The 106,493-nt window shown below is 72.3% G+C and carries 97 protein-coding genes, 7 tRNA genes and 2 pseudogenes (1 of these 106 only partly in view); 75 read left to right on the top strand and 31 right to left on the bottom strand.

Translation table 11 applies throughout. The features are described from left to right. The first annotated feature begins 439 nt into the window (after positions 1-439). Positions 440-1,780, top strand: coding sequence for a transcriptional regulator (locus VKA29_RS27655; RefSeq protein WP_324788707.1), 1,341 nt, complete (start codon positions 440-442; stop codon positions 1,778-1,780). 92 nt (positions 1,781-1,872) lie between these two features. Continuing rightward, on the top strand, positions 1,873-2,418 hold the full coding sequence (locus VKA29_RS27650) for an NUDIX hydrolase (RefSeq protein ID WP_324788706.1): 546 nt from the start codon (positions 1,873-1,875) through the stop codon (positions 2,416-2,418). Positions 2,419-2,441: 23 nt separating this feature from the next. On the opposite strand, the gene VKA29_RS27645 is transcribed toward VKA29_RS27650, so the two are convergent. Both VKA29_RS27645 and VKA29_RS27640 read right to left on the bottom strand, forming a co-directional pair. Then, on the bottom strand, positions 2,442-2,699 hold the full coding sequence (locus tag VKA29_RS27645) for a hypothetical protein (protein ID WP_324788705.1): 258 nt from the start codon (positions 2,697-2,699) through the stop codon (positions 2,442-2,444). Between the two features lie 255 nt (positions 2,700-2,954). Next, a complete protein-coding gene (locus tag VKA29_RS27640) occupies positions 2,955-3,830 on the bottom strand; it encodes a 3-hydroxybutyryl-CoA dehydrogenase (RefSeq protein ID WP_324788704.1) in 876 nt (291 codons plus the stop codon). 214 nt (positions 3,831-4,044) lie between these two features. Here VKA29_RS27640 and VKA29_RS27635 point away from each other — a divergent pair, with 214 nt between their 5' ends. After that, positions 4,045-5,265, top strand: coding sequence for a glycoside hydrolase family 10 protein (locus tag VKA29_RS27635; RefSeq protein ID WP_324788826.1), 1,221 nt, complete (start codon positions 4,045-4,047; stop codon positions 5,263-5,265). A gap of 25 nt (positions 5,266-5,290) precedes the next feature. Here VKA29_RS27635 and VKA29_RS27630 read toward each other — a convergent pair whose 3' ends face one another. Together VKA29_RS27630 and VKA29_RS27625 are read right to left on the bottom strand one after the other, a co-directional pair. Continuing rightward, a complete protein-coding gene (locus VKA29_RS27630; RefSeq protein ID WP_324788703.1) occupies positions 5,291-5,482 on the bottom strand; it encodes a DUF1918 domain-containing protein in 192 nt (63 codons plus the stop codon). Between the two features lie 89 nt (positions 5,483-5,571). Continuing rightward, on the bottom strand, positions 5,572-6,573 hold the full coding sequence (locus VKA29_RS27625) for a DMT family transporter (RefSeq protein WP_324788702.1): 1,002 nt from the start codon (positions 6,571-6,573) through the stop codon (positions 5,572-5,574). Between VKA29_RS27625 and VKA29_RS27620 the strand changes: the two genes are divergently transcribed. From VKA29_RS27620 to VKA29_RS27610, 3 genes are all read left to right on the top strand, one after another. Continuing rightward, entirely contained in the window at positions 6,572-8,047 is a 1,476-nt protein-coding gene (locus VKA29_RS27620) for a PLP-dependent aminotransferase family protein (RefSeq protein ID WP_324788701.1), read from the top strand. The two genes, VKA29_RS27625 and VKA29_RS27620, sit on opposite strands and share 2 nt — an antisense overlap. 70 nt (positions 8,048-8,117) lie before the next feature. Further along, the gene (locus tag VKA29_RS27615; RefSeq protein ID WP_324788700.1) at positions 8,118-8,555 is read left to right on the top strand and encodes a GNAT family N-acetyltransferase; all 438 of its coding nucleotides are present in this window, start codon (positions 8,118-8,120) and stop codon (positions 8,553-8,555) included. Between the two features lie 140 nt (positions 8,556-8,695). Beyond that, positions 8,696-9,274 carry a histidine phosphatase family protein gene (locus tag VKA29_RS27610; protein ID WP_324788699.1) on the top strand — a complete coding sequence of 193 codons (579 nt, stop codon included), beginning with the start codon at positions 8,696-8,698 and terminating at the stop codon, positions 9,272-9,274. A 461-nt stretch (positions 9,275-9,735) separates the two neighbouring features. Here VKA29_RS27610 and VKA29_RS27605 read toward each other — a convergent pair whose 3' ends face one another. After that, a complete protein-coding gene (locus VKA29_RS27605) occupies positions 9,736-10,173 on the bottom strand; it encodes a helix-turn-helix domain-containing protein (protein ID WP_324788698.1) in 438 nt (145 codons plus the stop codon). Positions 10,174-10,355: 182 nt separating this feature from the next. Here VKA29_RS27605 and VKA29_RS27600 point away from each other — a divergent pair, with 182 nt between their 5' ends. The 6 genes from VKA29_RS27600 (at position 10,356) to VKA29_RS27575 (ending at position 17,161) form a co-directional block, all read left to right on the top strand. Further along, positions 10,356-11,780: an MFS transporter gene (locus VKA29_RS27600; protein WP_324788825.1), complete on the top strand. Its 1,425-nt coding sequence runs from the start codon at positions 10,356-10,358 to the stop codon at positions 11,778-11,780. Positions 11,781-12,333: 553 nt separating this feature from the next. Beyond that, positions 12,334-13,362 (top strand): N-acetyl-gamma-glutamyl-phosphate reductase, encoded by a 1,029-nt coding sequence (gene argC, locus VKA29_RS27595; protein ID WP_324788697.1) that lies wholly within the window; start codon positions 12,334-12,336, stop codon positions 13,360-13,362. Then, positions 13,359-14,510 carry a bifunctional glutamate N-acetyltransferase/amino-acid acetyltransferase ArgJ gene (argJ, locus tag VKA29_RS27590; protein WP_324788696.1) on the top strand — a complete coding sequence of 384 codons (1,152 nt, stop codon included), beginning with the start codon at positions 13,359-13,361 and terminating at the stop codon, positions 14,508-14,510. The genes argC and argJ overlap by 4 nt, the downstream gene beginning before the upstream one ends. Next, entirely contained in the window at positions 14,507-15,418 is a 912-nt protein-coding gene (argB, locus tag VKA29_RS27585; RefSeq protein WP_324788695.1) for an acetylglutamate kinase, read from the top strand. The genes argJ and argB overlap by 4 nt, the downstream gene beginning before the upstream one ends. After that, positions 15,415-16,602 carry an acetylornithine transaminase gene (locus VKA29_RS27580; RefSeq protein ID WP_324788694.1) on the top strand — a complete coding sequence of 396 codons (1,188 nt, stop codon included), beginning with the start codon at positions 15,415-15,417 and terminating at the stop codon, positions 16,600-16,602. Before argB ends, VKA29_RS27580 begins: the two co-directional genes overlap by 4 nt. A 19-nt stretch (positions 16,603-16,621) precedes the next feature. Further along, the gene (locus tag VKA29_RS27575) at positions 16,622-17,161 is read left to right on the top strand and encodes an arginine repressor (RefSeq protein ID WP_324788693.1); all 540 of its coding nucleotides are present in this window, start codon (positions 16,622-16,624) and stop codon (positions 17,159-17,161) included. A 106-nt stretch (positions 17,162-17,267) separates the two neighbouring features. Here the strand turns inward: VKA29_RS27575 and VKA29_RS27570 are convergent, their stop codons facing one another. From VKA29_RS27570 to VKA29_RS27550, 5 genes are all read right to left on the bottom strand, one after another. Then, entirely contained in the window at positions 17,268-18,008 is a 741-nt protein-coding gene (locus tag VKA29_RS27570) for an FAD:protein FMN transferase (RefSeq protein WP_324788824.1), read from the bottom strand. 55 nt (positions 18,009-18,063) lie between these two features. Beyond that, positions 18,064-18,933 carry an FMN-binding protein gene (locus tag VKA29_RS27565; protein WP_324788692.1) on the bottom strand — a complete coding sequence of 290 codons (870 nt, stop codon included), beginning with the start codon at positions 18,931-18,933 and terminating at the stop codon, positions 18,064-18,066. 29 nt (positions 18,934-18,962) lie between these two features. Further along, positions 18,963-20,345 carry a ferredoxin reductase family protein gene (locus VKA29_RS27560; protein WP_324788691.1) on the bottom strand — a complete coding sequence of 461 codons (1,383 nt, stop codon included), beginning with the start codon at positions 20,343-20,345 and terminating at the stop codon, positions 18,963-18,965. A gap of 77 nt (positions 20,346-20,422) precedes the next feature. Next, positions 20,423-20,929: an FMN-binding protein gene (locus VKA29_RS27555; protein ID WP_324788690.1), complete on the bottom strand. Its 507-nt coding sequence runs from the start codon at positions 20,927-20,929 to the stop codon at positions 20,423-20,425. 19 nt (positions 20,930-20,948) lie between these two features. Then, complete coding sequence (locus VKA29_RS27550) at positions 20,949-22,301, bottom strand: ferric reductase-like transmembrane domain-containing protein (RefSeq protein WP_324788689.1); 1,353 nt, start codon at positions 22,299-22,301, stop codon at positions 20,949-20,951. A 149-nt stretch (positions 22,302-22,450) separates the two neighbouring features. On the opposite strand from VKA29_RS27550, the gene VKA29_RS27545 reads away from it, so the two are divergent. Together VKA29_RS27545 and VKA29_RS27540 are read left to right on the top strand one after the other, a co-directional pair. Next, positions 22,451-23,191 (top strand): response regulator transcription factor, encoded by a 741-nt coding sequence (locus VKA29_RS27545; protein WP_324788688.1) that lies wholly within the window; start codon positions 22,451-22,453, stop codon positions 23,189-23,191. Beyond that, entirely contained in the window at positions 23,188-24,663 is a 1,476-nt protein-coding gene (locus VKA29_RS27540) for a HAMP domain-containing sensor histidine kinase (RefSeq protein ID WP_324788687.1), read from the top strand. The genes VKA29_RS27545 and VKA29_RS27540 overlap by 4 nt, the downstream gene beginning before the upstream one ends. Here VKA29_RS27540 and VKA29_RS27535 read toward each other — a convergent pair whose 3' ends face one another. Beyond that, a complete protein-coding gene (locus VKA29_RS27535) occupies positions 24,664-25,257 on the bottom strand; it encodes a pyridoxamine 5'-phosphate oxidase family protein (RefSeq protein ID WP_324788686.1) in 594 nt (197 codons plus the stop codon). It lies immediately after the preceding gene. 147 nt (positions 25,258-25,404) lie between these two features. Then, positions 25,405-25,851, bottom strand: a complete 447-nt coding sequence (locus VKA29_RS27530; protein ID WP_420718576.1) for a hypothetical protein — start codon at positions 25,849-25,851, stop codon at positions 25,405-25,407. A gap of 248 nt (positions 25,852-26,099) precedes the next feature. Between VKA29_RS27530 and argH the strand changes: the two genes are divergently transcribed. From argH to VKA29_RS27510, 4 genes are all read left to right on the top strand, one after another. Continuing rightward, complete coding sequence (argH, locus tag VKA29_RS27525; RefSeq protein WP_324788685.1) at positions 26,100-27,533, top strand: argininosuccinate lyase; 1,434 nt, start codon at positions 26,100-26,102, stop codon at positions 27,531-27,533. 258 nt (positions 27,534-27,791) lie between these two features. Beyond that, the gene (locus tag VKA29_RS27520; RefSeq protein WP_324788684.1) at positions 27,792-28,763 is read left to right on the top strand and encodes an aldo/keto reductase; all 972 of its coding nucleotides are present in this window, start codon (positions 27,792-27,794) and stop codon (positions 28,761-28,763) included. Positions 28,764-28,861: 98 nt separating this feature from the next. Then, complete coding sequence (locus tag VKA29_RS27515; protein WP_324788683.1) at positions 28,862-29,425, top strand: helix-turn-helix domain-containing protein; 564 nt, start codon at positions 28,862-28,864, stop codon at positions 29,423-29,425. Further along, a complete protein-coding gene (locus VKA29_RS27510) occupies positions 29,422-30,984 on the top strand; it encodes an MFS transporter (RefSeq protein WP_324788682.1) in 1,563 nt (520 codons plus the stop codon). The genes VKA29_RS27515 and VKA29_RS27510 overlap by 4 nt, the downstream gene beginning before the upstream one ends. Before the next feature lie 216 nt (positions 30,985-31,200). On the opposite strand, the gene VKA29_RS27505 is transcribed toward VKA29_RS27510, so the two are convergent. Then, a complete protein-coding gene (locus VKA29_RS27505; RefSeq protein WP_324788681.1) occupies positions 31,201-31,872 on the bottom strand; it encodes a lysophospholipid acyltransferase family protein in 672 nt (223 codons plus the stop codon). Between the two features lie 407 nt (positions 31,873-32,279). Between VKA29_RS27505 and VKA29_RS27500 the strand changes: the two genes are divergently transcribed. The 3 genes from VKA29_RS27500 to VKA29_RS27490 all read left to right on the top strand — a co-directional run bounded on the left by VKA29_RS27500 (position 32,280) and on the right by VKA29_RS27490 (position 34,633). Continuing rightward, positions 32,280-33,449, top strand: a complete 1,170-nt coding sequence (locus tag VKA29_RS27500; protein WP_324788680.1) for a glycerophosphodiester phosphodiesterase — start codon at positions 32,280-32,282, stop codon at positions 33,447-33,449. 73 nt (positions 33,450-33,522) lie between these two features. Next, positions 33,523-34,089, top strand: coding sequence for a sigma-70 family RNA polymerase sigma factor (locus VKA29_RS27495; protein ID WP_420718575.1), 567 nt, complete (start codon positions 33,523-33,525; stop codon positions 34,087-34,089). Between the two features lie 46 nt (positions 34,090-34,135). After that, entirely contained in the window at positions 34,136-34,633 is a 498-nt protein-coding gene (locus VKA29_RS27490; RefSeq protein WP_324788678.1) for a GNAT family N-acetyltransferase, read from the top strand. Here the strand turns inward: VKA29_RS27490 and VKA29_RS27485 are convergent. Continuing rightward, positions 34,623-35,039 carry a hypothetical protein gene (locus tag VKA29_RS27485; RefSeq protein ID WP_324788677.1) on the bottom strand — a complete coding sequence of 139 codons (417 nt, stop codon included), beginning with the start codon at positions 35,037-35,039 and terminating at the stop codon, positions 34,623-34,625. The genes VKA29_RS27490 and VKA29_RS27485 overlap by 11 nt on opposite strands. A 1-nt stretch (position 35,040) precedes the next feature. Continuing rightward, on the bottom strand, positions 35,041-35,400 hold the full coding sequence (locus VKA29_RS27480; RefSeq protein ID WP_324788676.1) for a hypothetical protein: 360 nt from the start codon (positions 35,398-35,400) through the stop codon (positions 35,041-35,043). A 559-nt stretch (positions 35,401-35,959) separates the two neighbouring features. Between VKA29_RS27480 and VKA29_RS27475 the strand changes: the two genes are divergently transcribed. The 8 genes from VKA29_RS27475 to VKA29_RS27440 all read left to right on the top strand — a co-directional run bounded on the left by VKA29_RS27475 (position 35,960) and on the right by VKA29_RS27440 (position 47,175). Next, positions 35,960-37,003 (top strand): methionine ABC transporter ATP-binding protein, encoded by a 1,044-nt coding sequence (locus VKA29_RS27475; RefSeq protein WP_324788675.1) that lies wholly within the window; start codon positions 35,960-35,962, stop codon positions 37,001-37,003. Further along, positions 37,000-37,725, top strand: coding sequence for a methionine ABC transporter permease (locus VKA29_RS27470; RefSeq protein ID WP_324788674.1), 726 nt, complete (start codon positions 37,000-37,002; stop codon positions 37,723-37,725). The genes VKA29_RS27475 and VKA29_RS27470 overlap by 4 nt, the downstream gene beginning before the upstream one ends. 151 nt (positions 37,726-37,876) lie before the next feature. Further along, positions 37,877-38,707: a MetQ/NlpA family ABC transporter substrate-binding protein gene (locus tag VKA29_RS27465; RefSeq protein ID WP_324788673.1), complete on the top strand. Its 831-nt coding sequence runs from the start codon at positions 37,877-37,879 to the stop codon at positions 38,705-38,707. Between the two features lie 154 nt (positions 38,708-38,861). After that, positions 38,862-39,500, top strand: coding sequence for a GNAT family N-acetyltransferase (locus VKA29_RS27460; RefSeq protein ID WP_324788672.1), 639 nt, complete (start codon positions 38,862-38,864; stop codon positions 39,498-39,500). Positions 39,501-39,606: 106 nt separating this feature from the next. After that, entirely contained in the window at positions 39,607-40,821 is a 1,215-nt protein-coding gene (cbiE, locus tag VKA29_RS27455; RefSeq protein WP_324788671.1) for a precorrin-6y C5,15-methyltransferase (decarboxylating) subunit CbiE, read from the top strand. 389 nt (positions 40,822-41,210) lie between these two features. Beyond that, complete coding sequence (gene cobT, locus VKA29_RS27450; RefSeq protein WP_324788670.1) at positions 41,211-44,888, top strand: nicotinate-nucleotide--dimethylbenzimidazole phosphoribosyltransferase; 3,678 nt, start codon at positions 41,211-41,213, stop codon at positions 44,886-44,888. Between the two features lie 166 nt (positions 44,889-45,054). Continuing rightward, a complete protein-coding gene (cobA, locus tag VKA29_RS27445; protein WP_324788669.1) occupies positions 45,055-46,281 on the top strand; it encodes a uroporphyrinogen-III C-methyltransferase in 1,227 nt (408 codons plus the stop codon). 75 nt (positions 46,282-46,356) lie between these two features. Further along, positions 46,357-47,175 (top strand): RNA methyltransferase, encoded by an 819-nt coding sequence (locus VKA29_RS27440; protein WP_324788668.1) that lies wholly within the window; start codon positions 46,357-46,359, stop codon positions 47,173-47,175. Between the two features lie 30 nt (positions 47,176-47,205). Here VKA29_RS27440 and VKA29_RS27435 read toward each other — a convergent pair whose 3' ends face one another. Then, a complete protein-coding gene (locus tag VKA29_RS27435; protein WP_324788823.1) occupies positions 47,206-48,570 on the bottom strand; it encodes a serine/threonine-protein kinase in 1,365 nt (454 codons plus the stop codon). Between the two features lie 196 nt (positions 48,571-48,766). Here VKA29_RS27435 and VKA29_RS27430 point away from each other — a divergent pair, with 196 nt between their 5' ends. The 4 genes from VKA29_RS27430 (at position 48,767) to VKA29_RS27415 (ending at position 50,973) form a co-directional block, all read left to right on the top strand. Beyond that, positions 48,767-48,997 carry a hypothetical protein gene (locus VKA29_RS27430; RefSeq protein WP_324788667.1) on the top strand — a complete coding sequence of 77 codons (231 nt, stop codon included), beginning with the start codon at positions 48,767-48,769 and terminating at the stop codon, positions 48,995-48,997. A gap of 243 nt (positions 48,998-49,240) precedes the next feature. Beyond that, a complete protein-coding gene (locus tag VKA29_RS27425; protein ID WP_324788666.1) occupies positions 49,241-49,435 on the top strand; it encodes a hypothetical protein in 195 nt (64 codons plus the stop codon). Positions 49,436-49,706: 271 nt separating this feature from the next. Next, complete coding sequence (locus VKA29_RS27420) at positions 49,707-50,618, top strand: aminoglycoside phosphotransferase family protein (protein WP_324788665.1); 912 nt, start codon at positions 49,707-49,709, stop codon at positions 50,616-50,618. A 73-nt stretch (positions 50,619-50,691) separates the two neighbouring features. Continuing rightward, positions 50,692-50,973: a zf-TFIIB domain-containing protein gene (locus VKA29_RS27415; RefSeq protein ID WP_324788664.1), complete on the top strand. Its 282-nt coding sequence runs from the start codon at positions 50,692-50,694 to the stop codon at positions 50,971-50,973. A gap of 67 nt (positions 50,974-51,040) precedes the next feature. On the opposite strand, the gene VKA29_RS27410 is transcribed toward VKA29_RS27415, so the two are convergent. From VKA29_RS27410 to VKA29_RS27390, 5 genes are all read right to left on the bottom strand, one after another. Further along, a tRNA-Val gene (locus VKA29_RS27410) sits at positions 51,041-51,112 on the bottom strand. Between the two features lie 23 nt (positions 51,113-51,135). After that, positions 51,136-51,207, bottom strand: a tRNA-Val gene (locus VKA29_RS27405). Between the two features lie 19 nt (positions 51,208-51,226). Further along, positions 51,227-51,298, bottom strand: a tRNA-Val gene (locus VKA29_RS27400). 1 nt (position 51,299) lies between these two features. Next, a tRNA-Cys gene (locus VKA29_RS27395) sits at positions 51,300-51,373 on the bottom strand. A gap of 38 nt (positions 51,374-51,411) precedes the next feature. Further along, a tRNA-Gly gene (locus VKA29_RS27390) sits at positions 51,412-51,484 on the bottom strand. 143 nt (positions 51,485-51,627) lie between these two features. On the opposite strand from VKA29_RS27390, the gene VKA29_RS27385 reads away from it, so the two are divergent. Genes VKA29_RS27385 through VKA29_RS27375 form a run of 3 tightly spaced genes read left to right on the top strand, consistent with a single transcriptional unit; the run spans position 51,628 to position 54,369 of the window. Next, positions 51,628-52,671, top strand: coding sequence for a chorismate-binding protein (locus tag VKA29_RS27385; protein WP_324788663.1), 1,044 nt, complete (start codon positions 51,628-51,630; stop codon positions 52,669-52,671). Next, positions 52,668-53,489: an aminotransferase class IV gene (locus tag VKA29_RS27380; protein ID WP_324788662.1), complete on the top strand. Its 822-nt coding sequence runs from the start codon at positions 52,668-52,670 to the stop codon at positions 53,487-53,489. The genes VKA29_RS27385 and VKA29_RS27380 overlap by 4 nt, the downstream gene beginning before the upstream one ends. A gap of 55 nt (positions 53,490-53,544) precedes the next feature. Further along, a complete protein-coding gene (locus VKA29_RS27375) occupies positions 53,545-54,369 on the top strand; it encodes a GNAT family N-acetyltransferase (RefSeq protein ID WP_324788661.1) in 825 nt (274 codons plus the stop codon). 22 nt (positions 54,370-54,391) lie between these two features. On the opposite strand, the gene VKA29_RS27370 is transcribed toward VKA29_RS27375, so the two are convergent. Next, the gene (locus VKA29_RS27370) at positions 54,392-54,916 is read right to left on the bottom strand and encodes a DsbA family protein (RefSeq protein WP_324788660.1); all 525 of its coding nucleotides are present in this window, start codon (positions 54,914-54,916) and stop codon (positions 54,392-54,394) included. 209 nt (positions 54,917-55,125) lie between these two features. On the opposite strand from VKA29_RS27370, the gene VKA29_RS27365 reads away from it, so the two are divergent. Both VKA29_RS27365 and VKA29_RS27360 read left to right on the top strand, forming a co-directional pair. Beyond that, positions 55,126-55,569, top strand: a complete 444-nt coding sequence (locus tag VKA29_RS27365; protein WP_324788659.1) for a hypothetical protein — start codon at positions 55,126-55,128, stop codon at positions 55,567-55,569. Between the two features lie 118 nt (positions 55,570-55,687). After that, on the top strand, positions 55,688-55,879 hold the full coding sequence (locus VKA29_RS27360; RefSeq protein ID WP_324788831.1) for a hypothetical protein: 192 nt from the start codon (positions 55,688-55,690) through the stop codon (positions 55,877-55,879). A 66-nt stretch (positions 55,880-55,945) separates the two neighbouring features. On the opposite strand, the gene VKA29_RS27355 is transcribed toward VKA29_RS27360, so the two are convergent. Both VKA29_RS27355 and VKA29_RS27350 read right to left on the bottom strand, forming a co-directional pair. Beyond that, positions 55,946-56,506, bottom strand: a complete 561-nt coding sequence (locus VKA29_RS27355) for a CGNR zinc finger domain-containing protein (protein ID WP_324788658.1) — start codon at positions 56,504-56,506, stop codon at positions 55,946-55,948. 227 nt (positions 56,507-56,733) lie between these two features. Further along, entirely contained in the window at positions 56,734-57,147 is a 414-nt protein-coding gene (locus VKA29_RS27350; RefSeq protein ID WP_004002642.1) for an SsgA family sporulation/cell division regulator, read from the bottom strand. A gap of 191 nt (positions 57,148-57,338) precedes the next feature. On the opposite strand from VKA29_RS27350, the gene VKA29_RS27345 reads away from it, so the two are divergent. The 4 genes and pseudogenes from VKA29_RS27345 to VKA29_RS27330 all read left to right on the top strand — a co-directional run. Then, on the top strand, positions 57,339-57,791 hold the full coding sequence (locus VKA29_RS27345; RefSeq protein ID WP_324788657.1) for a TIGR02611 family protein: 453 nt from the start codon (positions 57,339-57,341) through the stop codon (positions 57,789-57,791). Between the two features lie 142 nt (positions 57,792-57,933). Then, positions 57,934-58,005: transfer RNA gene (locus tag VKA29_RS27340), tRNA-Val, on the top strand. A 1,244-nt stretch (positions 58,006-59,249) separates the two neighbouring features. Further along, positions 59,250-59,988, top strand: a pseudogene (locus VKA29_RS27335) (ABC transporter substrate-binding protein); the annotation flags it as partial. Continuing rightward, a pseudogene (locus VKA29_RS27330) lies at positions 59,988-61,179 on the top strand (Tat pathway signal sequence domain protein); the annotation flags it as partial. The pseudogenes VKA29_RS27335 and VKA29_RS27330, both read left to right, overlap by 1 nt. Before the next feature lie 64 nt (positions 61,180-61,243). On the opposite strand, the gene VKA29_RS27325 reads toward VKA29_RS27330, so the two are convergent. Further along, positions 61,244-63,598, bottom strand: coding sequence for an SCO7613 C-terminal domain-containing membrane protein (locus VKA29_RS27325; RefSeq protein WP_324788656.1), 2,355 nt, complete (start codon positions 63,596-63,598; stop codon positions 61,244-61,246). Between the two features lie 103 nt (positions 63,599-63,701). Between VKA29_RS27325 and VKA29_RS27320 the strand changes: the two genes are divergently transcribed. Next, complete coding sequence (locus tag VKA29_RS27320) at positions 63,702-64,148, top strand: SRPBCC family protein (RefSeq protein ID WP_324788655.1); 447 nt, start codon at positions 63,702-63,704, stop codon at positions 64,146-64,148. A gap of 39 nt (positions 64,149-64,187) precedes the next feature. After that, positions 64,188-64,259 (top strand) — tRNA-Val (locus tag VKA29_RS27315). A 66-nt stretch (positions 64,260-64,325) separates the two neighbouring features. On the opposite strand, the gene VKA29_RS27310 is transcribed toward VKA29_RS27315, so the two are convergent. Beyond that, positions 64,326-65,051 (bottom strand): 3'-5' exonuclease, encoded by a 726-nt coding sequence (locus VKA29_RS27310; RefSeq protein ID WP_324788654.1) that lies wholly within the window; start codon positions 65,049-65,051, stop codon positions 64,326-64,328. Between the two features lie 168 nt (positions 65,052-65,219). On the opposite strand from VKA29_RS27310, the gene VKA29_RS27305 reads away from it, so the two are divergent. From VKA29_RS27305 to thrS, 3 genes are all read left to right on the top strand, one after another. Further along, positions 65,220-65,786, top strand: a complete 567-nt coding sequence (locus VKA29_RS27305) for a DUF4365 domain-containing protein (RefSeq protein WP_324788653.1) — start codon at positions 65,220-65,222, stop codon at positions 65,784-65,786. Then, the gene (locus tag VKA29_RS27300; protein WP_324788652.1) at positions 65,783-67,006 is read left to right on the top strand and encodes a hypothetical protein; all 1,224 of its coding nucleotides are present in this window, start codon (positions 65,783-65,785) and stop codon (positions 67,004-67,006) included. The genes VKA29_RS27305 and VKA29_RS27300 overlap by 4 nt, the downstream gene beginning before the upstream one ends. Positions 67,007-67,087: 81 nt before the next feature. Further along, positions 67,088-69,064: a threonine--tRNA ligase gene (gene thrS / locus VKA29_RS27295; RefSeq protein ID WP_324788651.1), complete on the top strand. Its 1,977-nt coding sequence runs from the start codon at positions 67,088-67,090 to the stop codon at positions 69,062-69,064. A 49-nt stretch (positions 69,065-69,113) separates the two neighbouring features. Here the strand turns inward: thrS and VKA29_RS27290 are convergent, their stop codons facing one another. After that, a complete protein-coding gene (locus VKA29_RS27290) occupies positions 69,114-69,770 on the bottom strand; it encodes a potassium channel family protein (RefSeq protein WP_324788650.1) in 657 nt (218 codons plus the stop codon). Positions 69,771-69,837: 67 nt separating this feature from the next. Between VKA29_RS27290 and VKA29_RS27285 the strand changes: the two genes are divergently transcribed. Continuing rightward, entirely contained in the window at positions 69,838-70,404 is a 567-nt protein-coding gene (locus VKA29_RS27285; RefSeq protein ID WP_324788649.1) for an HIT family protein, read from the top strand. Between the two features lie 30 nt (positions 70,405-70,434). On the opposite strand, the gene VKA29_RS27280 is transcribed toward VKA29_RS27285, so the two are convergent. Next, a complete protein-coding gene (locus VKA29_RS27280; RefSeq protein ID WP_324788648.1) occupies positions 70,435-72,093 on the bottom strand; it encodes a hypothetical protein in 1,659 nt (552 codons plus the stop codon). A gap of 232 nt (positions 72,094-72,325) precedes the next feature. Then, complete coding sequence (locus VKA29_RS27275; RefSeq protein WP_324788647.1) at positions 72,326-74,524, bottom strand: elongation factor G-like protein EF-G2; 2,199 nt, start codon at positions 74,522-74,524, stop codon at positions 72,326-72,328. Positions 74,525-74,765: 241 nt separating this feature from the next. Between VKA29_RS27275 and pgsA the strand changes: the two genes are divergently transcribed. The 15 genes from pgsA to VKA29_RS27200 all read left to right on the top strand — a co-directional run bounded on the left by pgsA (position 74,766) and on the right by VKA29_RS27200 (position 90,383). Continuing rightward, positions 74,766-75,503, top strand: coding sequence for a phosphatidylinositol phosphate synthase (gene pgsA, locus VKA29_RS27270; protein WP_324788822.1), 738 nt, complete (start codon positions 74,766-74,768; stop codon positions 75,501-75,503). After that, complete coding sequence (locus VKA29_RS27265; RefSeq protein ID WP_324788646.1) at positions 75,500-76,417, top strand: phosphatidylinositol mannoside acyltransferase; 918 nt, start codon at positions 75,500-75,502, stop codon at positions 76,415-76,417. The genes pgsA and VKA29_RS27265 overlap by 4 nt, the downstream gene beginning before the upstream one ends. Further along, positions 76,414-77,631 carry a glycosyltransferase family 4 protein gene (locus VKA29_RS27260; protein ID WP_324788645.1) on the top strand — a complete coding sequence of 406 codons (1,218 nt, stop codon included), beginning with the start codon at positions 76,414-76,416 and terminating at the stop codon, positions 77,629-77,631. Before VKA29_RS27265 ends, VKA29_RS27260 begins: the two co-directional genes overlap by 4 nt. Before the next feature lie 443 nt (positions 77,632-78,074). Beyond that, on the top strand, positions 78,075-78,623 hold the full coding sequence (locus tag VKA29_RS27255) for a hypothetical protein (RefSeq protein WP_324788644.1): 549 nt from the start codon (positions 78,075-78,077) through the stop codon (positions 78,621-78,623). Positions 78,624-78,757: 134 nt separating this feature from the next. Continuing rightward, positions 78,758-79,669, top strand: coding sequence for a pyridoxal 5'-phosphate synthase lyase subunit PdxS (gene pdxS, locus VKA29_RS27250; RefSeq protein ID WP_324788643.1), 912 nt, complete (start codon positions 78,758-78,760; stop codon positions 79,667-79,669). Between the two features lie 3 nt (positions 79,670-79,672). Continuing rightward, positions 79,673-80,278 (top strand): pyridoxal 5'-phosphate synthase glutaminase subunit PdxT, encoded by a 606-nt coding sequence (pdxT, locus tag VKA29_RS27245; RefSeq protein ID WP_324788642.1) that lies wholly within the window; start codon positions 79,673-79,675, stop codon positions 80,276-80,278. A gap of 78 nt (positions 80,279-80,356) precedes the next feature. Next, on the top strand, positions 80,357-81,109 hold the full coding sequence (locus tag VKA29_RS27240) for a YebC/PmpR family DNA-binding transcriptional regulator (protein ID WP_324788641.1): 753 nt from the start codon (positions 80,357-80,359) through the stop codon (positions 81,107-81,109). A gap of 119 nt (positions 81,110-81,228) precedes the next feature. After that, positions 81,229-81,768, top strand: a complete 540-nt coding sequence (gene ruvC, locus VKA29_RS27235) for a crossover junction endodeoxyribonuclease RuvC (protein WP_324788640.1) — start codon at positions 81,229-81,231, stop codon at positions 81,766-81,768. Further along, on the top strand, positions 81,765-82,370 hold the full coding sequence (gene ruvA, locus VKA29_RS27230; protein ID WP_324788639.1) for a Holliday junction branch migration protein RuvA: 606 nt from the start codon (positions 81,765-81,767) through the stop codon (positions 82,368-82,370). The genes ruvC and ruvA overlap by 4 nt, the downstream gene beginning before the upstream one ends. 25 nt (positions 82,371-82,395) lie before the next feature. Further along, positions 82,396-83,466 (top strand): Holliday junction branch migration DNA helicase RuvB, encoded by a 1,071-nt coding sequence (gene ruvB / locus VKA29_RS27225; protein ID WP_324788638.1) that lies wholly within the window; start codon positions 82,396-82,398, stop codon positions 83,464-83,466. Between the two features lie 190 nt (positions 83,467-83,656). Beyond that, positions 83,657-84,148, top strand: a complete 492-nt coding sequence (yajC, locus tag VKA29_RS27220) for a preprotein translocase subunit YajC (protein ID WP_324788821.1) — start codon at positions 83,657-83,659, stop codon at positions 84,146-84,148. A gap of 132 nt (positions 84,149-84,280) precedes the next feature. After that, positions 84,281-86,044: a protein translocase subunit SecD gene (gene secD, locus VKA29_RS27215; RefSeq protein WP_324788637.1), complete on the top strand. Its 1,764-nt coding sequence runs from the start codon at positions 84,281-84,283 to the stop codon at positions 86,042-86,044. Position 86,045: 1 nt separating this feature from the next. Then, complete coding sequence (gene secF, locus VKA29_RS27210; RefSeq protein ID WP_324788636.1) at positions 86,046-87,164, top strand: protein translocase subunit SecF; 1,119 nt, start codon at positions 86,046-86,048, stop codon at positions 87,162-87,164. Continuing rightward, complete coding sequence (locus VKA29_RS27205) at positions 87,161-87,700, top strand: adenine phosphoribosyltransferase (RefSeq protein ID WP_324788635.1); 540 nt, start codon at positions 87,161-87,163, stop codon at positions 87,698-87,700. The genes secF and VKA29_RS27205 overlap by 4 nt, the downstream gene beginning before the upstream one ends. A 172-nt stretch (positions 87,701-87,872) precedes the next feature. Continuing rightward, a complete protein-coding gene (locus VKA29_RS27200) occupies positions 87,873-90,383 on the top strand; it encodes a RelA/SpoT family protein (protein WP_324788634.1) in 2,511 nt (836 codons plus the stop codon). Between the two features lie 105 nt (positions 90,384-90,488). Here the strand turns inward: VKA29_RS27200 and VKA29_RS27195 are convergent, their stop codons facing one another. Both VKA29_RS27195 and VKA29_RS27190 read right to left on the bottom strand, forming a co-directional pair. Beyond that, positions 90,489-91,718 carry a DUF349 domain-containing protein gene (locus VKA29_RS27195; protein WP_324788633.1) on the bottom strand — a complete coding sequence of 410 codons (1,230 nt, stop codon included), beginning with the start codon at positions 91,716-91,718 and terminating at the stop codon, positions 90,489-90,491. A 145-nt stretch (positions 91,719-91,863) separates the two neighbouring features. Beyond that, entirely contained in the window at positions 91,864-92,682 is an 819-nt protein-coding gene (locus VKA29_RS27190) for a peptidylprolyl isomerase (protein WP_324788632.1), read from the bottom strand. A 180-nt stretch (positions 92,683-92,862) separates the two neighbouring features. Here VKA29_RS27190 and VKA29_RS27185 point away from each other — a divergent pair, with 180 nt between their 5' ends. The 12 genes from VKA29_RS27185 to aroC all read left to right on the top strand — a co-directional run. Next, positions 92,863-93,579 (top strand): MBL fold metallo-hydrolase, encoded by a 717-nt coding sequence (locus VKA29_RS27185; protein ID WP_324788631.1) that lies wholly within the window; start codon positions 92,863-92,865, stop codon positions 93,577-93,579. Positions 93,580-93,590: 11 nt separating this feature from the next. After that, positions 93,591-94,853, top strand: coding sequence for a histidine--tRNA ligase (hisS, locus tag VKA29_RS27180; protein ID WP_324788630.1), 1,263 nt, complete (start codon positions 93,591-93,593; stop codon positions 94,851-94,853). Positions 94,854-95,098: 245 nt separating this feature from the next. Further along, positions 95,099-95,767, top strand: a complete 669-nt coding sequence (locus VKA29_RS27175) for a vitamin K epoxide reductase family protein (protein ID WP_324788629.1) — start codon at positions 95,099-95,101, stop codon at positions 95,765-95,767. Positions 95,768-95,811: 44 nt separating this feature from the next. Next, on the top strand, positions 95,812-97,179 hold the full coding sequence (locus tag VKA29_RS27170) for a replication-associated recombination protein A (protein ID WP_324788628.1): 1,368 nt from the start codon (positions 95,812-95,814) through the stop codon (positions 97,177-97,179). 299 nt (positions 97,180-97,478) lie between these two features. Then, positions 97,479-98,093, top strand: coding sequence for a 30S ribosomal protein S4 (gene rpsD / locus VKA29_RS27165; protein ID WP_324788627.1), 615 nt, complete (start codon positions 97,479-97,481; stop codon positions 98,091-98,093). A 219-nt stretch (positions 98,094-98,312) separates the two neighbouring features. Then, positions 98,313-98,780 carry a DUF948 domain-containing protein gene (locus tag VKA29_RS27160; protein ID WP_324788820.1) on the top strand — a complete coding sequence of 156 codons (468 nt, stop codon included), beginning with the start codon at positions 98,313-98,315 and terminating at the stop codon, positions 98,778-98,780. 7 nt (positions 98,781-98,787) lie between these two features. After that, the gene (locus VKA29_RS27155; RefSeq protein ID WP_324788626.1) at positions 98,788-99,141 is read left to right on the top strand and encodes a hypothetical protein; all 354 of its coding nucleotides are present in this window, start codon (positions 98,788-98,790) and stop codon (positions 99,139-99,141) included. Next, positions 99,141-101,813: an alanine--tRNA ligase gene (gene alaS / locus VKA29_RS27150; protein ID WP_324788625.1), complete on the top strand. Its 2,673-nt coding sequence runs from the start codon at positions 99,141-99,143 to the stop codon at positions 101,811-101,813. The genes VKA29_RS27155 and alaS overlap by 1 nt, the downstream gene beginning before the upstream one ends. A gap of 8 nt (positions 101,814-101,821) precedes the next feature. After that, positions 101,822-102,286, top strand: coding sequence for a Holliday junction resolvase RuvX (gene ruvX / locus VKA29_RS27145; protein WP_324788624.1), 465 nt, complete (start codon positions 101,822-101,824; stop codon positions 102,284-102,286). Positions 102,287-102,411: 125 nt separating this feature from the next. Next, positions 102,412-104,265 (top strand): endolytic transglycosylase MltG, encoded by a 1,854-nt coding sequence (mltG, locus tag VKA29_RS27140; RefSeq protein WP_324788623.1) that lies wholly within the window; start codon positions 102,412-102,414, stop codon positions 104,263-104,265. Continuing rightward, positions 104,246-105,085: a shikimate dehydrogenase gene (locus VKA29_RS27135; RefSeq protein WP_324788622.1), complete on the top strand. Its 840-nt coding sequence runs from the start codon at positions 104,246-104,248 to the stop codon at positions 105,083-105,085. The genes mltG and VKA29_RS27135 overlap by 20 nt, the downstream gene beginning before the upstream one ends. Positions 105,086-105,375: 290 nt before the next feature. Beyond that, positions 105,376-106,493: the 5' portion of a chorismate synthase gene (gene aroC / locus VKA29_RS27130; protein WP_324788621.1), read on the top strand. Its footprint extends 67 nt past the window's final position; 1,118 of the gene's 1,185 nt are visible here — the first part of the coding sequence; it begins with the start codon at positions 105,376-105,378; its stop codon lies beyond the right edge, outside the window.

Genomic DNA, 106,493 nt, shown 5'->3' with positions numbered 1-106,493 from the left:
AGCTCAGCCGCCGACGGAAGCGGCCGGCCTTTCGCGGCCGGTCCGTCCGCGTTCGGCGGGGCCGCCCGGGAGTGGCCCTTCATTCAGCGGCGCGGGGGACCGCGCGACCGGCCACGACGAGCCCGCGGCCGACAGCGCACCTGTGGGACCACACGGTGGAGAAGCGGGCGCCGATCGCGCCGCTCGGCCGCCGCCGGCGTGCCGTCCGCCCCGCCACGGAGTGTCGGGCAGGCAGCTGGGCGGACGGCGTGGAGACGGGCCGCCGTACTGGTACGAGGGGGAGCCGGCGGCCCGGCCGGCCTCTTGCGAGGCAGTTCAGTCAACCGGCCGGAAACTCTCCGCGACAGCGCGCACACACTGCGGATCCGGGCACTCCGTTCACACCCCGTGTGAAGGGGTTGGCACTACTCTGACGGCACCGAGGCACCGGGGGGCATCCATGCAGCCCAACACTCTGCTCGACGCGATCCTGGACGAGGCCGGGATCTCGCACGCGGGGCTGGCCGCACACGTCAATCAGGCGGGCCTGGCGCGCGGACTCGCGCTCCGCTACGAGCACACCGCGGTGGCGCGCTGGCTCAAGGGACAGCGGCCCCGCGGCCAGGTGCCCGACCTGATCTGCGAGGTGCTGGCCGCCCGGCTGCACCGGCCCGTCACCCTCGACGACATCGGCCTCGGCGTCCCCGGCGAGCCGTCCGCACCGCACGGCACCTCCCTGTCCGGCTTCGTCGAGCGCGCCACCGCCCTGTGGCGCTCCGACGAACAGCAGCGCCCGCACGTCCTGGGCGCACCCGCGGTCACCGGCACGCCCGCCGTCATGCCGGTGTGGGAGTGGGAGAACCCGCCCGAGGACGTCGACGTCTCGCGCGGCGGCCGGCACCGCGTCACCTCCTCCGACATCGAGATGCTGCGGGCCGCCCGCACCCACTACGAGCAGATGTACCGCAAGGCCGGCGGCATGGCGACCCGGACCCGCATCGTCGGTTTCCTCAACGCCGAGGCCGCGCCGCTGCTGCGCGGCAGCTACACCGACGCCACCGGCCGCCAGCTGCACCGTGCCACCGGCGGCCTGGTGGCGATCGCCGGCATCTGCGCCTACGACTCCGACGCCCACGGCCTGGCCCAGCGCTACTTCCACCAGGCGCTCCGGCTCGCCAAGGCCAGCGGCGACCGCGGCCTGGGCGCCTATGTGATCGCGCTGCTGGTCAACCAGTCGCTGTTCATGCGGGAGTACCGCCAGGCCGTCGCCTTCGCGGAGGCCGCGCTGCGCGCCGCCGGCAAGCACATCACCCCGGCGCTCGCCTCCGACCTCTACGCGATGCAGGCCAAGGCGTACGCGCACCTCGGCGACGGCACGAGCGCGCTGTCCCGCATCCGGCGTGCCGAGCAGGCCGCCGAACGGATCCGGCGCGGCCACGAACCCGACGAGACCGGCTACGTCCAGCCGGGCCTGGTCAACGTGCAGGTGGCGGAGGCGCTGCTCAGCCTCGGGGAACTCACGGCCGCGGGGGAGCACGCCGCGGCGGCCGTGGACAACCCCGCGCACGACCGGGGGCGGGTGCACCGGCTCGCCATGCTCAGCACGATCGAACTGCGGCGGGGGAACGCCGACAAAGCGGTGGCCACCGCGGTGCAGATGGCCGAGCAGGCCCGGGGAATGGAGTCCCAGCGGCTGCGCGACAGACTCCGCGCGGTGCGCGACCACCTGGTGCGCAACGGCTGCACGGGTACTTCCGAGGCCGCCGAGCTGATCGACGGTGCGTTGCGGGTGCCGCTGTAGGCCGGTCCGCGGACGGGCTCGGGCTCCGGACCACCGACAGTCCTCGCCCCTGCTGCGATATTGCCCCTTACCCAAAGGAAGGTGGCAGAACCGTGCAGTGGACGAAACAGAACGAACAGACTGTGTACTCAAACCGCTGGTTCAGCGTCAATCTCGCGGATGTCGAGTTGCCGGACGGCCGGCATCTCGATCACTTCCTGATCCGGCTGCGGCCGGTCGCCGTCGCCACGGTGGTCAACGAGGCCAACGAGGTCCTGCTGCTGTGGCGTCACCGCTTCATCACCGACAGCTGGGGGTGGGAACTGGCCGCGGGCGTCGTCGAGGACGGCGAGGACGTCTCCCGCGCGGCCGCCAGGGAACTCGAGGAGGAGACCGGCTGGCGACCGGGGCCCCTGTACCACCTGATGAGCGTGGAACCGTCCAACGGCCTCACCGACGCCCGGCACCACATCTACTGGGCCGACGAGGGAGAGTACATCGGGCACCCCGTGGACGACTTCGAGTCGGACCGCCGGGAATGGGTTCCCCTCAAGCTCGTCCCGGACATGGTCGCCCGCGGTGAGGTCCCGGCCGCCAACATGGCAGCCGCGTTACTGCTCCTGCACCATCTCAGGCTCGGGCAGGACGCCCAGCCCTGATCCCCCGACCGGGTCCTGGTCCCTCAGCGGCCCAGGGCCTGCCAGACCGTCACCACCAGCGCGCCCACCGCGGTCAGCGCCGCGACCGCGGGCAACGGCCAGCGGCCGTGCTCCAGGGCGACGATGCGGGCGCTCAGCTCGTCGATCTCCTTGTCCGTCTCCTCCGTTCGGTGACTGAGCAGAGCCAGCCCACCCTCGACGCGGGCGTACGCCACGTCGAGGCGCCGGCGTAACTCTGCGAGTTCTCCATGGACCACGGGATGCTCCGGGTCGGCGGTCACGAGTCCGCTCCTTTCCGTTAGTCGGCACATCCCTTGCATGCGCATGATGAGTGAACTCGCCTGGTGGGTGCGTGGGGAGAGTGTGCGTAAGGCATATGCGTGCCCGGTGCGCACACGGTGTGTGAAACGCGTGGGCCCGGCACTCGGAAGAGTGCCGGGCCCATGGTCGTCGCACTGTGTGACTATCACCCTGCAACGGGCACTGTGCGACCGCCGTACGCGGTGTCGGCCGTAGACGTGACAGCCGTAGACATGTCAGCCGTAGACGTAGAAGCCCGATCCGGACTTCCGGCCCAGCCGACCCGCGTCGACCATGCGCTGCAGCAGCGGGGGAGCGGCGTACAGCGGCTCCTTGTACTCCTCGTACATGCTCTGCGCCACCGAGGCCACCGTGTCCAGGCCGATCAGGTCGGACAGCTTCAGCGGGCCCATCGGGTGGGCGCAGCCGAGCTCCATGCCGTTGTCGATGTCCTCGCGGCTGGCGATGCCCGACTCGAACATGCGGATCGCCGAGAGCAGGTAGGGGATCAGCAGCGCGTTCACCACGAACCCCGAGCGGTCCTGGGCGCGGATGGCGTGCTTGCCCAGCAGCTTCTCCGCGAAGCGCTGCGCCCGGCCGAGCGTGTCCTCGGAGGTGGTCAGCGCCGGGATCAGCTCGACGAGCTTCTGCACCGGGGCCGGGTTGAAGAAGTGGATGCCGATGACGTGGTCGGGGCGCGAGGTGGCCACCGCCAGCTTCACCAGCGGGATCGAGGAGGTGTTGGAGGCCAGGATGGCGTCGGGCCGGGTCACGACCTGATCGAGGACCTGGAAGATCTCCGTCTTGACCTGCTCGTTCTCCACGACGGCCTCGATCACCAGGTCGCGGTCGGCGAACTCGCCCAGGTCGGTGGTGAAGCTCAGCCGGGCCTGCGTCGCCGCCAGCTCCGCTTCGGTGATCTTGCCCCGCTCGGCGGCCTTGGCCAGGGAGCCGAACAGCCGGGTGCGGCCGATCTCCAGAGCCTCGCCGGTGGTCTCGGCGACCTTCACGTCCAGTCCGGCGCGGGCGCACACCTCGGCGATGCCCGCTCCCATCTGGCCACAGCCCACCACACCGACGCGCGCGATGTCTCCAGCCGGGATGTCCGTCACATCGTCCCCTTCACTGATCCATCCGTGGCAGGTCTGCCGTGTTTCGGTCCCTGCTCCGACCCTGCACGTTACCTTCGGCGATCGTTGATCGATCACCGGGGTGCCGTGCCGACGGCCCGGCGCCGGAGACAGACCCACGGAGGCAGCGGTGAGGACACGGAGGACAGCACCCTGGTCGCGCCGGGCGTTCGCGGTGACCGCCCTGTCGGCGCTCATGGCGGGCGGCGCGGCGGCGGCCGACGCGCTCACCGGCGGTGCGGGGGCCGGTACGGCGGCGGGCGGCCCGGGCGGCGGCCGGCGGCGCGCGGCCGGGGAGATGCGGGGGGTGTGGGTGGCCACCGTGGCCAACCGTGACTGGCCCTCGCGGCCGGGGCTGACCGCCGCGCGGCAGCGCGCCGAGCTCGTCGCCCACCTCGACCGTGCGGTCGCCGACCGGCTCAACACCGTGATCCTCCAGGTGCGCCCGACCGCCGACGCGCTGTGGCCGTCGCCGTACGAACCCTGGTCGCAGTACCTCACCGGCACCCAGGGCAGGAACCCCGGCTGGGATCCGCTGGGCACGGCGGTCGAGGAGGCCCACGCCCGCGGTCTCGCCCTGCACGCCTGGTTCAATCCCTACCGCGTCGCCAACCACACCGACCCGGCGCGGCTGGCCGCCTCGCACCCCGCGCGCCGGCACCCGGACTGGGTGGTGCCGTACGGCGGGAAGCTGTACTACAACCCGGGACTGCCGGAGGTCCGCGCCTTCGTCCAGCAGGCCATGCTGGACGCGGTGCGCAGGTACCCCGTCGACGCGGTGCACTTCGACGACTACTTCTACCCCTACCCGGTGGCCGGCCGGACCTTCGACGACACCGCCGCCTACGACCGCCACGGCGCCGGATACCCGAACCGGGCCGCCTGGCGGCGCGCCAACATCGACAAACTGGTCGGGGAGACCGCGGCCGGCATCAAGCTGATCCGGCCCGCCACGCAGTTCGGGATCAGCCCCTTCGGAGTGTGGCGCAACGCGGCGACCGACTCCCGCGGTTCCGACACGCGCGCGGGCGTGGAGACGTACGACGACCTGTACGCGGACACGCGGAAGTGGGTGCGGGAGAACTGGATCGACTACATCTGCCCGCAGCTGTACTGGAACATCGGGTTCGGCGCCGCCGACTACGCCACTCTCGTGTCCTGGTGGGCCGACGTGGCGCGGGACACCGCGACGAGGCTGTACCTGGGCGAGGCGCTGTACAAGGCGGGCGACCCCGCGCAGCCCGCGGCCTGGCAGGACCCGGCCGAACTGTCCCGGCACCTGGCGCTCGCCGAGGAGCGTCCGCAGGTGCGCGGGCACGTCTTCTTCGCCGCCAAGGACGTGGCGGCCGATCCGATCGGGGCGATGGCACGGGTCGTCGCCGACCACTACAAGCAGCCGGCGATGCCCCCGCGCTGATCCGCCGGGCGATGTGCCGGGCGGTCTACCGGTTCTCGCGGTGGCGGATCTCGGTGTCGGGGCCGGGCGAGCACACGCCCTCGTGCCCGTCCTCGAAGCGGACGCGGTAGGGAGGGTTGCCCTCCTGGCCCATCACTTCGACGATCTCGCCGACCTTGTCCTGCTGGCCGACCACCCTGCCGTGCTGCACAAGCTGGTCGCCCTTGGTTGCGCGCATCTATGCGGCCTCCTCACATGGTGCGGAGCAGCGTTCCGTGGCCTTGGGTCCAGGGCGACGGGAACCTGGGAGGAGCGGGCCGAACGGTCCTAGCCGCGGGCCCGCTGGGTCACGGCGATGCACACGAGCACCGCCGCGGCGGTCAACGGCGCGGCCACCGGCAGGTGCTCCCCCAGCAGCAGCACCGACCACACCAGTGTGAGCAGGGGCTGGGCCAACTGCAACTGACTGGCCTTGGGGATCCCGACCACGGCCATGCCCCGGTACCACACCACCAGCCCCAGGAACTGCGAGCCCGCCGCGACCCACAGCAGTCCGGCCACGCTGTGCGCGGTCAGGTGCGCGGGCTCAAGGGCCAGCGCGGCCACCGCGGCGGGCACGCTCAGCGGCAGGCACAGCACCAGGGCCCAGCCGATGACCTGCCAGCCCGGCATGACCCGGGCCAGCCGGCCGCCCTCGGTGTACCCCGCGGCGCACACCAGCAGCGCCGCGAACAGGTACAGGTCGGCGGCGGTCAGCGCGCCGCCGCTCTGCTGGGCGGTGAACACGGCCACCGCGGCCGCCCCCGCGACCGCCGCCGCCCAGAACGTCCGGGAGGGGCGGACGCCGACGCGCAGCGCGGACAGCAGGGCGGTGGTGAGCGGGAGCAGGCCGACCACGACGGCCGCGTGCGCGGTGCTGGACGTCCGCAGGGCGAGCGTCGTCAGCAGCGGGAAGCCGACGACGACGCCTGCGGCGACGACCGCGAGGCCCGCCCAGTGCGCCCGGCCGGGCACGGGCACGCGCAGCGCCAGCAGGCAGCCGCCCGCGATCACCGCGGCGAGGACGCTGCGGACGGCGACCAGCGCCCAGGGTCCGAAGCCCTCCAGGCCCCAGGCGGTCGCGGGGAAGGTGAGGGAGAAGGCGACGACGCCCAGGGCGGCCTGCAGGGTGCCGACGCGGCGGTCCGCCGCGGCCGCTGCCGCCGCCGACGCCCGCGGACGCGTCCCGGCCGTCGTCCCCGGCGCTGCCCCGGCCGCTGCCTCCGCCGCTGTCCCGGAGGTGTCGACCGCTATCGATGCTGCCGTAGTAGCGCTACTCTCTGCTCTCATGCATGAGCGTAGCAGTGTGGGTGAACTGGCGGAACGGCTGCGACAGGAGCTGCACCGCTACTCTCCCGGAGGGAAGCTCCCCTCCAGCCGGGCGCTCGTCGAGCGCTTCCGGGTCAGCCCGGTGACCGTCTCGCGGGCGCTCGCCCAGCTCGCCGCCGAGGGGCTGGTGGTCACCCGGCCCGGTGCCGGAGCCTTCCGGGCGCAGCCACGCGTCAGCGCCGACGCCGCGGGGGACACCTCGTGGCAGGAGGTGGCGCTGAGCGCGGACGGCGCCACCGAACTCGTGCCGCGCACGGTGGACGCCTCGGGCGTGCTCGTCTCGCTGGCCGGCCCGCCGCCCGGCGTCGTCGAGTTCAACGGCGGTTACCTGCATCCCTCGCTGCAGCCGGAACGGGCCATGGCGGCGGCCCTGTCCCGCGCCGGACGCCGGCCCGGTGCCTGGGGGCGGCCGCCGGTGGAGGGGCTGCCGGAGCTGCGCGAGTGGTTCGCGCGGGGCATCGGCGCGGCGGTCACCGCCGCGGACGTGCTGGTCACCGCGGGCGGCCAGTCGGCGCTCACCACCGCCCTGCGCGCGCTCGCCCCGCCCGGGGCGCCGGTGCTGGTCGAATCGCCCACCTATCCCGGCATGCTGGCGATCGCCCGCGCGGCGGGGCTGCGGCCCGTCCCCGTCCCCGTGGACCCGGACGGGGTGAGGCCGGCCCTGCTCGCCGACGCCTTCCGGGCGACCGGAGCCCGCGTCTTCGTCTGCCAGCCGCTGTTCCAGAACCCGACGGGCGCCGTCCTCGCGCCCGGGCGCCGCGCCGACGTGCTGCGGACCGCCCGGGAGGCCGGCGCGTTCGTCGTCGAGGACGACTTCGTGCGGCGGCTCGCGCACGAGGACGCGGGCGAGCTGCCGCGGCCGCTCGCCGCCGACGACCCCGACGGCGTCGTCGTCCACGTCTGTTCGCTGACCAAGGCCACCTCGCCCAGCTTCCGGGTCGGCGCCCTGGCCGCCCGCGGCCCGGTCCTGGAACGCCTGCGCGCCATCCAGATCGTCGACACCTTCTTCGTGCCGCGGCCGCTGCAGGAGGCCGCGCTCGAACTCGTCGGCTCGCCCGCCTGGCCGCGTCATCTCCGGTCGCTGTCGGCACAGCTGAAGGCCCGCCGCGACGTCATGACGGCGGCTCTGCGCCGGGAGCTGCCCCGGCTCGCCCTGCCGCACATCCCGTCGGGCGGCTACCACCTGTGGCTGCGGCTTCCGCACGGTACGGACGAGGCGGCCCTGACGGCCGCGGCCCTGCGCGCCGGCGTCGCCGTCACGCCCGGCCGCCCGTACTTCGGCGCCGAGCCCCCGGCCGGCCACCTGCGCCTGAGCTTCGCGGCGGTGGCGGGAGCCGGCGAGATCACGGAAGGGGTGCGACGGCTGCGGACCGCCGTGGACGAGGTGCTGCAGCGCACCGGGTCGATGCGGTGGGGGCGCGGGGAAAACAGGTAACCGGGAACCGGGAACCGGGAACCGGGAAAACGGTTCGACAAACCGGGGTGCGGCCTGTGAATCTCCCGCCATGAACGACCTCCCGAGCATTCCTGACGATCACGAGTTCTCCGCCGATCCCGGACGTGTCGACGTCGATCGCGTGCACCGCTGGCTGTCCACCGACGCGTACTGGGCGCTCGGGCGGCCACGGGAGAAGCTGGAGCGGGCGATCGAGGGCTCGCTGAACTTCGGTGTCTACGACAGGGCGTCGGGGGAGCAGGTCGCGTACGCGCGGGTGGTCACCGACCGGGCGACCTTCGCCTGGCTGTGCGACGTCTACGTCGACCCGTCCGTGCGGGGCAAGGGGATCGGCACCGCCATGGTCGCGGCCGTGCGCGAGCACCTGCTCCCGTACGGGCTGCGGCGCCTGCTGCTCGCCACGCACGACGCCCACGGCGTGTACGAGAAGGTCGGCTTCACCGCCCTGGAACGGCCCGAGCAGTGGATGGTGCTCGCCTCCGAGTGAGCCGCCGGCCGGTGGGCAGCCGCGCGCCGGAGGGCGACTTGTCCGGCAGATCCCGATCCGGGCGTGAAGGTTCACGCACCCTGGGTGACTCGTAGGTAACGTCTCTTGACCTGCCCACTCCCGCGGCTCACCATCGCCGCATGCAACTGAGGGTCACGTTCGTCGCGGCCGCGCGCAGTTCCCCGCCGCTCGCCGAGCGCTTCGAGGACGACCGTCCGCTGGACCAGGCCGGCTGGGACGAGGTGCAGCGCGCCGCCCCCGCCCTGGTCCCGCTGGTGGCGTCCGAACTGCGCTACTGCTCGCCCACGCCCCGCAGCCGCGCCACCGGCGACGCCCTCGGCTACGCGCCGCTCGTCCAACTCGCCCTGCGGGACTGCGACATGGGGCGCTGGCGGGGGCTGACGCTGGGCGAGGCGATGGCCCGCGAGCCGGAACTGGTGGACGCTTGGCTGGCCGACCCGCACGCCACCCCGCACGGCGGCGAGTCGCTGTCGGCCTTCGTCTCCCGGGTCGGCGGCTGGCTCGACACCCGGCCCTACGAGGACGGCTGCCGCATCGTCGCCGTTGCCGAACCGTCCGTGATCCGCGCGGCCCTGCTGTACGCCCTGAAGGCGCCGCCGTCGGCCTACTGGCACATCGACGTGCGCCCCCTGTCGGCCGTCACCGTCACCGGCCACGCCCGCCGCTGGAACCTCCGCCTCGACGGGGCGACCGCCTAGCGGCGGCGCGCGTCGGCCCCGGACGTCCGGAGCGCGACCTGCGTGACGGGTCCGCGCCGCCTCGGCTGCCGGCTCACGGAGACGGACCGGACAACGCGCTGCTCCCCCTCCGGCACGCGCCGCGCTCGCCGGCACAGGAATCGGCTGCTCCCCGCTGACCGAGGAACTCCTGGGCAGGTGCTCCGGGTCCTTCGCCGACGAGGACCACTTCCCGCCCGCAGGGCGAGCCCGGCCGGCACGGTCGCCGCCGGGTACGGGCTGACGGCGACCGCGCCGTCCGGGCCGGCCGGCGCCGCCTCGTACGGACCGGCCCGGAATCGCGCGGTGATTGCGCAATCCTTCCACGATCGGCCGGTGCCCGTCGGCCGGTGATTCACACAGAACCGGTGGCCGGTGGCCGGCTCCGCGGAATCACCGGGGAATTGCCGGGAAATAACCGGCGCTCGTCCGCCGGGTCCCGCTCAGGACGCAGCGGCGTTCGCAGCCGTGCGCCGGTCGTACTCCGCGCGGGCCGAGGCGATCTCGGCCTGATGCTCCTCCGTCCAGACCACCAGGCTGCGGATCGTGTCGTGCAGCGTCGCCCCGAGCGGTGTCAGCTCGTACTCCACCCGTGGTGGCACCACCGGGTGCACCGTGCGTTCGACCAGGCCGTCCCGCTCCAACTGGCGCAGCGTGACGGTGAGCATGCGCTGGCTGACGCCCTCGATCAGCCGGCGCAGCTCGCTGAAGCGCAGCTTGCGGCGGTCCAGCAGCGCTATCACCAGCAGCGACCACTTGTCCGCCACCCGGTCCAGGATCTGGCGTACCTCACAGCCCTGCCGGGTGTCCCACTGCAACACCTCGTAATCGGCTTCGGTATCCGTGCAGTGCGTCGGTGACTTCGAAGTGCCTTCTTCCATAGTCATTGAGCCTGCCTGATGATGCCTGTGGTCACAAGAGGGAACCGCCACCAACTGCCTTTGCGCATAGTCGAGTTGGTGACCCGAGCGGTCGCCCCGATTTCGGCCTTTCCTTTTTCTCTACCGAGGAGTCAATTTCCGTGTCCGCACTGCAATCCTCTCCGGACAGCGGCAACGACCGCATGAGTGGGCGCGCTTGGGGCGTGCTGTTCGTACTGTGTGGTGCGATCTTCCTCGAGGGCGTCGACGTGGCCATGCTCAACGTGGCCCTGCCGTCGATCCGGGCCGACCTGGGGCTGTCCACCGGCACGCTCCAGTGGGTGATGAGCGCCTACGTCCTGGGCTACGGCGGCTTCATGCTGCTCGGCGGTCGTGCGGCCGATCTGTTCGGCCGCCGCCGGATGTTCCTGTTCTGGCTGACGGTCTTCCTGCTCTTCTCCGGGCTCGGCGGCCTGGCCACCGAGGGCTGGACGCTGATCCTCGCCCGGTTCGTCACCGGTGTCGCGGCGGCGTTCATGACCCCGGCCGGCCTGTCGATCATCACCACCGGCTTCGAGGAGGGCCCGCAGCGCAACAAGGCGCTGCTCGTCTACTCCGGCACCGCGGCCGGCGGCTTCTCCACCGGCCTCGTCGTCGGCGGCCTGCTCGCCTCGGCGGACTGGCGCTGGGTGTTCTTCGCGCCCGTCGTCCTCTCGTTCGTCATCCTGCTCACCGGCGCGGCCCTCATCCCCAGGCCGCCGCGGCCCGACCGGGGCGGTCAGAGCCTGGACGTGGCCGGCGCGGTCAGTGTGACGGCGGCGATCCTGCTGCTGGTCCTCTCGGTCGAGCGGGCCACGCACGCACCGGCCGCGCAGACCGCGCTGACCGCCGCCGCGAGCCTGCTGCTGTTCCTCGCCTTCGTCCTGATCGAGCGCAAGGCGTCCGCGCCGCTGGTCCGGCTCGGCATCCTCCGCAACGGCAGCCTGGTCCGCGCCAACTCGACGGGCCTGCTGTTCGCCGCCGGGTTCTTCGGCTACCAGTTCATCGTCGTGCTCCACCTTCAGGAGCTGCGCGGCTGGTCGGCCGTCCAGACCAGCTTCGCGATGATCGTCATCGGTATCGACGCGATCCTGTCGCCGACTCTCACCCCGAAGCTGGTGAACAGGTTCGGCAACGCCCGCGTCATCTCCGGCGGCCTGCTGCTGGCCGTGCTGAGCTACGCGCTGATGTTGCCGCTGGGGCTCGACTGGACCTACCTGATGATGTTCCCGAGCCTGATCGTCCTCGGCCTGTCCTTCTCGCTGGCCTACGGTCCGCTGACGATCGTCGCCACCGAGGGCGTCGACGAGGAGGAGCAGGGCGTCGCCGGCGGACTGCTGTACACCTCCTTCCAGTTCGGCGCGGGCCTCGGCCTGTCCTCGGCCACCGCGGCCATCGACGCCGCGACGGACGGGACCGGCCCGCAGGCCGTGCTCGACGGCCACCGGGCGGCTCTGGTCGTCCCCCTGGTGGCCGCCGCGATCGCCGTCCTCGTCAGCGTGTCCGGGCTGCGCGGCCGGTCCGGTGCGGCCGCCGCGGAGCCGGCCGCCACGGATCCTGTCCTGGAGTCCGCCGAGACCTCGCGCTGATCCGGGCCCGGCCCGGTGCGGCGGGCCGAGCCCTGCTCGCCGCCCCGCTGCCCGCCCCCGACGGGAGCCCGCGCCGCACGCCGCACTCGTGCCCGTCACGCAGTTCGGCATCGCCGACCACCGGCACGCCTCCGCGGCGGCCGGCACCGGCAGCTCCACGGTCACCGCGGCGAACGTCAAGATCCCGGCACACCGGGCGGTCAGCCCGCCCGAGGCGCTCACCGGCACACCGGAGGCCGGTCCGGCACGGGTGCCACCGGAAGTCGGTCCGGCGCGGGTGTCACCGGAAGTCGGTCCGGCGCGGGTGCCACCGGAAGTCGGTCCGGCGCGGGTGCCACCGGCCGCGAGCACGCCTTCGTCCCGTTCTTCACGGCACGGGGCGCCGGCGCCCGCCCCGGCATCGCCCGGGGCAGTCGCCGGCGCCCTCGGCCTGTTCCTGCAGCGGCTCCCCGGCGCGGGCCGCGGTCCGGGGCGTGGGCAGGCCGGGGCCCATCGGCAGATTGCATAAACGTGCAGCGCTACGTATAGTCATGCCATCCAAGAGGAGGATTCCATGGCGGTACGTGCGGCGGTGGCCGGAGCGAGTGGATACGCGGGCGGTGAGGTCCTGCGTCTGCTCCTGGCGCACCCCGAGGTCGAGATCGGAGCCCTGACCGGCAACTCGAACGCGGGCCGGCAACTCGGCGCGCTCCAGCCGCACCTGCTGCCGCTGGCCGGCCGGGCGCTGGAGGAGACCACGGCCGAGGCGCTCGCCGGACACGACGTCGTCTTCCTCGCCCTGCCCCACGGTCAGTCCGCCGCCGTCGCCGAGCAGCTCGGCCCGGACGTCCTCGTCGTCGACATGGGCGCCGACTTCAGGCTGAAGGACGCCGCCGACTGGGAGCGCTTCTACGGTTCCGCACACGCCGGGACCTGGCCCTACGGCCTTCCCGAACTGCCGGGCGCCCGCGCCGCGCTGGAGGGGTCCAGGCGCATCGCGGTGCCCGGTTGCTACCCCACCGCCGTCTCGCTCGCGCTCTTCCCGGCGTACGCCGCCGGGCTCGCCGAGAACGAGGCGGTGATCGTCGCCGCGTCCGGCACCTCCGGCGCGGGCAAGGCGCCCAAGCCGAACCTGCTGGGCTCGGAGGTGATGGGCTCCATGTCGCCGTACGGCGTCGGCGGCGGCCACCGGCACACCCCCGAGATGATCCAGAACCTCAGCGCCGTGGCGGGGGAGCGGGTCGCGGTCTCCTTCACCCCCACCCTCGCGCCGATGCCCCGCGGCATCCTCGCCACCTGCAGCGCCAAGGCCAGGGACGGCGTCACCGCCGAGTCGGTCCGCGCCGCCTACGAGAAGGCCTTCGCCGACGAACCCTTCGTCCACCTCCTCCCCGAGGGACAGTGGCCCGCCACGGCCTCCGTCCAGGGGTCCAACGCCGTTCAGGTGCAGGTCGCGTACGACGAGGCCGTGGGCCGCGTCATCGCGATCAGCGCCATCGACAACCTGACCAAGGGCACCGCGGGCGGTGCCGTCCAGAGCATGAACCTCGCCCTGGGGCTCGACGAGACCACCGGGCTGACCACGATCGGAGTGGCGCCGTGAGCGTGACGGCAGCAAAGGGATTCACGGCGGCGGGCATCGCCGCCGGGATCAAGCAGAACGGCAACCCGGACCTGGCCCTCGTGGTCAACGAAGGACCCCGCCGCGCCGCCGCCGGTGTCTTCACCTCCAACCGCGTGAAGGCCGCGCCCGTCCTGTGGTCCGAGCAGGTGCTGAAGAGCGGTCAGGTCTCCGCCGTCGTCCTCAACTCCGGCGGCGCGAACGCCTGCACGGGGCACAAGGGCTTCCAGGACACCCACGCCACCGCGGAGAAGGCGGCCGAGGTCCTCGGGCGCGCTCCCATCGAGGTCGCCGTCTGCTCGACCGGCCTGATCGGTGCGCTGCTCCCGATGGACAAGCTGCTGCCGGGCATCGAGACCGCGGCCGCCCAGCTCTCCGAGCACGGCGGCGAGAAGGCCGCCATCGCCATCAAGACCACCGACACCGTCCACAAGACCTCCGTCGTCACCAAGGACGGCTGGACGGTCGGCGGCATGGCAAAGGGCGCCGGCATGCTCGCCCCGGGCCTGGCCACCATGCTCGTCGTCCTCACCACCGACGCCGAACTCGACGGCGACACCCTGGACCGGGCGCTGCGCGCGGCGACCCGGGTCACCTTCGACCGCATCGACTCCGACGGCTGCATGTCCACCAACGACACCGTGCTGCTGCTCGCCTCCGGCGCCTCCGGAATCACCCCGGCCTACGAGGAGTTCGCCGACGCCGTGCGGCAGGTCTGCGACGACCTCGGCCGGCAGCTGATCCGGGACGCCGAGGGCGCCGGCAAGGACATCAGGATCGAGGTGATCAACGCGGCGACCGAGGACGACGCCGTCGAGGTGGGCCGCACCATCGCCCGCAACAACCTCCTCAAGTGCGCCGTGCACGGCGAGGACCCCAACTGGGGCCGCGTACTGTCCGCGATCGGCACCACGAAGGCCGCGTTCGAGCCGGACCGGCTCAACGTCGCCATCAACGGCGTCTGGGTGTGCAAGAACGGCGGCGTCGGCGAGGACCGCGACAAGGTCGACATGCGCTACCGCGAGGTGCACATCGTCGCCGACCTGGCCGCGGGCGCCGAGACCGCCACCGTCTGGACCAACGACCTCACCGCCGAGTACGTCCACGAGAACAGCGCCTACAGCTCATGAGCGGCCCGACGCGGAAGCACACCGCCCTGCCCAAGGCCCAGATCCTCATCGAGGCGCTGCCGTGGCTGGTGCGGCACAACGGCAAGACCGTCGTCATCAAGTTCGGCGGCAACGCCATGATCGACGAGGACCTGAAGGCCGCGTTCGCCCAGGACGTGGTCTTCCTCCACCACGCCGGCCTCAGACCCGTCGTCGTGCACGGCGGCGGCCCGCAGATCAGCGCCGCCCTCGACAGGCACGGCATCGTCAGCGAGTTCAAGGCCGGCCTGCGGGTCACCACCGAGGACGCCATGGACGTCGTCCGCATGGTGCTGGCCGGACAGGTGCAGCGCGAGCTGGTCAACCTGCTCAACCAGCACGGTCCGCTGGCCGTCGGACTGACCGGCGAGGACGCGCACACCATCACCGCCACCAAGCACCGGCCCGAGATCGACGGCGAGTTGGTCGACATCGGGCGGGTGGGCGAGATCACCGCCATCGACACCGGCGCGATCGAGGCGCTGCTCGCCGACGGCCGCATCCCGGTGGTGTCGTCGATCGCCCGCAGCCAGGACGACGGACACGTCTACAACGTCAACGCCGACACGGCGGCCGCGGCGCTCGCCGCCGCGCTGGGCGCCGAGACCCTCATGGTCCTCACGGACGTCGAGGGACTGTACGAGGACTGGCCGAACTCCGACGAGGTGATCAGCCGCCTCACCGCCTCCCAGCTGGAGAGGCTGCTGCCGGAGCTGTCGGCCGGCATGGTGCCGAAGATGGAGGGCTGTCTGCACGCCGTGCGGGGCGGCGTGCACACCGCCCGCGTCATCGACGGCCGGGTCCAGCACTCGATCCTGCTGGAGATCTTCACCGACGAGGGCATCGGCACGATGGTCGTGCCGGACGGGACCGAGGGGGGCGCGGCATGACCGGCAATCAGGAACTGACGGCGCGGTGGCAGGGCGCGCTCATGCACAACTACGGCACCCCGCTGCTGCCCCTGGTACGCGGCGAGGGCAGCCGGGTGTGGGACGCCGACGGCAAGGAGTACCTCGACTTCGTCGGCGGTATCGCGGTCAACGCGCTCGGTCACGCCCATCCGGCCGTCGTCGAGGCGGTGACCCGGCAGATCGGATCCCTCGGCCACATCTCCAACTTCTTCATGGCCGACCCCACCGTCACGCTCGCCGAACGGCTCCTGCGGCTCTTCGGCCGGGACGGCAGGGTCTTCTTCTGCAACTCCGGCGCCGAGGCCAACGAGGCCGCCTTCAAGATCGGCCGGCTGACCGGGCGCAAGCACGTGGTGGCCACCTATGACGCCTTCCACGGGCGCACCATGGGCGCCCTCGCGATGACCGGCCAGCAGGGCAAGCGGGAGCCCTTCCTGCCGCTGCCCGGCGACGTCACGCATGTCCCCTTCGGCGACGCGCAGGCGCTGGCCGCCGCGGTCACCGAGGAGACCGCGCTGGTCATCCTGGAGCCGGTGCAGGGCGAGATCGGCGTCGTCGTGCCGCCGGCCGGCTACCTCAAGGCGGCCCGCGCGATCACCGCCGCCACCGGGGCGCTGCTCGTCCTCGACGAGGTGCAGACCGGGATCGGCCGCAGCGGGCACTGGTTCGAGTACCAGGCCCACGACGGCGTCCTGCCGGACGTCGTCACCCTGGCCAAGGGCCTCGGCGGCGGGCTGCCGCTGGGCGCCACCGTCGCCTTCGGCCGCGCGGCCGAACTGCTGCAACCGGGCCAGCACGGCACGACCTTCGGCGGCAACCCGGTCGCCTGCGCCGCCGGACTCGCCGTCCTCGACACCATCGAGAACGAGGGCCTGCTGGAGAACGTCAAGCGGCAGAGCGAGAAACTGCGGGACGGAATCGAGTCGTTGGGCCTGCCGTCGGTCGACCACGTCCGGGGCACCGGACTCCTGCTGGGTATCGTGCTCACCGAGCCGCTCGCACCACAGGTGCGGCAGGCGGCTCAGGAGGCCGGAATCCTGGTGAACGCGCCCGCCCCCGACGTCGTACGGTTGATGCCCGCGCTGAATCTCGGCGACGACGAGGTGGACGCCTTCCTGCGGGTACTGCCCGGCATCCTCGACGTGGCCAAGGGGGACGGATGATCCGGGGAATGGGACGACGATGAGCCAGCCGCAGGACGACGCACACAACGCCGGGCCTGCCGTGCCGCAGACCCGCACCGCACGCCACCGGCGGATCGTGGACATCCTCAATCGGCAACCGGTGCGATCGCAGAGCCAGTTGGCGAAACTCCTCGCCGACGACGGCCTCAGCGTCACCCAGGCCACGCTGTCGCGGGACCTGGACGAGCTGAACGCGGTCAAGATCCGCAACACCGACGGCGACCTGATCTACGCGGTGCCGAGCGAGGGGGGCTTCCGCACCCCGCGCGCGCCGCTGGGGGAGTCGGCGAAGGAGGAGCGGATGCGGCGGCTGTCCCAGGAACTGCTGATCTCCGCCGAGGCGTCCGCGAACCTCGTCGTCCTGCGGACCCCGCCGGGCGCCGCGCAGTTCCTCGCGTCCGCCATCGACCAGGCCGAACTGCAGGACATCCTCGGCACCATCGCCGGTGACGACACGCTGCTGCTGATCAGCCGGAACCCGACGGGCGGCCAGGCGCTGGCCGAACACCTGCTGAGGCTGGCCCAGAACGGCCACTGAACCGAGTACGGGCCCCGCCGCGGGCAGGCCGCCGGGGCCCGTCCGCGGCGGGGGCGGCGCGGAGGCGGCGGGGACGCGGCACGCGAATCACCCGCCACCGCGCCGCTCAGCCCAGGTGGGAGGCCAGGCCGCCGGTGCAGCGGACCTCGTCGCCGGCCGTGATCAGCAGCCCCTCCACGTCCGGCAGGGACTCCAGCCAGCGCAGGCCCTCCCGGGAGCCCATCGCGAAGGCGGCCGTGGCCCAGCAGTCCGCCCAGGTCAGGCGGGGAGCCACCACCGTCACGGCCACCAGGTCGGTCACCGCCGAGCGGCCGGTGCGCGGGTCGACGATGTGGGCGCCCCGCTCCGCCGTCCCGGACGTGGCCACCGCCAGTTCCTCCGCGCCCGCCGCCGAGATCACCGCCGCCAGCCCGCCCGGACGCAACGGGTCCGACACCCCGACCCGCCACGGCCGCTGAGCGTCCGGCGTCCCGAGCAGCTGGACGTCGCCGCCGCCGTTCATGCTGACCCCGCTCACCCCGGGGACGGCCGCCAGCCGACGGGCCGCACGCTCGGCGGCCCAGCCCTTGACGATCCCGGTGGGATCGAGACGGCCCTCGTAGCGCATGCTGAACCAGCCGTCGCTCACCCGTTCCGCCTCGCCGCCCAGGCCGAGCACCTCGGCGACCTCCGGATCGCAGTCCTCGACGGTCAGCTCGCCGCGCGCCAGCCGGGAGAGCTGGCTGTCGTCCCGGTAGGCGCTGAACACCTCGTCGACCCGGTGCAGCCCGGCGACCGCCTCCCGGAGCGCCGCGCGCACGGCATCGGGTTCCCCGCCGCGGACGTCGAAGGAGAAGACGGTCCCCATCACCTCCTCCGCGTGGCGCATCGCGGCGGGAGTCCCGTCGGGCTCGGGCCCCTGCTCAGCCACCGGCCTGGTCCAGTGCCGACTGCAGCGACTGCTTGTACCCGGTGCTGGTGTAGGTGGCGCCGGACACCGAGTCGATGGCCGCGCTGCCCGCCGCCACCGTCTCCTGGTTGAGCCTGGGCACGGCCAGGGCAGTCTTCCGGCCGCTCTCGCCGCCCTGCGGTGCCTGCACGGCCTCGGCCCTGACGATCTTGCCGTCGCTGACGGTGATGCGGACCTGCACGGGACCGTACTGCGTCCGCGCGACACCGCCGGTCACGGTCCTGACCCGGGCGGCACCGGAGGACGACTGCCCGCCGCCGCCCTGCGACGAACCGGTCCCGGACGAGGAACCGGTCCCGGCCGAGGAACCGCTGCCCTGCGAGGAACCGGTCCCCTGCGAGGAACCGGTGCCCTGCGCCGAGCCGGCGGTCGCCTTCATCTTGTCCAGCGCCGACTGCAGTGACTGCTTGTACCCGCTGCTGGTGTACGTCGCCCCGGACACCGAGTCGATGGCCGCGCTGCCCGCCGCCACCGTCGCCTGGTTGAGCCTGGGCACGGCCAGGGCTGTCTTCCGGCCGCTCTCGCCGCCCTGCGGTGCCTGCACCGCCTCGGCCTTGACGATCTTGCCGTTGCGCACGGTCAGGCGCACCTGGACCGCGCCGTACTGCGTCTGGGCCGCGTCGCCGGTGACCGTGCCGCTGCCCGCGGCGGTCGCCGCCCCGCCCCGCGGCGACTCCTGCGCCCCCGCCGTCCGCTGGGGCACCACGCCCGCCGCGGTGGCGCCCGGGTCGGTCGCCGGCTTCAGCGACAGCAGCAGCACGACTCCCGACACGGTGGCGGCGGTGGTCAGCACGACACGCCGGATGGGATGACTCTTCCTCATCGCTCCTACAGCTCCTGAAGTCCCGTCGCTCACATCTCGAACGACTCGTGATGGATGCGGCGGGCGGGCACTCCCGCGCCGCGCAGTGCTTCGTACACGGTCCGCGCGAACCCGGCCGGCCCGCACATGAAGACGTCGTGCCTGTCGATGTCCGGCAGCTTCTGGCGCAGCCGCTCGGCCGAGATGTCGGGGCGTTCCCCGTCCGGGCTGTTGACCGCGTACATCAGCCGGGCGCCGCGCTCCTCGGCGATCGAGGCAAGCTCGTCCCACAGTGCCAGGTCCCGCGTGCTGTTGGCGCGGTACAGCAGGGTGATGTCGCCCGCCGCTCCCGGCAGCGTCTCGAACAGCGCCCGCATCGGGGTGATGCCGACCCCGCCCGCCACCAGCAGCACCTTGCCGCGGCTGCGCCGCTGCGCGGTCAGGGCGCCGTACGGGCCCTCGGCCCACACCCTGGTGCCGGGCGTCAGCTCGCGCAGGCGGGCGCTGTGGTCGCCGATCGCCTTCACCGTGATCCGCAGCATGTCCGGGCGAGGCGCCGCCGACAGGGAGTACGGGTGGGAGCTGAACCGCATCCCCGGCGCCAGGAACCGCCAGCGGAAGAACTGGCCGGCCTCCGCGCCCATCCGGTGCAGCTTCCGCCCGCCGATCAGCACCGACACGATGCCCGGCGTCTCCTCGATCACGGCCTCGACGCGCATGCGGTGCCGCAGGTTGAGCCGGATCGGGGTGAGGACGCGGTACCACAGCACCAGCGCGGTCACGCCGCCGTACAGGCCGTACCAGAAGGTCTTCGCGGTCGGCTCGACGGCGAAGTCGTTCCCGGTGGTGATCTGGTGCCAGAACGTCAGGAACACCGCCGCGTACGTGAGCAGGTGCACGTGGTACCAGGCGTCGTAGGGCAGGCGGCGGCGGATCCCGCCGACCGAGACGAACCCGACGAGGAACAGCAGGCCGGTGCCGACGGCGGCCTTGCCCATGTCCGGCAGCTGCTCGACGGAGTCGATCGTCTGTTGGACGATCCCGCCGAGCGGCCTGCCCGCCCGCAGGGCGTAGCCCCACATGGTGAGGAAGACGTGGGCGAGGACCAGGCAGATCGTGTAGCGGCCGGTCATCGCGTGCCAGCGGGCCACTCGGTCGGAGCCCACCCGGCGCTCCAGCGCGGGCACCCGGGCCGTCTGCAGCACCACCAGCGCCATCAGGTACCCGGCGAGCAGGCCGGTGATCCGGCCCGCGTTGAGGACCTTGCCGTTGTCGTCGGCGATGGACGGGGTGTCGTGCCACCAGAGCCACAGGACACCGGCCGCACCGGCCCATACGGCCAGCAGCAGGGCGGTCGCCGGGGAGCGGCGCGGGCGGATGCGGCGCATCGTCTGGCGGCGGGCGGCGCGGCCGCCTGCGAGCGTGGTGGTCACGGTTCCTCCGGGAGCGGGGGCAAGGGGGGATGGCGTGGTCCCTTGGCCCTGAGATACGTGTCCGGTCACCGGTGCGTTCAGCTGCTCGCGGAGTCCAGCGCGGACTGCAGCGACTGGCGGTAACCGTCACTGGTGTAGGTGGCGCCGGAGACGGTGTCGATGTTCGCGCTCTGCGCGGCGAGGGCCTCCCTGCGCAGCTGCGGGACGGCGTAGCTGTTGATCTCCTGGTCCCGCGGGTTGTCCGAGGGGTAGGAGATCGCCTCCACCTCGGTGAGCTTGCCGTTCTTGAGCGTGATCCGCACCTGGACGGGACCCCAGCGGGTCTGCACCGTGTCGCCCGTGACGGTCTTCGTGCCGCTGGTGGCCGACCCGCCGGAGCTGCTCGACCCGCCGGAACTGCTCGATCCACCGGAGCTGCTCGATCCACCGGAGACGCCGGAACTGCTGGAGGGGGCCGGCACCGCGACGGCGGTCTCCGCCGACGTGTGCGGCTTCATCGACAGCAGCAGCACCATTCCGGAGACGGTGGCGGCACCGGCCAGCACGATGCGGCGCAGCGGACGGTTCTTCTTCAGGGCGTGCACGTGGCTGCCTCGCAGACTCTCAGAATTCGAACGACTCGTGGTGGATGCGGCTGTCCCGGACGCCGGCGTCCTTCAGCGCCTCGTACACGTCCAGCGCGAAGCCGTGCGGACCGCAGATGTAGACGTCGTGCTCGGCGAGGTCGGGGAAGGCCGACCGCAGCGACCGCGCCGACAGGTCCGGGCGCCGTCCGTCCGCCCCGTTGAGCGCGTACAGCACCTTCGCGCCGCGCCACCGCGCGATCGCCTCCAGCTCGCCGCCCAGCGCCAGGTCCTCGGCGCCGCGCGCCCGGTACAGCAGGGTGACCTGGCCCGGCAGGGTCTCGAACAGGGCCCGCAGCGGGGTGATGCCCACGCCGGCGCCGATCAGCAGGGACTTGTGGGAGGTCTGCCGGTCCTGGGTCATCGCGCCGTACGGCCCCTCCGCCCACACCCGGGTGCCGGGGCGCAGCAGGGCGATGGCCGCGCTGTGGTCACCGAGCGCCTTGACCGTGACCCGCAGCACGTCCCGGCGCGGCGGGGCCGACAGCGAGTACGGCGTCGACGTCCAGCCCAGGCCCTCGCCGAGGAACCGCCAGCGGAAGAACTGGCCCGCCTCCGCGCCCATCTCGTCCAGCCGCCGTCCGTGCATGACGACCGAGTACACGCCCGGCGCCTCCCGGTGCACCGACTGCACCCGCAGCTGGTGGCGCAGGTTCAGCCGCACCGGACCGAGGACGCGGTACCACAGCACCAGGGCAGCGACGCCCAGGTAGAGCGCGTACCAGGCGGCCGTGGCCACCGGGTGGCCGTTGAAGTCGTTGCCCAGCACCAGCTGGTGGCTGAAGGCCAGGAACACGGCGGCGTAGGTGAGCAGGTGGACGTAGTACCAGAACTCGTAGCTGGTCCGGCGGCGCAGCGCCCGCACCGAGGTGATGCCGACCGCGAACAGGATCACGGTGCCGGCGGTGGTCTTGAGCATCTCCGGATAGTCGAGGACCACCGTGAGCGCCTCGTGCCAGAGCGTGGCGTGGTCCTGGGCGGCGTAGCCGGCGAGGATCAGCACCACGTGCGCGACCAGCAGGGAGATGGTGTAGCGGCCGGCCATCGCGTGCCATCGGGCCACCCGGTCGGAGCCGATCCGCCGCTCCAGCAGCGGCACCCGGGCCATCAGCCCGACCAGCACCGCGCAGGCGTACCCGCTCAGCAGCCCGGCGATCCGCCCGGCCCCGGTCAGCCAGCCCGCCGCGCCGACCACGGAGCCGGTGTCCATCCACCACAGCGCTGTCACGGCCGCCGCGCCCGCCCACAACAGGGTGAGCACGACGCCCGCCGGGGAGCGTCGCGTGGTCAGCGGCACCGCCGGTGCCGTGCGCCGCTCGTACACGGTCGTCATGGATTGCGTCCTTTCGCTGTCCGGGCCACCACAGTGCAGCGGCAACCTCTGAGCGCCCTCTGAAACGGGGCTCCACCGGCTCACTCAGAGCAAACTCAGAGCCTCGCCCGTCGACCGCCGGCCGGGGGAGGGTGGATCCTGGTAGGGCCATGAACACCACCCGCTCGGGCCGTCCGGCCCTCACCCGTCCCGACGGCACGCCGCTGCGCGTCCTCGTCGTCGACGACGACCCCGACCTCGCCGAGGTGCTGTCCGGCGCCCTGCGCTACGAGGGCTGGGAGGTCCGGTCCGCGGGCGACGGGTCCTCGGCCGCCGCCGCGGCGCGGGAGCTGATGCCGGACGCCGTCGTGCTGGACGTGATGCTCCCCGACACCGACGGGTTCGCCGTCCTGCGCTCCCTGCGCGGCGTGAAGCCGGACGTCTGCGTGCTCTTCCTGACGGCCCGGGACGCGGTGGAGGACCGCATCGCCGGGATCACCGCGGGCGGCGACGACTACGTGACGAAGCCCTTCAGCCTGGAGGAGGTCGTCGCCCGGGTCCGCGGACTGCTGCGCCGCGCCGGCATGGCCCGGCAGCAGGAGGACGGCCCCCGGCTGATCGTCGGCGACCTGGTCATGGACGAGGAGGCCCGCGAGGTGACCCGTGGCGGGGAGCTGATCGAGCTGTCCCCGACCGAGTTCGAGCTGCTGCGCTTCCTGATGCGCAATCCGCGCCGCGTGCTCAGCAAGGCCCAGATCCTCGACCGGGTCTGGTCCTACGACTTCGGCGGCCGCGCCCACGTCGTCGAGCTGTACATCTCCTACCTGCGCAAGAAGGTGGACGCCGGCCGGGAACCGATGATCCACACCGTGCGCGGCGCCGGATACGTGCTGAAGCCGGTGACGCGGTGAGGCCGCTCGGGCGGAGGCTGTCCCGCCTGTTCCGGCTCCCCGGCCTCCACACGCTCCGGGCCCGTCTCACGTTCGGCCTGGTGGTGCTGCTGGCGGTCAGCTGCGCCGCGGTGGGCGTGGCCGCGGTGATCGGGGTGGGCCGCTTCCTCACCAGCCGGCTCGACGAGCAGCTGTCCGAGGTCGGCGTCCGCTTCCCGGAGAGCCTGGAGCACAAGACGCGGCTGCCCGACGACCGAGACGGGGACGAGCACGGCGACACCCGCCGACAGGCCATGGGCACCTTCGGCGCCCGGCTGATCGACGGCGTCCCCACCCACGCGGCCGTCGTGCGGTCCACCGGCATCAAGGCCGTTCCGATGACCTCCCGCGACAAGCGGCAGCTCGTCGCGGTCCCGGCCGACGGCAGGGGCCACACCGTCGAGCTGTCCGCGCTGGACGACTACCGGGTCAGGGCGTGGCGGGGCGCCGACGACGACGTGCTGATCACCGGCCTGCCGCTGGAGCCCGTGCAGGCCACGGTCCACCGCCTGGTGGTGGTCGGCGGGATCGTCTTCGGGCTGGCCCTCACCGTCACCGGCGTCGCGGGCGCGTTGTGGGTGCGCTGGTCCCTGCGTCCACTGAGCCGGGTCGCGGCGACCGCCACCCGGGTCAGCGAACTCCCGCTCGCCAGTGGGGAGGTGGCGTTGCCGTCGCGCGCCCCCGAGACGGATCCGCGCAGCGAGGTGGGCCAGGTCGCGGGCGCCTTCAACCGCATGCTCGGCCACGTCGAGGACGCGCTCACCAAACGGCACGCCAGCGAGGAACGGCTGCGCAGCTTCGCCGCCGACGCCAGCCACGAGCTGCGCACACCGGTGGCCTCGGTCCGCGGCCACGCCGAACTCGCCCTGCTGCATCCCGGGCCGGTGCCGCCGGAGGTGAAGCGCGCCCTGGAGCGCATCGCCGCGGAGTCGGGGCGCATGGGCGAGATGGTCGACGAGATGCTGCTGCTGGCCCGTCTGGACGCCGGCCGCCCCCTGGAACGCCTCCCGGTCGACCTGACCATGCTGGTCCTGGACGCGGTCACGGACGCCCGGGCGGCCGGCCCCGGCCACCGCTGGGCCCTGGAACTGGCGGAGGAGCCGGTCACGGTCACCGGCGACGCCCACCGGCTGCAACAGGTGTTGGCCAACCTGTTGACCAACGCGCGTGTGCACACACCCGTGGGCACGAAGGTCACGGTGTCCCTGGAGACCGACGGCCCCTGGGCCGTGCTGAAGGTCCACGACGACGGGCCCGGCGTTCCCGAGGACGTCCAGCCCGGCGTCTTCGAACGCTTCACCCGCGCCGACCGCCGCCGCACGGACGCCCCCGGCGGCGGCGCGGGCCTGGGGCTGTCCATCGTGGCCGCGGTGGCGGAGGCGCACGGCGGCAGCGTGGCCCTGGAGAGCCGCCCGGGATCGACCACGTTCACCGTGCGGCTCAGGGCCGCCTGATCATCGCGGGTCCGCGGCGGGCGGCAGCGGCAGCGGCAGGCCGGGCAGGCCGTCCATGCTCGTCGCCACGTGTTCCTTCTTGGCGAAGTACTCGCTCAGCGAGGCGTCGTCCTCGCGCGCGAACCGCTTGCCGTGCAGGTCGCGGTCCTCCTCGTACGCCATGAAGGGGACCGCGTAGCCGCAGGTGTCACGGACCAGGTCGGCCCGTACGACGATGATCGCGCGCAGGCCGTGCGGGGCGGGATCGATGTCGGGGAAGCGGGCGAGCAGGTCCGCGAAGCGCGGGTCGTCACGGAAGACCGGCTCCCCGCGGCCGTGCACCCGCACGATGTTCGGCGGTCCCTGGAAGGCGCACCACATCAGGGTGATCCGGCCGTTCTCCCGGAGGTGCGCGATCGTCTCGGCGTTGGACCCGGCGAAGTCCAGGTAGGCCACGGTGTGTTCGTCCAGCACCGCGAAGGAGCCCTTCAGGCCCTTGGGGGAGAGGTTGACCGTGCCGTCGCCGGACAGCGGGGCGGTCGCCGTGAAGAAGAGGGGCTGGGCCTCGATGAACGTGCGGAGTCTGCCGTCTATGCGCTCATAAGTCTTTCCCACGGATCACGATTATGGCCGTATTTCTTTCGACTGTCTAAGGAATTCCGTGGTCCGGTTCCGACCGCGGTCCGACCGCGGTTCGATCGCCGTCCGATCGCGGCCGCCCCGGCCGGCGCATGACTCGGGGCGGCCGCGGCGCCTGTCGCCTCATTTGGTGAGTGTGCAGGCGGCCAGGGAGTCCAGGCCGGTCGGCCTGGCCGCCGTCCGGCCGATGGAGATCGCGATGCGGTCGATGGTCGACCTCCGCTTGTCCGCCAGCGGGCCGAGGATGGCGTTGTTCACGAAGTTGGGTCCGCCCTGGCCCACGGTGTCGGCCAGGCGCTTGTTCGCCTCCTGGATCTGGGTGTCGAGCAGGGTGAGGTTGCGGTCGACCTCGGCCTTGGCGGAGGCGGGGACCGCGGGCAGCCGTGAGGCGACGTCGGGGCAGGTGATGGTGCCCGGGCTCGCGAGGGTGCGGGCGTTGCCGGAGCTGCTCTTGGACGTCTCCCCGGCGAGAGCGGAACCGGCGATCACGGCCCCGGACAGCACCACGGCGGCAGCACCGCCGATGACCGCCACGCGACGCTTGTTGTACTCCGGAAGAGCCCTGGACATGCGGATGCCTCACTAGGGTCAGGAGCGATTGACAAACGCGGGCGCCGGCGTGCGTTCGGTGGGGAGTACGCGAAAGCGGTTGCGTGCGTTCAACGGCATCCTGGAAATCTCCGTGCGGCCGCCTTAAATTGACGAATCATGCAGAGGTCTGCATACTCATGCACACACTGCTCCTGCACCCCGCAGAAGGTGCTGTGGGAAGCAGCGGCAGGCGGCGGCACATCCGTATCTCTCTAGGAGCGACCCACGTGAGCAGCAACAGCGGTGACGTACGGCTCTGGGGCGGCCGTTTCGCCGACGGTCCCGCCGAGGCCCTGGCGAAGCTGTCCGCGTCCGTCCACTTCGACTGGCGGCTCGCCCCGTACGACATCGCCGGCTCGCGTGCGCACGCGCGCGTGCTGCACAAGGCGGGCCTGCTCACGGACGACGAGCTGACGCGGATGATCGCCGGGCTCGACCGGCTGGAGGCGGACGTGGCCTCCGGCGACTTCGTGGGCACGGTCGCCGACGAGGACGTGCACACCGCCCTGGAGCGCGGACTGCTCGAGCGCCTCGGCCCCGACCTCGGTGGCAAGCTGCGCGCGGGCCGCTCCCGCAACGACCAGGTCGCCACGCTCTTCCGGATGTACCTGCGCGACCACGCCCGCGTCATCGGCGGCCTGATCGCCGACCTCCAGGATGCGCTGATCGGCCTGGCGGAGGCCCACCCGGACGTGGCGATGCCCGGCCGCACCCACCTCCAGCACGCCCAGCCGGTGCTGTTCGCCCACCACGTCCTCGCCCATGCGCAGGCCCTGTCCCGGGACGCCGAGCGGCTGCGCCAGTGGGACGAGCGGACGGCCGTGTCGCCGTACGGCTCGGGCGCGCTGGCCGGCAGCAGCCTCGGTCTGGACCCGGAGGCGGTCGCGAAGGACCTCGGCTTCGAGCACGGCAGCGTCGGCAACTCCATCGACGGCACCGCGTCCCGCGACTTCGTCGCCGAGTTCGCCTTCATCACGGCGATGATCGGCGTGAACCTCTCCCGGATCGCGGAGGAGGTCATCATCTGGAACACGAAGGAGTTCTCCTTCGTCACCCTGCACGACGCTTTCTCCACCGGCTCCTCGATCATGCCGCAGAAGAAGAACCCGGACATCGCCGAGCTGGCGCGCGGCAAGAGCGGCCGCCTGATCGGCAACCTGACCGGTCTGCTCGCCACCCTCAAGGCGCTGCCGCTCGCCTACAACCGCGACCTTCAGGAGGACAAGGAGCCGGTCTTCGACTCCTGCGACCAACTCGAGGTCCTGCTCCCCGCCTTCACCGGCATGATGGCGACCCTCACCGTCAACCGCGAACGGATGGAGGAACTGGCCCCGGCCGGTTTCTCGCTCGCCACCGACATCGCCGAGTGGCTGGTCAAGCAGGGCGTGCCGTTCCGGGTGGCGCACGAGGTCGCGGGCGAGTGCGTGAAGGCCGCCGAGGCCGAGGGCAAGGAGCTCGACGGGCTGACGGACGAGCAGTTCGCGAAGATCAGCGCGCATCTGACCCCCGAGGTCCGCTCCGTCCTCAGCGTGCCGGGCGCCCTGGCCTCCCGCGACGGCCGGGGAGGCACCGCGCCGAGCGCGGTCGCCGTCCAGCTGGCCGAGGTGAAGGCGGACGTGGCGGCGCAGCACGCCTGGGCCACCGCCAAGAACGCGAAGTGACCGCCACGCGCGCGGGGAGCGGCTACTCCCACGCGCGCGTGAAGGGCGTGCGGGGGAGCCGGCCGCTCCCGCGCGCGTGAAGGGCGTGCGGGGCCGCGGTCCGTGCCGCTGAGATGACCGCTCCCATGCCCGCGTGAAGGGCCTTTCCACGCGGACACACGCCGCCCTGCCCGCGCCGCCGCCCACGCCCGAGTGCCGGGCGGGCGGCGCGGTTACGTTGGTTCCCTGCCGCAAGGAGCCGACCGAACGGAGCCCGCGATGCCCTTCGCCCGACTGGCCTCAGCAACCACCCCGACCTGCCACCTCGGACTCGGTCTCGCCGCCGTCGGCCGCCCCGGCTACATCAACCTGGGCCGGGACGAGGACCTCCCGGCCGCCCGAGACGTCGACGCGATGCGCCGCCGCACCCACGAACTCCTGGACGCCGCCTACGCGCAGGGCGTGCGCTACGTCGACGCGGCCCGCTCCTACGGACGCTCCGAGGAGTTCCTCGCCGACTGGCTCGCCGCCCGCCCCGACGCCGGCGACATGGTGGTCGGCAGCAAGTGGGGTTACACGTACACCGCGGACTGGACCACCGACGCCGAGGTCCACGAGGTCAAGGACCACAGCCTCGCCGCTTACGAGCGCCAGCGTGCCGAGACCGACGGAGTGCTCGGCGACCGGCTCGACCTCTACCAGATCCACTCGGTCACCCCGGACAGCCCGGCCCTGACCGACAAGGACCTGCACGCCAGGCTCGCCGAGGCGGCCGACCGGGGCGTCACCGTCGGCTTCTCCGCCAGCGGCCCGGCCCAGGCCGACACGATCCGCGCCGCGCTCGCCGTGACCGTCGGCGGCGAGCCCCTCTTCCGTACCGTCCAGGCCACCTGCAACGTGCTGGAGATGTCCGCCGCCCCCGCCCTCGCCGAGGCGCACGACGCGGGGCTGACGGTGATCGTCAAGGAGGGCATGGCCAACGGGCGGCTCACGGCTCCCCACGCCCCGGACGCGCTGAAGGCCGTGGCCGCAGAGACCGGGCTCGGCTGCGACGCGGTGGCCCTCGCCTTCGTCCTGCGCCGGCCCTGGGCCGGCGTCGTCCTCTCCGGTGCCGCGACGCTCGACCAGCTCGCGTCCAACCTGCACGCGGCCGTCGTGGACCTCGACGACGACCAGCTCACCCGGCTGGCGGCGCAGGCCGAGGACCCGCGGGCGTACTGGCGGCGGCGCGCCGGACTCACCTGGCACTGAGCGTCCCGGCCGTCCCCGTCCTCCCCGTCGACCGGTGGTCGTGAGTCACGCACCTCCAGCATGAGACATTCATGTCTCACATGGTCTATGCTCGTCTCATGGCTGTCGATCGTGACCACGTGCTGCGCACCGCCGCCGCGCTGCTGACCCGCAAGTCCACCGCCACCATGGACGAGGTGGCCAAGGCCGCCGGGATCAGCCGGGCCACCCTGCACCGGCACTTCGCCGGGCGCGAGGCGCTCGTCCGGGCGCTGGAATCCCTCGGCATCGCCGAGTGCGACGCCGTACTGGACGCGGCCCGCCTGGACGAGGGGACCGCGGCCGAGGCGGTGCGCAGGCTCGTGCGCGAGATCCAGCCCGCCGCCGGACTGCTCGCCTTCCTCTACGGAGAGAACCAGCTCTGGGAAGCCGGCCCGAACGACGGCTGGCTGCGGCTCGACGCCCGCATCGGCGCCCTGTTCGTACGGGGCCAGCAGGCCGGCGAGTTCCGCATCGACCTCAGCCCGGCCTGGCTGACCGAGGCGCTCTACGGGCTCATCGCCTCCTGCGCCTGGGCCGTCCAGGACGGCCGCGTGGCCCGCAACGACTTCACCCGCATGATCGCCGAGCTGCTGCTCGGCGGCGCACTACGACAAGACGCATCACGGAGAGAGGAATCATGACCAGCACCCTGCAGCGCGGGGGCGCCCCCTGCTCGGCCGAAGGCGAGAGCACCGGGGAGAACACGACCGAGGCGGTGAAGCGCCCGGGCCGCTGGCTCGCGCTGTCCGTCCTCGTGCTCGCCGTGCTGCTGGTGGCCGTCGACGCGACCGTCCTCGGTCTCGCGACCCCCTACATCAGTGAGGACCTGAAGCCCTCCGGCACCCAGTTGCTGTGGATCGGCGACGTCTACTCCTTCGTCATCGCGGGTCTGCTGGTGACGATGGGCAGTCTGGGTGACCGCGTCGGCCGCAAGCGCGTCCTGCTCGGCGGCGCGGCGGCGTTCGGCGCGGTGTCGGCGCTGAACGCCTTCGCGACCGGGCCCGGTACGATGATCGCGGCCCGCGCCCTGCTCGGCGTCGCGGGCGCGACCCTCATGCCCGCCACCCTGGCGCTGATCCGCAACATCTTCCACGATCCGCGCGAACGCAGCCTCGCCGTCGGCATCTGGGGCGCCACGGCCTCGGCCGGCACGGCCGTCGGTCCGATCGCCGGTGGCTTCCTGCTCCAGCACTTCTGGTGGGGCTCGGTCTTCCTGATCAACCTGCCGGTGATGGCGGTCCTGGTGGTCGTCGGCATCCGCACGCTGCCGGAGTCGCGCAACCCGGACCCCGGCCCGTGGGACCTGCCCGGCGTCGTGCTGTCGCTGGTCGGCGTCATCGGCGTGGTCTACGCCGTGAAGGAGACCGCGGCGCACGGCATCGCCTGGGCGCCGCTCATCCCCGGCGCGCTGGGCGCGGCGGCCCTGTACGCCTTCGTACGGCGCCAGCTCACCTCCCCGGCCCCGCTGCTGGACGTGCGTCTGTTCCGCGACCGCGGCTTCAGCGCCGCGGTGCTGGCCGACCTGCTGACCGTCCTCGGCCTGTCCGGCCTGGTGTTCTTCCTCTCCCAGTACCTGCAACTCGTCCAGGGGCGGCCCCCGTTCGAGGCGGGCCTGGCCGAACTGCCCGCCGCGGTGGGCGCGGTGGCGGCAGGGCTGGTCGCCGGGCGGGCGGCCCGCCGCTTCTCGGTACGCGCGGTGGTCTCCGGCGGCCTCGCGGCGGTCGGCCTGGCGCTGGCCGTGCTGACCACGCTGGACCGCTCGACCGGCTACCCGCTGCTCGGCGCGGCCCTGTTGGTGGTCGGTGTGGGCGCCGGCTTCTCCTTCACCGTCACGGCCGACGTGATCCTCTCCAGCGTCCCCAAGGAAGAGGCGGGCGCGGCGTCCGCCGTTTCCGAGACGGCGTACGAACTGGGCGCCGCCCTGGGCATCGCCCTGCTCGGCTCCATCGTGACGGGCGTCTACCGCGGCTTCCCGGCCCCGGCGGGCACCCCCGCGGCGGCGCGCGAGTCGCTGGGCGGAGCGCTGGAGGCCACGGCACGCATGCCCGCGGCGGCGGCGGAGCAGACCCTGTCGGCAGCCCGCGACGCCTTCGTCGACGGCCTCACCCTGGCCGCCGGCACCGGCGCCGCCGTACTCCTGGCGACAGCGGTGGCTTCCTGGTTCCTCCTAAGCGGCCAACACCTGGAAACCCGAAACTGACCCCCAAGGCCGCAAGGAACCGCGCACAGTACCGAACCCGACCCGCACGGGTAATCCCGCCCCCTGGCGTCCCCCAGGGGCGCGAGGAACCGCGCACAGTACCGAACCCGACCCGCACGGGTAATCCCGCCCCCTGGCGTCCGCCCCCAGGGGCGCGAGGAACCGCGCACAGAACCCCACCCACCCGCACGGGTAATCCCGCCAACCGTCGGAGACCTACGCCGCCTTGGCCTTGGTCGCGTACATGTCCACGTACTCCTGCCCCGACAGCCGCATGACCTCCGCCATCACGGAGTCGGTCACCGCCCGCAGCACGTACCGGTCCCGGTCCATCCCCTCGTACCGGGAGAACTCCATGGGCTCGCCGAAGCGGACGGTCACCCGCGCGGGCCGCGGCATCCCCGCACCGCCCGGCTGGATCTTGTCCGTGCCGATCATGGCGAACGGCACCACCGGCGCGCCCGTCATCAGGGTGAGCCGGGCGATGCCGGTACGGCCCCGGTACAGCCGCCCGTCAGGGGACCGCGTGCCCTCGGGGTAGATGCCGAAGACCTTGCCCTCCTCCAGGATCCGGCGCCCGGTCATCAGCGCGGCGACACCGCCCTTGCCGCCGTCGCGGTCCACCGGGATCATGCCGACGCCGGTGAAGAACCAGGCCATCAGCCGGCCCTTGAGCCCCTTGCCGGTGACGTACTCGTCCTTGCCGATGAAGAAGACCTGCCGGTCGCAGACCAGCGGCAGGATCATCGAGTCGATGAACGTGAGGTGGTTGCCGGCCAGGATGACCGGACCGTCGCCGGGGATGCGCTCCGCGCCCTCCACCCGTGGGCGGAACATCAGGCGCATGATCGGTCCGAGCACTGCCTTGATGAGCACGAAGCGGGACAACGGGCCCTCCGGTGTCAAGGGATGCGGTACGAGTCTGTGCAGGTGAGGACGATACTCGCGGTCACGGCCGTCGCGCACATCGGGCACGGCCGGTTCACCCAGGTCTTACGCAGTGTTGACCCGTCTTCACCTGCGGTCGGGCCGCGCCGCGCCGCCGTAATCCCGCCGGAACGGTGTGACGGAGGTCGCGCGTCCGGCGGAGCGCGGCCCGCGCCCACGCCGGCCGTCACCCCCGGCCGGCCACCCGCTCGCGCGCCGAGGTGAGGCCGACGGACCGTCAGACAGGTGTTCCCGTACGACCATCCCCTGTCACCCGCGTGTTCCGCCCGGGGTCTCCCCCCGGTCACCGACGCACACCTACGATCGGCCGGCATCAACGGCGAGGGGCCCGAAAACAGGAGGCGCTCATGACAACGCAGGGGTCGGACAAGCAGACGGGCGGGACCGGGCGGAGGGCACTGCTCGGCGCGGCGGTGCTCGGCGCGGGCGGGGCGGTCCTGTCCCTGTCCGGCACGGCGAAGGCCGCCGAGCCGGCCGGACGCGGCGCCGCAGGCCTCCGCGGCCTGCCCGTGCCGACGATCATCGGCCACCGCGGCGCCAGCGGTTACCGCCCGGAGCACACCTTCGGCTCCTACCAGCTCGCCCTCGACCTCGGCGCCGACATCGTCGAGGCCGGCGACCTGGTGCCCACCAAGGACGGCCACCTGGTCTGCCGTCACGAGCCGGAGATCGGCGGCACGACCGACGTCGCGGACCACCCCGAGTTCGCCGGCCGCAGGACCACCAAGGTCATCGACGGCGTCTCCACCACCGGCTGGTTCACCGAGGACTTCACGCTCGCCGAGCTGAAGACCCTCCGCGCGGTCGAGCGCATCCCCGCCAACCGCCCGCACAACACCCTCTACAACGGCCGCTGGGAGATCCCCACCTTCGAAGAGGTCCTGAAGTGGCAGGACGAGCAGACCCGCAAGCGCGGCAAGCAGGTCTGGATCTACCCGGAGACCAAGCACCCCAGCTACTTCCGCAAGCTGGGCCTCGGCCTGGAGGAGCGGGTCGCCAAGCTGCTGCACAAGTACGGCAAGGACAAGCGGAACTCGCCGGTCATCCTGCAGTCCTTCGAGCCGACCAGCATCCAACGCCTGAACACCCTGGTCGACAACCCCCTGGTCGTCCTGCTCTCCTCGGCGGGCAGCCGCCCCTGGGACTTCGTCGAGGCGGGCGACCCGCGCACCGTCGCCGACCTGGTCAAGCCGAAGGGCCTGCGCGAGATCGCCGGTTACGCACAGGGCATCGGCCCCACCCTCGACCTGGTGATCCCGAAGGACGCGAGCGGCAACCTCACCACGCCCACCACCCTGGTCGAGGACGCCCACGCGGTCGGCCTGATCCTGCACCCCTACACCATGCGCAACGAGAACCCCTTCCTGCCCGCGGGCTTCCGCAAGGGCACCGACCCCGACGGCTACGGAGACGTCTTCGGCGCTTTCCAGAGGTACTTCGCGACCGGTATCGACGGCGTCTTCACCGACAACGCCGACACCGGCCTGCTGGCCCGCCGGCACTTTGTCAACGGCTGACGCCCCGACCCCGGATGGGGTGAGGAAACGGCCGCCCGGCAACCCGACGCCGGGCGGCCGCGTTCTGTGCCGTATGACGCCGGACTGCAGTAGGACGCCGGACCCGACCGCCGGGACACCCGAACCAGTGGCCGCGGCCCCCGACCTGGTCGCCGCCCTGCGCCCGCTGCTCGCCGCCGAGGCGTCGGCGGAGGCCCACGCCTGCGGCGCCGAGCCGGGCGACCTGGAACAGACGGTCTGGTTGCGCCTCCTCGAACGCCTCCACGCCGAAGGGCCACCGGAGGACCCGCCCGGCTGGCTGCGCGCGGCCGTCCGCCGCGAGGCCCGCCGCACCCTCCGTACGGCCCGCAGCGAGCGGCCGTACGCCGAGGAGCCGGTGGACGACCCCGGCCGGGACCCCGCGCAGGCCGCCCTCGCGGCCGCCCGCGGCCGGGCCCTGCGCGAAGCCGTCCGCCGTCTGCCGGGCCGCTGCCCCCGGCTGCTGGCCGCGCTGCTGTCCCCGACGGACCCGACCTACCGGGAGATCGCGGGGGAGTTGGGTATCTCACAGGGCACCATCGGACCGGAACGTTCCAGATGTCTCGGATGTCTGCGACGTTTGCTCGCGACCGAGGTTGCGGCCCGTGAAGTGCGGGGATAGGAGTGAGGGACGACCGGCGGATCAGGTGAGCGGGAGGCATGCGCACATGGGCATGAGCGTGACCATCTCGGTGGCGACCGAGCAGGACGCGGAGCAGATCTTCAAGCTCCAGTACCTGTGCTTCCAGGGCGAGGCCGCCCTGTACGGCAACTACCGCATCGACCCGCTCGTCCAGAGCCTCGACTCGGTCCGCCAGGAGGTGGCCGCGGACTGCGTGTACGTGGCCCGGCTCGGCGACGAGGTGGTCGGTTCGGTGCGCGGACGCGTCCTGGAGGACGGCTCCGCCTCCATAGGCCGGCTCTGCGTGCACCCCCGCCTCCAGGGTCACGGCATCGGCGCGCGCCTGCTGCGGGCCGCGGAGGCGGCGCTCGCCGAGGAGCGCGGCGCGACGAGGTTCCGCCTTTTCACCGGCCACCGCAGCGAGGGCAACCTGCGCCTGTACCGCCGGGTGGGCTACGAGACCGTGGGCACCTCCCAGGGCGCGGACGGCGTCCCGATGATCGTCCTGGAGAAGCCGGCCGGGACGTACGCCGCTACGGCGTGACGGTGCGGCCGCGGCGCAGCCAGTACAGCGCGGACAGCGGCAGCAGGACCGGGATGAACACGTACCCCATGCCGTAGTCCGACCAGACCGTCGCGTCCGGGAACGCCGACGGCTCGACCAGGGTCCAGGTGCCCACGATCAGCACACCCGCGAGTTCGGCGGCACAGCACACCTGCGCCGCCCGGCGGGCCCGCTCGCCGCCGCGCACCAGGGAGTACGTGATGAACCCGTACACCACGCCGGCCACCGCCGACAGGGAGTAGGCGAGCGGCGCCCGGTCGAACTCGGTGGCGATCTGGTACGCCGAGCGCGACACCGCGCCGACCACCATCACGCCGTAGAACCAGACCAGCAGCATGCCGGGGCCGCTGATGAGCCGCTTCGGCTTCGGGTCCACGGTGGTCATCTCAGCCTCCCCAGATGTCGTACAGCCGCACCTCGAGAACGGCGAGGACGACGGCGCCCGCGGCCACCGTCACCGACCCCCACCGGGTGCGCTCCGCCAGCGACATGAAGCCCGCCGCCGGAACGCAGGCGAAGGCGCCGATCAGATACGCCACGAAGATCGTCGTGCCCTGCTCCGGCTTCTCGCCCCGCGCCAGCTGCACGACCCCGATCACCAGTTGCGCCACGGCCAGCAGCGACACCACGGCCATACCGATGAAGTGCCAGTCCTTCGTCGGCTGGTCACGGTACGCGGCCCAGCCGCACCAGGCGGCGAGCAGCAGCGCGGCGACGCCGGTCACGAGCGTCAGGGCATCAAGCATGCAGTGACCTTATTACGGCCGATAACCCCTGGTGCGGCCACCCCCGCCGGGCTCCGGCCGGGCCCCCGCGCCGGCCCGGCCGCCGTGGCGTCGACCACAACCCGGCAGGCGCGCGGACTCGGCGCCGACCCGGCGGCGCGGCATCTTCGGGCCCCGTTTTCGCAGGTCACCGGCGGGGGAGTGGGGATCGCCGACCGTGGCCGACGAGTGTCCACCGGCGTCCACCATGCGGACATCGGTGCCGTGTCAGGACCGTACGCATGTTTAACTGATCGCATGACCACGACGAGCTGCCGCATTCCTGCGACCGAGGCGACCATGACGCCCGGTGCTCGTTGTATGTGTCGAATGTGCGCCTGCTAGAAGGCCCCCGCAGCGCCCCGGCCGCGTCGCACGACCGACGCGGGACCGAGCCTCGACGCGCACATGCCGTTCTCCCCGGTTCTCTCGCCACCGCGCGAACCGTGCCGCGTCCCTGAACGAACGCAACGAACGCAACGAACGCACCCGTGCCCGGGCACACCCACGCCCGCGTACTCGACAGTGACGGAAAACCCCAGTGATCACCACATCGGGCCTGACCAAGGTCTACCGGTCCCACGGCTCACGCGGCCGTGAGGTCACCGCCCTCGACGGCGTCGACCTGCATGTGCGCGAGGGCGAGGTGTACGGCGTCATCGGCCAGTCCGGCGCCGGCAAGTCCTCGCTCATCCGCTGCGTCAACCTGCTGGAGCGGCCCACCGCCGGCACGGTGACCGTCGACGGGCAGGACCTCACCGCCCTCGCCGGCCGCGGCCCGCGCGCCGGCCGGGAGCTGCGGCGGGCGCGCAGCCGGATCGGCATGGTCTTCCAGCACTTCAACCTGCTGTCCTCGCGGACCGTCCAGGACAACGTCGAGCTGCCCCTGGAGATCCTCGGCCGGCCGGCCCGGGAACGCTCCCGCAAGGCGCTGGAACTGCTGGACCTGGTGGGCCTCGCCGACAAGGCGAAGTCCTACCCCGCCCAGCTCTCCGGCGGCCAGAAGCAGCGCGTCGGCATCGCCCGCGCCCTGGCCGGCGACCCCAAGGTGCTGCTCTCCGACGAGGCCACCAGCGCCCTCGACCCGGAGACCACCCGCTCGATCCTCCGGCTGCTGCGCGACCTCAACCGGCAGCTGGGCCTGACCGTCCTGCTCATCACGCACGAGATGGACGTGGTCAAGAGCGTCTGCGACTCGGCCGCGCTGATGGAGCGGGGACGCGTCGTCGAGTCCGGGACGGTGAGCGAACTGCTCGCGACGCCCGGCTCCCAACTGGCCGCCGCGCTCTTCCCGGTGGGCGGCGAGGCGTCCGGGACGGACCGCACGGTCATCGACGTCACCTTCCCGGGCGAGGCCGCGACCCAGCCGGTCGTCTCCCGGCTCGCGCGCACCTACGACATCGACATATCGATCCTCGGCGCCGCCATCGACACCGTCGGCGGGCTCCAGGTCGGCCGCATGCGCATCGAACTGCCCGGCCGCTACGAGGACAACGTCGTGCCGATCGGCTTCCTGCGCGAACAGGGCCTGCACATCGACGTGCCGGCCGAACAGACCACACCGGTGAAGGAAGGTGCCTGGTGACCTGGGCCGAGATGCAGCCGCTGCTGTCGCAGGCGTGCTGGGACACCCTCTACATGGTGGGCTGGTCCACGATCGTCGCCGTCGTCGGCGGACTCCCGCTCGGCGTCCTGCTCGTCCTCACGGACAAGGGCGGACTGCTGCAGAACGTCGTCGCCAACAAGGTCGTCGGTCAGGTCGTCAACGTCGCCCGCTCGATGCCGTTCATCATCCTGATGGTCGCGCTGATGGGCTTCACCCGGACCGTCACCGGCACCACCATCGGCCGCGAGGCCGCCATCGTGCCGCTGGCCGTCGGCGCCATCCCCTTCTTCGCCCGCCTCGTCGAGACGGCCGTCCGCGAAGTGGACGGCGGGCTCGTGGAGGCCGTGCAGGCGATGGGCGGCAACACCTGGACCGTCGTGCGCAAGGTGCTCGTACCGGAGTCCCTGCCGTCCCTGATCTCCTCCACCACCACCACGGTCGTCGCCCTCATCGGATACTCCGCCATGGCCGGCACGGTCGGCGCCGGCGGTCTCGGCGACATCGCCATCCGCTACGGCTACCAGCGCTTCGAGACCGGGCTCATGTGGATCACCGTCGCGATCCTCGCCGTCGTCATCTCGCTCATCCAGTTCGCCGGCGACTACGCGGCCCGTTCCCTGCACCGCCGGGGCGGCCGGTCGGGCCCCGCGCCGAAGCTCCGGCTGCTGAAGTCCCGGACCGCGGCGGGCGAGACCGCCTGAGAACCCCGGGGCACCCCGACCACCCCTGAGAAACCCCGGGCACCCCGACCAGCCCTGAGAACCCCGGGCACCCCGACCACTCCCCGAGAGCCACCGAGAACCCCTGTCCACCCCGGCGGGGCAGCTCCACCCAAAAGGAAAGGCACTTTTCGTGCGCAACACCACCAAGATCACCACCGCCGTCCTCGCCGCCGGAGCCCTCACCTTCGGGATCACCGCCTGCGGCTCGGACAAGGGCTCGGCCTCCTCCGACGGCAGCGGACCGCTGGTCGTCGCCGCGAGCCCCACCCCGCACGCCGAGATCCTCACCTACGTCAGGGACCACCTGGCCAAGAAGGCGGGCCTCGACCTGGAGGTCAAGGAGTTCACCGACTACGTCACGCCGAACACGGCGACCGAGGACGGCGACGTGGACGCCAACTACTTCCAGAACCAGCCCTACCTCGACGACTTCAACAAGAAGAACGGCACCCACATCGTGCCCGTCGTCACCGTGCACCTGGAGCCGCTCGGCCTGTACTCCCACAAGGTCAAGAGCGCCGACGCCCTCAAGAGCGGCGCGACCGTCGCCGTCCCCAACGACACGGTCAACGAGGCGCGGGCCCTGAAGCTGCTCGCCGCGGGCGGGCTCATCACCCTCAAGGACGGCGTGGGCAACGAGGCGACCCCCTCCGACATCACCGGGAACCCGAAGAACCTCAAGTTCAAGGAGCTGGAGGCGGCCCAGACCCCGCGCTCCCTGGACGACGTCGACACGGCGGTCGTCAACGGCAACTACGCCATCGAGGCAGGCCTCAAGCCGTCCGACGACGCCCTGGTGCTGGAGTCCGCCAAGGACAACCCCTACGGCAACTTCCTCGCCGTCAAGAAGGGCAACGAGAACGACCCGCGCGTGCCTACGCTCGCCAAGCTCCTCACCTCCGCCGAGGTCAAGAAGTTCATCGAGGACAAGTACGACGGCTCGGTCATCGCGTCCTTCTGAGACGGCACGCGGTCAACTCGCCCGCACCGACGGGGTTCACTCCATCGCCCGGAGTGAACCCCGCGGTGCGGTTCAGTGCTTTCATGCTGCATGCTGGGCAGTTCCACAGACCCTGACGGATCTCGAAGACATTCCGACGTCAACGGAGCGGCGCATGACTAGCACCTTCCCCAACATCTCCATCAGCACGGAGCGGTTGGTGCTGCGTCCCCTCGACGAGGACGACGTGCCCGCCCTGACCGAGATGATGAACGACGAGCAGGTCGCGGCCTGGACCGACGTCCCGCGGCCCTTCACCGAGGAGGGCGCCCGCCACTGGATCACCGAGTGGGCGCCCGCCGAGCGCGCCGGGGGACGCGGTCTGGACCTCGCCGTCACCGAGTTCCTCACCCAACGCCTCGTCGGCATCGTCCAGCTGACGAAGACCGACTGGCACATCCGGTCCACCGAACTGTCGTACATCATCGCCCCCTGGGCGCGCGGCGAGGGCTACGCCTCCGAGGCCGCGCTCGCCACCGCCCGATGGCTCTTCGGCGACCGGAAGTTCGAGCGCATCGAACTGCGCACCGCCGCCGACAACACCGCCTCCCAGCAGGTCGCCCAGAAGATCGGCTGCATCAGCGAGGGTGTCCTGCGCAACGCCTGCATAGTCCACGTCCGCACCGAGGACGGCACCTGGACCGACGTGCGCAGCGACTTCATCGTGTGGAGCCTGTTGCCCGAGGACCTCGACGGCGTCGGCGAACAACTGGCCGACAGCGGCGGTTTCACCGCGTACCCCGACTGGAACTGAACCCAGGGGGCGGCCATGCCGCCGTCGCCCCGCCCGATCCACCGGATACCCTCACGGAGCCCGTCCGGGCTGCCCGATCCCGAGAAACCCCTGGAGACTGACGACGATGGCCGACCGCGTCACGGTGATCGGCTGGGACGGCTCGCCGCCGACCGCGGCGGCGCGCGCGGCCCTGGGCGCCGCCACCCTGGTGGCCGGTGCCGCACACCACCTGGCGCTCCCCGAGGTGCCGCCCGCCGCCGAGCGCATCCGCCTCGGCAGCCTCGCCCTCGCCGCCCGCCGCATCGCCGCCCACCGCGGCACGGCGGTCGTGTTCGCCGACGGCGACCCCGGCTTCTTCGGCGTCGTACGCACCCTGCGCGCACCCGAGTTCGGGCTGGAGGTCGAAGTCGTCCCCGCCGTCTCCTCGGTGGCCGCCGCCTTCGCCCGGGCCGGAATGCCCTGGGACGACGCACAGGTTGTCGTCGCACACCGCCGCACCCTGCGACGCGCGGTGAACGTGTGCCGAGCTCACACCAAGGTCGCCGTCCTCACCTCGCCGGGCGCAGGCCCCGCCGAACTCGGACTCCTCCTCGACGGCGTCCACCGCACCTTCGTCATCTGCGAGGAACTCGGCACCGAACGCGAGCAGGTCACCGTCGTCACCTCCGACAAGGCGGCCGACCACACCTGGCGCGACCCGAACGTCGTCATCGTCATCGGCGGCCCCGTCCAGCCCGGCGCCCCCGCGGAGGGCGGCTGGATCGCCGGACGCGACCCCGGCGCCGGCCCGCGCGGCTGGACGCAGCCCGGCGAGATCTACGGCCCGCTCGGCGAAGGCGAGACGGACCTGCTGCGCGCGGCCCAACTCGCCCGCCTCGGCCCGCGCGTCGGCGACCTGGTGTGGGACATCGGCTGCGGCAGCGGCGCCTTCGCCGCCGAGGCCGCGCGGGCCGGCGCCGCCGTCATCGCCGTCGACCGGGACGTGGAGGCGTGCGGCCGCACCGAGATCGCCGCCCGCCGCTTCGGCGTCCAGCCGCAGATCGTGCACGGCACCGCCCCGCACGTCCTGGAGAGGCTTCCCGAGCCGGACGTCGTGCGTGTCGGCGGCGGGGGAGCGGCCGTGGTCTCCGCGGTCGCCGACCGCCGTCCGCAGCGCATCGTCACGCACGCGGCGACCCGCGACGCCGCCGAACTCGTCGGCCGCGACCTGACCGAGCACGGATACCGGGTCGAGTGCGCCCTCCTGCAGTCCGTGGAACTCGACACCCGGGCCTGGACGGAGACGGAGCGCAGCGTGGCGTTCCTGCTCAGCGGCGTGCTCCGGGATCGCGCCCCGTGACTCCGCTCTCGTCCCAGTGATCCTGTTTTCCGCCCTCCCGGTGATCCGGTAGTCGCACCATGCGCGGTAGGCTGGCCGACCGTCGCACCGCACCGTGTCGCCCGGCGTTTCGTTCGTCAATGTCCGGAAAACACGCCCCGTTTGGGGCGGGTGTGGTACGGCAGAACCGGAGGACGCGCAACGTGGCGCAGTCCACAGCGGGCTGTCGCGGAACACGCTGTCGCGACGGGGGAACGGCCGCGACAATGCCAATCAATGGCTTTGTCGTCTTTGTGGACAGGCTGTTCGTGCCGCTGGGCACGCACGCTCGTTCTTCACTGCGGGACGGTCGGTGCGCCGTCCCCGGTGAGCTGGTCGTAGAAGCACTAACCGATGGGCGAGGGGTACGCATGACCGACACCGGCCAGGTCCCGGGCGAGGGACTGCCGGAGAACGCAGGCATGGTGGAGCAGCCGGGCGTACCCGCGCACGGCTCGTACACCTACCTCTCCGAGACCACCGCCCAGGACGAAGACCTGTTGCTGCTGCCGGGCGCCCAGGGCGCGTGGGGCAACGAGGTCGCCCCGCCCGCGCCGGAACCGGTCGTCGAGGCCGTGCACGAGCCCGGCCCGCACGAGACGGACGGCCGGGACACCGGCTCGGTCGACCTCGGCGGAGTCCGCCTGCCCGACCCGGCGCCGTCGGCGCCCGTCGCGCCGCGCCGCCCGCTGCACCTCGGCCCGCCCATCCCCGACGCCTCCACCAGTCCGGTCCGCTCCCTGGCCGACCGCGGCCCGGCCGGCGCGCCGGTGCGGCAGCCCGCCCCGTCCGTGCCGGCCGCTCCCGAGTACCTCGACGCCCACCAGTCGGCCCCGCAGGGTGCGACGCCCTGGGGGGCTCCGCCGCAGACCGCGGCGCAGGTTCCGGTGGCCGTGGGAGCGGTGACCGCCGAAACGGCCGGCCCGGCGAGCGGGCACTTCCCCGTGCCGACCTCGGTACCCGAGGCCCAGACCCAGGCCCAGACCCAGGCGCAGGACGGTACGTACGGCGTACCGGCACCGGTGAGCGTGCCCCCCGTCGTCGCGGAGGGCGGCCTCCCGGCCGGGGCTCCCGACGCGGGCGTCCCGGACGCCGCCGCCCCCGCCCCCGCCCCCGCGCCTGTCACGGACGGCGCCGTGCCCGCCGAGGGCGGGGCCGCCGCCGAGGGCGCCGCTCCGGCGGTCGAGGGCACGCCCGTCGCCGAACCGGCCGACCCCGGGACCGCGCCCGTCGCCGATGCCGCCCCCGAGGCGGCGCCCACGCCCGAGGCGGCGCCCACGCCCGAGGCGGCGCCCACGCCCGAGGCGGCGCCCACGCCCGAGGCGGAACCGACGCCTGAAACGGTGGCCGCGGAGACGGTCGTTCAGGAGGCGGTCGCTGCCGAGGCGATCGCTCCCGAGGAGACCGCTCCGGAGGCGGGTGCTCCGGAGGCGGTCGCCGCCGAGGTCGTTCAGGCCGCCGAGCCCGTGGCTCCCGCGGCCGGGGGCGCCCCCGCCGCCCACCCCGACCCGGTGCAGCCCGCGACCGCCGTACCCGGACCCGCCGTGGACGCCCCCGTCGCCGAGCAAGCCGTCCAGGAACCGGCGACCCAGGAGCAGCCAGTCCAGGACCAGGCCGTCCAGGAACCGGCGATCCAGGAGCAGGCCGAGCAGATGATCCCCGGTGCCCAGCCGGTCGTCGCGGCCGCCGTGGCGCAGCCCGCCGCCGAACCGCCCGTCGCGGAGCCGACCCGGGCCGTCCCGGGCGCGGACCCGGCCGCCGCCGCGGCCCCCTCGCCGGAGGTACCGCAGCCCTCGCACGCGGCTCCGGCCGCCGACGCCGTGGCCTCCGCGTCTCCGGCGGACCCGGCCGGGCCGCAGCCCGTGCCGCCCGTCGGCATCCCGGCCGCCCCGGCGCCGCAGCCGACCGCCGTCGCACCGGCCGGCCCGCAGACCCAGTCCGTCGACGTGCCCGCCGACGTGCCCGCCGTCGCCGTTCCCGTCGCCGAGCCCGCCGTCGCCGAGCCCGGTCAGGGCGAGGCCGCCGTCCTCCCGTCGGCGCTCCCGGACCAACCCCTCCCGGACCAGCCCCTCGGACAGTTCGTGCCCGTCGAGGGCTCGGTGCCCACCGCCCCGAACCTCGCGCCGGCCCCGCCGCAGGCCGTCACCCTCCCCACGGAGGAAGGACTTGCCGTGGAGCCCGTCGCGCCCGTCGCGCCCGCCGCCGCCCCGCCGGCGTCCGGTCCCGAACCCGTGCCGAACGGGGAGGCCCCGGAGGTCCGGGCCGCCGGCCAGGAAGAGGACGGCACCGCCGAGACGCCCGCCCGCCGGTCCACCGGCCCGGCCGCGCCCCCCTACGACGACGCCGAGCGCGAGGCCGTGCTGAAGGTCATGCGCGAGCGCCGCGACATCCGCAACGGCTTCCGCAGCGACCCGATCCCGCACGAGGTGCTGCTGCGCGTCCTGGAGGCCGCGCACACGGCCCCGTCCGTCGGGCACTCCCAGCCGTGGGACTTCGTCGTCATCCGCTCGTCGGAGACCCGCCGCAGCATGCACGAACTGGCCATGCGCCAGCGGGAGGCGTACGCCAAGTCGCTGCCGAAGGGCCGGGCGAAGCAGTTCAAGGAACTGAAGATCGAGGCCATCCTCGACACCCCGGTCAACATCGTCGTCACCGCCGACCCCACCCGCGGCGGCCGCCACACCCTCGGCCGGCACACCCAGCCGCAGATGGCGCCGTACTCCGCCGCGCTCGCCGTCGAGAACCTCTGGCTCGCCGCCCGCGCCGAGGGCCTCGGCGTCGGCTGGGTCAGCTTCTTCGACGAGCGCGAGATGGTCCGCGCCCTCGGCCTGCCCGAGCACCTGGAGGTCATCGCCTACCTGTGCGTCGGGTACGTCGACGAGTTCCCGGACGAGCCCGAGCTGATGCAGGCGGGCTGGTCCAAGCGCCGTCCGCTGTCCTGGGTGGTGCACGAGGAGACGTACGGCCGCCGCGCCCTGCCCGGCGAGGAGCCGCACGACCTGCTCGCCGAGACCGTCGCCCAGATCCGCCCGCTGGACGCCAAGGCGCTCGGCGAGGCGTGGGAGCGGCAGAAGCGCATGACCAAGCCGGCCGGCGCGCTCGGCATGCTGGAGATCATCTCCGCGCAGCTGTCCGGTCTGTCCCGCCAGTGCCCGCCGCCGATCCCGGAGCCCGCGGCCGTCGCGATCTTCGCCGGCGACCACGGCGTGCACGCCCAGGGCGTCACCCCTTGGCCCCAGGAGGTCACCGCCCAGATGGTGGCCAACTTCCTCGGCGGCGGCGCGGTCTGCAACGCCTTCGCCGGCCAGGTGGGCGCCGAGGTCTGCGTCGTCGACGTGGGCGTCGCCGCCGACCTGCCCGCCGCGCCGGGCCTGCTGCCGCGCAAGGTCCGCGCCGGCACCTCCGACATGACCACCGGCCCGGCGATGACCCGCGAGGAGGCCAAGCGGGCCATCGAGGTCGGTATCGAGACGGCCCGCGACCTGGTGGCGGCCGGCAACAAGGCGCTGCTGACCGGCGAGATGGGCATCGCGAACACCACCGCGTCGGCGGCCCTGATCTCGGTGTACACCGGCGCCGACCCGGCCGAGGTGACGGGCCGCGGCACCGGCATCAACGACGAGACGCTGGCCCGCAAGACCGAGGTCGTCCGACGCGCCCTCGAACTGCACCAGCCGGACCCGGCCGACCCCATCGGCGTCCTCGCCGCGATCGGCGGGTTGGAGCACGCCGCCATGGTCGGCCTGCTCCTGGGCGGCGCCTCCCTGCGTACGCCGGTGATCCTGGACGGCGTCAGCGCCGGTGCCGCCGCGCTGGTGGCCCGCGCGATCGCCCCCGAGGTCCTCGCGGCCTGCATCGCGGGCCACCGCAGCGCCGAACCGGGCCACGTCGCGGCGCTCAACAAGCTGGGCCTGCGCCCCCTGGTCGACCTCGACCTCCGCCTCGGCGAGGGCACCGGCGCCCTGCTGGCCCTGCCGCTGGTGCAGAGCACGGCCCGGGCGATGCACGAGGTGGCCACGTTCGACTCGGCGGGCGTCACCGAGAAGTAGACCGCGGCGGATCCGGGGACCGGGGCGGGGTGAGCAAGCACACCGTCGCCCCACCCCGCCCCGGCCGTACGCTGAGACCCACCCAGTGCCCACTAGAATCCGCACCTCAGGGCAGCTCCAGAGCAGTAGCGCCCACCGCCCCGCCTGGACGAGGAGCCGCACCTCCATGGCCGAACATCCCGCCTACCCCGTAGGCCTCCGCCTCACCGGCCGCAAAGTGGTCGTGCTCGGCGGCGGCCAGGTCGCCCAGCGACGCCTGCCGGCCCTCGTCGCGGCGGGCGCGGACGTCCTCCTGGTGTCGCCCGAGGCGACCCCCTCCGTCGAGGCGATGGCGGACGCCGGCGAGATCACCTGGGAGCGGCGGCGGTACGCCGACGGCGACCTCGCCGACGCCTGGTACGCCCTGATCGCCACCAGCGACCCGGCCGCCAACACCGCCGCGTCCGCCGAGGCCGAGCGGCACCGCGTGTGGTGCGTGCGCTCCGACGACGCCGACCTGGCCACGGCGTGGACCCCGGCCACCGGCCACAGCGAGGGCGTCACGGTCGCCGTGCTCACCACCGACGCGCGCGACCGCGACCCCCGCCGCACCGCCGCCATCCGCGACGCGGTCGTGGAGGGCCTGCGCGACGGCACCCTCGTCGCCCCGCACCACCGCACCCGCACACCCGGCGTCGCCCTCGTCGGCGGCGGCCCCGGCCACCCGGACCTGATCACGGTCCGCGGCCGTCGGCTGCTCGCCGAGGCCGACGTCGTCATCGCCGACCGGCTCGGCCCGCGCGACCTCCTCGCCGAACTCCCGCCGCACGTCGAGGTGATCGACGCGGCGAAGATCCCGTACGGGCGTTACATGGCCCAGGAGGCCATCAACGACGCGCTCATCGAGCACGCCAAGCAGGGCAAGGCCGTCGTCCGGCTCAAGGGCGGCGACCCCTTCGTCTTCGGCCGCGGCATGGAGGAGGCCCAGGCGCTGGTCGACGCGGGCATCCCGTACACGGTGGTCCCCGGCATCTCCAGTTCGATCTCGGTGCCGGGCGCGGCCGGCATCCCCGTCACCCACCGCGGCATCACCCACGAGTTCACGGTGGTCAGCGGCCATGTCGCCCCCGACGACGAGCGCTCCCTGGTCGACTGGGCGTCGCTGGCCAAGCTGACCGGCACCCTCGTGATCCTCATGGGCATCGACAAGATCGGGAAGATCGCCGAGACGCTGGTGGCGCACGGCAAGTCACCCGACACCCCGGTCGCACTGGTCCAGGAGGGCACCACCGCCGCGCAGCGCCGCGTCGACGCGACCCTCGCCACGGTCGCCGAGACCGTACGCGCCGAGGACGTGCGGCCGCCCGCGGTCATCGTCGTGGGCGAGGTCGTGAACGTGGGCCCCGTAGCCTGATCCCGAGTAACCCCGGGTAACACAACCCGCTCCCAGCCGTTGGCACCGCTTCCAGGACAAGGCAGTATCACCCCTGTGGCCGATCTCATCACCGTTGAGGACCCCGCCGACCCGCGCCTGCGCGACTACACGGGCCTGACCGACGTCGAGTTGCGCCGCAAGCGCGAACCCGCCGAGGGCCTGTTCATCGCCGAGGGCGAGAAGGTCATCAGACGGGCCAAGGAAGCGGGCTACGAGATGCGCTCGATGCTGCTGTCGGCGAAGTGGATCGACGTCATGCGCGACGTCATCGACGAACTCCCCGCGCCCGTCTACGCCGTCAGCCCCGAACTCGCCGAGCAGGTCACCGGCTACCACGTCCACCGCGGGGCGCTCGCGTCCATGCAGCGCAAGCCGCTGCCGACGGCGGCCGACCTGCTGCAGACCGCGCGCCGGGTCGTCGTCATGGAGTCGGTCAACGACCACACCAACATCGGTGCGATCTTCCGCTCCGCCGCCGCCCTCGGCATGGACGCCGTCCTGCTCTCCCCGGACTGCGCCGACCCCCTCTACCGCCGCAGCGTCAAGGTCTCCATGGGCGCGGTCTTCTCGGTGCCGTACGCCCGCCTGGACACCTGGCCCAAGGGCCTGGAGTCGGTCCGCGAGGCCGGCTTCACGCTCCTCGCCCTCACCCCGGACGAGAAGGCCAGGACCCTCGACGAGGCCGCCCCGCACACGATGGACCGGGTCGCGCTGATGCTCGGCGCCGAGGGCGACGGCCTGTCCACCCAGGCGCTGGTGGCCGCCGACGAGTGGGTCCGCATCCCCATGTCCCACGGGGTGGACTCGCTCAACGTCGGTGCCGCGGCCGCGGTCGCCTTCTACGCGGTGGCCACCGGCCGCCCCCGGACGTGACCCGGCGGAACCCGCCGGCCCGGTGACCGGCTAGCCCATCGGGTCGCGGCCCGGTGCCGGCTGCTGCTGGTGCTGCCGTACGACGACGCCGTCGCCGCCCAGCCCCCGCGACGGCCCCTGGCAGCCCTGCGCCGCGGCGATGCCGAGCGCCACCAGCAGCGTCACGACGACGAACACGACCAGCCGCTGTCGCAGCAGCCGCGGGTTCGCCGGGCGGCGTCCCGTTCCCGTGTTCCTGGGCGCCGGGCGGCCGGTGCCGCTGCGCGGGCCGGGCCGGCCTCCGCCGTTGGAGCCGGGGCCGGGGCCGCGGCGCTGGGCGGGCGTCGGCCGGCCACCGGTCCGCGGGGACGTCGCGCTGCCGCCCCGTGAGGCGCTGCCGCCCCGCGACGGCACCCCGCCGCGGGCCGGCGTGGCGCCCCTGGAACCGGACGCGGCGCCACGCGGGGGAGGGGTCCCCTGCGGCTGCCGCAGTGTGCGCTGCTGCTCCGGATAGGTGTCGGCGAGCCGTCCGGTGGGCCGGTCCGCCCCGCCGGTGCGCTGCGCGGGCGGGCGCACGTCGGTGAGCACGTGTGCCTCGCGGGCGGCGATCTCCTTCAGCCGCAGCGACAGCTGGAGCGTACTGGGCCGCTCCTCCGGGTCCTTCGCCAGGCAGGCGCGCACGAGCGGGGCCAGCGCGTCCGGGACGCCGTGCAGCTGCGGCTCCTCGTGCACCACGCGGTACAGCATCACCTCGGAACTGCCGTGCCCGAAGGGCGAGTCGGACGTCGACGCGTACGCCAGCGTGGCACCGAGCGCGAACACGTCGGTGGCGGGCGTCACCGCGGCGCCGCGCACCTGCTCCGGCGCCAGGAAACCGGGCGAGCCGACGGCCGTGCCGACGTGCGTGAGGGTGGAGGCGCCGGTCGCCCAGGCGATGCCGAAGTCGATGATCCGCGGCCCCTTCGGGGACAGCAGGATGTTGGACGGCTTCAGGTCCCGGTGGACCACGCCTGCCTCGTGGACGGCGACCAGGCCCTCCGACAGGGCCGCCCCGATCGAGGCGACCTCCGCCGCGCCCAGTGGCCCCTCGTCGGCGACCTTGTCGTGCAGGCTCGGGCCGGGGACGTACTGCGTCGCGAACCACGGCCGGTCCGCCTCCAGATCGGCGGCCACGAGCCGGGCCGTGCAGCCGCCGCGGATGCGCCGGGCCGCCGAGACCTCGCGGGCGAAGCGCGAGCGGAACTCCTGGTCCTCCGCCAGGTCCGGCCGGATGACCTTCAGCGCGACCCGCTGGCCCTTCTTGTCGGACCCCAGGTACACCACGCCCATGCCGCCCGCGCCGAGCCGTCTGTGAAGCCTGAACGAGCCGACGACGCGCGGGTCCTCGCGCCTCAGGCGCATCATCGCCATGTTCATCCCCGCTGCCCGGTCCGTCTGACGTGCCACAGCTTACGTTTCCACGGCCGCCCGCGGGCAGAGGCCGCGCCCTCCGGCGGAGACGGATTGTCAGTGGCGGGTGGAACACTTGAAGTGTGGTCAGGGACGCCACGGACGCCGGGGGTTCGCCCTCCCGGTACGTCCAACCGCCTGAGAAGGATGGGGGATTGGGTCCATGAAGGGTGATCGCGTGGAGATCGTCGTGGATGCCGGGGACACGACGCGGACGTACGAGGTGATCGCGAGCCGGGCCGGTCGCCGGGTGGAGACGGCGGTGCGGCGGGGCGTGGTCGAAGTGAGCGAAGTCACCCGGAACGGATCGGTGGTGCGAACCGCGCGGTTCATGGCGAACCGGGTGCTCGCCCTGGTCGAACAGCCGGTGCCGCGGGAGGACCGCTCGGAATGAGGCGGGGCACACCAGGCGTCCCCTCGGGGAAGACCCCGAGTCGTAGGGCCCTGTCTCCACCCAGGGGAGTAGTCGGCAGGCCACGGCTCATCCTCGGGGAGGCCCGGCAATCGGTACGAAGGCATGACGTGCGGCGTGGGCCGGACGCCTAGATTTGAGGTCAAGCGGCGGGTGCAGCACTCGTCCCCCGAGGTCAGACACCCGCCGCTACCACGACAACCGAGAACGGTCGGGAGAGGGACCATGGCCCACACGGCACCGCGGACAGTGCTCCGCACGCAGGGACGCTTCGGGTGTCCGCGCCGCACGGGCCGCCGCCACCCCCTGGTGGCGACGCTCATGGCCCTTCCCCTGGCGGCGCTGCTGCTCCTCGTCTTCGACGGCTGGGAGACAGTGGCCACACAGGCGTCGTCCGTGGGCGTGATGCTGGGGCGCTGAGCGGCGACCCCAGGCCCGGAAGAGCGGTCCGGGCGGGGACATCCACCCATGAAACCCCGTGGGGACGGGGGTGCGGCGGACGGCACAAATGCCGGCGCAGCTGGGGAGCTGCGCCGGCATTGCTCTTTCTGTGCGGCGGGTGACGGGAGCGCCCGCCGCCGACCGTGCGGGGCCGACGGGCGCGTGTGCCGCGCCCACGGCGTGCCGGGGCAGGAGACGCGCGGCTCCGGCGTGCGTACGCTCGGCAGATCCGCACGCCCTCAGGAGAACCGTGACCGACCTCGCCGAACTCGCCGCGCTCGCCGTGCGGGCCGCCCACGCGGGGGCGCCGGCCTGCTGCCGAGGGGACACGGTGACGCTGGCCGACCGTGGTGACGCGACCGTCGTGCGTCATGGCGGCGTCGTCGCCAAGGCCCATGCCGCGGACGCCGGAGACGGCCTGGCGGTTCGTCTCGGCGTGGCCGCGCGGCTCCCCGGAGTGCTGCTGCCGCCGCTCGGGCCGGATCCGGTGCGACTGCGCGGGCGACCCGTGACCTTCTGGCCGTACGGGAGTCCCGTGGACCCGGACGACCCCGACTCCGCTCCGTGGGAGGCCGCGGCCACGCTCCTGGCCCGGCTGCACCGGGTATCCGCGCGGGGCCTGCCCGTCATGCGCGGTCCCGCCAAGGCCGCGCGGGCCGTCGGGCGGCTGGCCGGCGTCCCGCATCCGGCCGTGGCGCCGGTGCTGCGGGCCTGGGGGCGCCTTCCGGCCTGGGCGCGGGCCGAGGCCCCCATGCCGGACACCGGTACCCTCTGCCACGGCGACCTCCATCTCGGTCAGCTCGTCCGGCACGAGGGGGCGTGGCTGCTGATCGACGTCGACGATCTGGGCGGTGGCGTCGCGGCGTGGGACCTGGCACGGCCCGCGGCCTGGTACGCCTGCGGGTTGCTGTCCGGCGAGGAGTGGGGCCGTTTCCTGGCCGCCTACCGCCTGGCCGGCGGCCCCGCCGTGCCGGCCGACGGTGACCCGTGGGACGCCCTGGACGTGCCGGCCCGTGCCCTGACGGTGCAGACCGCCGCCCGCGCCGTCGCCAAGGCGGTGGCGGAGGACCGCCCCCTGGACGAGGCGGAGGTGTGCACGGTCGACGCCTGTGCCCGGATCAGTGACCTCCCGCCGGAGCGCGTTCGCGGAAACCCGACGTAAGGTGCAACCGACCGGAGCCGGACGGAGTCTGTCCCGGCGATACGCGAAACACGGGCGAGGAGTTGAGCCGACGATGCAGTGTCCGAAGTGCCATGCGCCGATGCACACGTACAACCGCAACGGCGTCCAGATCGAGCAGTGCAGCGGCTGCCGCGGGATCTTTCTCGACTACGGCGAGCTGGAGGCCCTGACCCGCCTGGAGTCCCAGTGGTCCCAGCCGGCGCCACCGCCCCCGGCCGCCCCGCAGGCGTACCCGGCCGCCCCCGCCTGGGGCGCCCCGCACGGCGGCGGGCACGGGCACTACGGCGGCCACCACCGTCACAAGAGCTTCGGCCACATGCTGTTCTCGAGCTGACCCTCAAGCTGCCCCTGAGCTCGACCACGAAGAAGCCCCCGGCCGCTGGGCCGGGGGCTTCGGTGCGTGGACGATACTGGGATTGAACCAGTGACCTCTTCCGTGTCAGGGAAGCGCTCTCCCGCTGAGCTAATCGTCCTTCATGATCCGAAGATCACTGCGTGCGCGATACTGGGATTGAACCAGTGACCTCTTCCGTGTCAGGGAAGCGCTCTCCCGCTGAGCTAATCGCGCGGGGGATCCGAAGATCCAGTGGACGATACTGGGATTGAACCAGTGACCTCTTCCGTGTCAGGGAAGCGCTCTCCCGCTGAGCTAATCGTCCTTGGAGGTGGAGACGGGATTTGAACCCGTGTAGACGGCTTTGCAGGCCGTTGCCTCGCCTCTCGGCCACTCCACCAGGAGTGGAGGGGGTCGGGAGATCCCCTCGTTCCTTCGAGCGGACGACGAGGCTCGAACTCGCGACCTCAACCTTGGCAAGGTTGCGCTCTACCAACTGAGCTACGTCCGCCTGTCGTTTCGGTACGCTCTCGCGTCCCGGCGACGTGTTGAACTCTAGCGGATTCCCCGGCCAGCACAAAAACGCGTTTGTGCAGCGTGCTGCGCTGCACCTGGTCAGGGCCCGCGAACGGACCCGCGCCCTACACTCGACGGGTGCTCGACCTGCCTCCTCTGGCCCGCTTCGGCGACCGCGTCGCCACCGGGCTCCTCGACGTCACCGACGATCCCGCGGCTCTGGACTCCAGCGGCTTCTGGGCCGTCTGCGCCGACTTCGAGGGCCGTCTGACCTGCGCCCGCTTCCGCGACGTGCGACGCGAACCGGTGCCCGCCCCGGTGCCGGGCGCGTGGCGGGGCCCGCGGCCGGGCGACTGGTCGTCGTCGCTGGACCGCGCCGCGTACACCGCGGGCGTGCGGCGGATCCGGGAGCACATCGCGGCCGGCGAGGTCTACCAGGCGAACCTGTGCCGGGTGCTGTCCGCGCCGGTCGCCGCCGACGCCGACGTGGACGCCCTGAGCGCCCTGCTGGCGCGCGGCAATCCGGCGCCGTACGCAGGAACGATCCGGCTGCCGGGGCACGGGGTCGAGATCGCCACCGCCTCGCCCGAGTTGTTCCTGCGCCGGGACGGCCGGGTCGTCGAGTCCGGCCCCATCAAGGGCACCGGGCGCACCGAGGCGGACCTCCTGGAGAAGGACCACACCGAGAACGTGATGATCGTGGACCTGGTGCGCAACGACATCGGCCGGGTCTGCGCCACGGGCAGCGTGACCGTGCCCGACCTGTGCGCGGTCGAGAAGCATCCGGGGCTCGTCCACCTGGTGTCCACGGTGCGGGGCGAGTTGCGTGCGGACGCCGGCTGGCCCGAACTCCTCGGTGCCGCCTTCCCGCCCGGCTCGGTGACCGGCGCGCCCAAGTCGAGCGCGCTGCGCATCATCGACGCCCTGGAGACCGCGCCCCGCGGGCCGTACTGCGGCGGCGTCGGCTGGGTCGACGCGGACCGGGCCGTCGGCGAGCTCGCCGTGGGCATCCGCACCTTCTGGGCCGACCGCCATGAGGGCGTACTGCGGTTCGGCACCGGCGCGGGCATCACCTGGGGCTCCGACCCCGAGGCGGAGTGGCGGGAGACCGAACTGAAGGCGGCGAGGCTGCTCGCGATAGCGTCGGGGGCGTACGACGTGAGGGAAGAGGGACTGACGTGAAGATCTGGCTCGACGGCGGGCTGCGGGACACCGACTCCGCCCGTGTCTCCGTCTTCGACCACGGGCTGACCGTGGGCGACGGCGTCTTCGAGACGGTGAAGGCCCTGGACGGCCGCCCGTTCGCGCTCACCCGGCACCTGGACAGGCTGGCCCGGTCGGCGCGGGGCCTGGGGCTGCCCGACCCGGACCTGGACGAGGTCCGCCGCGCCTGCGCCGCCGTTCTCCAGGCCAATCCGATGCCGCTCGGCCGGCTGCGCATCACCTACACCGGCGGTCACGGCCCGCTGGGCTCGGACCGGGGGGAGCAGGGGCCGACCCTCGTGGTCGCCCTCGGCGAGACCGGCCGGCGCCCCGACTCCACCGCCGTCGTCACCGTCCCGTGGACGCGCAACGAGCGCTCCGCGCTGGCCGGGCTGAAGACCACCTCGTACGCCGAGAACGTCGTCGCCCTCGCCCGCGCCCACCGGGAGCACGCCTCCGAGGCGCTGTTCGCCAACACCGTCGGGCAGTTGTGCGAGGGCACCGGCTCCAACGTCTTCGTCGTCCTCGACGGCGAGATCCACACCCCGCCGCTCGCCTCCGGCTGCCTCGCGGGCATCACCCGCGAGCTGACCGTCGAGTGGACCGGCGCGAAGGAGACCGACCTGCCGATGGACGTGCTGCGGCGGGCGGACGAGGTCTTCCTCACCTCCACCCTGCGCGACGTCCAGGCCGTGCACCGCGTCGACGACCGGGAACTCGCGGGCGCGCCGGGCCCGGTGACCGCCAAGGCGATGCGGATCTTCGACGAGCGGTCCGGTGCCGACCTGGATCCGTGAGCGTCCGCCGAAAAATCGGCTGACGGGCGCCCGTACGCCGGGTAGAACTCCTCTGATGACCACGACCCTGCGGCCGACCGAGCCGCTTCAGCGTGCGGCCGACGGAGCGCGTTCACGCCACTACCAGGTGTGCGTGAACAGCCGTCCCGTCGGAGCCCTGCACCTCGGCACCACCGCCGCCTTCGGCGACGCGGTGGCGCGGATACTGGACCTGCGCATCGAGGAACCGGACCGCGGCCGCGGCCGCGGCACGGTGGCCGCGCTCGCCGCCGAGGAGGTGGCCCGGGGATGGGGCAGCCGGCAGATCGAGGTGGCCGTCCCCGCCGGGGCCGAGGCCGCCCTGCGGCTGGTCGAGACCCTCGGCTACGTCCCGCGCAGCCGAGGCATGGAGAAGCGGCTCGGCCGCACCCCTCCCGCGCTGCCCGCCGGCAGCGTGGCCCGGCCCATGACCGAGGCCGAGTTCGAGGAATGGTTCGCCCACCAGTCGGAGGACTACGCGCGGGTCTGGATGGAGCGGGGCGTGCCCGAGCGGGAGGCGTACGCCAAGTCACGGCACGACCACGAGACCCTGCTGCCGCGGGGGATGGCCACCGACGGGACGCGCATCAGCGTGCTCGAGCACGAGGGGACGCGGGTGGGCACTCTGTGGGTCGCCATCCAGGAGGAGAACGCCTTCGTCTTCGACGTCGAGGTAGAGGAGGCCCACCGCGGGCACGGACACGGCCGTACGCTCATGCTCCTCGCGGAGGCGCAGGCGATCGCCGCGGGCAAGGACGTCCTGGGACTGAACGTCTTCGCCGACAACACCCCGGCCGAGCGCCTCTACGAGTCGCTCGGCTACCGGACGACGCGGTACTCCCTCTACAAGAGCCTGCTCTGACTGAAGGGACCTGCCCCGGACCTCAGTCCTGTGCGGCCAGCAGCCGGTCCGCGATCTCCTCGATCCGCTCGCGCAGCCCTTCCTGGCTCTTGCCGCCGTCCAGGCGCTCCCCGCCGATGACGTACGTCGGAGTGCCGGTCACGCCGATCGCCTTGCCCTCGGCCTGATCGGCGTCGACGATCAGGATGTGCCGGCCGTCGATCAGCGCGGTGTCGAACTCCTCGGCGTCGAGACCGAGTTCGCGGGCCGCCTCGACCAGGAAGGGTTCTCCCGCACGGGTCAGCTCCTCCACCCGGCCGAGCACCGCCTCGACGTAGGGCCAGCCCTGCCCCTGCGTCAGGGCCTCCTCGGCGGCCTGCGCGGCGGCGAAGGCGTGCTGGTGCTTCTCCAGCGGGAAGTGGCGCAGCCGCAGCTCCAGCCGGTCGCCGTAGCGGGCCCGCAGCGCGCGCAGGTCCTCCAGGGCGGTGCGGCAGTCGGGGCACTGGAGTTCGCACCAGACGTCGAGGACAACGGGCGCGGCGGGAGATGCGGAGGAGGTGTCGCTCATGGCCGACAGTCTCCCAGCCCGGACGCCGGCGACCCAATCGGGCCCTTACGGGACGGCGGGCGGCAGCGGCCGCGTCCGGCACCCGCGGAGGAAGCCGACCCGGAGATCTCCCTGATGTCCGACTCGGAGCATGGCCCGGCGGGGTTCGGACGGTGCAGGATGGAAGGGACGAAGCGCCCCGCCCGACCGAGCCCTGCCTGGAGGACCGGATGATTGCCGAGACCGTCTGTTCCGCCCTCTCCGCGGCCGGTTTGGGCATCGCGGCGGTGACGGCGTACCGCAAGCGCTTCCTCGCGGCGGCCCGCATCGCCGCGTACGCGCTCGTACCCGTCGCTCTGGTGATGACCGGCATCGTGGACTGGGTGGCGGGCACCGCGTTCAGCCCCACCGCCTGGGCGGGCTTCGGGCTGCTCGGCGCCGCCTGGCTGCTGTTCGCGTCCACGCGCGCCGTGGAGCGGCGCCGGGGCGGCACCCGCAAGGAGCGCAGGCAGGCCAGGGCCGCGCAGCGGCGCGAGGCGGCCGCCCCGGAGGCGTCCGCGCCGGCCCTGGGGCCGTCGACGCGCCCGGCTGCCAGGCCCGCGAGCGCGCCCCGCACGAAGTCCGCGGACGACTTCAGCGACATCGAGGCCATCCTCAAGAAGCACGGCATATGACCCGTCCATGACGACCGAAACGACACAGTGGATCAGCGCCGTGTCCTGAAGTGATCACGTGCGTACCGGACGTCACGGAATTCGGCGAACTGCCGGTCTTTTCGGGCGTGTTGATCGCGTGGAGGGTCTCGTCTGCGTCATCATCGGCCGCGAGATGCTGGACACGAAACAGAGCGATGCCGCGCCTCCGTCTCAGGACGAGCCGCGCGGATGCCTCTTCGCCCTTTCCCAGCCACCGCTGATGATCTTCCTTGCGGTGATCGGGTGTCTGCTGCTCATGGCCTCGTTGCACGACCTGCTGTTGCTGTGAGCCGTACCCGTGGCCCCCGGCGCCACCCGCCGGGGACCACGTCGACGCCGATGTCCGGCCCCGCCCTCAGCCCGCGGCCTCCTTGCGCCGGGCCCGGTAGGCGGCCACGTGCAGGCGGTTGCCGCAGGTGCGGCTGTCGCAGTACCGGCGCGACCGGTTGCGGGAGAGGTCGACGAAGGCGCGCCGGCAGTCGGGTGCCTCGCAGCGCCGCAGCCGTTCCTGCTCCCCGGCCACCACGAAGAACGCCAGCGCCATCCCGCAGTCGGCCGCCAGGTGATCGGCCACCGAGGCGCCGGGGGCGAAGTAGTGCACATGCCAGTCGTAGCCGTCGTGGTCCGTCAGGCGGGGGGTGGTGCCCGCCGCGGCGACCAGCTCGTTGATCAGCCCTGCGGCCGTCCTCGCGTCGGGGGCCCCGAAGACCGCCGTGAACAGCTCGCGGATCTTGCGCACCGCCGAGAGGTCCAGCTCCGAGAGCACTCCGACATCGCTGATCTCGTGGTTTCGTACGAATTCCTGGAGGGCCGCGACATCGGGCAGCGCGTCCGGATTCGCGTCCTCCTCCGGCGCGGTGTTCACCAGATCCACCACGGTGTCCAGCGCGCACCGGGTGTCGTGGGTGATCAGCACGTTTCACTCCCTGCCGTGGCGGTCGGTCGGGTGTGGGACCCGCCTGATGCTGGCCGATGGTAGTGGCTCGGGAGCGTGCCGTATCGGTCCGGTGCCTGGCGGCGCGCACGCCGGCGCCGTCCCGCGGCGAAATCGCGGCGACGGCGTCGGTGCGTACCCTATGCGGTTGTCCTGGCCCGTTCCGTCACCCCGAGTCGACGGCGCCGGGCGGCTTGTGAGGGTCTCGTCTAGCTTTCCGCCAGGATGTGGGAGAGCTCCTGGTCGAGGTCGAAGTGGCGGTGTTCCGTGCCGGGAGGCACGGCGGCGTCCGTACGCTTCAGGAAGGACTCCAGGGCCCGCGCCGGGGCCTCCAGCAGGGCCTCGCCCTCCGGAGAGCTCAGGGCGATGCACACGACGCCCTGACCGTGACTGCGCGACGGCCAGACACGTACGTCGCCGGTGCCCGTGGGCCGGTGAAGGCCTTCCGCGAGGAGGTCGCGGGCGAACACCCACTCGACGGTCTCCTCGGCTCCGGTGTGGAAGGTGGCGTGCACGGCGTAGGGGTCGGCCGTGTCGTACCGCAGGCCTGCGGGGACAGGCAGGGAGGACTCGCTCGACACAACGAGGCGCAGGTGCAGCTCGCAGCTGACCGTGGTGTTCATAAGCGCCAGGGCCTTTCGCTCAGTGTGCGCTCGGGGATTCGCACGTCGGCGAAATCGACATGCCACCTACGGTGCCGTTGTAAACCCCTCTGAGGGTTTTGCGTGGCTTTACGTAACTCTTCCGGCCGAGAACCGCTTGGTACGGTACGGCCATTACGGTGACGCGTTTCTCTCGGGTACAGTTTGGTCGTATGAATACGGGGAGTGACGGGTCCGGCGAGATCGCCGTGGCGGCGGACGGAATGGACGTGGGCGCGGCCCAGGACGAGCAGGGGCTCGGCTCGCGGGCCCCCGAATTCGTCAAAGCGCGCCGTGTGCTGCATCTGAGCTGGCAGGTCGGCGTTTTCGTGATCGGACTCGCGGTCGTGGGCGCGGGCATCGTGATGCTGCCGCTGCCCGGGCCGGGCTGGGTCGTGATCTTCGGCGGCATGGCCATCTGGGCCACCGAGTTCGTGTGGGCCCAGCTGGTGCTGCGCTGGACCAAACGCAAGGTCACCGAAGCGGCCCAGCGGGCGCTCGACCCCAGGGTGCGGCGCCGCAACCTGACGCTGACGGCGATCGGCCTCGTGATCGTGGTGGTGCTGAGCGGGATCTACCTGTGGAAGTTCGGCGTCGTCATGCCCTGGAAGATCAAGGATCAGTGATCCGCCGCGGGGACGCCTCGCCGCCCGCCCCGGCGGACAGCGGTCACCGTCAGTCACCGGTGCTGCCGCTGCCGTCGCCGCGCCTGCTGTCACCGCTGGTCACGGGCACCCACTGACATGGGGTAATGTTCTTTCTGCGTCCGGGCGATTAGCTCAGTGGGAGAGCGCTTCGTTCACACCGAAGAGGTCACTGGTTCGAACCCAGTATCGCCCACCCGGAACGGCGGCCCACCTGCGTCAGCGCAGGTGGGCCGCCGTCGTGTCCGGCCCGGACGCGAGGGCTGGGTTGCAGGCGCGGATGGTGCAGCGCGGGATCCCGCGTGGCGGGATGCGGGTGCCTCGGTCCGGACGATGCCGCGGCAAGGGACGCCGTAACGGCGCTGATCAGCGACGACCGGCGGCGACTGGCGACGATCAGCGGCGACTGGCGCGGGCGGGCGGGCCAGGCCCCCTCGGGACGGTTGGGCGCCCGTGGTCGGCCGTTCGCGGGCCGCTCGTCACCTCGACGACATCGGTCGGCGACTGGGCGTGCACCGGGTGTGGGGCCGTGCCGGTCGACGTGCTCACGAGCGAGGCGCAGGGGCGAGGCGCGAGGCATGCCTGAGGGCGCGGCGTTGAGCGGCCGGGGCGGTGAAGTCCGGCAACGGTCGGCGGGGCCCTGAGAGCCGCCTGGGATGCGGCGAGGCCGGAAAGTGCCGTCGGTGGCCCGGCAGGGGCGCGCCGCACCGGCCACAGCCCCCTCCGTGCCGCCCGCCCGGAAGCGTCGGCTCGTCCCCGACGGCCGGGTGCGCGCCACGTCGGGCGCGGTGCGCCACGCGCCGCTGCACCGCGTCGGCGACGATGCCCTCCGGACGTCGCGTCCGGTGCCGCCCGGAGGGCATCGTCGCCGACGGCCGGGCGACGCGAGCCCCTGGCTGTCCGCCGCCCCCAGGTCCCCCATCCGATCGCCTGCCGCCTGCCGCCTGCCGCCTGCCGCCTGCCGCCTGCTGTGTGCTGGGCGGCGAGAGGCGCCGGCCGTGCCCCGCCGCGTCGGGGACGGTGCCCGGCGCCGCCGGCCCGGCGTTCGCCGGAGACCGCCAGGGCTCGGAGTCACCGCGCACGGACGTGCCCGCGCTCGGGTGCGCCCGTCACCGCGCCCGGCGTGGAACACACGACCGTCCGTCCCGCTCCTGGCGCCCGGTCACCTCCGCGCATCCTGCCCGCGGCAAGGTCCGACCCCACGCCGCCCCGCCGTCGCCCCCGGCAAGGTCCGACCTCCGCCCCCGGCAGGTCCGGCCCCCGCCTCTCCTCACCCCGCGGCGGATTCCCGCCGGGGCTCACTCGCGCCGTGCCGGAGCGGCCCCGCTGCGTTCGGTCCGTCGATCATGTGGCCCTCACCTGCGACGCCTCCCCGTCCGCCGTGCAAGCGCTTACTCGAAGCGATTCGTGCACGTGGCTAGAGAAGCCGGGGGCCCAACTGTGGGAACGGGCGGGAATGTTGAGAGGCGCACGATCCTGAAGGCGGTCGGCGCCGGGGCGGCCGCTCTGGGCCTCGCCGCGACGACGGGCTGCGGCGGCGACAGCGGGACGTCGGCCGACTGGACGGTGACGATCCGTTACTCGTGGTGGGGCGCCGGCGAGCGGGCCAAGAAGATCAATCAGAGCATCGACCTCTTCGAGAAGAAGTACCCGAAGATCAAGGTCAAGACGTACTTCCAGGACTACGTCTCTTTCTGGGAGAAGTTCCAGACGCAGGCCTCCGGCGGAAATCCTCCGGACGTTTTCCAAAACGCCGTCACTTTTCTCCGCAAGTACGACAGGAGAGGTGTTCTGCTCGACCTCAAGTCGCAGATCGACGCGGGATATCTGAGCCTCGACAACTTCCGCGCGGGCGTCACGAAGGTCGGCGAGGTCGACGGCAAGCAGCTCGGCGTCCCCGTCGGCTCCAACACCATGGCGCCGGTCGTCGACAAGAAGGTCTTCCAGAAGGCGGGCGTCGAGCCGGATACGGGCTGGACCTGGGACGACTAGCTGCCGGGCGACACGGGCTACTTCAGCATCATGTACCTGTACGACCTGTACCTGCGCCAGAACGGGAAGGGCGTTCTACACCAAGGACGGACCGGGCTTCGACAAGGCCGACCTGACGGAGCGGTGGCAGCACGGCTACAACCGAGTGAAGGCGGGCCTCGTCACCGACCCCGAGATCGTCGCGCAGGATTCTGGGCCAACGAGTCGACCCCGAGCGCGGAGATCCTGGCCGAACAGCCTGTTCGCCGAACCCGACCGCTCCACCCCGGCCAAGGCGAAGATCGAGGACCACCTCGACTTCCTCTTCGCCTACTGCAAGGACCAGGTGGAGACGCGCCGTTGGTACGGCTTCTGGGACTACGGCGACATCATGCACACCTACGACACCGTCCGGCCCGTCTGGCGGTACGGCATCGGCGGCTACGCCTGGGACAACTCCGGGCTCTCGCCCGACGTCTGGCTCTGGTACGCCTACCTCAGAAGCGGCCGCGCCGACATCTTCCGCTTCGCCGAGGCCATGACCCGGCACACCGGCGAGGTCGACATCTACCACCTCGCCTAGTGGGCGGGCCTCGGCACCCGGCACGGCGTCCAGCACTACGCCGACAGCGCCAAGCAGGCCGACGAACGCGTCGGCGACCTCATGCACGCCAACGTGGACTCCGACGAGACGTTCCTCGTCCTCGACCCGCTGCGCAAGGTGCGCACCGACCCCTGCACGCCCGACCGGCACGCCCTGTCGGTCGGCTTCGGCGCCGACTGGAGCGGCCTGGTGTCGGCCTGGCTGACCGAGTGGGAGCGCAAGGGCCCCGAGTGGGAGAAGGTCAGGGCGCGCGTGCTGTCCACCATGAAGGGCATCGCCGCCCAGCCCAACGGCTTCGTCCAGGGCAGCGGGCTGTACGACCTGGACACGGGCGAGTTCGCCGTCGCCGACAGGCCCGTGGTGTCGGTGTCCCACCTCTCGGCCGTCTTCGGCCTCAACGAGCTGTGCGCCGAGCTGATCCACCTCGTCGACATACCGGAGTTCAAGGACACCTACCTGGACTACTGCCGCTGCTTCAACGCCGCCAAGGCCGAGCAGGCCGCCCGCTACGGCTCCGACTTCGGGACGCTGCCGCTGTTCCAGGGCCACTCGCGCCTCGACGCCTTGGCCGCCCTCCAGACCGGCGACGAGGCCCTCGCCAAGCAGGCGTGGGCCAAGTTCTACGGCTCCGACGGCTACCCGGAGTCCGCGCCGTGGAAGACCGAGCGGCTCAGCGGCCCGGCCACCCTGGTCGCGGGCAGCGAGGCGAGCTGGGTGTCCACCAACGACACCGCGCTCTCCGGCCTCGCCGCCATCGAGAACCTGGCCCTGCTCGGCGACAGGATGCCGTCCTGACGGCCCCGGTGCCTGCCCGCTGCCGGACCGGGCCGGCCCGGTCCGGCACCGGGCAGGCAGGCACTCAGTTCATCCTCCCCAGCACCTCCCGCACCCGCCGGACGTCCCGGAGGCGGCTCTCGTACGTCGCGCCGAGCGCGAGCAGCAGCAGGCCGGCGAGGGCGGGAGGCACCCAGCGGGGCAGCGCGTCCGTCACCTGCACCACGTAGGGCGCGAGTTCGTGCAGCGCGTCCAGCACCAGCACCGAGCCGCCGAGCAGCAGTGGCGCCCGAAGCCGGTGCCGGGCGCCGGCCAGGGTGACCACAAGCGCGCCCGTGCCGAGCAGCAGCGGACGGATGACGTGCGGGTCGGCCCACGCGGCGGCGAGCGAGGGCAGCAGCGTGACGGCGAGCCCCGGGCCGTACGCCGTCCAGGACGAGGCCTCCGGATCGCGCCGCCTGCGCAGGACACCGACGACCAGCGCCGGGACGGTGACCGGGAGCGTGTACGCCTCGGGCGCCGTGACGTCCCAGGCCGCCAGGCGGACCCAGCCGGCCAGGACGAACAGCACGGCGGCCGCGTAGCCGGCGTTGCGGCGTCCGGGGCGGAGCGCCGTGCCCGCCGTGATCACCCCCAGCAGGGCCAGCACCAGGGCGAGCATCGGGGCGTCGTAGGCCGCGAGCCCGATCGCGAGCAGCCCGGCCGCCGCTCCCGCCGCCTCGATCGGCACGGTCGCCCACGAGCTGCCCAGCCCCGCGGCGAACAGGGCCGCGGCCGCCGGGACCGCCAGCACCAGCAGGGCCGTGTGCTGCGGCTGCCACCCGGCGGCGGCGCCCGTCGCGCAGCTGAGGGCGGCGGCGTACGCGAGCGCGGCCGGTGCCGCGACGGGGGCGAGCCGGGACAGACACGCGGCCGCCGCGAACAGCGCCGCCAGCAGGGACAGGACGGTCAGGGTCGGGGTCCGGGCGGCCAGGGACAGGAAGGCCAGACCGGCCGACGTGACGAGCGCCAGAACGGTCGCGGTGTGCCGCGCGGAGGTGAGGGCGGCCGCCGCCAGGACTCCCGCCGCGACCAGCCCCTGCAGCAACAGCCCGGCCGCGTACGGCACCTGGAGCACGGCCGGGAGGACCAGCGCCGTCGCCCACACCAGTGTCAGCGCGGCGGCCAGGGCACGTGGACGCCGGGCCGCGTCACAGACCGCCGACACCGACACCGAGACCGCGGCGACGACCGCCAGGACCACCGGCACCGCCACCGCGTGCGACGGCCAGGGCAGGTCGGCCGTGACGGCGGCGCGGGCGTCCGACGGCGCGCCGGACCACACCCGTCCCGCCCAGGAGACCGGCCCCAGCAACGTCACCGCCACGACCGGGAGGGCCCACAGCAGCGCCAGGCCCTGGACGCCGGCCGAGGCGCCGGTCAGGCCGCGCCGCACCGGCTCGGGCAGCGGCGCCCGCACGGCCGCCAGCAGGGCGACGCCGCAGACCAGATGGGCGGGCACCGTCCAGTCCGCCGGCAGTGTCACACGCAGCGTCCCGCCGAGGGCCGCGACCAGCAGCACGCCGCCCACCAGCGCGTTCCCCGTGGCGAGGAGCGGCTTCACCGGCCGCCAGGAGGAGACGAGGGCGATCGCCGCCGCGAGGAGCAGAAGCGCCGCCGCCCGGGTGGCGGCGCCCGGACCGGCCGCGCTCCAGGACAGCCAGAGGGCCCCCGCCACACCGCAGCCGCCCACGCCGTACGCGCCGCAGACGGCGGTCAGCCGCACGGCCCTGCCGGTCGCCCTCAGAGCCGGCACGGTGTCGAACCCGGCCGTCACCAGCAGGGCGGCCGTGACGCCGTACGGGCCCGCCGCGGCCGCGATCGCCCACAGCACCGGCGTGGCCTGCGCCGCGACCAGCGCCGCCGGAGCCGGCAGGCGCAGGCCGGAGGTGCCGGGCAGCAGCCCGTACGCCGCCCACAGCACGGCCAGCACCGCCGAGGCCGCCGCCGCGTACCCGGTGGCGTCGGTGCCGGTCAGCGCCGCCTCGTGCAGCGCGTACGAGTCCAGCACCGTCAGCGCCAGCGCCAGGCCGGCCACCGACTCCGCCGTCGACCGCAGCCCCCGCTTCAGCAGCGGCGCGGGCGCCGCCAGCGCGGCCAGCGTCACCGCGCCGAGCACGGCGGCCCGTCCGGCGATGCCCAGATGCCCCCAGCTGACCAGCGTGAACGCCGTCGCGGCGATGACCAGCAGCACGCCGCCCAGCAGGAGCAGCACGTTCTGCACCCGCGGCGCGCCTGCCTCGGAGCGGGGTTGCGGGGCGGGCGCCGTCGGCGCCGCCGGCCGCAGGGCGGCGACCAGCCAGGCGCGACGGGCCAGCAACTGCGCCCGCCGGGCGTCCAGTCGCCACAGCTCGGCGTCGATCAGCCGGAGTTCCTCCGCCGGAGGTGGAAGGTGGGTCATGCCCTGGAGTGTGGTCCGGGCCACGGCCCGGGGCATGAGCGTGGGTACTCAAGGACGTACTCAGACCAGGCGCGGGACGTGCCCGCGCGGGCACACTGCCCCCATGGACTGGACGCGCTACCGCTTCCGCACCTTCTGGCGCCTGCCCGCCCCGCCCGCCGCCGTGTACCGGGCGCTGGAGCGGGCCGAGGACTATCCGCGCTGGTGGCGGCAGATCCGCGAGGTCACCAGGATCGACGACACCAGCGGCGTCGTCCGCGTCCGGTCGGCCCTGCCGTACGACCTGACGTTCACCGCCCGCGCGGCGCGGCGCGACCCCGTGGCCGGGGTGCTGGAGATCTCCATGACCGGCGACCTGGACGGCTGGGCGCGCTGGACGCTCGGCGCGGACGGAACCGGCACCCTCGCCCGCTACGACCAGCTCGTCGTGGTGAACAAGCCGCTGCTCAGGCGGTTGGCGGTACCGGGGCGCCCGCTGTTCCGGGCGAACCACCGGCTGATGATGCGGGACGGGCGGCGGGGCCTGGCGGCCTACCTGGAAGCGGTTTGAAGGAACCCGGCGGGGGCCTGTATTGTTCAGTGCGTTCCCGGGCGATTAGCTCAGTGGGAGAGCGCTTCGTTCACACCGAAGAGGTCACTGGTTCGAACCCAGTATCGCCCACCGGGAAAAGCCGGTCCGCCATCGCGGACCGGCTTTTTTGTCCGCCCGCGCGGCGTCGCCGGGCGCCTACGCGGCCGCCGGCAGCTCCGGGCGCAGCGGCCAGTCGGTGCTCACCGCCTCCGGGGTGCCGCTGCGCGCGAACCACGCCTGGAGCCCGCGCGCCTGCGCCGCGTGCCAGGTCACCTGGAGGGTGTGCAACTCGGCGGGGGACAGGCGCTCCAGCCGGGCCGCGAAGCGGCGCCCCACCGCCCGGACCACCTCCAGGGCCGCCAGGGCGTCGGCCGCCGCGTCGTGCGCGCCCTCCAGCGTGACCTCGTAGTGCGCGCACAGGTCGGCCAGGGTGCGGCGGCCCTTGCGGTAGCGGTCGAGGTGCTTGTCGAGCACCCGCGGGTCGAGGACGCACAGCCGCGCCGGATCCAGCCACCGGCCGAGTGCCGAGGCGCGGTGCCGACGCAGTTCGCGGTCCAGCAGCGTCAGGTCGAACGGCGCGTTCATGACGACCAACGGGCGTCCCCGGGAGGCATGTTCGGCCAGTTCCTCGGCTATCTCGTACACCACCGGCGCCGGCCAGCGACCGTTCGCCTGAAGGTGCCGCTCCGTCAGCCCGTGCACCGCCGTGGCCGACTCGGGCACCGGCACGCCCGGGTTCACCAGCCAGCGCCTCACCCGGGGCCTCGCGCCCGGGGCGTCCTGGACGACGACGGCGGCCGACACGATCCGGTCGGTCTCCACGTCCACGCCCGTGGTCTCCGTGTCGAAGGCGGCCAGGGGCCCCTCGTACCAGCACGTCATGACTACCCAACTCCTCGCACAGCGGCCATCGCTGACGTCCCGTCTTCTACCGTTTCGGTGATACCCGGGCTGTTTGCGCAGTACGCCGGAAGGACACAACAGGAGTACGGGTCTTTGCAGTTCACAGGCCCGAAGCGGGGAGACCCCCGGCACGGAAGGCTGTTGGTCATGGCGACAGCGCAGCCCGAGCGGGGCGGGCTGCCGCCCGGCCACGCGGGCCCTCATCGCGGCACCCTCGCCACCACCGCCTGCATGGAGACACTGCAGGTCGGCTATCTGCACGCGGTCGTGGCGGCCGCGGGCTGCTCGCTGTCCCAGCCGTTCCCCGACACCGGCATCGACTGGCACGTCAGCCACAGCGCGCCCGGGCACACGGTCGACGACGAGGTGACCATCAAGGTCCAGCTGAAGTGCACGTACCAGGTCCCGCCGAACCCCCCGGGCCGCTCCTTCTCCTTCTCGCTCGACAACGACCATCTGCGCAAACTCGCGCGCACCCCGGTCGCGGTGCACAAGATCCTGGTCGTGATGCTGGTCCCCAGGTCGCGTGAGGACTGGCTGCGGGCCGGCCACGACCGCCTCGACCTGCGGCACTGCTGCTACTGGGTCAACCTCGCCGGCCACCCGGTCACCGGCCGCACCCGGACCACCGTGCGGATCCCGACCTCACGCATCTTCGACGACCATGCGCTGTGCGAGATCATGACGCGGGTCGGGACGGGAGGCAGACCGTGACGCACCGTCCGGCCGAGGGGCCGCTGCGCCCCGTACGACCGCATCCCGCCGAGGCGGCGTGGCACCGGCCCCCGGAACCCGGCCTGGTCGACCCCGCCGTGCTCGGCGCCCTGCTGCGCCGGCACGGCTGGCAGCGGCGCGGCGGAGCCGCCGGACGGTACGGCCGCTGGACCTCGCCCGGTCCGGGCCGCGGCACGAGCCTGCTGGTGCCGGTCGGCCGCGCCTTCCCGGACAGCGACGACCTGCTCGCCGAGGCGCTCCTCGCGCTGACCCGCAGCGGTACGCCGTCCGCCCGCGAGGTGCTGCTCGCCCTGGCCGTGCCCAGCGACGAGGTCCGCTGGTGGCGGGACGTCCCGGCGGGACCCGCCGGCGCCGCCCCCTGGACGGCCGAGGAACAGCTGCGCGCCGCGGCCCGCCGGACGCTGCTCGCCGGCGCCCTCGCCGCACGCGCGCCCGCCGGCTACCACGGCGCCCGGCACTGCCGCTCCGCCGCCGCGATGCTGGAACACGTGCTGGTCGGTCCGGCGGCCGGCGGGGACCGGCTGACCGCCTTCGTGCCCGTGCACGCCGGGCGCCCGCTCGCGGTGTGCCTGAGCCGGGCCCTGCACGCGGCCCGCGAGGCCGTCGACCACGGGCGGGCCACCGGCTCGATGGACGCCTTCGACGGCGCCGTGCGGGCCGGCGTCAGCCGTGAGCTCACCGAGGCGCTGATCGCCCTGGTGCGCGGCACCCAGGGCGCCCGGATCGCCGTCGAGTGGGCGCCCGCCGCAGGGGCCCCGGGGGACTCCGCGCCCGCCGCCGCACCGGTCGAGTTCTCTCCGGGCGACCTGCCCGTGCTGCGTGAGGCCGGCGCCCGGTATCTGCGCCGGGAGCCGTCCGAAGCCGTGCGGATCACCGGCGCGGTGGTGCGGATGCGCCGGTCGGGGCCGGGCGGCGAGGGCAGCGTGCGGCTGCGCGTGCTCGCGGGCGCCGAGGTCGCGCACGTCCGGCTGACCCTGCGGGAGGAGGACTACCGCACCGCCGGGCAGGCGCATCTCGACGGAGTGCCGGTGCGGGTGCGGGGACGGCTGGAGAGCAGGGGCGGCTTCCGGCGGCTGACGGGCGCCGGGGAAGTGGTTCCGGTGCAGGTGGACGAGGCGGAGCGGGAGCGCCTGATGAAGGTTCTGCGGGAGAGCCCGGACCCGGTCGCCGAGGCCGGCGAGAGCCGGGGATTTCGCTAAGCAGGGGGCCGGGTCGGTACGATCCGGTAGTGCGCGCGCTCCTGGTATGGCGCCGCTACCACCTTCAGGCAGGAGAGACCGGTGTCAGACGTCCGTGTGATCATCCAACGCGATTCCGAGCGGGAAGAGCGCGTGGTGACGACGGGCACCACGGCCGCCGAGATCTTCGCGGGCGAGCGGTCGGTCATCGCCGTACGCGTGGGCGGCGAGCTCAAGGACCTGTCGTACGCGCCCGCGGACGGCGAGACCGTGGAGGGCGTCGAGATCTCCTCCGAGGACGGTCTGAACATCCTGCGCCACTCCACCGCGCACGTCATGGCGCAGGCCGTGCAGGAGCTGTTCCCCGAGGCCAAGCTGGGCATCGGCCCGCCCGTCAAGGACGGCTTCTACTACGACTTCGACGTCGACCGGCCCTTCACGCCCGAGGACCTCAAGGCCGTCGAGAAGAAGATGCAGGAGATCCAGAAGCGCGGGCAGAGGTTCGCCCGCCGGGTCGTCACCGACGAGGCCGCCCGCGAGGAACTCGCGGACGAGCCGTACAAGCTGGAGCTGATCGGCCTCAAGGGCTCGGCCTCCCACGACGACGGCGCCGACGTCGAGGTCGGCGCGGGCGAGCTGACCATCTACGACAACCTGGACGCCAAGACCGGCGAGCTGTGCTGGAAGGACCTCTGCCGCGGCCCGCACCTGCCCTCCACCCGCCTCATCCCGGCGTTCAAGCTGATGCGCAACGCGGCCGCCTACTGGCGCGGCAGCGAGAAGAACCCGATGCTCCAGCGCATCTACGGCACCGCCTGGCCGTCCAAGGACGAGCTGAAGCAGTACCTCGACTTCCTCGCCGAGGCCGAGAAGCGCGACCACCGCAAGCTGGGCAACGAGCTCGACCTGTTCTCCATCCCGGAGCAGATCGGCTCCGGCCTCGCCGTCTTCCACCCCAAGGGCGGCATCGTCCGCCGCGTGATGGAGGACTACTCGCGCCGCCGCCACGAGGAGGAGGGCTACGAGTTCGTCTACACCCCGCACGCGACGAAGGGGAAGCTCTTCGAGACCTCGGGCCACCTGGACTGGTACGCCGACGGCATGTACCCGCCCATGCAGCTCGACGAGGGCGTGGACTACTACCTCAAGCCCATGAACTGCCCGATGCACAACCTGATCTTCGACGCGCGCGGCCGGTCCTACCGCGAACTGCCGCTGCGCCTCTTCGAGTTCGGGACCGTGTACCGGTACGAGAAGTCGGGCGTGGTGCACGGTCTGACCCGTGCCCGCGGCTTCACCCAGGACGACGCGCACATCTACTGCACCCGCGAGCAGATGGCGGACGAGCTCGACAAGACGCTCACCTTCGTGCTGAACCTGCTGCGCGACTACGGCCTGACCGACTTCTACCTGGAGCTGTCCACCAAGGACCCGGAGAAGTTCGTCGGCTCCGACGAGGTGTGGGAGGAGGCCACCGAGACCCTCCGGGAGGTCGCCGAGAAGCAGGGCCTGCCGCTCGTCCCCGACCCGGGCGGCGCCGCCTTCTACGGTCCGAAGATCTCCGTCCAGGCCAAGGACGCCATCGGCCGCACCTGGCAGATGTCGACCGTCCAGCTCGACTTCAACCTGCCGGAGCGCTTCGACCTGGAGTACACGGCGGCCGACGGCAGCAAGCAGCGCCCGGTCATGATCCACCGCGCGCTGTTCGGGTCGATCGAGCGATTCTTCGCCGTCCTGCTCGAGCACTACGCGGGTGCCTTCCCGGCCTGGCTGGCCCCGGTGCAGGCGATCGGCATCCCGATCGGCGACGCGCACGTGGAGTACCTGCAGAAGTTCGCCGCCGCGGCGAAGAAGCAGGGCCTGCGCGTCGAGGTGGACTCCTCCTCCGACCGCATGCAGAAGAAGATCCGCAACGCCCAGAAGCAGAAGGTGCCCTTCATGGTCATCGCGGGCGACGAGGACATGTCGAACGGCTCGGTGTCCTTCCGCTACCGCGACGGCTCGCAGGAGAACGGCATCCCGTTCGACGAGGCCATCGCCAAGATCGAGAAGATCGTCCAGGAGCGGGTCCAGGTCTGACCCGGCACGCCACGGTCCCCCGGGCAGCCGGCCGACGCCGTCGCGTCGGTCAGCTGCCCGGGGGCCTCTCTTCGCCCTCGCGGGCGAAGACGTGCAGCAGCCAGGACGCGAAGGTGCCGGTCACGGCGCCGAGCAGGGCCACCCCGACGATCATCAACCCGACCGCGATCACCCGCCCCAGCGGTGTGACCGGCGCGATGTCGCCGTAGCCGACCGTCGCGAGGGTCGAGCACGTCCACCAGACGGCGTCGCCGAAGGTGCGCATGGTCGCGTGCGGCGCGCCGCGCTCCTGCTGGTAGACGGCGAGGGCGCCGCCGAAGCCGAGCAGCGAGACGGAGATCCCCGCGTAGGCCATGACGCGCGCGTGCAGGGCGAGCCGCGGCCGCCCGCCCCGCTGCTGCACGCCTTCGTACAGCCTGACGACCCGCACCGGACGCAGCAGCGGCAGCACCAGCACCAGGGTGTCCAGCCAGTGCGTCCGCACGAAGCGCGGCCCCTGCCCGCTCAGCCGCCAGCGCACCGCGTAGTCGACGGCGAACAGCGTCCAGCAGCCCAGCGTGAGCGCCAGGCACAGGTTCAGCCAGACATCCGGCAGACCGTTGTCCAGGACGCGGACCGCGTAGGAGGCGAGGAACACCAGTGACGCGGCAGCGAGCGGCAGCCCGGTGCGCCTCTCCCAGCGGGCCGTGCGGCTGTTGTCGTCCACCGGCCCAGCTTGGCCCGCGGCCGGCTCCGGCGGCCCCCGGCGACACGCTCCGAACGGGCGACGCCATATGCTGCACTGCATGACGAGTGAGCCCGAGCAGCAGTGGGGAGTGGGCACCCAGGACGCGTTCCAGCGCCTGTGGACGCCCCATCGGATGGCCTACATCCAGGGTGAGAACAAGCCGAGCGGCCCGGGTGCCGGCGACGGCTGTCCCTTCTGCTCGATCCCGGCCAAGTCCGACGAGGACGGCCTGATCGTCAAGCGCGGCGAGCAGGTCTACGCGGTGCTGAACCTGTACCCGTACAACGGTGGCCACCTGATGGTCGTCCCCTACCGGCACGTCGCCGACTACACCGACCTCACCGACCCGGAGACGGTCGAGCTCGCCGCCCTGACCAAGCAGGCGATGACGGCGCTGCGCACCGCCTCCGGCGCCCACGGCTTCAACATCGGCATGAACCAGGGCTCGGTCGCCGGGGCCGGCATCGCGGCCCACCTCCACCAGCACATCGTGCCCCGCTGGGGCGGGGACACGAACTTCATGCCCGTGGTCGGTCACACCAGGGTGCTGCCGCAGCTGCTGGCCGACACGAGGAAGATGCTGGCGGAGTCCTGGCCCGGCCGGGGCGTCTGAGCCCGGCCGGACCTCCGGGACACCGAGCCGTCAGGCGTCGTAGGTGTCGGCCTTCTTCGGCGCCGCCTCCTGGACCGCGCCGCTGAGGGCCGACGACCGCGACTTGAACTTCTCGATGTTCACGCGGTGCTCCTGAAGCACCTGCAACGCGGCGTGGTGGACCCGCCGGAGGACCGGCGTGGCCGCGCGCAGCACGTCGTCGCTCATGAAGCGGTGGCCCCAGGGCTGGTCGGCCCAGGCATGCCGCAGACCGAACGGCTCGGGCAGGCCTATGGAGCCGCCGAGCCAGTTCAGCAGGGGCGGGTTCCAGCGCATGGCGGCGCGGGCGGACAGCCGTACCACCTCGTCCGGAGTGACCAGCGGCAGGTTGATCTTCCGGGTCTCCCAGAACTTGACGGTCTTGGAGACCTCCTTGGTCGGGGCCGAGGGCTTGCCGTAGAACAGGCCGTTCACCGGGCCGAGGGCATGGCCGGTGACCTCGATGCGCAGCGTCTCCTTGAGCACGGTGACGGTGATCATCATGGTGATGATCAACTGGCTGTCCCACAGGGCCCACTGCACTCCCAGGTAGTGCCGGTCGCCGCTGTCGAACTGCTTGTGGTTGCAGATGCTCTCCATGGCGCTCGGCTTGACCTGGTACCCCTCCACGTCCGGTCCATCGGGCCGGGAGACCTCCTTGGCGTCCGGGGCGACCGGGGTGACGACCCAGTCCCGCACGTCGGGCGGCGGGAAACCGCCCGTCTTCAGGCGCTGACGCGGAAGCAGCTTCAGCTCGTCGTGTATGGCGCGGACCACCGTCCAGCTGCGGAACTCGTGGATGGCCTTCTGAGGGTCGGCCGGCTCCAGCTCCTCGGCGAGGTGCCAGGCGCCCCAGCGCGTCCCCATGCCGAGTATGCCCTTGCGGCCGGCGTAGAAGACCGAGTTGGACTGCTGCTCGGCGTTCAACTTGGCCAGCGACTGCCGCAGTTGCTCGGCCGCGGTCTCGTCGGGCTTGCTCGGTACGGCCTCCGGGACGGCGGCGCCGACGTTGCTGCCGGACAGCAGGCCGTTCCACCGCTCCCGCAGGTCCTTCGCGGTGCGCTCGCAGATCTGCTTCGCCAGGAACCAGCCGACCACGGGCGCGACGACCGCCCCGCGCGCGTACCACCCCCACAGGCCGGCGAACGGCAGCCGGACCAGGAACAGCACCGCCAGGGCCCCGACCGCGACGAGCAGGACGGTGGCCATGCCGGAGACCCGCTTGTCCTCCTGCCGGGCCATGGTGGCCCGCAGCTGGAACACCAGCAGCCAGACCAGCAGGCCGGGCAGGAACAGCACCCCGCACAGCAGCATGATCGCGGTGAGCTTGCGGTCGCGGTCACGGCGGATGCGGTTGGCCGCCAGACAGTGGTCGACGACCACCTGCGGCTCCATCCCGAAGGACTGTATGAGGGGCTTGCGGCCGGCTCCCAGCATGCGGCTGATCACCGCCTGGGAGAACGCCTCACCGAGGTTGGGACGGAAGATCTTCGCCCAGGGGCGTCCCGTGTTGACCGTCGTCTGGTGCCACTCGTTGTCGGCCTTCTTGATCTCCTCGATCGGCCCGTCCCGGTAGGCCGCAGAGGCCAGCGCGAAGGTCGCCGTCAGACTCCCTCCGGTCCGCGGCTCCTGCGGACCGAAAAAGTCCGAGTAACTCGCGTCAACGGTCATTCCCGCCCCCGATCGCCGCGCGGTTTCGCCTATGCGGCTCTTCCCGACTTCCTTGCTCCGCACACCTGTTGATCAGTTCGTCATGGTGTCCCGTGACAACTTGATCAGGTAGTCGTCAGCGTATCCGCAGGCGCGGAGGTTCGTCGGCGGACGGCCGAAGCCGCCCGCCGACACGGGAGCGGAGCGTTCCCCGCGGGTTCCGCACGGGCCGCCGAAGAGCGCCCGGCGCCCGCTACGCGGAGTCGCGCGCCTCTTGACGGATCCTTTCGGCGATCTGCGGGGGCATCGGTTCGTGCCGCGCGTAACGGCGGCTGAACCGCGCGGTCCCGTGCGAGAGGGAACGCAGGTCGACGGCGTACCGCCCGATCTCGATCTCGGGCACCTCGGCCCGGACGACCGTGCGGCCGCCGCTGGTCTGCTCGGTGCCGAGCACCCGGCCGCGCCGCCCGGACAGGTCGCTCATCACGGCGCCCACGTAGTCGTCGCCGACCAGGACGCTCACCTCGGCCACCGGCTCCAGCAGATGGATCTTCGCGTCGGCCGTGGCCTCCCGCAGCGCGAGCGCGCCCGCCGTCTGGAACGCGGCGTCGGAGGAGTCCACCGAGTGCGCCTTGCCGTCGAGCAGCGTGACCCGGACGTCGATCAGCGGATAGCCGGCCGCCACCCCCTTGGCCGCCTGGGCGCGCACGCCCTTCTCGACCGACGGGATGAACTGCCGCGGCACCGCGCCGCCGACCACCTTGTCCACGAACTCGATGCCCGAACCGCCCGGCAGCGGCTCCACCTCGATCTCGCAGATGGCGAACTGCCCGTGCCCGCCGGACTGCTTCACGTGCCGTCCGCGCCCGCCGGCCTTCCCGGCGAACGTCTCGCGCAGGGAGACCTTGTGCGGGACGACGTCGACCTGGACGCCGTAGCGGTTGCGCAGCCGTTCCAGCGCGACGTCCGCGTGCGCCTCGCCCAGGCACCACAGCACCACCTGGTGGGTGTCCTGGTTCTGCTCCAGGCGCATCGTCGGGTCCTCGGCGACCAGCCGGGCCAGGCCCTGGGAGAGCTTGTCCTCGTCCGGCTTGCTGTGCGCCTGGATGGCGAGCGGCAGCAGCGGGTCGGGCATCTCCCACGGCTCCATCAGCAGCGGGTCGTCCTTGGCGGACAGCGTGTCCCCGGTCTCGGCGCGGCCGAGCTTGGCCACGCACACCAGGTCGCCCGCGACGGCGTGCGTCACCGGGCGCTGCTGCTTGCCGAAGGGGGTCGACAGCGCGCCGATGCGCTCGTCGACGTCGTGGTCCTCGTGCCCGCGGTCGGCCAGGCCGTGGCCGGAGACGTGCACCGTCTGGTCGGGGCGCAGGGTCCCGGAGAAGACGCGGACCAGCGACAGACGGCCGACGTAGGGGTCGGAGGAGGTCTTGACGACCTCGGCGACCAGCGGGCCGTCGGTGTCGCACGGCTTCAGCTCGCGCGGCCGGCCGTCGACGGTGGTGACGCCCGGCGTGGGGTGCTCGAACGGTGTCGGGAACCCGCCGGTGATCAGGTCCAGCAGTTCCACGGTGCCGAGCCCCTGCCGGGCGCCCTCGGCCGCGGGCGCGGCGGCCAGCACGGGGAAGAACACCCCGCGCGCGACGGCCCGCTCCAGGTCCTCGACGAGCGTCTTGACGTCGATCCGCTCACCGCCGAGGTAGCGGTCCATGAGGGTCTCGTCCTCGCTCTCCGAGATGATCCCCTCGATCAGCCGGTTGCGGGCGTCCGCGAGCTGCGGCAGCCGGTCCTCGCCCGGCTCGGACTCCTTGCGCTCGCCGGTGGAGTAGTCGAACAGCCGCTGCGACAGCAGGCCCGTCAGTCCGGTCACGGGCGCGTGCCCGTCGGGACCCTGCGGGCCGTGCAGCGGGAGGTACAGCGGCAGCACGGCGTCGGGGTCGTCGCCGCCGAAGGCCTCCGCGCAGATCCGCGTCATCTCCTCGAAGTCCGCCCGCGCGGCCTCCAGATGCGTGACCACGATCGCCCGCGGCATGCCGACGGCCGCGCACTCGTCCCACACCATCCGCGTCGAGCCGTCCACGCCGTCGGAGGCGGAGACGACGAAGAGGGCCGCGTCCGCCGCTCGCAGACCGGCCCTGAGCTCCCCGACGAAGTCGGCGTATCCGGGGGTGTCGAGCAGGTTTATCTTGATGCCGTCCCATTCGACGGGCACCAGGGAGAGCTGCACCGAGCGCTGCTGCCGGTGCTCGATCTCGTCGTAGTCGGAGACGGTGCCGCCGTCCTCCACGCGGCCCGCCCGGTTCACCGCTCCCGCCGTGAGCGCGAGAGCTTCCACCAACGTGGTCTTGCCCGATCCGCTGTGGCCGACCAGCACCACATTCCTTACGGACGCGGGGTGGTCGGCCGCTGTAGCCCTGCCGGCGGCTCCGGGGTGTGGGTTCGCCTTGTCGCCCATGATCCTGCCTCCCGTGACGGTGAGGTCACTGTGGGCGCGGACATGCGGAGCCTGCCCGGACTTCTCCGGGAGGTGCCCCGGCGGTGACGGCTCCGGTGACGCCCGCGGTCATTCGAGCTTTGCACTCCCGTCACGGTGCGTCCATACGACGGCGGTGATCGTGCCCGTAGGTCCCTGCGCAAGCGGCCGCCGGTCCCCCCTTCGAGTGCCCGGCCGTCGCACCCCCACGCGCGTGGCTACGATGGGCCAGCCGGTGGCCAGCAGGGGCCGCGCGGCCACACCGACCCTCGGGAAGGCCATGCTGAACAAGTACGCGCGTGCATTCTTCACGCGTGTCCTCACACCGTTCGCCGCGTTTCTGATCCGACGGGGCGTCAGCCCCGACACGGTCACGCTCATCGGCACCGCCGGAGTGGTCGCGGGCGCGCTGGTCTTCTACCCCAGGGGCGAGTTCTTCTGGGGCACGGTCGTGATCACACTGTTCGTGTTCTCCGACCTCGTCGACGGCAACATGGCCCGCCAGCTCGGCCGCTCCAGCCGCTGGGGCGCGTTCCTCGACTCCACGCTCGACCGGGTCGCCGACGGCGCCGTCTTCGGCGGGTTCGCCCTGTGGTACGCGGGCGGCGGCGACGACAACGTCCTGTGCGCGGTGTCCATCTTCTGCCTCGCCAGCGGCCAGGTGGTGTCCTACACCAAGGCCCGCGGCGAGTCGATCGGCCTGCCGGTCGCCGTCAACGGCCTGGTCGAGCGTGCCGAGCGCCTGGTGATCTCGCTGGTGGCGGCCGGTTTCGCGGGCCTGCACAAGTTCGGCGTCCCCGGCATCCAGTACCTGCTGCCCGTCGCCCTGTGGATCGTGGCCGTCGGCAGCCTGGTCACGCTGATCCAGCGGGTCGTCACCGTCCGCCGGGAATCCGCCGAGGCGGAGGCCGCCGCGGACGGCCGGGACAACACCGCGCAAGGGCGCGAGGCGGCGAAGTGAGCGCCCGTGACCGGCTGACGGACGGGCTGTACGGCCTCGGCTGGGGCATGGTCAAGAAGCTCCCCGAGCCCGTCGCGGTGCGCCTCGGTCGCGGCATCGCCGACCTCACCTGGAAGCAGCGCGGCAAGGGCGTGCTGCGGCTGGAGAGCAACTACGCGCGCGTGGTGCCGGGCGCGAGCCCCGAGCGCCTGGCCGAGCTGTCCCGCGCCGGCCTGCGCTCGTACCTGCGCTACTGGATGGAGTCCTTCCGGCTGCCCGCCTGGAGCGCCGAACGCATCAGGAACGGCTTCGCCCCGAAGGACCTGCACTACCTGACCGACGGGCTCGCCGCCGGCCGCGGCGTCGTCCTCGCGCTGCCCCACATGGCCAACTGGGACCTGGCCGGAGCCTGGGTCACCACCGCGCTCGGCACGCCGTTCACCACGGTCGCCGAACGCCTGAAGCCCGAGACGCTCTACGACCGCTTCGTCGCCTACCGCGAGGGCCTCGGCATGGAGGTCCTGCCGCACAGCGGCGGCACCGCCTTCGGCACGCTGGCCCGGCGGCTGCGCGACGGCGGCCTGGTCTGCCTGGTCGCCGAACGCGACCTGTCCTCCTCCGGCGTCGAGGTGACGTTCTTCGGCGAGGCCACCCGGATGCCGGCGGGCCCCGCGCTGCTCGCCCAGCAGACCGGCGCGCTGCTGCTGCCGGTGACCCTCTGGTACGACGGCTCGCCGGTGATGCAGGGACGCGTGCATCCGCCGGTCGAGGTCCCCGAGACAGGTACCCGGGCGGAGAAGACGTCTGCCATGACACAGGCGCTGGCCGACACCTTCGCCACGGGGATCGCCGAACATCCGGAGGACTGGCACATGTTGCAGCGGTTGTGGCTCGCGGACCTGGAACCCCGCCCGTCGGACGGGGAGCGCCCGTGAGGATCGGCATCGTCTGCCCCTACTCCTGGGACGTGCCCGGCGGCGTCCAGTTCCACATCCGCGACCTCGCCGAGTACTTCATCCGCCTCGGCCACGAGGTCTCCGTCCTGGCCCCGGCCGACGACGACACCCCGCTGCCGCCGTACGTCGTCTCGGCCGGGCGCGCGGTCCCGGTGCCGTACAACGGCTCGGTCGCCCGCCTGAACTTCGGCTTCCTCAGCGCCGCGCGGGTGCGCCGGTGGCTGCACGACGGCCACTTCGACGTGGTGCACATCCACGAGCCGACGTCGCCGTCGCTGGGCCTGCTGACCTGCTGGGCCGCGCAGGGCCCGATCGTGGCCACCTTCCACACGTCCAACCCGCGCTCCCGGGCGATGCTCGCGGCGTACGCCATCCTGCAGGCGGCGCTGGAGAAGATCAGTGCCCGGATCGCGGTCAGCGAGTACGCCCGCCGCACGCTCGTCGAACACCTCGGCGGCGACGCGGTCGTCATCCCCAACGGCGTCGACGTCGACTTCTTCGCGCGCGCCGAGCCCAGGCCCGAGTGGCAGTCGGACGAGGCGCGGGGCTCGGCCGAGGGCGGTGCCGGGGGAGGTGAGGGCGGCACGATCGGCTTCATCGGCCGCATCGACGAGCCCCGCAAGGGCCTGCCGGTGCTGATGAAGGCGCTGCCGAAGATCCTCGCCGCCCGCCCGCGGACCCGGCTGCTGGTCGCGGGCCGGGGCGACGAGGAGGAGGCGGTCCGGTCGCTGCCCGCCGAGCTGCGCTCCCGCGTGGAGTTCCTCGGCATGATCAGCGACGAGGACAAGGCGCGCTTCCTGCGCAGCGTCGACCTGTACGTCGCCCCGAACACCGGTGGCGAGAGCTTCGGCATCATCCTCGTCGAGGCCATGTCGGCGGGCGCCCCCGTGCTCGCCTCGGACCTGGACGCCTTCGCCCAGGTGCTCGACCAGGGCACGGCGGGGGAGCTGTTCCCCAACGAGGACTCCGACGCGCTCGCCGAGGCGGCCGTCCGCCTTCTCGCGGACCCGGCCCGCCGGGCCGAGCTGCGGGAGCGGGGGAGCGTGCACGTACGGCGCTTCGACTGGTCGACGGTCGGCGCGGACATCCTGTCGGTGTACGAGACGGTGACCGACGGCACGTCGGCGGTGGCGGCGGCCGAGGACGACGGAACCCGCGGCCTCCGCGCACGCTTCGGCCTGGCCCGGGACTGAGCGACCCCACGACCTGAGAGCCGGCGCGAACCGGGCCCGGCGCGAACCGGGGCCCGGCGCGGGCTGCGGACCCCGGCCCCCGGCACCGGGCGGGGCCGTGGGTGCGGGCCCGGCGTGGCGGGTTCTGGGCGGCCGGGCGCGGTTGTCCGTTGCGTCGGCCTGCGCCGGTTCCCGGGGCCGGTTCACAGGGCCGGGTACGGGCGTGTGAGGGGCCGGGCCCGCGCCGGGAGGGGCTCGGCGGCCGTGGCCGGTGCGGGGGCGGCCGTCCCCCGAGACGTCCGTCCCCGCGGCAGCGGTGAGGCGGTGGTCCGCGGAGACGGGGACCCGCGTCCGGGGCGTCCGGCCCGTCTGGCCCGTCTGGCCCGTCCGGCGTTCCCGGATGACCGTCCCACCGAGCCCACCGCGGCACCCGGCGTCGGTGTCGGCGCGTAATCTTGCCGCCCGTGACCGCAACCCTCATCTGGACCCTCGTCGTCCTCGTCGCGATCGGCCTGTACCTGAGCTGGACGGCCGGCCGGCTCGACCGGCTGCACTCCCGGATCGACGCGGCCCGCGCCGCGCTCGACGCGCAACTGCTGCGCCGCGCCTCCGTGGCCCAGGAACTCGCGACCTCCGGCGTCCTCGACCCGGCCGCGTCGATCGTCCTGTACGAGGCCGCGCACGCCGCCCGGCAGGCCGAGGAGGACCAGCGGGAGGTCGCCGAGAGCGAGCTCAGCCAGGCGTTGCGGGCGGTGTTCGCCGAGCCGGCCCAGGTGGAGGCGGTGCGCGCGGCGCCCGGCGGCGAGGAGGCCGCGCACGAACTCACCGAGGCCGTGCGACGCGTCCCGATGGCCCGGCGCTTCTACAACGACGCGGTGGGAGCCGTGCGCCGGCTGCGCGAGCACCGCAAGGTCCGCTGGTTCCGGCTGGCCGGGCACGCCCCCTTCCCGATGGCCTTCGAGATGGACGACGAGCCGCCGACGGCGCTGGCCGACCGGGCGGCCCAGACCTGACCGGCGGCCGCCGTGCGCCCCCCCCGCGAGGGGAAAAGGATCCACCGGCTTGCCATTGGCCCTTGCTGTGGACTGGTCCACTCGCGTTTCCTCGGTGCTCGCAGCAACCCTCTTTCACCGAGTGAGGTAAACCCGTGTCCAGCACGCTCTCCGAAAACCAGGCCCCCGAGACCGGCACCGCCCGCGTGAAGCGCGGCATGGCCGAGCAGCTCAAGGGCGGCGTGATCATGGATGTCGTCACGCCGGAGCAGGCGAAGATCGCCGAGGACGCGGGCGCCGTCGCCGTCATGGCACTGGAGCGGGTCCCGGCCGACATCCGCAAGGACGGCGGCGTGGCCCGCATGTCCGACCCGGACATGATCGAGGGCATCATCGAGGCCGTCTCGATCCCGGTCATGGCCAAGTCCCGCATCGGCCACTTCGTCGAGGCCCAGGTCCTGCAGTCCCTCGGTGTCGACTACATCGACGAGTCCGAGGTCCTCACCCCGGCCGACGAGGTCAACCACTCCGACAAGTGGGCCTTCACGACCCCGTTCGTCTGCGGCGCCACCAACCTCGGCGAGGCCCTGCGCCGCATCGCCGAGGGCGCGGCCATGATCCGCTCCAAGGGCGAGGCCGGCACCGGCAACGTCGTCGAGGCGGTCCGCCACCTGCGCCAGATCAAGAACGAGATCGCCCGCCTGCGCGGCTACGACAACAACGAGCTGTACGCCGCCGCCAAGGAGCTGCGCGCCCCCTACGAGCTCGTCAAGGAGGTCGCCGAGCTCGGCAAGCTGCCGGTCGTGCTGTTCTCCGCCGGCGGCGTGGCCACCCCCGCCGACGCCGCCCTGATGCGCCAGCTCGGCGCCGAGGGCGTCTTCGTCGGCTCCGGCATCTTCAAGTCCGGCGACCCGGCCAAGCGCGCCGCCGCCATCGTGAAGGCCACCACCTTCTACGACGACCCGAAGATCATCGCGGACGCGTCCCGCAACCTCGGCGAGGCCATGGTCGGCATCAACTGCGACACCCTGCCCGAGTCCGAGCGCTACGCCAACCGCGGCTGGTAACCCATGAACACTCCTGTCATCGGCGTCCTGGCCCTCCAGGGCGACGTACGGGAGCACCTCATCGCCCTGGCCGCGGCCGATGCCGTGGCCAGGCCGGTGCGGCGCCCCGAGGAACTCGCCGAGGTCGACGGCCTGGTCGTCCCCGGCGGCGAGTCCACCACCATCTCCAAGCTGGCCGTCCTCTTCGGCGTGATGGAGCCCCTGCGCGCCCGCGTGCGGGCCGGGATGCCCGTCTACGGCACCTGCGCGGGCATGATCATGCTCGCCGACAAGATCCTCGACCCGCGCTCCGGCCAGGAGACCGTCGGCGGCATCGACATGATCGTGCGCCGCAACGCCTTCGGACGCCAGAACGAGTCCTTCGAGGCGGCGGTCGACGTCAAGGGCGTCGTGGGGGACCCTGTGGAGGGCGTCTTCATCCGCGCCCCGTGGGTCGAGTCCGTCGGGGCCGAGGCCGAGGTGCTCGCCGAGCACGACGGCCACATCGTCGCCGTCCGCCAGGGAAACGCGTTGGCCACGTCCTTCCACCCGGAACTGACCGGCGACCACCGCGTGCACGGCCTCTTCGTCGACATGGTGCGCGCGAACCGGGCAGCGGAGTCCTTGTAGGATCTCGGGGGGTCCCCCCCGGTCCTTCAGGCCCGGGGGAGTTCGTTATGTGGATGGTTACGCGAAGGAGACAGGCAGATGTCCGGCCACTCTAAATGGGCTACGACGAAGCACAAGAAGGCCGTGATCGACGCCAAGCGCGGCAAGCTCTTCGCGAAGCTGATCAAGAACATCGAGGTCGCGGCGCGGATGGGCGGCGTCGACCTCGACGGCAACCCGACGCTCTACGACGCCGTCCAGAAGGCCAAGAAGCAGTCGGTCCCGAACAAGAACATCGACTCCGCGATCAAGCGCGGCGGTGGTCTCGAGGCGGGCGGCGCCGACTACGAGACGATCATGTACGAGGGCTACGGTCCGAACGGTGTCGCGGTGCTCATCGAGTGCCTCACCGACAACCGCAACCGCGCCGCCTCCGACGTCCGCGTCGCCATGACCCGCAACGGCGGCTCCATGGCGGACCCGGGCTCGGTGTCGTACATGTTCAGCCGCAAGGGCGTCGTCATCGTCCCCAAGGGCGAGCTGACCGAGGACGACGTGCTCGGCGCCGTCCTGGACGCGGGCGCCGAGGAGGTCAACGACCTCGGCGAGTCCTTCGAGGTGATCAGCGAGGCCACCGACCTGGTCGCGGTCCGCACCGCCCTCCAGGACGCCGGGATCGACTACGACTCCGCCGAGTCCAGCTTCGTGCCGTCCGTCCAGGTGGAACTGGACGAGGACGGCGCCAAGAAGATCTTCAAGCTGATCGACGCGCTGGAGGACAGCGACGACGTGCAGAACGTCTTCGCCAACTTCGACGTCAGCGACGAGATCATGGAGAAGGTCGACGCCTGATCCGGGGGCGGTTCCTCGCCCTTCGTCGTGACCCCGTCCGGCCCTCCCTTCATGTCGGGCCGCCGCATTGTCGGTGGCACCCGATAGCCTGCACGAACAGGCGGGCGAAGGGAGGGCACGTGCGCGTACTGGGGGTGGACCCCGGACTGACCAGGTGCGGTGTCGGCGTGGTCGAGGGGGTCGCGGGCCGGCCGCTCGCCATGGTCGCCGTCGGAGTCGTCCGCACACCGCCGGACGCCGATCTGGGGCACCGCCTGGTCGCCATCGAGCAGGGCGTCGAAGAATGGCTGGATCTGCACCAGCCCGAATACGTCGCCGTGGAGCGGGTGTTCAGCCAGCACAACGTGCGCACGGTGATGGGGACCGCCCAGGCCAGCGCCGTCGCCATGCTCTGCGCCGCCCGCCGCGGCATCCCCGTCGCCCTGCACACCCCCAGCGAGGTCAAGGCCGCCGTCACCGGTTCCGGCCGCGCCGACAAGGCCCAGGTCGGCGCCATGGTCACCCGGCTGCTCCGGCTCGACGCGCCGCCCAGACCCGCCGACGCCGCCGACGCCCTCGCCCTCGCCATCTGCCACATCTGGCGCGCCCCCGCCCAGAACCGGCTGCAGCAGGCCGTCGCCCTGCAGGCGGCCAGAGCATCGAAAGGCCGTAGCGCATGATCGCCTTCGTCAGCGGACCGGTCGCCGCCCTCGCCCCCGACTCCGCGGTCGTCGAGGTGGGCGGGATCGGCATCGCCGTCCAGTGCACGCCGAACACGCTCTCCGGGCTGCGCGCGGGCCAGCACGCCAGACTGGCCACCTCCCTGGTCGTCCGCGAGGACTCGCTCACCCTGTACGGCTTCGCCGACGACGACGAGCGCCAGACCTTCGAGCTGCTGCAGACCGCCAGCGGCGTCGGCCCACGCCTGGCCCAGGCGATGCTGGCCGTGCACTCCCCGGACGCCTTGCGCCGAGCCGTCTCCACCGGCGACGAGAAGGCGCTCACCGCCGTCCCCGGCATCGGCAAGAAGGGCGCCCAGAAGCTCCTGCTGGAGCTCAAGGACCGCCTCGGCGAGCCGGTCGGCGCCCCGGCCGCCGGCCCGGCGGCCGGCGGCGGCTGGCGCGACCAGCTGCACGCCGCGCTGGTCGGCCTCGGGTACGCCACCCGCGAGGCCGACGAGGCCGTGGCCGCCGTGACCCCGCAGGCGGAGGCCGCCGAGGGCACCCCGCAGGTCGGCCGGTTGCTGCGGGCCGCCCTGCAGACCCTGAACCGAGCCCGCTGACCGACCCGACCCCGAGGCACACCACATGAACTGGGACGACCCGACCGACGCCGCCGCCCCCGAGCGGCTGGTGGCCTCCGTCGCCGATCGCGAGGACCAGGCCGTCGAGGCCGCCCTGCGCCCCAAGGACCTGGGCGAGTTCATCGGCCAGGAGAAGGTCCGCGAACAGCTCGACCTCGTCCTGCGCGCCGCACGCGCGCGCGGCGCCACCGCCGACCACGTGCTGCTGTCCGGCGCCCCGGGTCTCGGCAAGACCACCCTCTCCATGATCATCGCGGCCGAGATGGGCGCCCCCATCCGCATCACCTCCGGCCCGGCCATCCAGCACGCCGGCGACCTGGCCGCGATCCTGTCCTCCCTGCAGGAGGGCGAGGTCCTCTTCCTCGACGAGATCCACCGCATGTCCCGGCCCGCCGAGGAGATGCTGTACATGGCGATGGAGGACTTCCGCGTCGACGTCATCGTCGGCAAGGGCCCCGGCGCCACCGCCATCCCCCTCGAACTCCCGCCGTTCACCCTGGTCGGCGCCACCACCCGGGCGGGCCTGCTGCCGCCCCCGCTGCGCGACCGCTTCGGCTTCACCGCGCACATGGAGTTCTACGAGCCCGCCGAACTCGAGCGCGTCATCCACCGCTCGGCCGGCCTGCTCGACGTCGAGATCGAGGGCGACGGCGCCGCCGAGATCGCCGGCCGCTCCCGCGGCACGCCCCGCATCGCCAACCGCCTGCTGCGCCGCGTGCGCGACTACGCGCAGGTCAAGGCCGACGGCATCGTCACCCGGGACATCGCCGCGGCGGCCCTCGCGGTGTACGAGGTCGACGCCCGTGGCCTCGACCGCCTCGACCGCGCCGTGCTGGAGGCGCTGCTCAAGCTGTTCGGCGGCGGACCCGTCGGCCTGTCCACGCTCGCCGTCGCCGTGGGGGAGGAGCGGGAGACCGTCGAGGAGGTCGCCGAACCCTTCCTCGTGCGGGAGGGCCTGCTCGCCCGCACCCCGCGCGGGCGGGTCGCGACGCCCGCCGCATGGGCGCATCTCGGCCTCACCCCGCCCGGCACGGGGATTGCGGGAAACGGACAACAGGACCTGTTCGGGACGTGACGCCTTCGTGACGGCGCGGGCATTGGCCGGTGCAGGAACCCAGGTGCCATGCTGAGCGTTGTTCCCTGCGCGGGGACTCGCTTAGACTCCGCCGATGCCGCCGTTGTCGACGGCATACACACCCCCATCCAACAGGCCGCTGTCCGCCGCGGTCGTGCGAAGGAAATTCCGTCCCGTGAATAACATCGGCATGCTCCTCCCGTTCATCGTGCTCATCGGGGCCATGTTCCTCATGACCCGCTCGGCCAAGCGCAAGCAGCAGCAGGCCGCGCAGATGCGCAACGAGATGCAGCCCGGCAGCGGCGTCCGCACCATCGGGGGCATGTACGCGACGGTCAAGGAGGTCAACGAGGAAACCGTCCTCCTCGACGCCGGCCCGGGTGTCGAGCTCCTCTTCGCGAAGAACTCCATCGGTGCCGTCCTCACCGACGACGAGTACAACCGCATCGTGCACGGCATCGAGCACGACCTGAAGTCCGACGCCGACGTCGTCCCCGACGACGCCTCCTCCCTCACCGAGACCGACGACTCCGCCGACGAAGCTGCCGCCGCCTCCGACGACAAGTCCGTCGACCTCGGCAAGAAGGACGCGCCCGAGGAGCCGGCCGACGAGGCCCCGGCCGCCGAGGCGAAGGCGGACGACGATCCGAAGAAGACCGACGGCGACTCCGACGCGAAGTAGCCGTGCCCCGGGGCGCGCGGACAGGCACCGCGCGCCCCGGATCATGCGCGGTTAGCACGGGATCCCGACACCATGTCATGGCCGCCCGCCCGCAGACCCGGCGCGCGGCGGCCCGAGAGGGAGTACGAGAAGGTGGCAGCACCTAAGAGGGGCCGCATCGCGAGCGCCCAGAGCAAACCATGGCGCTCGCTGGCCCTCATCCTGATCGCCATCGTGGCGCTCACCGCAGGGATGTTCGCCTCCGGGCACACCACCCCGCGTCTCGGCATCGACCTGGCCGGCGGCACGAGCATCACGCTGCGGGCGGTCGCCGAGCCGGGCCAGGAGTCCGCGATCAACAAGACCAACATGGACACCGCGGTGGAGATCATGAACCGCCGTGTCAACGGTCTTGGCGTCTCGGAGGCCGAGGTTCAGACCCAGGGTGACAAGAACATCATCGTCAACATCCCCAAGGGCACGAATTCCAAGGAGGCACGGCAGCAGGTCGGCACCACCGCCAAGCTGTACTTCCGCCCGGTGATCGCGACCGAGATGTCCGGCGGCGCCGCCACGGCCACCCCGTCGCCGAGCGCCTCCAGCAGCGCTTCGGACAAGGCGACCGACAAGGCCACCGAGAAGGCGACGGACAAGTCGACCTCGTCCGCCACTCCCTCGGCCTCCCCGACCTCCCAGGGCCGCGCCGTCACCGACGCGCTGAAGGCGGACGCGTCGCCGAGCGCCAGTACCGGCGCGAGTGCGAGCGCGTCCTCCAGCGCCTCCCCGTCCGCGAGCGGCAGCGCCTCCACCAGCAAGCTCGAAGCGCAGTACGCCGCGCTCGACTGCAGCAAGAAGTCCGTGCGCGCCACGGCCGGCAAGGGCGCCAAGCCCACCGACCCCACCGTCGCCTGCGGCGAGACCTCGCCGGGCCAGTGGCAGAAGTACATCCTCGGCCCCGCCGAGGTGGACGGCACCGACGTCAAGAAGGCGCAGGCCGTCTTCAACACGCAGACCGCCGCCGGCTGGACCGTCACCATGGACTTCACGTCCAAGGGCACCAAGAAGTTCGCCGACATCACCGGCAAGCTGGCCAAGAACCAGCCCCCGCAGAACCAGTTCGCCATCGTCCTGGACGGCAACGTCGTCTCCGACCCCCGCGTCAACGAGGCGCTGACCGGCGGCAACGCGGAGATCTCCGGCAGCTTCACCCAGGAGGAGGCCCAGAGCCTCGCCAACATGCTGAAGTACGGCGCCCTGCCGCTGACCTTCAAGGAGGACAGCGTCACCACGGTCACCGCCGCGCTCGGCGGTGAGCAGCTGCACGCCGGTCTGATCGCGGGCGCCATCGGCCTCGCCCTGGTCGTCGTCTACCTGCTGGTCTTCTACCGCGGCCTGTCGGTCATCGCGATCCCCTCGCTGCTGGTCTCCGCGATCCTCACGTACGTGATCATGACCCTGCTCGGCCCGGCCATCGGCTTCGCGCTGAACCTGCCCGCCGTCTGCGGCGCCATCGTCGCCATCGGCATCACCGCGGACTCGTTCATCGTGTTCTTCGAGCGCGTCCGCGACGAGATCCGCGAGGGCCGCTCGCTGCGGCCGGCCGTGGAGCGGGCCTGGCCGCGTGCCCGGCGCACCATCCTGGTCTCCGACTTCGTGTCGTTCCTCGCCGCCGCGGTGCTGTTCATCGTCACCGTCGGCAAGGTCCAGGGCTTCGCGTTCACGCTCGGCCTGACCACCGTGCTCGACGTGGTCGTCGTCTTCCTGTTCACCAAGCCGCTGATGACGATCCTCGCCCGCCGGAAGTTCTTCGCGAACGGCCACAAGCTCTCCGGCCTGGACCCCAAGGCCCTGGGCGCCAAGGCGCCGCTGCGCCGCACCCGTCGTCCCGCCCGCCCCGCCGACCCGAAGGAGGCGTGAGATGTCCAAGCTCGGCAGCCTCGGCGCCCGACTGCACCGCGGCGAGGTCGGCTACGACTTCGTCGGCAACCGCAAGCTCTGGTACGGCATCTCGATCCTGATCACCATCACGGCCGTCCTCGGCCTGGCGGTGCGCGGCCTGAACATGGGCATCGAGTTCCAGGGCGGCGCGGTCTTCACGACGCCCAAGAACATGAGCGTCTCCGTCGCCCAGACCGAGACGTTCGCGCAGGACGCCTCCGGCCACGACGCCATCGTCCAGAAGCTCGGCGACGGCAGCCTGCGCGTCCAGATCGCCGGCATCGACACCGACAAGTCGGACCACATCAAGGACCAGCTGGCCAAGGACCTGAAGGTCGACACGGAGAAGATCAACGCCGACCTGGTCGGCCCGAGCTGGGGCGACCAGATCGCCAACAAGGCCTGGCAGGGCCTGGCGATCTTCATGATCCTCGTGGTGATCTACCTGGCGATCGCCTTCGAGTGGCGCATGGCGCTGGCGGCGCTCGTCGCCCTCGTCCACGACATCACCATCACGACCGGCATCTACGCCCTCGTCGGCTTCGAGGTCACGCCGGGCACGGTGATCGGTCTGCTGACGATCCTCGGTTACTCGCTCTACGACACGGTCGTCGTCTTCGACAGCCTCAAGGAGCAGACGAAGGACATCACCAAGCAGACCCGCTGGACCTACAGCGACGTCGCCAACCGCTCCATCAACGGCACCCTGATGCGTTCCATCAACACCACGGTGGTCGCGCTGCTGCCGGTCGCGGGCCTGCTGTTCATCGGCGGCGGCGTCCTCGGCGCGGGCATGCTGAACGACATCTCGCTGTCGCTGTTCGTCGGCCTCGCGGCCGGGGCGTACTCCTCGATCTTCATCGCCACGCCCCTGGTCGCCGACCTCAAGGAGCGCGAGCCGCAGATGAAGGCGCTGAAGAAGCGCGTCCTCGCCAAGCGCGCCCAGGCCGCCGCGGAGGGCGAGCCGCTGGAGCCCGAGGACGGTGGCGCGCTCCACGACGACGAGCCCGAGGACGCCGCCCCGGCGGTCGTCGGCCCGCGCAACCAGCCCGCGTCCCGCGCCCGGGGCCGCGGCCGATCCTCGGGCAAGCGCCGATGACCGGTATCGAGGAACTGCTGCTGAGCCGCATCCGTGACGTGGCCGACTACCCGGAGCCGGGGGTGATGTTCAAGGACATCACCCCGCTCCTGGCGGACCCGGCGGCGTTCACGGCGCTCACCGACACCCTCGCCCGGTTCGCCTCCGGCACCGGCGCCACCAAGGTCGTCGGCCTGGAGGCCCGCGGCTTCATCCTCGGCGCCCCGGTCGCCGTCCGGGCCGGCCTGGGCTTCGTCCCGGTGCGCAAGGCGGGCAAGCTCCCCGGGGCCACCCTCGCCCAGTCCTACGAGCTGGAGTACGGCTCGGCGGAGATCGAGGTGCACGCCGAGGACCTCACCGCCGAGGACCGCGTCCTGATCGTCGACGACGTCCTCGCCACCGGCGGCACCGCGGAGGCGTCCATCCAGCTCATCCGCAGGGCCGGTGCCGAGGTCGCGGGCCTCGCCGTCCTGATGGAACTCGGCTTCCTCGGCGGCCGCACCCGCCTGGAGCCCGCGCTCGGCAGCGCTCCGCTGGAGGCGCTGCTCGTGGTCTGAACGCCCTTACCGGGCAACGGGGCGGGCGCCGGAGGAATCCGGCGCCCGCCCCGTGCGTTTCCCTGGTGTACGGCCCTCACAGTGGCCTGACGGCGATCCTGAGGCCCAGGATCGCTACCATGGGGTCTCCGGAGCCTGACCGGGGGACCCGGATCGCGCACGAGGAGTCCTCTTGCCAGACGAGGCCCAGCACCTGACCGCCGCCAAGCCCGAGTCCGCCTCGGCGGCCGCGGCCAAGCCCGCGCCGAACACGCCGCACGCGAAGAACGACGCCCGCGGGACGGTCGAAGGCGCCGCCACGCCCGTCGACAAGCCGGCCGACCACTCGCGCCCCAAGCCGGCCCCCGCCGTCCGCCCGAACGCCGGGCCGCCCGCCCGCACCGGCTCCTCCAACCGCGTCCGCGCCCGCCTCGCCCGCCTCGGAGTCCAGCGCTCCAACCCCTACAACCCGGTGCTGGAGCCGCTGCTGCGGATAGTGCGCAGCAACGACCCGAAGATCGAGACGGCCACGCTCCGCCAGATCGAGAACGCCTACCAGGTGGCCGAGCGCTGGCACCGCGGACAGAAGCGCAAGAGCGGCGACCCGTACATCACGCACCCGCTCGCGGTGACCACCATCCTCGCCGAGCTGGGCATGGATCCGGCCACCCTGATGGCGGGCCTGCTGCACGACACCGTCGAGGACACCGAGTACGGCCTCGACCAGCTCCGCCGCGACTTCGGCGACCAGGTCGCCCTCCTGGTGGACGGCGTCACCAAGCTGGACAAGGTCAAGTTCGGCGAGGCCGCCCAGGCCGAGACCGTGCGCAAGATGGTCGTCGCCATGGCCAAGGACCCCCGCGTCCTGGTCATCAAGCTCGCCGACCGCCTGCACAACATGCGCACCATGCGCTACCTCAAGCGGGAGAAGCAGGAGAAGAAGGCGCGCGAGACCCTGGAGATCTACGCGCCGCTCGCCCACCGCCTGGGCATGAACACCATCAAGTGGGAGCTGGAGGACCTCGCCTTCGCGATCCTCTACCCCAAGATGTACGACGAGATCGTCCGCCTGGTCGCCGAGCGCGCCCCGAAGCGCGACGAGTACCTCGCCATAGTGACCGACGAGGTGCAGCAGGACCTGCGCGCCGCCCGCATCAAGGCGACCGTCACCGGCCGCCCGAAGCACTACTACAGCGTCTACCAGAAGATGATCGTCCGCGGCCGCGACTTCGCGGAGATCTACGATCTGGTCGGCATCCGCGTCCTCGTCGACACCGTCCGCGACTGCTACGCGGCACTGGGCACCGTCCACGCCCGCTGGAACCCGGTTCCGGGGCGGTTCAAGGACTACATCGCGATGCCCAAGTTCAACATGTACCAGTCGCTGCACACCACGGTGATCGGCCCCAACGGCAAGCCGGTCGAACTCCAGATCCGCACGTTCGACATGCACCGCCGCGCCGAGTACGGCATCGCCGCGCACTGGAAGTACAAGCAGGAGGCCGTCGCCGGCGCCTCGAAGGTGCGCACCGACGCGCCCCGCACGTCCGCCAAGGACAAGGACGCCATCAACGACATGGCGTGGCTGAGGCAGCTGCTGGACTGGCAGAAGGAGACCGAGGACCCCAGCGAGTTCCTGGAGTCCCTGCGCTTCGACCTGTCCCGCAACGAGGTCTTCGTCTTCACCCCCAAGGGCGACGTGATAGCGCTGCCGGCCGGGGCCACCCCGGTCGACTTCGCGTACGCCGTCCACACCGAGGTCGGCCACCGCACGATAGGAGCACGGGTCAACGGCCGCCTCGTACCGCTGGAGTCGACGCTCGACAACGGCGACCTGGTGGAGGTCTTCACCTCCAAGGCGGCAGGCGCGGGCCCTTCCCGCGACTGGCTCGGCTTCGTCAAGTCGCCGCGCGCCCGCAACAAGATCCGGGCCTGGTTCTCCAAGGAGCGCCGCGACGAGGCGATCGAGCAGGGCAAGGACGCCATCGTCCGCGCCATGCGCAAGCAGAACCTGCCGATCCAGCGCATCCTGACCGGCGACTCGCTGGTCACGCTCGCGCACGAGATGCGCTACTCCGACATCTCCGCGCTGTACGCGGCGATCGGCGAGGGCCACGTCTCCGCGCAGAACATCGTGCAGAAGCTCGTCCAGGCGCTCGGCGGCGAGGAGGCGGCCACCGAGGAGATCGACGAGTCGGTCCCGCCGACCCGCAGCCGCAGCCGCAAGCGCCGCTCCAGCGCCGACCCCGGCGTCATCGTCAAGGGTGTCGAGGACGTGTGGGTCAAGCTGGCCCGCTGCTGCACGCCCGTTCCGGGCGACCCGATCATCGGTTTCGTCACGCGCGGCAGCGGAGTCTCGGTTCACCGCAGCGACTGCGTCAATGTGGAGTCACTGTCCCGCGAGCCCGAGCGCATCCTCGACGTCGAGTGGGCGCCCACCCAGTCCTCGGTCTTCCTGGTCGCCATCCAGGTCGAGGCGCTGGACCGCTCCCGGCTGCTGTCGGACGTCACCCGCGTCCTGTCCGACCAGCACGTCAACATCCTCTCCGCGGCCGTGCAGACCTCCCGCGACCGCGTCGCCACCTCACGCTTCACCTTCGAGATGGGCGACCCCAAGCACCTCGGGCACGTCCTGAAGGCGGTACGGGGCGTCGAGGGCGTCTACGACGTGTACCGGGTCACGTCGGCCCGCAACCGGTCGTAGCAGCAGGCCCGAAGGAACACGTGACGTCGAACACGTCGTGGCCGCACGAGGGGGCGCCCGCACCAGGTGACCTGGTGCGGGCGCCCCCTTCGTGTTTCCGGCAGCTCAGCCGCCGAACTCCTGCAGGCCCTTCAGCGCCTGGTCCAGCAGCGCCTGACGGCCCTCCAGCTCGCGCTCCAGCTTGTCGGCCCTGGCCGTGTTGCCCTGGGCGCGCGCCTGCTCGATCTGGCCCCGCAGCTTGTCCACGGCCGCCTGCAGCTGGCCGGTGAGGCCCTCGGCACGCGCGCGTGCCTCCGGGTTCGTCCGGCGCCACTCGGCGTCCTCGGCCTCCTGGATGGCCCGCTCGACGGCGTGCATTCGGCCCTCGACCCGCGGACGCGCGTCCCGCGGCACGTGACCGATGGCCTCCCAGCGCTCGTTGATGGAGCGGAAGGCGGCGCGGGCGGCCTTCAGATCCGTCACCGGAAGCAGCTTCTCGGCCTCCTCGGCCAGCCCCTCCTTGAGCTTCAGGTTCTCGCCCTGCTCGGCGTCCCGCTCGGCGAAGACCGAGCTGCGGGCGGCGAAGAACACGTCCTGGGCGCCGCGGAAGCGGTTCCACAGGTCGTCCTCGTGCTCGCGCTGGGCGCGGCCCGCCGCCTTCCACTCCGCCATCAGCTCGCGGTAGCGGGCGGCCGTCGGCCCCCAGTCGGTCGACCCGGACAGCGCCTCGGCCTCGGAGACCAGCCGCTCCTTGACCCTGCGGGCATCCTCGCGCTGCGCGTCCAGCGACGCGAAGTGGGCCTTGCGGCGCTTGGAGAACGCCGACCGGGCGTGCGAGAAACGGTGCCACAGTTCGTCGTCCGACTTGCGGTCCAGCCGCGGCAGACCCTTCCAGGTGTCCACCAGGGCCCGCAGCCGCTCGCCGGCCGCCCGCCACTGGTCGGACTGCGCCAGCCGCTCCGCCTCCTCGACCAGCGCCTCCTTGGCGTGCCGCGCCTCGTCCGACTGCTTCGCCCGCTGCTGCTTGCGCTCCTCACGACGCGCCTCGACGGTCCGGACCAGGTCGTCCAGACGGGTCCGCAGGGCGTCCAGATCACCGACCGCGTGGTGGGCGTCGACCTGCTCACGGATGTGCTCGATCGCCGCCAGCGCGTCCTTGGCGGACAGGTCGGTGGTCTTCACTCGCTTCTCGAGGAGGCCGATCTCGACAACCAGGCCCTCGTACTTGCGCTCGAAATAGGCCAGCGCCTCCTCGGGGGAGCCCGCCTGCCAGGAACCGACGACCTGCTCGCCGTCGGCCGTACGCACGTACACGGTCCCCGTCTCGTCGACGCGGCCCCACGGGTCGCTGCTCACAGCGCCTCCTCCACATGATGCCGACGGGAGGTCTCAGCTCCCCCGGGCATCGTCCACAGTTTCGTCACGGCCAACATAGGCGACCGGCGGGTTGCCTGTCCGCATCCCGCGCGACCGAAATTCCGCACTTCGGGGTCGGGATGGATCAGGATTTCGTGACCGTCGCCCTGTCGATCACGACCGTCGCGTTCGGGGCCCCGTCGCCCGCGCCCGTGCTCTCGCCGGCCGCGGCGATTTTCTTCAGTACCTTCATCCCGGAGGCCGAAACCGTACCGAACGGGGTGTAGCTGGGCGGGAGCTGGCTGTCCTGGTAGACGAGGAAGAACTGGCTGCCGCCGGTGTGCTTCTGCCCGGTGTTCGCCATCGCGACCGTACCCGCCGGGTAGACGTTGTTCTTCAGGCTCTTGTCCTTCAGGTTCTCGTCCGGGATGGTGTAGCCGGGACCACCGCTGCCGCTGCCCGTCGGGTCGCCGCACTGCAGCACGTAGATGCCGTTGGTGGTGAGCCGGTGGCACTTCGTGTGGTCGAAGTAGCCCTTGCCGGCCAGGAAGTCGAAGGAATTCACGGTGTGCGGGGCCGCCGACGCCTTCAGCGCGATGTCGATGTCACCGCACGTCGTGGCCAGTTTCATCGTGTACTTCGCCGACTCGTCGATGGTCATGGCCGGCTCCTTCTTCCAGCTCAGCTTCTCCACCGACCCCTTGGCCGCCTTCTCGCACGGGTCCGGCGCCTTGCTGGGCGCCGAGGCGCTCGGGCTGGCCTGGGGGCTCGCGTCGGACTTGTCGTCGTTCTTCAGGACCCCGGTCGTGTACAGCGCCAGGCTGCCGATGACGACGACGCCGAGCACCGACGCGATCACGGAGTTGCGGACGCGCGCCTTGCGCCGCGCCTCCGTGCGCCGCTGCTGCTGCCGCAAGAACTTCTCCCGCGCGAGCTGCCGCTTTCGCTGTTCCTGGGTGACCACGGGGTTATCTCCTCATGCGTCTGGTACGCCGACTGGGACGCGTGCGACTGGTGAGCCGACCGCCTGCGTGTGCCCCGTACCGTATATGGGTTCGCTGAGGATTCGGCAGCGCCGGTAGGCTTCGACGACAGGCGCGACCACCGAAAAGCGCCCCCGTACCGACACAAACGAAGGACGATCGTGCTCATTGCCGGGTTCCCCGCCGGTGCCTGGGGGACGAACTGTTACCTCGTCGCCCCCGCCGCCGGTGAGGAGTGCGTGATCATCGACCCGGGCCATCAGGCCGCCCGAGGAGTCGAGGAAGCACTGAAGAAGCATCGGCTCAAGCCCGTCGCCGTCGTCCTCACCCACGGCCACATCGACCACGTGGCCTCGGTCGTCCCGGTGTGCGGCGCGCACGACGTGCCCGCCTGGATCCACCCCGCGGACCGCTACATGATGAGCGACCCGGAGAAGGCGCTCGGCCGTTCCATCGGGATGCCGCTGATGGGCGAGCTGACGGTGGGGGAGCCGGACGACGTCAGGGAACTGGCCGACGGCGCGGAGCTCGCGCTCGCCGGGATGGAGTTCTCCGTCGCGCACGCGCCGGGCCATACCAAGGGGTCGGTGACCTTCCGGATGCCCGAGACCGCGGACGTCCCGCAGGTCTTCTTCTCGGGCGATCTGCTCTTCGCCGGCTCCATCGGACGCACCGACCTGCCCGGCGGCGACATGGCCGAGATGCTCGACTCGCTGGCCCGCGTGTGCCTGCCGCTCGACGACTCGACCGTGGTGCTGTCCGGTCACGGCCCCCAGACGACCATCGGCCAGGAGCGCGCCACCAACCCGTACCTGCGGCAGGTGGCCGCAGACCGCCAGGGACACAGTGCGCGGCCCGCTCCCCGACGAGGAATGTGACGAGAGACTTCGTGAGCACCTTCAAGGCCCCCAAGGGCACGTACGACCTGATCCCGCCGGACAGCGCCAAGTACCTGGCCGTCCGCGAGGCGATCGCCGCGCCCCTGCGCGGCGCCGGTTACGGATACATCGAGACGCCCGGCTTCGAGAGCGTGGAGCTCTTCGCGCGCGGTGTCGGCGAGTCGACCGACATCGTGACCAAGGAGATGTACGCCTTCGAGACCAAGGGCGGCGACAAGCTCGCCCTGCGTCCCGAGGGCACGGCCTCCGTGCTGCGCGCCGCGCTGGAGGCGAACCTGCACAAGGCGGGCAACCTCCCGGTCAAGCTCTGGTACTCCGGCTCGTACTACCGCTACGAGCGCCCGCAGAAGGGACGCTACCGGCACTTCTCCCAGGTCGGCGCCGAGGCGATCGGCGCGGAGGACCCGGCGCTGGACGCCGAGCTGATCATCCTCGCCGACCAGGCGTACCGCTCGCTGGGCCTGAGCCACTTCCGCATCCTGCTCAACAGCCTGGGCGACAAGGAGTGCCGGCCGGTGTACCGGGCCGCGCTGCAGGACTTCCTGCGCGGACTGGACCTCGACGAGGACACCCTGCGCCGCGCGGAGATCAACCCGCTGCGCGTCCTGGACGACAAGCGCCCGGACGTCCAGAAGCAGCTGACGGACGCCCCGCTGCTGCGCGACTACCTCTGCGACGCCTGCAAGGCGTACCACGAGGAGGTCCGCGAGCTGATCACCGCCGTCGGCGTGGCCTTCGAGGACGACCCCAAGCTGGTGCGCGGCCTGGACTACTACACGCGCACCACCTTCGAGTTCGTCCACGACGGTCTCGGCTCGCAGTCCGCGGTGGGCGGCGGCGGCCGCTACGACGGCCTGTCGGAGATGATCGGCGGCCCCGCCCTGCCGTCCGTCGGCTGGGCACTCGGCGTCGACCGCACCGTGCTCGCCCTGGAGGCCGAGGGCGTGGAACTCGCGCTGCCCTCCACCACCAGCGTGTTCGCCGTCCCGCTCGGCGAGGACGCCCGCCGCGTGCTGTTCGGCAAGGTCACCGAGTTGCGCAAGGTCGGCATCGCCGCCGACTTCTCCTACGGCCACAAGGGCCTCAAGGGCGCGATGAAGAACGCCAACCGCAGCGGCGCCCGCTACACGATCGTCGCCGGCGAACGCGACCTCGCCGAGGGCGTCGTCCAGCTCAAGGACATGGAGTCCGGCGAGCAGGCGGCGATCGGGGTCCACGAGATCGTGGCCGAACTGGAGTCGAGGCTCGGCTAGCAGCGGCACGACCGGTACCGGCACGACGACGGCACCCTCGGACGTCAACTCCGCGGGTGCCGCTTCGTTCGTGCGGATGATTCCGGCGGTGACCGCCGCACGCCGTGCGACATCGGCCGGAACCGACCGTTCGGGCCCCGCGTGCGGACTTCCTTATGCGCACCGAACGGTGGACGGGGCGCGTGGTACGGCACAATGGCCCTGCCCGAAGAAGGTCCAGTCACCGAGCAGACGGAATCGGCGTGATGAGCAAGACGACAGTCAAGGACGTCTCCACGGAGCCCGAGCCCGAGCCGCCGACGGAGCGCACCGCGGCGGGACCGCGGACGGTGGGCGGCAGCCGTGCCTTCGCCATTCTGCTGCTGATCACCGGCGCGGCCGGCCTGCTCGCCTCGTGGGTCATCACGATCGACAAGTTCAAGCTGCTCGAGGCCAAGGTCGAGGGCAAGACCTTCACCCCCGGCTGCAGCCTCAACCCGGTCGTCTCCTGCGGCAGCGTCATGGAGAGCAAGCAGGCCGCCGCCTTCGGGTTCCCCAACCCGATGCTCGGACTGGTCTGCTACGGCATCGTCATCTGCGTCGCCATGAGCCTGCTCGCCCGCGCCCGCTTCCCGCGCTGGTACTGGCTCACCTTCAACGCCGGCACCCTCTTCGGCGTAGGCTTCTGCGCCTGGCTGATGTTCCAGTCGCTGTACCGGATCAACGCGCTGTGCCTGTGGTGCAACCTGGCCTGGGTCGCGACGATCATCATGTTCTGGTACGTGACCTCGTTCAACGTGCGCAACGGCTTCCTGCCCGCACCGAAGTGGCTCAAGAGCTTCTTCGGCGAGTTCACCTGGGTCCTGCCCGTGCTGCACATCGGCATCATCGGCATGTTGATCCTGACCCGCTGGTGGGACTTCTGGACCAGCTGACGGGCCCGGCGGGATTGTCGGTGCGGTGATTTAGGGTTTGGGACGTGGAGCCCGACCTGTTCACCGCCGCAGCAGAAGCACGCCAGGAGAAGGATCCGGCGGCGAGCCCGCTGGCCGTGCGGATGCGTCCGCGCACCCTCGACGAGGTGGTGGGCCAGCAGCACCTGCTGAAGCCGGGCTCGCCGCTGCGCAGACTGGTCGGCGAGGGCAGTGGTGAGGGACGGGTGGGACCCGCGGGGCCTTCCTCGGTGATCCTCTGGGGCCCGCCCGGCACCGGCAAGACGACCCTGGCCTACGTCGTCTCCAAGGCCACCGACAAGCGCTTCGTGGAACTGTCGGCCATCACCGCGGGCGTCAAGGAGGTCCGCGCGGTCATCGACGGCGCCCGCCGCGCCACCGGCGGCTTCGGCAGGGAGACCGTCCTCTTCCTCGACGAGATCCACCGCTTCTCCAAGGCCCAGCAGGACTCCCTGCTGCCCGCGGTCGAGAACCGCTGGGTGACGCTGATCGCGGCGACCACCGAGAACCCGTACTTCTCGGTGATCTCCCCGCTGCTGTCCCGCTCCCTGCTGCTGACCCTCGAACCGCTCACCGACGACGACCTGCGCGGCCTGCTGCGGCGCGCCGTCGGCGACGAGCGCGGACTGAAGGGCGCCGTCGCGCTCCCCGAGGACACCGAGGAGCACCTGCTGCGCATCGCCGGCGGCGACGCCCGCCGTGCCCTGACCGCGCTGGAGGCCGCCGCCGGGGCCGCCCTCGACAAGGGCGAGACGGAGATCGGCCTGCGGACCCTGGAGGAGACGGTCGACCGGGCGGCGGTGAAGTACGACCGTGACGGCGACCAGCACTACGACGTCGCCAGCGCCCTGATCAAGTCCATCCGCGGCTCCGACGTCGACGCGGCGCTGCACTACCTCGCCCGCATGATCGAGGCCGGCGAGGACCCGCGTTTCATCGCCCGCCGCCTGATGATCTCCGCGAGCGAGGACATCGGCCTGGCCGACCCCAACGCCCTGCCGATCGCGGTCGCCGCCGCCCAGGCCGTCGCCATGATCGGCTTCCCCGAGGCCGCCCTCACCCTCAGCCACGCCACCATCGCCCTCGCCCTGGCCCCCAAGTCCAACTCCGCGACGACCGCGATCGGCGCCGCCCTGGGCGACGTACGCAAGGGGCTGGCGGGCCCGGTGCCCCGCCATCTGCGCGACGGCCACTACAAGGGCGCCGCCGAGCTGGGGCACGCGCAGGGCTACGTGTACCCGCACGACGTGCCCGAGGGCATCGCCCGGCAGCAGTACGCCCCGGACGCCCTCAAGGACCGCGAGTACTACACCCCGACCCGCCACGGAGCCGAGGCGCGGTACGCCGACGCGGTGGAGTGGACCCGCAGGCACCTGGGTCGAAAGCGGTCCTGAGCACCCTGTAGAATTCCCGGAAGCGCTGAGTCCCGCGCTGTCAGAGCGGGACAGTCAGCCGGAGCCCCGGCCCTTCGGGACGGACTCCAGGAGCGTCGCGCACCGTCGAACGGTGTCGCGGGCAGCCCACCACCACCCGGGATCCCGGGAGGGGCGGTGGGCCACTCGCGTGCTGCACATAGTGCCCAGACCAGGGGAGCGGCTGCCCGCAAGGTCCCGCGCGGACCCGACGGGATTCCCCGGCTGCGGATGCGACCTCCCCCGACTCTGACAAGCCGAACACCAGGAAAAGAGAGACAGTGGCGAACCAGTCCCGCCCCAAGGTCAAGAAGTCGCGTGCCCTCGGTATCGCGCTGACCCCGAAGGCCGTCAAGTACTTCGAGGCCCGCCCCTACCCGCCGGGTGAGCACGGCCGCGGCCGCAAGCAGAACTCGGACTACAAGGTCCGTCTGCTCGAGAAGCAGCGCCTGCGCGCGCAGTACGACGTGTCCGAGCGCCAGCTCGTCCGCGCCTACGAGCGTGCCTCCAAGGTTCAGGGCAAGACCGGTGAGGCCCTGATCATCGAGCTCGAGCGCCGTCTCGACGCCCTGGTCCTGCGTTCGGGCATCGCCCGCACCATCTACCAGGCCCGCCAGATGGTCGTCCACGGCCACATCGAGGTCAACGGCCAGAAGGTCGACAAGCCCTCGTTCCGCGTCCGTCCCGACGACGTCGTGATGGTCCGCGAGCGCAGCCGCGAGAAGACCCTCTTCGCGATCGCCCGCGAGGGTGGCTTCGCCCCCGACGGCGAGACCCCGCGCTACCTCCAGGTGAACCTCAAGGCCCTGGCGTTCCGCCTGGACCGTGAGCCGAACCGCAAGGAGATCCCGGTGATCTGCGACGAGCAGCTCGTCGTCGAGTACTACGCCCGCTGATCACCGGCAGGCCGTAGCACACCTCAGCCCGCCGTCTCCCCACCTCTCCGGGTGGGCGGGGCGGCGGGTTCCTGCGTCTCCCGGGCCCGCACGCCCGCGGGCCGCCGCACGCCGCGCAACTTGCCCGTCCGGGAGCGGGAAACCGGTACGGAGCGGCGCCCCGGGCGCGATAGGCTCGGTACGACTTTCCCGATGTTCAGGCACGTTTTCAGGGAGCAGGTGCACACGGTGTCCGGTGGCGAGGTGGCCGGGATCCTGGTGGCCGTCTTCTGGGCGATCCTGGTCTCCTTCCTCGCCGTCGCACTGGTGAGGCTGGCCCAGACGCTGAAGGCGACCACCAAGCTCGTGGCGGACGTGACCGATCAGGCGGTCCCGCTGCTGGCCGACGCCTCCGCGGCGGTGCGTTCCGCGCAGACCCAGATCGACCGCGTCGACGCGATCGCCTCCGACGTCCAGGAGGTCACCGCGAACGCCTCGGCGCTGTCGACCACCGTCGCCTCCACCTTCGGCGGCCCCCTGGTCAAGGTCGCGGCCTTCGGCTACGGCGTGCGCCGGGCGCTGGGCGGCGGCAAGGAGGACGTGCCCGCCAGGACGTCGAGGCGTACCGTGATCGTGGGCCGCACCGTCCCTGCCGCGCGGCGGGGCGGACGAAACCTCCGCGAGAATCTCCGCGGAAAGAGGGACTAGGTCAGGGATGTTCCGCCGTACGTTCTGGTTCACCACAGGCGTGGCCGCCGGGGTGTGGGCCACCACCAAGGTCAACCGCAAGCTGAAGCAGCTGACCCCGGAGAGCCTCGCCGTGACCGCGGCCAACAAGGCGCTCGACGCGGGTCAGCGCATCAAGGAGCGCGCGGTCGGCTTCGCGCTCGACGTCCGCGACAACATGGCGCAGCGGGAGGCCGAACTGGGCGACGCGCTCGGGATCGACGCGAATCCCGAACTGCCGGCGCCCAGGCGGTTGCCCGCCATCGAGAACCGCAGCAACCCGATCCCCGTCGACGACACGACGTACCAGACGTACTCGTACAACCGGAATGAGGACCACTGATGGAGTCGGCCGAGATTCGCCGCCGCTGGCTGAGCTTCTTCGAGGAGCGCGGGCACACCGTCGTCCCTTCGGCGTCGCTCATCGCGGACGACCCGACTCTGCTCCTCGTCCCGGCCGGCATGGTTCCCTTCAAGCCGTACTTCCTGGGTGAGGTCAAGCCGCCCTTCCCGCGCGCGACGAGCGTGCAGAAGTGCGTGCGCACGCCCGACATCGAAGAGGTCGGCAAGACCACGCGGCACGGCACCTTCTTCCAGATGTGCGGCAACTTCTCCTTCGGCGACTACTTCAAGGAAGGCGCCATCAAGCTCGCCTGGGAGCTGCTCACCACGCCCCAGGACAAGGGCGGTTACGGCCTGGAGCCGGAGAAGCTCTGGATCACCGTCTACCAGGACGACGACGAGGCCGAGCGGATCTGGCACGAGGTCGTCGGCGTGCCCAAGGAACGCATCCAGCGCCTGGGCATGAAGGACAACTTCTGGTCCATGGGCGTCCCCGGCCCGTGCGGCCCCTGCTCCGAGATCAACTACGACCGCGGCCCCGAGTTCGGCGCCGAGGGCGGCCCCGCCGTCAACGACGAGCGGTACGTGGAGATCTGGAACCTCGTCTTCATGCAGTACGAGCGCGGCGAGGGCACCGGCAAGGACAACTTCGAGATCCTCGGCGACCTGCCGAGCAAGAACATCGACACGGGCCTCGGCCTGGAGCGCCTCGCCATGATTCTGCAGGGTGTGCAGAACATGTACGAGATCGACACCTCCATGGCCGTGATCGACAAGGCCACCGAGCTGACGGGTGTGGCCTACGGCGACGCCCAGGCCTCGGACGTCTCCCTGCGCGTGGTCACCGACCACATGCGCACCGCCACCATGCTCATCGGTGACGGCGTCACCCCCGGCAACGAGGGCCGCGGCTACGTGCTGCGCCGCATCATGCGCCGCGCCATCCGGAACATGCGCCTGCTCGGCGCCACCGGCCCGGTCGTCAAGGACCTCATCGAGGTCGTCATCGGCATGATGGGGCAGCAGTACCCGGAGCTGGTCAGCGACCGCGAGCGCATCGAGAAGGTCGCCCTCGCCGAGGAGAACGCCTTCCTCAAGACGCTGAAGGCCGGCACCAACATCCTCGACACCGCCGTCACCGAGACCAAGACGGCCGGCTCGACCGTGCTGTCCGGCGACAAGGCGTTCCTGCTCCACGACACCTGGGGCTTCCCGATCGACCTCACCCTGGAGATGGCCGCCGAGCAGGGCCTCACCGTGGACGAGGACGGCTTCCGCCGCCTGATGAAGGAGCAGCGGGAGCGCGCCAAGGCGGACGCCCAGGCCAAGAAGACCGGCCACGCCGACCTCGGTGCCTACCGCGAGATCGCCGACACCGCCGGCGCGACCGAGTTCATCGGCTACACCGACACCGAGGGCGAGTCCACGGTCGTCGGCATCCTCGTCGACGGCCTGTCCTCCCCGGCCGCCACCGAGGGCGACGAGGTAGAGATCGTCCTGGACCGCACCCCGTTCTACGCCGAGGGCGGCGGCCAGATCGGCGACACCGGCCGCATCAAGGTCGACTCCGGCGCCGTCATCGAGGTCCGCGACTGCCAGAAGCCGGTGCCGGGCGTCTACGTCCACAAGGGCGTCGTCCAGGTCGGCGAGGTGACGGTGGGCGCCAAGGCGCACGCCGCCATCGACAACCGTCGCCGCAAGGCCATCGCCCGCGCCCACTCGGCCACCCACCTCACCCACCAGGCGCTGCGCGACGCCCTCGGCCCGACGGCCGCCCAGGCGGGCTCCGAGAACCAGCCCGGCCGCTTCCGCTTCGACTTCGGCTCGCCCTCCGCCGTCCCGACGGCCGTGATGACCGACGTCGAGCAGAAGATCAACGAGGTGCTCGCCCGCGACCTCGACGTCCGCGCCGACGTCATGGGCATCGACGAGGCCAAGAAGCAGGGAGCCATCGCCGAGTTCGGCGAGAAGTACGGCGAGCGCGTCCGCGTGGTGACCATCGGCGACTTCTCCAAGGAGCTGTGCGGCGGCACGCACGTGCACAACACCGCCCAGCTGGGCCTGGTGAAGCTGCTCGGCGAGTCCTCCATCGGCTCCGGTGTGCGCCGTATCGAGGCGCTGGTCGGCGTCGACGCCTACAGCTTCCTCGCCCGTGAGCACACGGTCGTCAACCAGCTGACCGAACTGCTCAAGGGCCGTCCGGAGGAGCTGCCGGAGAAGGTCTCCGCCATGCTCGGCAAGCTGAAGGACGCCGAGAAGGAGATCGAGAAGTTCCGCGCCGAGAAGGTGCTCCAGGCCGCCGCCGGTCTCGCCGAGTCCGCCAAGGACGTCCGCGGGGTCGCCGTCGTCACCGGTCAGGTCCCGGACGGCACCACCCCCGACGACCTGCGCAAGCTGGTCCTCGACGTGCGCGGCCGCATCCAGGGCGGACGGGCCGCCGTGGTCGCCCTGTTCACGGTGAACAACGGCAAGCCGCTCACCGTCATCGCCACCAACGAGGCCGCCCGCGAGCGGGGCCTGAAGGCCGGTGACCTGGTCCGCGCCGCCGCCAAGACGCTCGGCGGCGGCGGTGGCGGCAAGCCGGACGTCGCCCAGGGCGGCGGCCAGAACCCGGCCGCGATCGGTGAGGCCGTCGACGCGGTCGAGCGACTCGTGGCGGAAACCGCCAAGTGAGTCCGGCGATGCGCAGGGGCCGCCGACTCGCGATCGACGTCGGGGACGCCCGTATCGGGGTCGCCTCGTGCGACCCCGACGGGATCCTCGCCACCCCCGTGGAGACCGTCCCCGGCCGGGACGTCCCCGCGGCGCACCGCCGGTTGAGGCAACTGGTGGAGGAGTACGAGCCGATCGAGGTCGTCGTCGGCCTCCCGCGCTCCCTCAAGGGGGGCGAGGGGCCGGCGGCCGTCAAGGTCCGCGGCTTCGCCCAGGAACTGGCGCGCATGATCGCGCCCGTTCCGGTCAGACTCGTCGATGAACGCATGACGACGGTGACGGCCGGTCAGGGACTGCGCGCCTCCGGGGTGAAGTCCAAGAAGGGCCGGGCCGTCATCGACCAGGCGGCCGCGGTGATCATCCTCCAGCAGGCGCTGGAATCCGAACGGGTGTCAGGCAAAGCACCCGGCGAGGGCGTCGAAGTGGTCATCTGATCGCGATACGGTAACGTTCCGCGCGATGCGCCGGTGTTCGAACAGCCGGCGCACAGAGAGAGGCGGGACGGGAACCCGATCTTCCCGGGCCGCGTTGACCGCCGCCTCGCGGCTCTAGGGGATCGATGACTGAGTATGGCCGGGGCCCAGGCTCCGAACCGTGGCATCCCGAGGACCCGCTGTACGGGGACGGCGGATGGGAAGGGCAGCAGGCCCAGGTGGGCCACCAGACTGCTCACGGCGGCCAGCCGCAGCACTACCCGCAGCAGTCGCAGCAGCCGCAGCAGCCGCACTACGGTCACTGGGAGGACGGCGGGCAGGCCGGATACGTCCACCCTCAGCAGCAGTACTACCCGCAGTACGACCAGCAGCAGTACGCAGGCCAGCAGCCACAGCAGTACGCGGGTCAGGACCCGCAGCAGTACGCCGGTCAGGACCCGCAGCACTACCCGGGCCACGACCAGCAGCCGTACCACCCCCAGCAGGGACAGCAGCCGCACTATCCGGACCAGGGGCAGCAGGCGTACGGCGACGGCCAGGGGCAGCAGGCGTACGGCGACGGCCAGGGGCAGCAGGCGTACGGCGAGGGCGGCTGGGGTGCGGCGCAGCCGCAGGTCCCCTACCCGGCGGAGCCCGCGGACGCCTACGGCCATCAGCCCGCCGCGTACGGCGGTGACCAGCCCGACCAGTACGCAACTCCGGACGCCTATCCGCCGCCGGAGCCGCCCGCCCGTCGGCAGACCGAGGAGCAGCCGCAGACCGACTGGGACCCCGGCCCCGACCAGGGCGAGCACGCGTTCTTCGCCGGCGGCGACGATGACGGCGACGGTGACGATGACGGCGACGACGACCCGCGGCGTGGCCGCGGCGACCGGCGCGGCCGGGGCGGCAGGCCCAAGAAGCGCCGCAGCGGATGCGCCTGTCTGGTGGTGCTGCTGGTGTTCGGCGGCGGCGTCGGCGGGGTCGGGTACCTCGGGTACCAGTTCTACGAGGACCGTTTCGGCGCGGCGCCGGACTACGCCGGAGACGGCACCGGCCAGAAGGTGACCGTCCAGATCCCCAAGGGCGCGGGCGGTTACGAGATCGGGCGGCGGCTGAAGGACGCCGGCGTCGTCAAGAGCGTCGACGCCTTCGTCTCCGCGCAGCAGGAGAACCCCGACGGCAACAAGATCCAGGCCGGCGCCTATCTGCTGAAGAAGCAGATGTCCGCCGCCAGCGCCGTGGAATTGATGCTCGACCCCAAGAGCCAGAACAACGTCCTGGTCAGGCCGGGCGAGCGCAACGCGGCCGTCTACAAGGCGATCGACGAGAAGCTCGAACTGAAATCCGGCACCACCAAGAAGACCGCTCAGAAGAAGTACAAGAGCCTGGGTCTGCCGGACTGGGCGAACGACAACAGCGAGATAAAGGACCCGCTCGAAGGCTTCCTCTCCCCGGGTACCTATCCGGCCGCAAAGGGAATGAAACCGGAAAAGGTCCTCAAGTCGATGGTCACCCAGGCCGCGCGGAAGTACCGCGCGTACGACCTGGCGGCCAAGGCCAAGGCCCTCAAGCTGGACAGTCCGCTGCAGGTCATCACCGTGGCCAGCCTCGTCGAGGCCGAGGGCAAGACCGAGGACGACTACCGCAGGATGGCGGAGGTGGTCTACAACCGCCTCGATCGCGCCAACCCCGAGACGTACGGGCTTTTGCAGTTCGACTCGACCTTCAATTACGCGAAGGGTCAGAGCAACATCAACATCTCCGAGTCGGAGATCAACAGCAACAAGGACCCGTACAACACGTACACGAACAAGGGTCTGCCGCCGGGGCCGATCGACAATCCGGGCGACCTCGCGCTGAAGGCCGCGCTGAATCCGACCCATGAGGGCTGGTACTATTTCGTCGCGACCGACGGCGTGAACAAGACGGAATTCGCCAGGACCCACGCGGAATTCCTGAAACTCAAGGAAAAGTTCAATGACAGCACGGGCAACTGACGCCCGCCGGGCCGCCGTGCTCGGTTCGCCCATCGCCCACTCCCTCTCCCCGGTGCTGCACCGCGCCGCGTACCGGGAACTGGGCCTGGCCGGCTGGTCGTACGACCGCTTCGAGATCGACGAGGCCGGCCTCGCCGGGTTCCTCGGCACCCTCGGGCCGGAGTGGGCCGGGCTGTCGCTGACCATGCCGCTGAAGCGGGCCGTCATCCCGCTGCTCGACGAGATCAGCGAGACGGCGGCGTCCGTGGAGGCCGTCAACACGGTCGTCCTCACCGAGGACGGCCGCCGCCTCGGCGACAACACCGACATCCCCGGCATGGTCGCCGCCCTGCGCGAGCGCGGTATCGAACAGGTCGACTCGGCGGCGATCCTCGGCGCCGGCGCCACCGCCTCCTCCGCCCTGGCCGCGCTGGCCCGGATCTGCACCGGCGAGGTCGTCGTGCACGTCCGCAGCGAGGCCCGGGCCGCCGAGATGCGGGAGTGGGGCAAGCGGCTCGACGTCCAGGTGCGCATCGCGGACTGGGCGGACGCCGCCTCCGCGCTGCGCGCCCCGCTGGTCGTCGCCACCACCCCGGCCGGCACCACCGACGCCCTCGCCGCCGCCGTCCCCGAGCGGCCGGCCACCCTCTTCGACGTGCTCTACGACCCCTGGCCGACCGAGCTCGCGGCCCGCTGGTCGGCGTGCGGCGGCGCGGTCGTCAGCGGCCTCGACCTGCTGGTGCACCAGGCGGTGCTGCAGGTCGAGCAGATGACGGGCCGCAGCCCGGCCCCCGTCGCCGCCATGCGAAAGGCGGGCGAGCACGCCCTCGCCGCCCGCTAGGCTCCCCTCCGTTCCGGGCTCCCGCGCCCCCGCCACAGGGGCAGCGGCAGGACAGCGGCGCCGACCACCGGGGCGCGCCCGCGGGCCCCGGTCCCGCCCGCGGGACGGCTCCGCCCGGTCGTGACCCGACCGGCTCGCGTCCGCTTCGTGGACCGTCGGCCGGGTCCGGGGCCCGGACGTGGGAGGATCGGAGAAGGCGGGCCGGGACCGCGCACCTGGTCGCGCCGTCGCCGTACGCGAGGACGCGTGTACGCAAGGCAGTACCAGGGCGCGAGCACTGAGGAGCATCGTTGAGCAGGCTGCGTTGGCTGACCGCGGGGGAGTCCCACGGTCCCGCCCTTGTCGCGACGCTGGAGGGCCTCCCCGCCGGCGTGCCGATCACCACGGAGATGGTCGCCGACCACCTCGCGCGGCGGCGGCTCGGCTATGGCCGCGGTGCGCGGATGAAGTTCGAGCGGGACGAGGTCACCTTCCTCGGCGGCGTCCGGCACGGTCTCACCCTCGGCTCCCCGGTGGCGATCATGGTCGGCAACACCGAGTGGCCGAAGTGGGAGCAGGTGATGGCCGCCGACCCGGTCGATCCCGAGGTGCTCGCCGGGCTCGCCCGCAACGCCCCGCTGACCCGCCCGCGGCCCGGCCACGCGGACCTGGCGGGCATGCAGAAGTACGGCTTCGACGAGGCCCGGCCGATCCTGGAGCGCGCCTCCGCCCGGGAGACCGCGGCGCGGGTGGCGCTGGGTGCGGTGGCCCGCTCGTACCTGAAGGAGACGGCCGGCATCGAGGTGGTCTCCCACGTGGTGGAGCTGGCCGGCGCGAGGGCGCCGCGCGGGGTGTACCCGACCCCCGCGGACGTCGCCGGGCTGGACGCCGATCCGGTGCGCTGCCTGGACGCGGACGCGTCGAAGGCGATGGTCGCGGAGATCGACCAGGCGCACAAGGACGGCGACACGCTCGGCGGTGTGGTGGAGGTGCTGGCCTACGGCGTGCCGGTCGGCCTGGGCTCGCACGTGCACTGGGACCGCAAGCTGGACGCGCGGCTGGCGGCGGCCCTGATGGGCATCCAGGCGATCAAGGGCGTCGAGGTCGGTGACGGGTTCGAGCTGGCGCGGGTGCCGGGCTCGAAGGCGCACGACGAGATCGTCACCACGCCCGAGGGGATCAAGCGGGCGACGGGCCGCTCCGGCGGCACCGAGGGCGGGCTGACCACCGGTGAGCTGCTGCGGGTACGCGCCGCCATGAAGCCGATCGCGACCGTGCCGCGGGCCCTGCAGACCGTCGACGTCGCCACCGGCGAGCCGGCGCAGGCCCACCACCAGCGCTCCGACGTGTGCGCGGTGCCGGCGGCCGGAATCGTGGCGGAGGCCATGGTCGCGCTCGTCCTGGCGGACGCGGTGGCGGAGAAGTTCGG

Source organism: Streptomyces sp. H51, assembly GCF_035656535.1.
In the GTDB taxonomy this organism is placed as follows: domain Bacteria; phylum Actinomycetota; class Actinomycetes; order Streptomycetales; family Streptomycetaceae; genus Streptomyces.
The sequence above is the reverse complement of the archived record's forward strand: the minus strand, read 5'-3'. Positions and strand labels throughout refer to the sequence as shown.

What these genes read in the sequence shown, in the direction of transcription:
- VKA29_RS27580 (WP_324788694.1), top strand. Translation starts at nt 15,415, where the DNA reads ATGACCGGCAATCAGGAACTGACGGCGCGGTGGCAGGGCGCGCTCATG.
- VKA29_RS27480 (WP_324788676.1), bottom strand. Translation starts at nt 35,400, where the DNA reads ATGCTTGATGCCCTGACGCTCGTGACCGGCGTCGCCGCGCTGCTGCTC.
- VKA29_RS27310 (WP_324788654.1), bottom strand. Translation starts at nt 65,051, where the DNA reads ATGACGTGCTGGTACGAGGGGCCCCTGGCCGCCTTCGACACGGAGACC.
- VKA29_RS27365 (WP_324788659.1), top strand. Translation starts at nt 55,126, where the DNA reads ATGATTGCCGAGACCGTCTGTTCCGCCCTCTCCGCGGCCGGTTTGGGC.
- yajC (WP_324788821.1), top strand. Translation starts at nt 83,657, where the DNA reads ATGCTCCTCCCGTTCATCGTGCTCATCGGGGCCATGTTCCTCATGACC.
- VKA29_RS27135 (WP_324788622.1), top strand. Translation starts at nt 104,246, where the DNA reads ATGACAGCACGGGCAACTGACGCCCGCCGGGCCGCCGTGCTCGGTTCG.
- VKA29_RS27565 (WP_324788692.1), bottom strand. Translation starts at nt 18,933, where the DNA reads ATGAGGAAGAGTCATCCCATCCGGCGTGTCGTGCTGACCACCGCCGCC.
- cobA (WP_324788669.1), top strand. Translation starts at nt 45,055, where the DNA reads ATGGCCGAACATCCCGCCTACCCCGTAGGCCTCCGCCTCACCGGCCGC.
- VKA29_RS27320 (WP_324788655.1), top strand. Translation starts at nt 63,702, where the DNA reads ATGGACTGGACGCGCTACCGCTTCCGCACCTTCTGGCGCCTGCCCGCC.
- VKA29_RS27495 (WP_420718575.1), top strand. Translation starts at nt 33,523, where the DNA reads ATGACGCCGGACTGCAGTAGGACGCCGGACCCGACCGCCGGGACACCC.
- VKA29_RS27490 (WP_324788678.1), top strand. Translation starts at nt 34,136, where the DNA reads ATGGGCATGAGCGTGACCATCTCGGTGGCGACCGAGCAGGACGCGGAG.
- VKA29_RS27240 (WP_324788641.1), top strand. Translation starts at nt 80,357, where the DNA reads ATGTCCGGCCACTCTAAATGGGCTACGACGAAGCACAAGAAGGCCGTG.
- VKA29_RS27625 (WP_324788702.1), bottom strand. Translation starts at nt 6,573, where the DNA reads ATGAGAGCAGAGAGTAGCGCTACTACGGCAGCATCGATAGCGGTCGAC.
- VKA29_RS27485 (WP_324788677.1), bottom strand. Translation starts at nt 35,039, where the DNA reads ATGACCACCGTGGACCCGAAGCCGAAGCGGCTCATCAGCGGCCCCGGC.
- ruvB (WP_324788638.1), top strand. Translation starts at nt 82,396, where the DNA reads ATGAACTGGGACGACCCGACCGACGCCGCCGCCCCCGAGCGGCTGGTG.
- VKA29_RS27600 (WP_324788825.1), top strand. Translation starts at nt 10,356, where the DNA reads ATGAGTGGGCGCGCTTGGGGCGTGCTGTTCGTACTGTGTGGTGCGATC.
- VKA29_RS27635 (WP_324788826.1), top strand. Translation starts at nt 4,045, where the DNA reads ATGGCGGGCGGCGCGGCGGCGGCCGACGCGCTCACCGGCGGTGCGGGG.
- cbiE (WP_324788671.1), top strand. Translation starts at nt 39,607, where the DNA reads ATGGCCGACCGCGTCACGGTGATCGGCTGGGACGGCTCGCCGCCGACC.
- ruvX (WP_324788624.1), top strand. Translation starts at nt 101,822, where the DNA reads ATGCGCAGGGGCCGCCGACTCGCGATCGACGTCGGGGACGCCCGTATC.
- VKA29_RS27655 (WP_324788707.1), top strand. Translation starts at nt 440, where the DNA reads ATGCAGCCCAACACTCTGCTCGACGCGATCCTGGACGAGGCCGGGATC.
- VKA29_RS27325 (WP_324788656.1), bottom strand. Translation starts at nt 63,598, where the DNA reads ATGACCCACCTTCCACCTCCGGCGGAGGAACTCCGGCTGATCGACGCC.
- pdxT (WP_324788642.1), top strand. Translation starts at nt 79,673, where the DNA reads ATGAACACTCCTGTCATCGGCGTCCTGGCCCTCCAGGGCGACGTACGG.
- VKA29_RS27345 (WP_324788657.1), top strand. Translation starts at nt 57,339, where the DNA reads ATGAATACGGGGAGTGACGGGTCCGGCGAGATCGCCGTGGCGGCGGAC.
- argC (WP_324788697.1), top strand. Translation starts at nt 12,334, where the DNA reads ATGGCGGTACGTGCGGCGGTGGCCGGAGCGAGTGGATACGCGGGCGGT.
- VKA29_RS27375 (WP_324788661.1), top strand. Translation starts at nt 53,545, where the DNA reads ATGACCACGACCCTGCGGCCGACCGAGCCGCTTCAGCGTGCGGCCGAC.
- pgsA (WP_324788822.1), top strand. Translation starts at nt 74,766, where the DNA reads ATGGGCCAGCCGGTGGCCAGCAGGGGCCGCGCGGCCACACCGACCCTC.
- VKA29_RS27575 (WP_324788693.1), top strand. Translation starts at nt 16,622, where the DNA reads ATGAGCCAGCCGCAGGACGACGCACACAACGCCGGGCCTGCCGTGCCG.
- alaS (WP_324788625.1), top strand. Translation starts at nt 99,141, where the DNA reads ATGGAGTCGGCCGAGATTCGCCGCCGCTGGCTGAGCTTCTTCGAGGAG.
- VKA29_RS27305 (WP_324788653.1), top strand. Translation starts at nt 65,220, where the DNA reads ATGGCGACAGCGCAGCCCGAGCGGGGCGGGCTGCCGCCCGGCCACGCG.
- VKA29_RS27280 (WP_324788648.1), bottom strand. Translation starts at nt 72,093, where the DNA reads ATGACCGTTGACGCGAGTTACTCGGACTTTTTCGGTCCGCAGGAGCCG.
- VKA29_RS27605 (WP_324788698.1), bottom strand. Translation starts at nt 10,173, where the DNA reads ATGGAAGAAGGCACTTCGAAGTCACCGACGCACTGCACGGATACCGAA.
- VKA29_RS27175 (WP_324788629.1), top strand. Translation starts at nt 95,099, where the DNA reads ATGAGCAAGACGACAGTCAAGGACGTCTCCACGGAGCCCGAGCCCGAG.
- VKA29_RS27570 (WP_324788824.1), bottom strand. Translation starts at nt 18,008, where the DNA reads ATGGGGACCGTCTTCTCCTTCGACGTCCGCGGCGGGGAACCCGATGCC.
- VKA29_RS27520 (WP_324788684.1), top strand. Translation starts at nt 27,792, where the DNA reads ATGCCCTTCGCCCGACTGGCCTCAGCAACCACCCCGACCTGCCACCTC.
- VKA29_RS27530 (WP_420718576.1), bottom strand. Translation starts at nt 25,851, where the DNA reads ATGTCCAGGGCTCTTCCGGAGTACAACAAGCGTCGCGTGGCGGTCATC.
- VKA29_RS27515 (WP_324788683.1), top strand. Translation starts at nt 28,862, where the DNA reads ATGGCTGTCGATCGTGACCACGTGCTGCGCACCGCCGCCGCGCTGCTG.
- VKA29_RS27620 (WP_324788701.1), top strand. Translation starts at nt 6,572, where the DNA reads ATGCATGAGCGTAGCAGTGTGGGTGAACTGGCGGAACGGCTGCGACAG.
- VKA29_RS27545 (WP_324788688.1), top strand. Translation starts at nt 22,451, where the DNA reads ATGAACACCACCCGCTCGGGCCGTCCGGCCCTCACCCGTCCCGACGGC.
- VKA29_RS27205 (WP_324788635.1), top strand. Translation starts at nt 87,161, where the DNA reads ATGACCGGTATCGAGGAACTGCTGCTGAGCCGCATCCGTGACGTGGCC.
- VKA29_RS27630 (WP_324788703.1), bottom strand. Translation starts at nt 5,482, where the DNA reads ATGCGCGCAACCAAGGGCGACCAGCTTGTGCAGCACGGCAGGGTGGTC.
- VKA29_RS27435 (WP_324788823.1), bottom strand. Translation starts at nt 48,570, where the DNA reads ATGAACATGGCGATGATGCGCCTGAGGCGCGAGGACCCGCGCGTCGTC.
- VKA29_RS27155 (WP_324788626.1), top strand. Translation starts at nt 98,788, where the DNA reads ATGTTCCGCCGTACGTTCTGGTTCACCACAGGCGTGGCCGCCGGGGTG.
- VKA29_RS27370 (WP_324788660.1), bottom strand. Translation starts at nt 54,916, where the DNA reads ATGAGCGACACCTCCTCCGCATCTCCCGCCGCGCCCGTTGTCCTCGAC.
- mltG (WP_324788623.1), top strand. Translation starts at nt 102,412, where the DNA reads ATGACTGAGTATGGCCGGGGCCCAGGCTCCGAACCGTGGCATCCCGAG.
- argB (WP_324788695.1), top strand. Translation starts at nt 14,507, where the DNA reads ATGAGCGGCCCGACGCGGAAGCACACCGCCCTGCCCAAGGCCCAGATC.
- VKA29_RS27425 (WP_324788666.1), top strand. Translation starts at nt 49,241, where the DNA reads ATGGCCCACACGGCACCGCGGACAGTGCTCCGCACGCAGGGACGCTTC.
- VKA29_RS27510 (WP_324788682.1), top strand. Translation starts at nt 29,422, where the DNA reads ATGACCAGCACCCTGCAGCGCGGGGGCGCCCCCTGCTCGGCCGAAGGC.
- secF (WP_324788636.1), top strand. Translation starts at nt 86,046, where the DNA reads ATGTCCAAGCTCGGCAGCCTCGGCGCCCGACTGCACCGCGGCGAGGTC.
- VKA29_RS27460 (WP_324788672.1), top strand. Translation starts at nt 38,862, where the DNA reads ATGACTAGCACCTTCCCCAACATCTCCATCAGCACGGAGCGGTTGGTG.
- VKA29_RS27615 (WP_324788700.1), top strand. Translation starts at nt 8,118, where the DNA reads ATGAACGACCTCCCGAGCATTCCTGACGATCACGAGTTCTCCGCCGAT.
- cobT (WP_324788670.1), top strand. Translation starts at nt 41,211, where the DNA reads ATGACCGACACCGGCCAGGTCCCGGGCGAGGGACTGCCGGAGAACGCA.
- VKA29_RS27415 (WP_324788664.1), top strand. Translation starts at nt 50,692, where the DNA reads ATGCAGTGTCCGAAGTGCCATGCGCCGATGCACACGTACAACCGCAAC.
- VKA29_RS27430 (WP_324788667.1), top strand. Translation starts at nt 48,767, where the DNA reads ATGAAGGGTGATCGCGTGGAGATCGTCGTGGATGCCGGGGACACGACG.
- VKA29_RS27275 (WP_324788647.1), bottom strand. Translation starts at nt 74,524, where the DNA reads ATGGGCGACAAGGCGAACCCACACCCCGGAGCCGCCGGCAGGGCTACA.
- VKA29_RS27610 (WP_324788699.1), top strand. Translation starts at nt 8,696, where the DNA reads ATGCAACTGAGGGTCACGTTCGTCGCGGCCGCGCGCAGTTCCCCGCCG.
- VKA29_RS27500 (WP_324788680.1), top strand. Translation starts at nt 32,280, where the DNA reads ATGACAACGCAGGGGTCGGACAAGCAGACGGGCGGGACCGGGCGGAGG.
- VKA29_RS27350 (WP_004002642.1), bottom strand. Translation starts at nt 57,147, where the DNA reads ATGAACACCACGGTCAGCTGCGAGCTGCACCTGCGCCTCGTTGTGTCG.
- VKA29_RS27285 (WP_324788649.1), top strand. Translation starts at nt 69,838, where the DNA reads ATGCTGCACTGCATGACGAGTGAGCCCGAGCAGCAGTGGGGAGTGGGC.
- VKA29_RS27550 (WP_324788689.1), bottom strand. Translation starts at nt 22,301, where the DNA reads ATGACGACCGTGTACGAGCGGCGCACGGCACCGGCGGTGCCGCTGACC.
- ruvA (WP_324788639.1), top strand. Translation starts at nt 81,765, where the DNA reads ATGATCGCCTTCGTCAGCGGACCGGTCGCCGCCCTCGCCCCCGACTCC.